This window comes from Ectothiorhodospira sp. PHS-1, assembly GCF_000225005.1.
GTDB lineage: Bacteria > Pseudomonadota > Gammaproteobacteria > Ectothiorhodospirales > Ectothiorhodospiraceae > Ectothiorhodospira.
Genome location: NZ_AGBG01000003.1, coordinates 1 through 110,969, shown reverse-complemented (window position 1 = coordinate 110,969; position 110,969 = coordinate 1). Strand labels below are relative to the sequence as shown.

114 protein-coding genes, 1 other RNA gene, 1 pseudogene and 1 riboswitch are annotated in these 110,969 nt (G+C 64.8%); of the genes and pseudogenes, 45 read left to right on the top strand and 71 right to left on the bottom strand.

Going from position 1 to position 110,969, the window contains the following annotated elements; all coding sequences use genetic code 11:
* Positions 1-53: 53 nt before the first annotated feature.
* From nudB to ECTPHS_RS02105, 4 genes are read right to left on the bottom strand one after another with little or no spacing between them, the layout of a single operon-like run.
* Complete coding sequence (gene nudB, locus ECTPHS_RS02120; protein ID WP_371200050.1) at positions 54-497, bottom strand: dihydroneopterin triphosphate diphosphatase; 444 nt, start codon at positions 495-497, stop codon at positions 54-56.
* Between the two features lie 17 nt (positions 498-514).
* A complete protein-coding gene (locus ECTPHS_RS02115) occupies positions 515-1,849 on the bottom strand; it encodes a BamA/TamA family outer membrane protein (protein ID WP_008931028.1) in 1,335 nt (444 codons plus the stop codon).
* Positions 1,850-1,879: 30 nt separating this feature from the next.
* A complete protein-coding gene (locus tag ECTPHS_RS02110; protein WP_008931027.1) occupies positions 1,880-2,485 on the bottom strand; it encodes a DedA family protein in 606 nt (201 codons plus the stop codon).
* 20 nt (positions 2,486-2,505) lie between these two features.
* Entirely contained in the window at positions 2,506-3,870 is a 1,365-nt protein-coding gene (locus ECTPHS_RS02105; RefSeq protein WP_008931026.1) for an NAD-dependent succinate-semialdehyde dehydrogenase, read from the bottom strand.
* Positions 3,871-4,097: 227 nt separating this feature from the next.
* On the opposite strand from ECTPHS_RS02105, the gene ECTPHS_RS02100 reads away from it, so the two are divergent.
* The gene (locus ECTPHS_RS02100; protein ID WP_008931025.1) at positions 4,098-5,036 is read left to right on the top strand and encodes a complex I NDUFA9 subunit family protein; all 939 of its coding nucleotides are present in this window, start codon (positions 4,098-4,100) and stop codon (positions 5,034-5,036) included.
* A 2-nt stretch (positions 5,037-5,038) separates the two neighbouring features.
* On the top strand, positions 5,039-6,286 hold the full coding sequence (locus ECTPHS_RS02095; protein WP_008931024.1) for a multifunctional CCA addition/repair protein: 1,248 nt from the start codon (positions 5,039-5,041) through the stop codon (positions 6,284-6,286).
* 10 nt (positions 6,287-6,296) lie between these two features.
* Here ECTPHS_RS02095 and ECTPHS_RS02090 read toward each other — a convergent pair whose 3' ends face one another.
* Positions 6,297-7,487, bottom strand: a complete 1,191-nt coding sequence (locus ECTPHS_RS02090; protein WP_008931023.1) for a class I SAM-dependent methyltransferase — start codon at positions 7,485-7,487, stop codon at positions 6,297-6,299.
* A 128-nt stretch (positions 7,488-7,615) separates the two neighbouring features.
* Here ECTPHS_RS02090 and ECTPHS_RS02085 point away from each other — a divergent pair, with 128 nt between their 5' ends.
* Complete coding sequence (locus ECTPHS_RS02085; RefSeq protein ID WP_008931022.1) at positions 7,616-8,371, top strand: pteridine reductase; 756 nt, start codon at positions 7,616-7,618, stop codon at positions 8,369-8,371.
* 18 nt (positions 8,372-8,389) lie between these two features.
* Here ECTPHS_RS02085 and folK read toward each other — a convergent pair whose 3' ends face one another.
* Both folK and folB read right to left on the bottom strand, forming a co-directional pair.
* A complete protein-coding gene (folK, locus tag ECTPHS_RS02080) occupies positions 8,390-8,881 on the bottom strand; it encodes a 2-amino-4-hydroxy-6-hydroxymethyldihydropteridine diphosphokinase (protein ID WP_008931021.1) in 492 nt (163 codons plus the stop codon).
* Positions 8,881-9,237 (bottom strand): dihydroneopterin aldolase, encoded by a 357-nt coding sequence (gene folB / locus ECTPHS_RS02075; RefSeq protein WP_008931020.1) that lies wholly within the window; start codon positions 9,235-9,237, stop codon positions 8,881-8,883. The genes folK and folB overlap by 1 nt, the downstream gene beginning before the upstream one ends.
* A gap of 128 nt (positions 9,238-9,365) precedes the next feature.
* Between folB and rpmB the strand changes: the two genes are divergently transcribed.
* Positions 9,366-9,602, top strand: a complete 237-nt coding sequence (rpmB, locus tag ECTPHS_RS02070; protein WP_008931019.1) for a 50S ribosomal protein L28 — start codon at positions 9,366-9,368, stop codon at positions 9,600-9,602.
* A gap of 12 nt (positions 9,603-9,614) precedes the next feature.
* Positions 9,615-9,782, top strand: coding sequence for a 50S ribosomal protein L33 (gene rpmG / locus ECTPHS_RS02065; protein WP_008931018.1), 168 nt, complete (start codon positions 9,615-9,617; stop codon positions 9,780-9,782).
* Between the two features lie 81 nt (positions 9,783-9,863).
* Here rpmG and ECTPHS_RS02060 read toward each other — a convergent pair whose 3' ends face one another.
* Together ECTPHS_RS02060 and ECTPHS_RS02055 are read right to left on the bottom strand one after the other, a co-directional pair.
* Entirely contained in the window at positions 9,864-10,079 is a 216-nt protein-coding gene (locus tag ECTPHS_RS02060) for a hypothetical protein (RefSeq protein ID WP_008931017.1), read from the bottom strand.
* A gap of 6 nt (positions 10,080-10,085) precedes the next feature.
* On the bottom strand, positions 10,086-10,601 hold the full coding sequence (locus ECTPHS_RS02055) for an Hsp20/alpha crystallin family protein (RefSeq protein ID WP_008931016.1): 516 nt from the start codon (positions 10,599-10,601) through the stop codon (positions 10,086-10,088).
* 293 nt (positions 10,602-10,894) lie between these two features.
* On the opposite strand from ECTPHS_RS02055, the gene ECTPHS_RS02050 reads away from it, so the two are divergent.
* Together ECTPHS_RS02050 and mutM are read left to right on the top strand one after the other, a co-directional pair.
* Positions 10,895-11,884, top strand: a complete 990-nt coding sequence (locus ECTPHS_RS02050) for a hypothetical protein (protein ID WP_008931015.1) — start codon at positions 10,895-10,897, stop codon at positions 11,882-11,884.
* Complete coding sequence (gene mutM, locus ECTPHS_RS02045; RefSeq protein ID WP_008931014.1) at positions 11,877-12,695, top strand: bifunctional DNA-formamidopyrimidine glycosylase/DNA-(apurinic or apyrimidinic site) lyase; 819 nt, start codon at positions 11,877-11,879, stop codon at positions 12,693-12,695. The genes ECTPHS_RS02050 and mutM overlap by 8 nt, the downstream gene beginning before the upstream one ends.
* Positions 12,696-12,818: 123 nt before the next feature.
* Here mutM and ECTPHS_RS02040 read toward each other — a convergent pair whose 3' ends face one another.
* From ECTPHS_RS02040 to ECTPHS_RS02030, 3 genes are all read right to left on the bottom strand, one after another.
* A complete protein-coding gene (locus ECTPHS_RS02040; RefSeq protein WP_008931013.1) occupies positions 12,819-13,070 on the bottom strand; it encodes a YfhL family 4Fe-4S dicluster ferredoxin in 252 nt (83 codons plus the stop codon).
* A 68-nt stretch (positions 13,071-13,138) separates the two neighbouring features.
* Positions 13,139-13,621, bottom strand: a complete 483-nt coding sequence (gene coaD, locus ECTPHS_RS02035; RefSeq protein ID WP_008931012.1) for a pantetheine-phosphate adenylyltransferase — start codon at positions 13,619-13,621, stop codon at positions 13,139-13,141.
* 83 nt (positions 13,622-13,704) lie between these two features.
* Complete coding sequence (locus tag ECTPHS_RS02030; protein ID WP_008931011.1) at positions 13,705-15,015, bottom strand: MFS transporter; 1,311 nt, start codon at positions 15,013-15,015, stop codon at positions 13,705-13,707.
* A 168-nt stretch (positions 15,016-15,183) separates the two neighbouring features.
* On the opposite strand from ECTPHS_RS02030, the gene ECTPHS_RS02025 reads away from it, so the two are divergent.
* Positions 15,184-15,582: a DUF6627 family protein gene (locus tag ECTPHS_RS02025; RefSeq protein ID WP_008931010.1), complete on the top strand. Its 399-nt coding sequence runs from the start codon at positions 15,184-15,186 to the stop codon at positions 15,580-15,582.
* Positions 15,583-15,626: 44 nt separating this feature from the next.
* On the top strand, positions 15,627-16,616 hold the full coding sequence (locus tag ECTPHS_RS02020) for a PA2778 family cysteine peptidase (RefSeq protein WP_008931009.1): 990 nt from the start codon (positions 15,627-15,629) through the stop codon (positions 16,614-16,616).
* Between the two features lie 17 nt (positions 16,617-16,633).
* On the opposite strand, the gene ECTPHS_RS02015 is transcribed toward ECTPHS_RS02020, so the two are convergent.
* Complete coding sequence (locus tag ECTPHS_RS02015; RefSeq protein ID WP_040404808.1) at positions 16,634-17,311, bottom strand: hemolysin III family protein; 678 nt, start codon at positions 17,309-17,311, stop codon at positions 16,634-16,636.
* Between the two features lie 198 nt (positions 17,312-17,509).
* Here ECTPHS_RS02015 and ECTPHS_RS02010 point away from each other — a divergent pair, with 198 nt between their 5' ends.
* Positions 17,510-18,442, top strand: coding sequence for a carbohydrate kinase family protein (locus ECTPHS_RS02010; RefSeq protein WP_008931007.1), 933 nt, complete (start codon positions 17,510-17,512; stop codon positions 18,440-18,442).
* A gap of 22 nt (positions 18,443-18,464) precedes the next feature.
* Here ECTPHS_RS02010 and mgtE (ECTPHS_RS02005) read toward each other — a convergent pair whose 3' ends face one another.
* From mgtE (ECTPHS_RS02005) to rluD, 4 genes are all read right to left on the bottom strand, one after another.
* The gene (mgtE, locus tag ECTPHS_RS02005) at positions 18,465-19,811 is read right to left on the bottom strand and encodes a magnesium transporter (RefSeq protein WP_008931006.1); all 1,347 of its coding nucleotides are present in this window, start codon (positions 19,809-19,811) and stop codon (positions 18,465-18,467) included.
* On the bottom strand, positions 19,808-21,166 hold the full coding sequence (gene mgtE / locus ECTPHS_RS02000) for a magnesium transporter (protein WP_040404845.1): 1,359 nt from the start codon (positions 21,164-21,166) through the stop codon (positions 19,808-19,810). The genes mgtE (ECTPHS_RS02005) and mgtE (ECTPHS_RS02000) overlap by 4 nt, the downstream gene beginning before the upstream one ends.
* A 59-nt stretch (positions 21,167-21,225) precedes the next feature.
* Positions 21,226-21,597: a hypothetical protein gene (locus ECTPHS_RS01995; RefSeq protein ID WP_008931004.1), complete on the bottom strand. Its 372-nt coding sequence runs from the start codon at positions 21,595-21,597 to the stop codon at positions 21,226-21,228.
* Positions 21,598-22,068: 471 nt separating this feature from the next.
* Positions 22,069-23,013 carry a 23S rRNA pseudouridine(1911/1915/1917) synthase RluD gene (gene rluD, locus ECTPHS_RS01990; protein ID WP_008931003.1) on the bottom strand — a complete coding sequence of 315 codons (945 nt, stop codon included), beginning with the start codon at positions 23,011-23,013 and terminating at the stop codon, positions 22,069-22,071.
* 57 nt (positions 23,014-23,070) lie between these two features.
* Here rluD and ECTPHS_RS01985 point away from each other — a divergent pair, with 57 nt between their 5' ends.
* Both ECTPHS_RS01985 and ECTPHS_RS01980 read left to right on the top strand, forming a co-directional pair.
* A complete protein-coding gene (locus tag ECTPHS_RS01985; protein WP_040404807.1) occupies positions 23,071-23,835 on the top strand; it encodes an outer membrane protein assembly factor BamD in 765 nt (254 codons plus the stop codon).
* Between the two features lie 43 nt (positions 23,836-23,878).
* On the top strand, positions 23,879-24,400 hold the full coding sequence (locus ECTPHS_RS01980; RefSeq protein WP_008931001.1) for a nitroreductase family protein: 522 nt from the start codon (positions 23,879-23,881) through the stop codon (positions 24,398-24,400).
* 74 nt (positions 24,401-24,474) lie between these two features.
* On the opposite strand, the gene ECTPHS_RS01975 is transcribed toward ECTPHS_RS01980, so the two are convergent.
* The 4 genes from ECTPHS_RS01975 to sucC all read right to left on the bottom strand — a co-directional run bounded on the left by ECTPHS_RS01975 (position 24,475) and on the right by sucC (position 28,683).
* Complete coding sequence (locus tag ECTPHS_RS01975) at positions 24,475-24,813, bottom strand: P-II family nitrogen regulator (protein WP_008931000.1); 339 nt, start codon at positions 24,811-24,813, stop codon at positions 24,475-24,477.
* Between the two features lie 48 nt (positions 24,814-24,861).
* Positions 24,862-26,496, bottom strand: a complete 1,635-nt coding sequence (locus ECTPHS_RS01970) for an NAD+ synthase (RefSeq protein ID WP_040404841.1) — start codon at positions 26,494-26,496, stop codon at positions 24,862-24,864.
* Between the two features lie 84 nt (positions 26,497-26,580).
* Complete coding sequence (gene sucD / locus ECTPHS_RS01965) at positions 26,581-27,450, bottom strand: succinate--CoA ligase subunit alpha (RefSeq protein ID WP_008930998.1); 870 nt, start codon at positions 27,448-27,450, stop codon at positions 26,581-26,583.
* 63 nt (positions 27,451-27,513) lie between these two features.
* Positions 27,514-28,683 carry an ADP-forming succinate--CoA ligase subunit beta gene (gene sucC / locus ECTPHS_RS01960; protein ID WP_008930997.1) on the bottom strand — a complete coding sequence of 390 codons (1,170 nt, stop codon included), beginning with the start codon at positions 28,681-28,683 and terminating at the stop codon, positions 27,514-27,516.
* A gap of 137 nt (positions 28,684-28,820) precedes the next feature.
* Between sucC and ECTPHS_RS01955 the strand changes: the two genes are divergently transcribed.
* The 8 genes and pseudogenes from ECTPHS_RS01955 (at position 28,821) to zapD (ending at position 37,589) form a co-directional block, all read left to right on the top strand.
* Complete coding sequence (locus ECTPHS_RS01955; protein ID WP_008930996.1) at positions 28,821-29,072, top strand: PP0621 family protein; 252 nt, start codon at positions 28,821-28,823, stop codon at positions 29,070-29,072.
* Between the two features lie 47 nt (positions 29,073-29,119).
* Positions 29,120-30,790 carry a PAS domain-containing sensor histidine kinase gene (locus tag ECTPHS_RS01950; protein ID WP_008930995.1) on the top strand — a complete coding sequence of 557 codons (1,671 nt, stop codon included), beginning with the start codon at positions 29,120-29,122 and terminating at the stop codon, positions 30,788-30,790.
* On the top strand, positions 30,787-32,151 hold the full coding sequence (locus tag ECTPHS_RS01945; protein ID WP_008930994.1) for a sigma-54 dependent transcriptional regulator: 1,365 nt from the start codon (positions 30,787-30,789) through the stop codon (positions 32,149-32,151). Before ECTPHS_RS01950 ends, ECTPHS_RS01945 begins: the two co-directional genes overlap by 4 nt.
* Before the next feature lie 148 nt (positions 32,152-32,299).
* On the top strand, positions 32,300-34,012 hold the full coding sequence (gene pilB / locus ECTPHS_RS01940; protein ID WP_040404805.1) for a type IV-A pilus assembly ATPase PilB: 1,713 nt from the start codon (positions 32,300-32,302) through the stop codon (positions 34,010-34,012).
* 3 nt (positions 34,013-34,015) lie between these two features.
* A pseudogene (locus ECTPHS_RS01935) lies at positions 34,016-35,223 on the top strand (type II secretion system F family protein).
* Positions 35,224-35,282: 59 nt separating this feature from the next.
* Positions 35,283-36,098 (top strand): A24 family peptidase, encoded by an 816-nt coding sequence (locus tag ECTPHS_RS01930; RefSeq protein ID WP_141565234.1) that lies wholly within the window; start codon positions 35,283-35,285, stop codon positions 36,096-36,098.
* Between the two features lie 3 nt (positions 36,099-36,101).
* Positions 36,102-36,701 carry a dephospho-CoA kinase gene (coaE, locus tag ECTPHS_RS01925; RefSeq protein ID WP_008930991.1) on the top strand — a complete coding sequence of 200 codons (600 nt, stop codon included), beginning with the start codon at positions 36,102-36,104 and terminating at the stop codon, positions 36,699-36,701.
* A 45-nt stretch (positions 36,702-36,746) separates the two neighbouring features.
* Entirely contained in the window at positions 36,747-37,589 is an 843-nt protein-coding gene (gene zapD / locus ECTPHS_RS01920; protein ID WP_008930990.1) for a cell division protein ZapD, read from the top strand.
* A 25-nt stretch (positions 37,590-37,614) separates the two neighbouring features.
* Here zapD and ECTPHS_RS01915 read toward each other — a convergent pair whose 3' ends face one another.
* The 5 genes from ECTPHS_RS01915 to ECTPHS_RS01895 form a co-directional block, all read right to left on the bottom strand.
* Positions 37,615-38,079, bottom strand: coding sequence for a hypothetical protein (locus ECTPHS_RS01915; RefSeq protein ID WP_141565228.1), 465 nt, complete (start codon positions 38,077-38,079; stop codon positions 37,615-37,617).
* Positions 38,080-38,135: 56 nt separating this feature from the next.
* Positions 38,136-39,101 (bottom strand): Nudix family hydrolase, encoded by a 966-nt coding sequence (locus tag ECTPHS_RS01910; RefSeq protein WP_040404800.1) that lies wholly within the window; start codon positions 39,099-39,101, stop codon positions 38,136-38,138.
* A 5-nt stretch (positions 39,102-39,106) separates the two neighbouring features.
* Positions 39,107-40,321 (bottom strand): bifunctional glutamate N-acetyltransferase/amino-acid acetyltransferase ArgJ, encoded by a 1,215-nt coding sequence (gene argJ, locus ECTPHS_RS01905; RefSeq protein WP_008930987.1) that lies wholly within the window; start codon positions 40,319-40,321, stop codon positions 39,107-39,109.
* Between the two features lie 6 nt (positions 40,322-40,327).
* A complete protein-coding gene (secA, locus tag ECTPHS_RS01900; protein WP_008930986.1) occupies positions 40,328-43,126 on the bottom strand; it encodes a preprotein translocase subunit SecA in 2,799 nt (932 codons plus the stop codon).
* Positions 43,127-43,212: 86 nt separating this feature from the next.
* A complete protein-coding gene (locus tag ECTPHS_RS01895) occupies positions 43,213-44,130 on the bottom strand; it encodes a M23 family metallopeptidase (protein WP_008930985.1) in 918 nt (305 codons plus the stop codon).
* 187 nt (positions 44,131-44,317) lie between these two features.
* Here ECTPHS_RS01895 and ECTPHS_RS01890 point away from each other — a divergent pair, with 187 nt between their 5' ends.
* A complete protein-coding gene (locus ECTPHS_RS01890) occupies positions 44,318-44,749 on the top strand; it encodes a DciA family protein (RefSeq protein ID WP_008930984.1) in 432 nt (143 codons plus the stop codon).
* On the opposite strand, the gene lpxC is transcribed toward ECTPHS_RS01890, so the two are convergent.
* From lpxC to rsmI, 19 genes are all read right to left on the bottom strand, one after another.
* Positions 44,739-45,653: a UDP-3-O-acyl-N-acetylglucosamine deacetylase gene (gene lpxC / locus ECTPHS_RS01885; RefSeq protein ID WP_008930983.1), complete on the bottom strand. Its 915-nt coding sequence runs from the start codon at positions 45,651-45,653 to the stop codon at positions 44,739-44,741. The genes ECTPHS_RS01890 and lpxC overlap by 11 nt on opposite strands.
* A 225-nt stretch (positions 45,654-45,878) precedes the next feature.
* Positions 45,879-47,069 carry a cell division protein FtsZ gene (gene ftsZ, locus ECTPHS_RS01880; RefSeq protein WP_008930982.1) on the bottom strand — a complete coding sequence of 397 codons (1,191 nt, stop codon included), beginning with the start codon at positions 47,067-47,069 and terminating at the stop codon, positions 45,879-45,881.
* Between the two features lie 133 nt (positions 47,070-47,202).
* Complete coding sequence (gene ftsA / locus ECTPHS_RS01875) at positions 47,203-48,438, bottom strand: cell division protein FtsA (RefSeq protein ID WP_008930981.1); 1,236 nt, start codon at positions 48,436-48,438, stop codon at positions 47,203-47,205.
* A gap of 111 nt (positions 48,439-48,549) precedes the next feature.
* The gene (locus tag ECTPHS_RS01870; RefSeq protein WP_246828294.1) at positions 48,550-49,311 is read right to left on the bottom strand and encodes a cell division protein FtsQ/DivIB; all 762 of its coding nucleotides are present in this window, start codon (positions 49,309-49,311) and stop codon (positions 48,550-48,552) included.
* 22 nt (positions 49,312-49,333) lie between these two features.
* On the bottom strand, positions 49,334-50,269 hold the full coding sequence (locus ECTPHS_RS01865) for a D-alanine--D-alanine ligase (protein WP_008930979.1): 936 nt from the start codon (positions 50,267-50,269) through the stop codon (positions 49,334-49,336).
* Positions 50,266-51,180: a UDP-N-acetylmuramate dehydrogenase gene (gene murB, locus ECTPHS_RS01860; protein ID WP_008930978.1), complete on the bottom strand. Its 915-nt coding sequence runs from the start codon at positions 51,178-51,180 to the stop codon at positions 50,266-50,268. Before murB ends, ECTPHS_RS01865 begins: the two co-directional genes overlap by 4 nt.
* A complete protein-coding gene (gene murC / locus ECTPHS_RS01855; RefSeq protein ID WP_008930977.1) occupies positions 51,177-52,607 on the bottom strand; it encodes a UDP-N-acetylmuramate--L-alanine ligase in 1,431 nt (476 codons plus the stop codon). The genes murB and murC overlap by 4 nt, the downstream gene beginning before the upstream one ends.
* Entirely contained in the window at positions 52,604-53,692 is a 1,089-nt protein-coding gene (gene murG, locus ECTPHS_RS01850) for an undecaprenyldiphospho-muramoylpentapeptide beta-N-acetylglucosaminyltransferase (protein WP_008930976.1), read from the bottom strand. Before murG ends, murC begins: the two co-directional genes overlap by 4 nt.
* Positions 53,689-54,891 (bottom strand): putative lipid II flippase FtsW, encoded by a 1,203-nt coding sequence (gene ftsW / locus ECTPHS_RS01845; RefSeq protein WP_008930975.1) that lies wholly within the window; start codon positions 54,889-54,891, stop codon positions 53,689-53,691. Before ftsW ends, murG begins: the two co-directional genes overlap by 4 nt.
* Positions 54,888-56,219 carry a UDP-N-acetylmuramoyl-L-alanine--D-glutamate ligase gene (murD, locus tag ECTPHS_RS01840; protein WP_040404797.1) on the bottom strand — a complete coding sequence of 444 codons (1,332 nt, stop codon included), beginning with the start codon at positions 56,217-56,219 and terminating at the stop codon, positions 54,888-54,890. Before murD ends, ftsW begins: the two co-directional genes overlap by 4 nt.
* Positions 56,220-56,233: 14 nt before the next feature.
* Positions 56,234-57,316: a phospho-N-acetylmuramoyl-pentapeptide-transferase gene (mraY, locus tag ECTPHS_RS01835; RefSeq protein ID WP_008930973.1), complete on the bottom strand. Its 1,083-nt coding sequence runs from the start codon at positions 57,314-57,316 to the stop codon at positions 56,234-56,236.
* Positions 57,297-58,679 carry a UDP-N-acetylmuramoyl-tripeptide--D-alanyl-D-alanine ligase gene (gene murF, locus ECTPHS_RS01830; protein ID WP_008930972.1) on the bottom strand — a complete coding sequence of 461 codons (1,383 nt, stop codon included), beginning with the start codon at positions 58,677-58,679 and terminating at the stop codon, positions 57,297-57,299. Before murF ends, mraY begins: the two co-directional genes overlap by 20 nt.
* The gene (locus tag ECTPHS_RS01825) at positions 58,676-60,178 is read right to left on the bottom strand and encodes a UDP-N-acetylmuramoyl-L-alanyl-D-glutamate--2,6-diaminopimelate ligase (RefSeq protein ID WP_210386881.1); all 1,503 of its coding nucleotides are present in this window, start codon (positions 60,176-60,178) and stop codon (positions 58,676-58,678) included. Before ECTPHS_RS01825 ends, murF begins: the two co-directional genes overlap by 4 nt.
* On the bottom strand, positions 60,175-61,887 hold the full coding sequence (locus ECTPHS_RS01820) for a penicillin-binding protein 2 (RefSeq protein ID WP_008930970.1): 1,713 nt from the start codon (positions 61,885-61,887) through the stop codon (positions 60,175-60,177). The genes ECTPHS_RS01825 and ECTPHS_RS01820 overlap by 4 nt, the downstream gene beginning before the upstream one ends.
* A 3-nt stretch (positions 61,888-61,890) precedes the next feature.
* Positions 61,891-62,160, bottom strand: a complete 270-nt coding sequence (ftsL, locus tag ECTPHS_RS01815; RefSeq protein WP_008930969.1) for a cell division protein FtsL — start codon at positions 62,158-62,160, stop codon at positions 61,891-61,893.
* A complete protein-coding gene (gene rsmH, locus ECTPHS_RS01810) occupies positions 62,157-63,089 on the bottom strand; it encodes a 16S rRNA (cytosine(1402)-N(4))-methyltransferase RsmH (RefSeq protein WP_141565231.1) in 933 nt (310 codons plus the stop codon). The genes ftsL and rsmH overlap by 4 nt, the downstream gene beginning before the upstream one ends.
* Before the next feature lie 11 nt (positions 63,090-63,100).
* Positions 63,101-63,553, bottom strand: a complete 453-nt coding sequence (gene mraZ / locus ECTPHS_RS01805; protein WP_008930967.1) for a division/cell wall cluster transcriptional repressor MraZ — start codon at positions 63,551-63,553, stop codon at positions 63,101-63,103.
* Positions 63,554-63,923: 370 nt separating this feature from the next.
* Positions 63,924-64,274, bottom strand: an RNA gene (gene rnpB / locus ECTPHS_RS13845) — RNase P RNA component class A.
* A gap of 70 nt (positions 64,275-64,344) precedes the next feature.
* Positions 64,345-65,163, bottom strand: a complete 819-nt coding sequence (gene rsmI, locus ECTPHS_RS01800) for a 16S rRNA (cytidine(1402)-2'-O)-methyltransferase (RefSeq protein ID WP_246828293.1) — start codon at positions 65,161-65,163, stop codon at positions 64,345-64,347.
* Between the two features lie 122 nt (positions 65,164-65,285).
* Here rsmI and ECTPHS_RS01795 point away from each other — a divergent pair, with 122 nt between their 5' ends.
* The 4 genes from ECTPHS_RS01795 to ECTPHS_RS01780 are packed head-to-tail and all read left to right on the top strand — an operon-like array spanning position 65,286 to position 69,542.
* On the top strand, positions 65,286-67,142 hold the full coding sequence (locus tag ECTPHS_RS01795; protein WP_008930965.1) for a penicillin-binding protein activator: 1,857 nt from the start codon (positions 65,286-65,288) through the stop codon (positions 67,140-67,142).
* Positions 67,139-67,489 carry a YraN family protein gene (locus ECTPHS_RS01790; RefSeq protein WP_008930964.1) on the top strand — a complete coding sequence of 117 codons (351 nt, stop codon included), beginning with the start codon at positions 67,139-67,141 and terminating at the stop codon, positions 67,487-67,489. The genes ECTPHS_RS01795 and ECTPHS_RS01790 overlap by 4 nt, the downstream gene beginning before the upstream one ends.
* 13 nt (positions 67,490-67,502) lie before the next feature.
* The gene (locus tag ECTPHS_RS01785) at positions 67,503-68,093 is read left to right on the top strand and encodes a phosphoheptose isomerase (protein ID WP_008930963.1); all 591 of its coding nucleotides are present in this window, start codon (positions 67,503-67,505) and stop codon (positions 68,091-68,093) included.
* A gap of 15 nt (positions 68,094-68,108) precedes the next feature.
* Entirely contained in the window at positions 68,109-69,542 is a 1,434-nt protein-coding gene (locus ECTPHS_RS01780) for an FAD-binding oxidoreductase (protein WP_008930962.1), read from the top strand.
* A gap of 3 nt (positions 69,543-69,545) precedes the next feature.
* Here the strand turns inward: ECTPHS_RS01780 and ECTPHS_RS01775 are convergent, their stop codons facing one another.
* From ECTPHS_RS01775 to ECTPHS_RS01750, 6 genes are all read right to left on the bottom strand, one after another.
* On the bottom strand, positions 69,546-69,953 hold the full coding sequence (locus ECTPHS_RS01775; protein WP_008930961.1) for a ClpXP protease specificity-enhancing factor: 408 nt from the start codon (positions 69,951-69,953) through the stop codon (positions 69,546-69,548).
* Positions 69,954-70,000: 47 nt separating this feature from the next.
* On the bottom strand, positions 70,001-70,624 hold the full coding sequence (locus ECTPHS_RS01770; RefSeq protein ID WP_040404794.1) for a glutathione S-transferase N-terminal domain-containing protein: 624 nt from the start codon (positions 70,622-70,624) through the stop codon (positions 70,001-70,003).
* Between the two features lie 85 nt (positions 70,625-70,709).
* Positions 70,710-71,444: a cytochrome c1 gene (locus tag ECTPHS_RS01765; protein WP_008930959.1), complete on the bottom strand. Its 735-nt coding sequence runs from the start codon at positions 71,442-71,444 to the stop codon at positions 70,710-70,712.
* Positions 71,444-72,826, bottom strand: a complete 1,383-nt coding sequence (locus tag ECTPHS_RS01760) for a cytochrome b N-terminal domain-containing protein (RefSeq protein ID WP_008930958.1) — start codon at positions 72,824-72,826, stop codon at positions 71,444-71,446. Before ECTPHS_RS01760 ends, ECTPHS_RS01765 begins: the two co-directional genes overlap by 1 nt.
* A complete protein-coding gene (gene petA / locus ECTPHS_RS01755; protein WP_040404830.1) occupies positions 72,823-73,425 on the bottom strand; it encodes a ubiquinol-cytochrome c reductase iron-sulfur subunit in 603 nt (200 codons plus the stop codon). The genes ECTPHS_RS01760 and petA overlap by 4 nt, the downstream gene beginning before the upstream one ends.
* Positions 73,426-73,614: 189 nt before the next feature.
* Positions 73,615-74,364 carry a Nif3-like dinuclear metal center hexameric protein gene (locus ECTPHS_RS01750; RefSeq protein ID WP_008930956.1) on the bottom strand — a complete coding sequence of 250 codons (750 nt, stop codon included), beginning with the start codon at positions 74,362-74,364 and terminating at the stop codon, positions 73,615-73,617.
* Positions 74,365-74,429: 65 nt separating this feature from the next.
* Here ECTPHS_RS01750 and ECTPHS_RS01745 point away from each other — a divergent pair, with 65 nt between their 5' ends.
* Positions 74,430-75,590, top strand: a complete 1,161-nt coding sequence (locus ECTPHS_RS01745; RefSeq protein WP_008930955.1) for a Do family serine endopeptidase — start codon at positions 74,430-74,432, stop codon at positions 75,588-75,590.
* A gap of 20 nt (positions 75,591-75,610) precedes the next feature.
* On the opposite strand, the gene hisC is transcribed toward ECTPHS_RS01745, so the two are convergent.
* From hisC to ECTPHS_RS01690, 11 genes are all read right to left on the bottom strand, one after another.
* Positions 75,611-76,708 carry a histidinol-phosphate transaminase gene (gene hisC, locus ECTPHS_RS01740; RefSeq protein ID WP_008930954.1) on the bottom strand — a complete coding sequence of 366 codons (1,098 nt, stop codon included), beginning with the start codon at positions 76,706-76,708 and terminating at the stop codon, positions 75,611-75,613.
* A 31-nt stretch (positions 76,709-76,739) separates the two neighbouring features.
* Positions 76,740-78,056: a histidinol dehydrogenase gene (gene hisD / locus ECTPHS_RS01735; protein WP_008930953.1), complete on the bottom strand. Its 1,317-nt coding sequence runs from the start codon at positions 78,054-78,056 to the stop codon at positions 76,740-76,742.
* 94 nt (positions 78,057-78,150) lie between these two features.
* Positions 78,151-79,206 carry a 3-deoxy-7-phosphoheptulonate synthase gene (locus ECTPHS_RS01730; RefSeq protein ID WP_008930952.1) on the bottom strand — a complete coding sequence of 352 codons (1,056 nt, stop codon included), beginning with the start codon at positions 79,204-79,206 and terminating at the stop codon, positions 78,151-78,153.
* A gap of 108 nt (positions 79,207-79,314) precedes the next feature.
* Entirely contained in the window at positions 79,315-79,956 is a 642-nt protein-coding gene (hisG, locus tag ECTPHS_RS01725; protein ID WP_008930951.1) for an ATP phosphoribosyltransferase, read from the bottom strand.
* Between the two features lie 5 nt (positions 79,957-79,961).
* Positions 79,962-81,221, bottom strand: coding sequence for a UDP-N-acetylglucosamine 1-carboxyvinyltransferase (gene murA / locus ECTPHS_RS01720; protein WP_008930950.1), 1,260 nt, complete (start codon positions 81,219-81,221; stop codon positions 79,962-79,964).
* A 50-nt stretch (positions 81,222-81,271) separates the two neighbouring features.
* On the bottom strand, positions 81,272-81,577 hold the full coding sequence (locus tag ECTPHS_RS01715; protein ID WP_008930949.1) for a lipid asymmetry maintenance protein MlaB: 306 nt from the start codon (positions 81,575-81,577) through the stop codon (positions 81,272-81,274).
* A complete protein-coding gene (locus ECTPHS_RS01710) occupies positions 81,574-82,227 on the bottom strand; it encodes a phospholipid-binding protein MlaC (RefSeq protein ID WP_040404824.1) in 654 nt (217 codons plus the stop codon). Before ECTPHS_RS01710 ends, ECTPHS_RS01715 begins: the two co-directional genes overlap by 4 nt.
* A gap of 17 nt (positions 82,228-82,244) precedes the next feature.
* On the bottom strand, positions 82,245-82,703 hold the full coding sequence (gene mlaD / locus ECTPHS_RS01705) for an outer membrane lipid asymmetry maintenance protein MlaD (protein ID WP_008930947.1): 459 nt from the start codon (positions 82,701-82,703) through the stop codon (positions 82,245-82,247).
* Between the two features lie 15 nt (positions 82,704-82,718).
* Complete coding sequence (gene mlaE / locus ECTPHS_RS01700) at positions 82,719-83,498, bottom strand: lipid asymmetry maintenance ABC transporter permease subunit MlaE (RefSeq protein WP_008930946.1); 780 nt, start codon at positions 83,496-83,498, stop codon at positions 82,719-82,721.
* Positions 83,498-84,319, bottom strand: coding sequence for an ATP-binding cassette domain-containing protein (locus ECTPHS_RS01695; RefSeq protein WP_040404822.1), 822 nt, complete (start codon positions 84,317-84,319; stop codon positions 83,498-83,500). The genes mlaE and ECTPHS_RS01695 overlap by 1 nt, the downstream gene beginning before the upstream one ends.
* A 79-nt stretch (positions 84,320-84,398) precedes the next feature.
* On the bottom strand, positions 84,399-84,992 hold the full coding sequence (locus tag ECTPHS_RS01690) for a hypothetical protein (protein ID WP_008930944.1): 594 nt from the start codon (positions 84,990-84,992) through the stop codon (positions 84,399-84,401).
* Positions 84,993-85,030: 38 nt separating this feature from the next.
* On the opposite strand from ECTPHS_RS01690, the gene ECTPHS_RS01685 reads away from it, so the two are divergent.
* The 13 genes from ECTPHS_RS01685 to ECTPHS_RS01625 all read left to right on the top strand — a co-directional run bounded on the left by ECTPHS_RS01685 (position 85,031) and on the right by ECTPHS_RS01625 (position 94,628).
* Complete coding sequence (locus tag ECTPHS_RS01685) at positions 85,031-86,023, top strand: calcium/sodium antiporter (RefSeq protein ID WP_008930943.1); 993 nt, start codon at positions 85,031-85,033, stop codon at positions 86,021-86,023.
* 62 nt (positions 86,024-86,085) lie between these two features.
* Positions 86,086-87,063, top strand: coding sequence for a KpsF/GutQ family sugar-phosphate isomerase (locus tag ECTPHS_RS01680; protein ID WP_008930942.1), 978 nt, complete (start codon positions 86,086-86,088; stop codon positions 87,061-87,063).
* Positions 87,064-87,096: 33 nt separating this feature from the next.
* Complete coding sequence (locus ECTPHS_RS01675; protein WP_008930941.1) at positions 87,097-87,624, top strand: HAD family hydrolase; 528 nt, start codon at positions 87,097-87,099, stop codon at positions 87,622-87,624.
* Positions 87,621-88,184 (top strand): LPS export ABC transporter periplasmic protein LptC, encoded by a 564-nt coding sequence (lptC, locus tag ECTPHS_RS01670; RefSeq protein ID WP_008930940.1) that lies wholly within the window; start codon positions 87,621-87,623, stop codon positions 88,182-88,184. The genes ECTPHS_RS01675 and lptC overlap by 4 nt, the downstream gene beginning before the upstream one ends.
* Before the next feature lie 196 nt (positions 88,185-88,380).
* Positions 88,381-88,875, top strand: coding sequence for a lipopolysaccharide transport periplasmic protein LptA (lptA, locus tag ECTPHS_RS01665; protein WP_008930939.1), 495 nt, complete (start codon positions 88,381-88,383; stop codon positions 88,873-88,875).
* Positions 88,872-89,597 (top strand): LPS export ABC transporter ATP-binding protein, encoded by a 726-nt coding sequence (gene lptB, locus ECTPHS_RS01660; protein WP_008930938.1) that lies wholly within the window; start codon positions 88,872-88,874, stop codon positions 89,595-89,597. The genes lptA and lptB overlap by 4 nt, the downstream gene beginning before the upstream one ends.
* Before the next feature lie 166 nt (positions 89,598-89,763).
* A complete protein-coding gene (locus ECTPHS_RS01655) occupies positions 89,764-91,281 on the top strand; it encodes an RNA polymerase factor sigma-54 (RefSeq protein ID WP_246828292.1) in 1,518 nt (505 codons plus the stop codon).
* A gap of 54 nt (positions 91,282-91,335) precedes the next feature.
* Complete coding sequence (gene hpf / locus ECTPHS_RS01650) at positions 91,336-91,659, top strand: ribosome hibernation-promoting factor, HPF/YfiA family (RefSeq protein WP_008930936.1); 324 nt, start codon at positions 91,336-91,338, stop codon at positions 91,657-91,659.
* A gap of 7 nt (positions 91,660-91,666) precedes the next feature.
* Positions 91,667-92,140, top strand: a complete 474-nt coding sequence (locus ECTPHS_RS01645) for a PTS sugar transporter subunit IIA (RefSeq protein WP_008930935.1) — start codon at positions 91,667-91,669, stop codon at positions 92,138-92,140.
* Positions 92,137-93,084, top strand: a complete 948-nt coding sequence (hprK, locus tag ECTPHS_RS01640) for an HPr(Ser) kinase/phosphatase (RefSeq protein ID WP_008930934.1) — start codon at positions 92,137-92,139, stop codon at positions 93,082-93,084. The genes ECTPHS_RS01645 and hprK overlap by 4 nt, the downstream gene beginning before the upstream one ends.
* Positions 93,081-93,941 carry an RNase adapter RapZ gene (gene rapZ / locus ECTPHS_RS01635; protein WP_008930933.1) on the top strand — a complete coding sequence of 287 codons (861 nt, stop codon included), beginning with the start codon at positions 93,081-93,083 and terminating at the stop codon, positions 93,939-93,941. Before hprK ends, rapZ begins: the two co-directional genes overlap by 4 nt.
* Positions 93,942-93,961: 20 nt before the next feature.
* The gene (locus ECTPHS_RS01630) at positions 93,962-94,357 is read left to right on the top strand and encodes a PTS sugar transporter subunit IIA (RefSeq protein ID WP_008930932.1); all 396 of its coding nucleotides are present in this window, start codon (positions 93,962-93,964) and stop codon (positions 94,355-94,357) included.
* 1 nt (position 94,358) lies between these two features.
* Entirely contained in the window at positions 94,359-94,628 is a 270-nt protein-coding gene (locus ECTPHS_RS01625; RefSeq protein WP_008930931.1) for an HPr family phosphocarrier protein, read from the top strand.
* A gap of 13 nt (positions 94,629-94,641) precedes the next feature.
* On the opposite strand, the gene ECTPHS_RS01620 is transcribed toward ECTPHS_RS01625, so the two are convergent.
* Entirely contained in the window at positions 94,642-95,772 is a 1,131-nt protein-coding gene (locus ECTPHS_RS01620; protein WP_008930930.1) for a diguanylate cyclase, read from the bottom strand.
* A 202-nt stretch (positions 95,773-95,974) separates the two neighbouring features.
* Between ECTPHS_RS01620 and ECTPHS_RS01615 the strand changes: the two genes are divergently transcribed.
* Positions 95,975-96,184: a hypothetical protein gene (locus tag ECTPHS_RS01615; RefSeq protein WP_008930929.1), complete on the top strand. Its 210-nt coding sequence runs from the start codon at positions 95,975-95,977 to the stop codon at positions 96,182-96,184.
* Positions 96,185-96,199: 15 nt separating this feature from the next.
* Here the strand turns inward: ECTPHS_RS01615 and thiC are convergent, their stop codons facing one another.
* Positions 96,200-98,089: a phosphomethylpyrimidine synthase ThiC gene (gene thiC / locus ECTPHS_RS01610; protein WP_008930928.1), complete on the bottom strand. Its 1,890-nt coding sequence runs from the start codon at positions 98,087-98,089 to the stop codon at positions 96,200-96,202.
* A 44-nt stretch (positions 98,090-98,133) separates the two neighbouring features.
* A riboswitch (TPP riboswitch) is annotated at positions 98,134-98,233 on the bottom strand.
* Positions 98,234-98,290: 57 nt separating this feature from the next.
* Positions 98,291-99,796, bottom strand: coding sequence for a polyphosphate:AMP phosphotransferase (gene pap, locus ECTPHS_RS01605; RefSeq protein ID WP_008930927.1), 1,506 nt, complete (start codon positions 99,794-99,796; stop codon positions 98,291-98,293).
* Positions 99,797-100,064: 268 nt separating this feature from the next.
* Here pap and ECTPHS_RS01600 point away from each other — a divergent pair, with 268 nt between their 5' ends.
* The 4 genes from ECTPHS_RS01600 to ECTPHS_RS01585 all read left to right on the top strand — a co-directional run bounded on the left by ECTPHS_RS01600 (position 100,065) and on the right by ECTPHS_RS01585 (position 103,139).
* On the top strand, positions 100,065-100,721 hold the full coding sequence (locus ECTPHS_RS01600; RefSeq protein WP_008930926.1) for a protein-L-isoaspartate O-methyltransferase: 657 nt from the start codon (positions 100,065-100,067) through the stop codon (positions 100,719-100,721).
* Between the two features lie 80 nt (positions 100,722-100,801).
* Complete coding sequence (locus tag ECTPHS_RS01595) at positions 100,802-101,125, top strand: rhodanese-like domain-containing protein (protein WP_040404791.1); 324 nt, start codon at positions 100,802-100,804, stop codon at positions 101,123-101,125.
* Positions 101,126-101,228: 103 nt separating this feature from the next.
* Complete coding sequence (locus tag ECTPHS_RS01590) at positions 101,229-102,554, top strand: TolC family outer membrane protein (protein WP_008930924.1); 1,326 nt, start codon at positions 101,229-101,231, stop codon at positions 102,552-102,554.
* A gap of 12 nt (positions 102,555-102,566) precedes the next feature.
* Positions 102,567-103,139, top strand: a complete 573-nt coding sequence (locus ECTPHS_RS01585; RefSeq protein ID WP_141565225.1) for a hydrolase — start codon at positions 102,567-102,569, stop codon at positions 103,137-103,139.
* A 13-nt stretch (positions 103,140-103,152) separates the two neighbouring features.
* On the opposite strand, the gene waaA is transcribed toward ECTPHS_RS01585, so the two are convergent.
* Positions 103,153-104,409, bottom strand: a complete 1,257-nt coding sequence (waaA, locus tag ECTPHS_RS01580) for a lipid IV(A) 3-deoxy-D-manno-octulosonic acid transferase (protein ID WP_008930922.1) — start codon at positions 104,407-104,409, stop codon at positions 103,153-103,155.
* Between the two features lie 16 nt (positions 104,410-104,425).
* Positions 104,426-105,850, bottom strand: a complete 1,425-nt coding sequence (gene hldE / locus ECTPHS_RS01575) for a bifunctional D-glycero-beta-D-manno-heptose-7-phosphate kinase/D-glycero-beta-D-manno-heptose 1-phosphate adenylyltransferase HldE (RefSeq protein ID WP_040404789.1) — start codon at positions 105,848-105,850, stop codon at positions 104,426-104,428.
* Positions 105,851-105,965: 115 nt separating this feature from the next.
* Between hldE and lpxL the strand changes: the two genes are divergently transcribed.
* Positions 105,966-106,886: an LpxL/LpxP family Kdo(2)-lipid IV(A) lauroyl/palmitoleoyl acyltransferase gene (gene lpxL / locus ECTPHS_RS01570; RefSeq protein ID WP_083838735.1), complete on the top strand. Its 921-nt coding sequence runs from the start codon at positions 105,966-105,968 to the stop codon at positions 106,884-106,886.
* On the opposite strand, the gene ECTPHS_RS01565 is transcribed toward lpxL, so the two are convergent.
* From ECTPHS_RS01565 to ECTPHS_RS14515, 4 genes are all read right to left on the bottom strand, one after another.
* The gene (locus ECTPHS_RS01565; RefSeq protein ID WP_246828291.1) at positions 106,880-108,376 is read right to left on the bottom strand and encodes a glycosyltransferase family 39 protein; all 1,497 of its coding nucleotides are present in this window, start codon (positions 108,374-108,376) and stop codon (positions 106,880-106,882) included. The two genes, lpxL and ECTPHS_RS01565, sit on opposite strands and share 7 nt — an antisense overlap.
* Positions 108,369-109,454 (bottom strand): glycosyltransferase family 4 protein, encoded by a 1,086-nt coding sequence (locus ECTPHS_RS01560; protein ID WP_008930918.1) that lies wholly within the window; start codon positions 109,452-109,454, stop codon positions 108,369-108,371. The genes ECTPHS_RS01565 and ECTPHS_RS01560 overlap by 8 nt, the downstream gene beginning before the upstream one ends.
* Positions 109,454-110,506 (bottom strand): glycosyltransferase family 9 protein, encoded by a 1,053-nt coding sequence (locus ECTPHS_RS01555; RefSeq protein WP_008930917.1) that lies wholly within the window; start codon positions 110,504-110,506, stop codon positions 109,454-109,456. Before ECTPHS_RS01555 ends, ECTPHS_RS01560 begins: the two co-directional genes overlap by 1 nt.
* A gap of 63 nt (positions 110,507-110,569) precedes the next feature.
* Positions 110,570-110,710, bottom strand: a complete 141-nt coding sequence (locus tag ECTPHS_RS14515; protein ID WP_210386880.1) for a hypothetical protein — start codon at positions 110,708-110,710, stop codon at positions 110,570-110,572.
* Positions 110,711-110,969: the final 259 nt, after the last annotated feature.

Below are 110,969 nucleotides of genomic sequence, written 5' to 3'. Positions count from 1 at the left end.
TGGAATAGCGGCACCGATGCACCGCAAAGCCTTGGCCGTCTTTGCGGGGACCTTCACGCGCCGGGCAGTGCGGGGACGACCTCCAGGATCGCCCGGGCATTGCTCCATGAGGTGGCCAGACGGGCCGCCTCGGCCCGGGGCAACCAGCAGAATTCCAGATGCTCGGTCGGGTTCAGGCGGATCGGGACCGGGGCCGCCAGGGGCAGGCTGAACCGGTGCTCCAGGTTGTCCTCCGCGTCGGGGGCGTAGCGCGACCGCCAGGGAGGGACGATGGGGAAGCGGACCTGATGATGGTGATCCTTCAGCCCGTCCGCAGGCAAACCGGTTTCTTCCTCCAGCTCGCGGCAAGCGGCCTGGAGGGGCGTCTCCCCCCAGTCCAGGCTACCGGTGACGGACTGCCAGAAGTCATCGGGCCGACGGCGGCGCAGCATGAGTACCTGCCCGTCCCGGGCATGGACCACCACCAGCACCGATTCAGGGCGCTTGAATCCCGTCACGGCAATCACCCCGTCGCTCAGAAGGTATGGCTGGTACCGGCATAGACCCGGGTCTCGCCGGTGGTGAAGGCATAGCCATAATCCAGGCGCAGATGGGTCCGCACGAACCAGCGCAGGTTGACGCGCATGCCAAGGCCCGCACTGCCATGGATGTCCGAGAGATCGATATCGTCCCGCGCCCAGACACCGCCCAGGTCCATGAAGCCCACGCCGCGCAGTGCGGTATTGCCCATGACCGGTCGCAGATACTCCACGTTCAACAGCATGAATACGTCGCCTTCCCGGTAGTCCCGGGGATAGCCTCGCAGATTGCCGCCGCCTCCCAGGGCATAGGCCTCGTCACCGAAAGGCGTGCCGCTGGCAATGCCGAAACGGGCCTGATAATTCAAGTTGGCGGTCAGGGGGTCATCACGCAGGGGGCGATAGGCGCGATAGAACAGATCCAGACGCTGATGGGAGCGCCCGGCCCCGAGGACGTCGCTACCCCAGGAAAACCGCGCTCCATAGGCGACCCCCTCCCGTCTCACCCCTAGGTCGTTGACCTCGGAAAAGGTCAGACTGCCCGACCAGCTCACGTCCTCGCCGTCCCGGGGGATGGGCACGCCTTCCTCCCGGGCGCGATAGCGCCGGCTGTCCCAGCTAACGCCCAAACCCGCCCGCCAGCCGGCACTGGGGCCGCGGCGATCCAGCCAGCGACTGATGGAGAGCCCCACTTGGCGGGCATCTTCCCGATGCGCCCCGTATTCGCCGTCGTCGGACTCGGATTCCAGGGTGTACTGATCCTTGAGTGAAATACCCAGCCCCCAGGCGGTCCAGGGTAGCCGGGGAATGTCATAGTCCACGCTCAGGGTGCGGGACTCCTCTTCGGTGGTGTCATTACCGGCATCCTCCCACTCGGCCAGGATGCGCAATTCCTGATTGAGTCCCAACAGGTTGTCAAAACGCAGTTCGCCCCCAAAACGCAGATCCCCGTCGGAGGTCCGACTCAGTCGCGGCAGGGGGAAAAGATAGTACTTTTCCTCCAGCAGATAGGTCACCCGGACCTCGCCGCCCTCCTCCTCGGTCCGGGTCGTCACGGACTTGAACAGCCCCAGGTTCATGATGGCCTGACGGTCACGCTCCAGTTGACGGACATCCAGGACATCCCCGGCCCCGAGCACGATTTCCTGCAGCAGTACGGACTCCCTTGTGATGCGCCGGCCTTCAAAACGGATGTCGGAAATCACCATCCCCTGATGTGCGGCGGAAAGCACCGAAGCATCATCGGGTAACCCGGCCGCGCTGGCAGCACCCGAAAGCACGACCAGCAGGGCACAAAGCCCGGCCCCGATGCGCCGCCACATCTTGATCATTCAGTCCTGTCCTCATTTGCCCCCCATCGGTCACCCGCCACTGTCACGCCAGACCTCTCCCAGACGCCGGGCCATGAAAATGGCGACAACCGCCAACACTAGCACGAAGACCAGGGAACCATAGAAGCCCAGGTAGGGCTCCAGCAGACTCCACTTGGCGCCCAGGGCATAGCCGGTCAGTGCCAGTACCGTATTCCAGGCGAAGGTGCCCAGGAAGGTCAGACCCACGAAACGGGCCAGGGGCATGGGCAGCAGGCCGGCGGGGATGGACACCAGGCTGCGCACGGTGGGAATCAGGCGGCCGCCCGCCACGATCCAGGTACCGTGCCGACCATAGATCGCCAGCACCCCGTCCAGATCCGACTCCCGCACCAGCAGCCAGCGGCCGCGACGCCGCAACATGACGCGGACCCGGGCCTCACCCACCCGGCGCGCCACCAGGTAAATCAGCGTGGAGCCCAGGGTGCCACCCAGACTTCCCGCCAGCACCGCCCACCAGAGTCCCAGCATGCCCTCATGGGCCAGGAAGCCGGCGAAGGGCATGAGGGCTTCCGGGGCCAGCACAATCAGGAACAGACCCAGGGCCCAGTAGCCATAGGTCTGGATGGCATCACCCACCAGATCGGTCACATCCATGGCGCGGGCTCAGACACGGATCAGCGAATGACCAGGGTCTTGGCGTTCATGAAGGTGCGAATGCCGGGACGGGCCAGTTCCCGGCCAAAGCCGGAATCCTTGATGCCGCCGAAGGGCAGACGCGGATCGCTCTTCACCATGGCATTGACGAAGGCACTGCCGCAGGCCAGACCACGGGCAAACGCCTCCCCCCGGGCAACGTCACGGGTCCATACGCTGCCCCCCAGACCGAAACGGGTGTCGTTGGCCAGACGCAGGGCGTCGTCTTCGTCCTCCGCCCGCAGGATGCAGGCCACCGGCCCGAAGATCTCCTCGTCATAGGCCCGGGTACCGGGCACCACCCGATCCAGGATGGAGGGGGCATACCAGGCCCCCTTGCCCGGCAGCGGCTCACAGCCCATGACGGGGATCGCGCCTTCGGCAATGGAATCCCGCACCTGCTGGTGCAACTCATCACGCAGATCCGTTCTGGCCATGGGAGCGATGCCGGAGTCCTCCTTCATCGGATCTCCCGGACGAATCGCCGCCACCGCGTCCTTGAGCCGGGACAGGAAACCGTCCACCACCTGGGGCACCAGGATGAAACGCTTGGCGGCAATGCAACTCTGGCCCGCGTTGCGATAACGGGACACCACCGCCTGCTCCACCGCCCGGTCCAGGTCGGCGTCTTCCAGCACCACGAAGGGATCGGACCCGCCCAACTCCAGGACACAGGGCTTGAGCACGCCGCCGGCGACGGCGGCCACGGCCCGCCCGGCGGCCTCGCTGCCGGTCAGGGTGACGCCGTGGACGCGACGGTCCTCGATCACGCGGCCCACCTCATCCGAGGTGATCATCAGGGTCTGGAAGGCGCCCGCGGGGAATCCGGCGTCGCGAAAGACCTCTTCAATGGCCAGGGCGCAGCGGGGTACGTTGGAGGCATGCTTGAGCAACACCGTGTTGCCCGCCATCAGCGCCGGCGCGGCAAACCGGAACACCTGCCAGAAGGGGAAGTTCCAGGGCATCACGCCCAGAATGGTGCCCAGGGGCTGGAATACCACCCGGGCGTCGAGTTCACCGGCGGCCATGGGTTCATCAGCCAGAAATTCGGCGGCATGATCGGCATAGTAGTCGCAGACCAGGGCGCAGCGGTCGACCTCGGCCCGGGACTCGGTCACCAGCTTGCCCATTTCCTGGGTCATCATGACGGCAAAATGATCCCGGCGATGACGCAGCACATGGGCGGCCTGACGCACCAGTCCGGCACGCTGATCCATTGGGATCTCGCGCCACTCGGGGACGATGCGGGCGGCCTGACTCAAGGCCTTGTCAATGCGCGGCCGGTCCCAGGTCTCGAACACGTGCAGCACGGAACCGTTGGCGGGATTGACGGAACTCAGGGGCACTGGGGGAACTCCTTTGGATGCAGAGGGCGCATACAATAGTATATTCAGCCCTGGAACAGGAGCTTGTTTGCAGGATCAACGGGGCCTGTTCCGGGCATTCACGGGTTGGACATCGGCAAGGGGAATAGTGTCCCCGGCGGGTCCACCCCATGTCCGGCACGGGCACAATCCAGATCACAGCACTCGACGGCGCTTGCATGCATTCGTCATATAGGACAATTCGAACAATGAACATCCGGACGATATGTGTCCTGGGGGGCACCGGCTTCGTGGGTACCCACGTCGTGGCACGACTGGCCGGCGGCGGCCGCCAGGTCAAGGTCATCACCCGCCATGTCAGCCGTCACCGGCATCTCCTGGTGGTCCCCGGGGTACGACTGGTGGAGGCGGACTGCCACGACCCGCGGGTCCTGCGGCAGCATTTCAGCGACTGCGACGGGGTCATCAACCTGGTGGGCATCCTGAACGAACGGGGACGGGACGGCAGCGGCTTCCGTCATGCCCATGTGGATCTGGCCCGCAAGGTGATTGAATGCGCCCGGGAGGCCGGGGTGAAGCGCCTGCTGCACATGAGCGCCCTGAATGCGGACGCGGCCAGCGGCCCCAGCCACTATCTGCGCACCAAGGGCGAAGCGGAAAATATCGTCCATACCATGGCGGGCAACGTGCGGGTCACCAGCTTCCGGCCCTCGGTGATCTTCGGCCCCACGGACAGCTTCTTCAACCGTTTCGCCGGCCTGTTGCGGCTGAGTCCCGTCCTGCCCCTGGCCTGCCCCGACGCCCGCTTCGCGCCGGTCTACGTGGGTGACGTGGCACAGCACTTTGTCGATGCCCTGGAAGACCGTGGCACCTGGGGCCAGCGCATCGAGCTGTGCGGCCCCTCCGTCTACACCCTGAAGGAGCTGGTGAGCTATACCGCCCAGGTCATGGCCCGCCGCCGCCTGATCCTGGGCCTGTCGGAGGGTCTGTCCCTGTGGCAGGCCCGGATCATGGAATACGTCCCCGGCAAGCCCTTCAGCCTGGATAACTACCATTCCATGAGTCGGGACAGCGTCTGCCGCGGCGGCGGCGGCTGCCCCACCGCCATCGAGGCCATCGTCCCTGGTTACCTGGGTGATCGGGAACGCCATGCCCGGCTGCAGCGCCTGCGCAGCGGGCCGCGCTGACCATGGACATCTATCTGGTCGGCGGCGCGATCCGGGATGCCCTGTTGGGACTGCCGGTGCGGGAGCGGGACTGGGTGGTCGTGGGCGCCACGGTGGAGGAGATGCTGGCCGGGGGTTACCGGCAGGTGGGGCGGGATTTCCCCGTCTTCCTGCACCCGCGGACCCACGAAGAACATGCCCTGGCCCGTACCGAGCGCAAGACCGCCCCCGGTTACCGGGGATTCGAGGTCCATGCGGCGCCGGATGTCACCCTGGAAGAGGATCTTGAACGGCGGGATCTGACCATCAATGCCATGGCCCAGGATGACCAGGGCCGGCTCATCGACCCCTTCGGCGGTCAGGCGGACCTTCAGGCACGACGGCTACGCCATGTCTCCCCGGCCTTTGCCGAGGATCCGGTCCGTATCCTGCGGGTGGCCCGCTTCGCTGCCCGCCTCGGCCCCATGGGCTTTACCGTCGCGCCCGAGACCATGGATCTGATGCGCCGCATGGTGGCCGCCGGCGAGGTGGATGCCCTGGTGCCGGAACGGGTCTGGCAGGAGACGGAACGGGCACTGGCGGGCCCCGGCCCCTCCCGGTTCTTCCAGGTACTGCGGGAATGCGGCGCGCTGGCCGTGCTGTTCCCCGAACTGGAGCGTCTCTACGGCGTCCCCCAGCCCCCCCGACATCACCCGGAGGTGGATACCGGTGTCCATACCTTCATGGTGCTGGACCAGGCCGAGCGGCTGTCCGGGGACCCGGTGGTACGATTCGCCGCCCTCACCCATGACCTGGGCAAGGGCAACACCCCCCGAGACATCCTGCCCAGCCACCATGGCCATGAGCAACGGGGTGTGGTGCTGATCGACCAGCTCTGTGACCGCTACCGCATCCCCAACCGCTACCGGGAACTGGCCCGACTGGTGGCCGGCTATCACGGCCACATGCACCGGGTCTTCGAGCTGCGCCCGGACACCCTGGCCAAGACCCTGGAAGGACTGGACGCCTATCGTCGACCCGAGCGCGTGGAAGGGGTCCTGCTGGCCTGCGAGGCCGATTACCGGGGCCGGACCGGGTTCGAGGAACGGCCCTACCCTCAGGCCGACTATGTCCGCCGGGCCCATGCCCGCTGCCTGGACATCCAGGCCCGGGAACTGGTGGCCCAGGGCCTCAAGGGACAGGCCATCACCCAGGCGCTGCGCCGGTTGCGCATCGCGGCACTGACCGAACTCAAGCAGGCCCACGAGGCCCAGGCCGCCGGCGATCCCTGAATCGTCCGGGTCAGAGGCGGTGACTCAGATCCTGCAGGGCAAACCCCATCAGGGGCATCTCCACCCCCCGGCCCAGGGCCATGACCTGAAACCGTTCCCCCATCTCTCCCGGCAGGGTGAGCCTGCGCACCTGGGAGGCCAGCGTCAGTTGGGTCTTGAGATCCTCGGAGCAACGGGCCTGAAAGGCCGCCTCCAGTCCCGTGCCGAACAGAAACCAGGCCTGGCTGGTGTAGCCCAGCAAGGACAGATCCGCCGCGGCACCGGCCTCGGCCACCGCCGAGAAGTCCACGTTGGCGGTGATGTCCATCAACCCCGGCCACAGCAAGGGGTGCTCCAGCATGCGATGGCGGTAATGGGCGATCAGGGTGCCCTGACGGCGCTCGGCACTGTAATACTCCCGTCGGGGATAACCGTAGTCCACCAGCAGCAGCACCCCGGCCGCCATGGCCCCGGACACCGCCGCCAGCCAGGGGGCCAACCCCGGGTTGAATTCCGACAGATACCCCTCCCCCCAGGACTCGTCCACCCCCTGGTACAGTGACCTCACCTGCCGCGCCAGCCGGGCATCGGCGGGCCGGTCGGCCCATTCCAGACCCGAGGCCGACACCCTCACCCCACGGCGCAGCACCCCGTCCTTGCGCCAGACGAACAGCTCCACCGGCATGGCGTCGAGCACCTCGTTGGCCAGCATCACCCCCCGGAAGCCGGCGGGCTCGGGCATGGCATCCAGCCAGCGGACCCGGCTCGACAATGCCCGCGGCAAGGTGGACAGGGCGGCCTGCTGACGCTCCCGCAAATCCGGACTGGTCTCCAGGATCAGGTAACGGTCCGGCAGTGCGTCCATCCCCGCCAGGGTGTCCAGCACCTGGGCCGCCAACCGGCCGGTACCGGCCCCGAACTCCAGGATCTCCCCACCCCCCAGGGCGTCCAGTACCTGGGCGCACTGACGGGCCATGCAATCACCGAACAGGGGGGAGATCTCCGGCGCGGTGACAAAGTCCCCGGCCGCGCCCAGCTTGTGGCTGCCCGCCGCGTAATAACCCAGGCCGGGGGCGTACAGGGCCAGTTCCATGTAGCGATGAAAAGACAGCCAGTTCCCGGTGGCGCGACTCTCGTGCCGCATCCTCTGCAACAGGCGCTCACTCAGGGCCAGGGCCTCGGGCGCGGGTGAAGGCAGTCGGGAATCCTTGGTCAGCGGCATCGTCGAAGCTTTTGATAAAGTCGGACAGGAGGGTTAGGTTAACTTAACCCGACCACGAGAGGGGCCACACGGATACCGCGGCCGCCCCCTCATGGCGCCGGATCATCACACAGGCAAAAGGAAGCAGCGTGGAACAAGAGACACCGTCACTTCAAGGCAAAACCGTGCTCATCACCGGCGGCGCCCGGCGCATCGGCGCCTGCATGGCGCGCCGCCTGCACGCCCAGGGCATGAATCTGGTCATCCATTATCGGCGTTCCAGCGACGATGCCCTCGCCCTTCAAAAGGCGCTGGAAGCCCGGCGGCCGAACTCCGTGAGACTGGTGGGGGGAGAATTGCTGGAACCGGGCGCACCGGAGCGACTGGCCCGGGAGGCGGTTGCGGCCTTCGGTGGCCTGGACGTGCTGATCAACAATGCCTCCACCTTCTACCCCACCCCGCTGGGCGGCATCACCGAGGCCCAGTGGGACGATCTCATGGGTACCAACCTGAAGGCCCCCCTGTTCCTGTCCCAGGCCCTGGCGCCGGCCCTGACGGAGCGGGGCGGCTGCATCATCAACATCGTCGACATCCATGCCCTGCGCCCGCTCAAGGACTATCCGGTGTACTGCGCAGCCAAGGCCGGACTCTGGCTGCTCACCCAGTCGCTGGCGCGGGAACTGGGACCCCGGGTTCGGGTGAACGGGATTGCACCGGGAGCGATCCTGTGGCCCGAGGCGGAGGAAAACGCGGCCAGCCATGAGGAGATGATCCAGCGCACCGCCCTCAAGCGGGAAGGCGGCCCGGACGACATCGCCCGCACCGCCCTGTTCCTGATCCGTGACGCGGATTACATCACCGGGCAGGTGATCGCGGTGGACGGCGGACGCACCACGGCGCAATAGGTCGCCGGTGGGTGGCGGCTACCAGGGAAAATCCACCGGCCTTAGCCACTGATCGGGATCATCGAACCCGGCCCAGAGCACCGCCATGGTCTGCTTCAATACCGGGTGCTCCAGATCAGGGGCCAGGTCCGCCAGCGGTCTGAGCACGAAGGCATGGCGGGTGATTTCCCGCCGGGGCAGGTGCAGACGCCCGGATTCCAGAATGCAGTCCCCCAGCAGCAGAAGATCCAGATCCAGGGTGCGGTCCGAATAGGGATCTCCGCCCCGCTGACGACCATACCGGTCCTCGATGGCCTTGAAGCAGGCCACCAGCGAGGCCGGTGGCAATGGGGTATCCACCGCCGCCGCCAGGTTATAGAACGCACGCCCGGCAAACCCGACGGACCCCGTCTCGTACACCGGAGAAACGTCCACCGGGCCGAAGGCGGTCCTGAGTTCATCCACCGCGGCCCTGACATGGCGCTCTCGATCCACATTGGTACCGATACTGATGTAAGCCCGACGCCGCATCAGTTCCGCGCACCCCGCTCGATGGTGACGCCCACTTCCGAGGCCCCCCGCACCGCCCCGGGCTTGCCCAGGGTGAGCCGGAGCCAGGGCACGGAAAATTCCCTCATGATCATCCCGGCGATATCCTCGGCCATGGCCTCCACCAGCCGGCGTTGATTGCCTTCCACCAGTTCGATCACCCGCTTGGCCACTTCCTTATAATTCAGCACATCCTCGATGTGGTCACTGTGCGCGCCCTTGCGGATATCGCAGCCCAGTTCCAGGTCCAGACGCACGGTCTGCTGGATGCTTTGTTCCCAGTCGAAGATGCCGACCGTGGTTTTGACCCTGAGGTCGCGAATGTAGACGATATCCATGGGAGGCGACTATAAAGGCATGCCGGGGCACAGGGAAGGGACCCGCCTTCAGGCTTGAGACTTCCCCCCCCTTCTGCTATCGTTCCCGGCTTTATTCAAATCAGCCTGGTTTTTCCGGAGAATATCCAATGGCCCGAGTCTGTCAAATTACGGGTAAGCGTCCAGTGTCTGGGTTCAACGTATCCCACGCCCACAACAAGACCAAGCGTCGCTTCCTTCCCAATCTGCATGAACACCGCTTCTGGGTCGAGAGCGAAAATCGCTTCGTCAAGCTCCGGACCAGCAGCAAGGGCATGCGCATCATTGACAAGAAGGGGATCGATGCGGTCCTCGCCGAGCTGCGCGCCCGCGGCGAAAAGGTCTAAGGAGACGCAACCATGGCAAAAGGTGTTCGCGAAAAGATCCGCCTGGTGTCCAGCGCCGGAACCGGCCACTTCTACACCACCACCAAGAACAAGCGCAACATGCCCGACAAGATGGAGATCAAGAAGTTTGATCCCGTCGTGCGTCAGCATGTGATGTACAAGGAAGCCAAGATCAAGTAGTACCCGGCACGACCTGGCTGATGGCCTCGCCCCGGCGAGGTCCTGTGCACGAGGCCCGACATCCGGGCCTCGTGCATTTTCCTATTCTTCCGCCGGATGCTCGCCCAACCGCTCCACCGTCTCCCGGGCCCAGACCTGCATCACACGGCCCCAGCGATCCGCCGTGGCCGGATCCAGGTCCAGATGGGTGTAGCGCCCGCCGTCCCTGATCAGGACCCGCAACAGGGGCACGCCGGACTCGTGCAGCACCTGCCGCAGTTCGATCACCTCCCCCATGGGGGCCGGAATCTGTTCCAAGGCGACCTACCCCACGTTCACCGGGATACGACGCCCCACCCGGACCGAAAGACGCGGCAGCTCGATGCGCAGCACCCCATGCTCGTAGGAAGCCCTGGCCTGATCCGTTTCCACCGGGCCAGGCAGGGGAATGGCCCGTTCAAAACGGCCGTAGGCGCACTCGGCGATGTGGTAGCGCCCGTGGGTATGCTCCTTCTGCACGCTCTTCTCGCCGCGGATCACCAGATGGTCGTCGATCACCTGAATGTCGAAGGCGGCCTTTTCCATGCCCGGGGCCTCCAGGCGCACCACCACCTTGTCGTCGTCATCGAATACCTCGGCGGCCATGACCCCCCAGCCCACGCTGCGGGCCATGAGTTCATGCTCGTCCCGATCTTCGGCCTCCCCTCCCCGACTGCCGCGCTCCCCGACACTGAAGCGGGTAATGGCACCAGCGGCGCGACCGTAGAGCCGCTGCCACCCCTCCAGCAGACTGTCCCAGGCCTCACTCATACCCTGACGTAACTGACGCAGACTGGACATGTTCTTCTCCTCCTCGGTTGATTCGCCTTCTCCTCTGACGGGAGCAGGGCTTGTGGTGTCTTTTAGAACAGAATCACGACCGCTGCATCCATAACGGCACACGCCGAAACACATCCCGGGGCCGAAAATGGTAAAGTTCCCGGATGCCCTGCAAGTTGCCTGTTCCAGGGCCTCATGCGCACACCCGCCGGATCGTGTCGGACGGCGTCGACACGAGCACCCCGGGTATCCGCGCGGGCCTTTTCATGGAATTCATGATACGACGAAGCCGGATGATCCGATAACATAGCTCCATGGCGCAAAACCCCCTTTCCAGACCCCTGACCATTCGTTTCCAGCACGAAGCGCAAGTTCCGCCGCAGGATCCCTGCTGCCTTGCCCTGATCCGCTTCGGCCGGGAAAACCGCGCGGACCCCGCACGCCCCATGGAACTGACCGTGGCCCTACCCCCCCTGGTCGAGCCCGTACCACCGGAGCTGTGGCTGGCGGATGAACCGGTTGCCGCCGGTTTCGAGGACGGCGTGGGCTACAGCCGGACCGACAAGGTCCTGTTCGGGTGGATCCTGCTGAACGAAGCGGATTTCAACCACGACATGAACCAGGCCGCCGAGCATGCCTATGACCGCCTGCTGGCCTTTCACCGCGGCCGGGGCTTTCCCCACCTGCTGCGGATCTGGAACTACTTCCCGAACCTGCACCAGGAAGCGGAAGGACTGGATCGCTACCAGGCCTTCTGCCTGGGACGGCACCGCGCCCTGGAACGGGTACCGCTGACGGAAGGGGAGTTGCCCGCGGCCACCGCCATCGGCACCACGGCACCGGGCCTGCTGGTCTATTTCCTGGCGGGGCGCGAGCCAGGGGTACAGATCGAGAACCCTCGCCAGGTGAGCGCCTTCCATTACCCGCGCCGCTACGGGCCCAAAAGCCCCTCCTTCTCTCGCGCCACCCTCAAGCGCTGGCCCGACCGGGCCCATCTTTACATCTCCGGCACCGCCAGCATCGTCGGTCACGAGACCCTGCACACGGATGTCCTCACCCAGCTGGACGAGATCATCGAAAACCTGCGCGCGCTGATCCGCTCGGCCGGCGAGGACATCAGCAACCGGGTCGGCGACCCGGGCGACCTGTCCATGCTCAAGGTCTACGTCCGCCACGCGGAAGATACCGCTGCCGTCAAGGCCCGCCTGGAGGCGACCCTGGGCGATCAGGCGCCGGCCGTCTACCTGCGCGGCGACATTTGCCGGGATGACCTGCTGGTGGAGATCGAAGGCCTGTATGCCTGAACTGCCGGAGGTGGAAACCACCCGGCGCGGGATCGAGCCCCACCTCACCGGTCGCCGGATCACCGGCGTGGTCGTGCGCCAGCCCCGCCTGCGCTGGCCGATACCGGATAGTCTCCCACGGCAGATCCTTGAGCGACGTATCCACGGCGTGGACCGACGCGGCAAGTACCTGCTGCTGGATTGCGGCGACATCACCCTGCTCGTGCACCTGGGCATGTCCGGCAGCCTTCGCATCGTCGAGAATGACAGCCCTCCCCGTCTCCATGACCATGTGGATCTGGCGCTGGACTCGGGCAAGACCCTGCGCCTCCATGACCCCCGTCGTTTCGGCGCGCTGCTCTGCTTCGATCCCCGGGAAGGTCCCCACCCCCTGCTGGCGGAACTGGGGCCGGAACCCCTGGGGGATCAGTTTGACGGCGACTACCTCCACCGGCAAACGCGCCGGCGTCGAACCGCCATCAAGAGCCTGATCATGGACAGCCATGTAGTGGTGGGGGTGGGCAACATCTATGCCTCCGAATCCCTGTTCCTGGCGGGCATCCGTCCCCGTCGGGCCGCGGGGCGGATCACCCGGGCCGAGGCCTTCAGACTGGTGGAGGCGATCCGTGCCGTGCTGACGGCATCCATTGAACAGGGAGGCACCACGCTCAGGGACTTCGTGCACGAGGACGGCAGCCACGGCTATTTCAGCCAGCAGTTGCGGGTCTATGGCCGGGCGGGGCTACCCTGCCTGCGTTGCGGCACGGCAATTCGGCAGGTGGTGGTGGGACAGCGATCGACGTTCTACTGCCCGCACTGTCAGGAGCGCTGAGCACGCCCCGGCGCCCGGGGAAGAAAAGGCAATGACAGGGCAAGGATGATGCGTGGATACGACGCGGATACGACAAGGGGACCCGGGGGGTCCCCTTGTCGTATCAAGGAACTTCCGGCTTGATCAAGCCGCGCCGGTGATGCGCTTGAACTTGGCCATGAGTTCGTCCTGAGTCTCCTGGTTGTCCGGGTCCAGGGGAATGCAGTCCACCGGGCAGACCTCCACGCACTGGGGTGCATCAAAGTGGCCCACGCACTCGGTGCACAGCGCCGGGTCGATCACGTAGATCTCATCGCCCGGGGAAATCGCGCCGTTGGGGCACTCCGGCTCACACACGTCGCAGTTGATGCATTCATCGGTAATCATCAGGGCCATAATGCACTTTCCTCTTCAAACTCAATCACATATAGTTATATATGGCGTTCAGCGCTTGACCGCACAGTTTAGCGCAAGCGATCAATCAACGCAGCCTTGACGCTATCGGCAACGAAGTGTGAAACATCGCCGCCCAGCATGGCAACTTCCCGCACGAGACTTGAGGATATGAAGGCATATTCCTCCGCCGGCGTCAGGAACACGGTCTCCAGGTCCGGGGACAGGTGACGGTTCATGCTGGCCAGCTGGAATTCGTGCTCGAAATCGGACACGGCACGCAATCCCCGCAGCAGAACCCGCGAATCGTTGGCGGCGGCGAACTCCGCCAGCAGGCCGGAAAAGCCCTTCACTTCCACCTTGTCGCCCATGTCCGCCAGTACGGTGCGCGCCAGCGCCACCCGCTCATCCAGGGTAAAAACCGGCCGCTTGCTGGGATTGGCCGCCACCGCCACCAGCACCCTGTCGAACATCCGGCAGGCACGACGCACGATATCGGCATGGCCGTTGGTAATGGGATCGAAAGTCCCGGGATAGACGACAGTCACAATCATGGGTTGGGATTCCGGAATATTGACACGGGCGTTTCGGGGAGGGAGATGATAACAGGATGTTACGGCAATAGAAGTTTCCGATGTTATCCGCGACGGGACTCCCGGGCCTCGGCCACCCGTCGCCCCCGCGTCTCATCCAGCCTCAGGGCCACCAGCAGCGCCAGCCCGAACAACAGGGCGCAGAACAGGATCGACAGATGTAGCCCGAACAGGACCTGCAGAAACCCCAGCCCCAGCAGGCCGACAATGGCCGCCAGCTTGCCGGAGAGCCCCCAGAAACCGAAGAATTCCGCCGCCCGCGACCGGGGCGACAGCACCCCCACCAGGGCACGCCCCGCCGACTGGGTGGAACCCAGGCACAGTCCCGCCACACTCCCCACCACCAGGAAGACATACTGGGCTTCAAAGTCAAGAAAACGCCCCAGCCAGGGCGTGGCGAAGATCAGGGTCACGGCGACAACCCAAAGGCTCAGGGTAGCCACATAGGTGCGCCGGGCCCCCACCCGGTCCTGCAGAAACCCGAAGGCCAGCGCACCGGCCGCCGCCGTGAGCTGGACGGTGATGAACATCCAGACCCGGACCTTTTCATCCCACTGGATCACCTGGGCGCCATAGATGAAGGTAAAGGAAATGATGATGTAGATACCGGCCATGGCGAAGAATACCGACACCATGAGGATGGTGAGATCGCGGTAATGGGCGAGATCCCCGAGCGTCGCCCTCACCCGCCGAAAGCCGATACCCACGTACTGACGCAACCCCGGCAGACGCCTGGCCCGTCCCCGTTCCCGCAGCCACAGGAAGGTAGGAATGGCCGCCACCAGGAAGAACACGGCGGCAAATGGCCCCACCCAGCGGATACGCTCGAAGTTTTCCTCGCTGACCTCGCCCAGGGCCACCAGGGCGAAGGCGGTGGCCACCAGTCCGCCCACATAGCCCAGCGCCCAGCCAAACCCCGAGATCCAGCCCAACTCCTCGCGAGGCCCCAGCTCCGGCAGGAAACTGGCGATGAAGGATTCGCCGATGGCATAGGCAAAATTGGATACCACGATCAGCGCCATGCCCAGCCAGATGTAACCGGGCGCGACGAAATACAGCAGGGAGGTGGAGACCACGGTGAGCACATAACTGGCGAACAAAAAGCGCTTGCGGGCGGCGGAAAAGTCCATGATGGCCCCCGCCACCGGCCCGGACAGCACCACCAGCAGATAACTGACCGCCAGGGCGATACTCCACAGCAGGTTGCCGAGCCGGTAGTCCGAATGGGCATCCCCCACGATCACCCGGGTGAACAGGTCCCCGAAGATCACCGTGATGATCAGCAGGGTATAGGCCTGATTGGCGAAGTCGAACATCGCCCAGCCGAAGATTTCCTTGGATGAGGCCCGTTTCATGGGGTGAGGGGACCCTGGCGGACACAAGGCCCGGGAAGCCTGTCATATTAACGCATCAGCGCCTCGACCGCCTCGCCCCGACCTGAAACATTCCCCTGGTTGACCTGGCGGTTGCGGGGGCAGGATAATGAAATCGTGTCCACATTCACATCACCACGAGGCTTCTCCATGACCCGACACCCCCTGATCAGACGCCTGCTGACCCTGCTGTGCATCTTGTCGCTGCTGGCCGCCGTCACCAGCCCCCTTCATGCCGGCATGGTGGGAACCGATCGTCTGATCCAGACGGAACAGGGACTGGTGGACCGGGCGCAACTGCTCTCCAGCCTGGAAAGGGCGGATGTACAACAGCAACTGGCGCGCCTGGGAGTCAGCAATGAGGAAGCCGCCGAGCGCATCGCCCGCATGACCGACGAGGAGGTACGCCAGCTCAATGAGCGACTGGAGGAACTCCCGGCCGGGGCCGCCAGCGTCCTGGGCGTGGTGGTGCTCATTTTCATCGTCTTCATCATCACCGATGCCATCGGCGCCACGGACGTGTTCCCCTTCGTCCGCCCGGTGAATTGATTCCCGCCACCGGCCATCCGTGCCGGAGCCACGGGGGGGCTTGGGTGCTCCCCGTGGCCCTGCTGATTATCCTGACCGGCCTGCTGCTCTCGGGTTGTGCCACCCGGTTGCAGGCCCCCGCCCTGCTCGGCGATCCACCCGGCGACCTGCCCCGGCAGGTGGAGCTGGAAGATACCCCGTTTCATCCCCAGGATCTCTATCAGTGCGGTCCCGCCGCCCTGGCCACGGTGCTTAATGTCCAGGGCATCGAGATCACGCCGCAAGCGCTGGTGAGCGAGGTCTATCTGCCCGCACGCCAGGGCAGCCTGCAGACTGAGATGCTGGCGGCCACTCGGGCCAGGGAGCTGGTGGCATGGCCGCTACCGCCCCGCATGGAGGCCCTGCTACGGGAGCTGGCGGCCGGGCATCCGGTAGTGGTGTTTCAGAATCTGGGACTGAACCTGGCGCCCTACTGGCACTATGCCGTGGTCATCGGTTACGACCTGGACGAGGGCATCGTGATACTGCGCTCGGGCACCATCGAACGCCATGTGAATACCCTGCGCCGCTTCGAGCGCACCTGGCGCCGCGCCGGATACTGGGCCTTTCTGGCTCAGCCACCGGATCAGCTTCCCGCCACCGCCACGCCACTGAGTTGGCTGCGGGCCGCGAATGACCTGGAGCGTACCGGCCGACTGGAAGCCGCCGCCGGGGCCTATCTCACCGCCACCCGGGCCTGGCCCGAACATCCGGTGGGCTGGATCGGCTTGGGCAATGCCCGCTATGCCCAGGAGGATCTGGAGGGCGCGGAACGGGCCCTGAGGGCGCTTGTCACCCGCGATCCAACCTCCCACGCGGGCTGGAACAACCTGGCCCACGTGCTGCATGCCCTCGGTTGCGGGCCGGCGGCCCAGGAGGCCGCGGCATGCGCCCTGCGACTGGCACCCGGTGAGCCACTCTACCGGCGGACCCGGGACACGGTGGCACGGCCCCACCCCGCGCCCTCCGGGGAATGCGCTCCGTCACCGGCCACGGACCTTCACTGCCCACACTGACCGCCCCCCCACAAGGCTCAGGCGGCAACCCCGGCCCCGTACCAGAGCACGGCAAAGTAGTGGCAGACCGTCCCGGCCACCACGAACAGATGCCAGATGAAATGCCCGTAGGGCAGACGATGGTCCAGGGCATAGAACACCACACCGCCGGTATAGGCCAGGCCGCCGGCCACCAGCCAGATCAGCCCCGCCGGCGCCATCAACTGGTAGAGCGGCACGATGGCGATCAGCACCAGCCAGCCCATGAGCAGGTACAGCCCGGTGGACAGGATGGGATGGGACAGGCCATTGAGGGACTTGAGAAACACCCCCAGGGCCGCCAACCCCCACACCAGACCGAACAGGGTCCAGCCCCAGGGACCACTGAGCACACCCAGGGTGAAGGGTGTGTAGGTCCCGGCAATCAGCAGATAGATGGCCGAGTGGTCCAGGATCTTGAACACCCGCTTGCCCTGCCCATGGGGCAAGGCGTGATAGAGGGTGGAGGCCAGATACAACAATACCATGGTGGCGGAAAAGATGCTGACGCCGACAATAAATCCCGGGCTGCCGATGCGCACCGCTTCCATCAGCAGAAACGGCATGCCCACCAAAGCCGCCGCCAGGGCCACCCCGTGGCTGATACTGTTGGCGATCTCCTCGCCCAGAGACTGATGGCGGTCACGGCCCGCCACTGCACACGCTGTACTGGTCATGACAACGATACCCCGTGTCTTGATGGTTGCAGAGCTATTCTTTTAGCAGGAAATCGACAATCTTTCGATCAAACGAATCTCATTTCAGACCATCAGATCCGTGGAGGTTCGCAATCACCGGTCCGGATCACTATCATGCTAGCCCATCCGGACAGGGATTCCCCCATGTCCTCATACCCGTCACCCAGAGGAGTTCCGATGTCTGCCTTGATCTGCGGTTCCTATGCATTTGATACCATCATGGTCTTCTCCGACCGGTTCAAGAACCACATTCTTCCGGACAAGGTGCACATGATCAACGTCTCCTTCCTGGTACCGGACATGCGTCGGGAGTTCGGCGGCTGCGCGGGCAACATTGCCTACAATCTCAAACTGCTGGGGGGTGATCCCCTGCCCATGGCGACGGTGGGCGCGGATTTCGAGCCCTACGCCCAGTGGATGGATGAATGCGACATCTCCCGCCGGCACATCCGCATGATTCCCGAACACTTTACCGGCCAGGCCTTCATCACCACCGACCAGGACGACAATCAGATCACCGCCTTTCACCCCGGCGCCATGAATGACGCTCACCTCAACAAGGTCAGCGACGCTGAGGGCGTCACCCTGGGTATCGTCTCTCCCGACGGCCGGGACGGCATGATCCAGCATGCGGAACAGTTTGCCGAAGCCGGCATTCCCTTCATTTTCGATCCGGGCCAGGGCATGCCCATGTTCGACGGGGTGGACCTGCGTCGGTTCGTCAAACAGGCTACCTACGTGACCCTGAACGACTACGAGGCCCAGCTGATGAGTGAGCGCACCGGCTGGAACCCCGAGGAACTGGCGGCCCAGGTGGAGGCCCTGATCATCACCAAGGGCGGGGAAGGCTCGGTGATCTACACCGGCGGCAAGACCCTGCGCATCCCGGCCGCGCCCATCGCCCGGATCAAGGATCCCACCGGGTGTGGCGATGCCTACCGGGCCGGCCTGCTGTGGGGATTGATGAATGGCCTGGACTGGGAAACCACGGGTCGGGTAGCGGCGGTGATGGGCGCCATCAAGATCGAACACACCGGACCGCAGAACCATCGTCCGAGCCTTGAAGACATCAAGGCCCGGTTCAAGGACGCCTTCGGACGGGAGATGTGACGCCGCCAGGCGGACGCCGACCTCAACCCAGCTGCAGGATGGCCGTCGCCACGGAAAAATAGACCAGTATCCCCCCCACGTCCGCGATGGACGTGATCAGGGGGGCGCTGGCGGTGGCCGGATCCAGCTTCAGGCGGGTCAGGATCACCGGCAGCAACATCCCGATCATGCTGCCGAAGATCACCACCAGCACCATGGCCACGGCCACCGCCAGCCCCACGTCCGGCCCGCCCAGCCAGATCCCGGCGCCCCAGACGGCAAGTCCCAGGGTCACCCCAAGGGCAACGGACACCAACAGCTCCTTGCCCCATAGCCCGAGCCAGTCACGCAACTGAACATCCCCCGTGGCCAGGGCTCGGACCATCAGGGTGGAGGCCTGGGAGCCCGCGTTGCCGCCGGTGGCGATCACCAGGGGCAGGAAGAAGACCAATGCCACCACGGCCTCGATGGCGGTCTCGAATACCGCGATGGCCGCCCCGCTGAACAGGTTCACGAACACCAGGATCACCAGCCACCCGACCCGCTTGCGGTAGAGCAGACTCATGGCCGCATCCTTGAGGCCGGGAGCGATGGTGCCCACGCTGCCCATGCGCAGGAAGTCCTCGGTGGTCTCCTCCTCCACCACGTCCAGGGCATCGTCCACGGTGATGATTCCCACCAGGACCTCCCGCTCATCCACCACCGGCAACACCTCCAGGTCATAGTGACGAATCAGGCGGGCGGCTTCTTCCTGGTCGGCCCGGGTCTGCACCCGGACCACCGCCTCCTTGAGCAGGCTGTCCACCCGGCGGCGGGGAGGTCCGAACAGCAGATCCTTGAGCTTGATCGCCCCCAGCAAGTGACCGTCCGCCTCGGTGACGAAGACCACGTTCACGGTCTCGCCCTGGGAGAAATGATCACGCAGGTAGGCCAGTGCCGCCTCCAGGGTCCAGTCCGGACGCACGGCCACGAAACCGGGCGTCATCAGGCGGCCCGCGCTGTCGGGCGGATAATTCAGCAAGCCCTTGACCACCCGCCGCCGCGGCTTGGGCAACAGGGCCATGAGACGGGCGGACTCCGACTCCGGCAGACGCTCCAGCAGTTCCGCCACGTCGTCGTAGGACGAAGCCGTCAGCAGACGGGCATTTTCATCATCACTCAGCTCGGCCAGGATGCGGGCCTGTTGTTCCAGGCTCAGATAGGAAAACACATGAGCCATGCGATCCCTGGGCAGCAGCCGGATCAACGGCACCCAGTCCTCGGCGGGCAAGGCCTGGCTCAGTGCCGCCACGTCCTGGTTCTGCAGGGAGGCCAGCATCGTCTTCAGGCTCTCCCAGTCGCGTCGACGCATTTGCTCGAAAAAAGGCGCGTGCTTGAGTGAATCGGTCATTGTCCATGGAGTCCCAGCAAGGTGGCCGCCAGGCCGAAATAGATCATGATGCCCGCCACGTCGGCGATGGACGTCACCAGCGGCGTACTGGCCGTGGCCGGATCCAGGCGCAGGCGGGCCAGGAGCAAGGGCAGGATCATGCCCACCAGACTTCCCACCAGCACCACCAGCATCATCGCCACCGACACCAGCACGGCAATCTCCATGCCGCCCCGCCATAGCCCCAGACCGGACACGGCCAGGGCCATGGTCGCCCCCAGGGCGGTGGCCACTCCCAGTTCCTTGCCCCAGAGACGCAACCAGTCCCGGGGTTGCACCTCGCCCGTAGCCAGGGCACGGACCATCAAGGTGGCGGACTGTGCCCCGGCGTTGCCGCCGCTGTCGATGATCAGGGGCAGGAAGAACACCAGCACCACCAGAGCCTCGATGGCCTCCTCGTAGCCGGCGATGACGAAACCACCGATGATGTTCACCGCCACCAGGATCAGCAACCAGCCCACCCGCTTGCGGTACAAAAGCCAGGGATGGGCCTGGCGCAGGCTCAGGTGCAGGCTCCCCACGGCCCCCATCTTCTGGAAGTCCTCGGTGCTCTCCTCCTGCTCCACGTCCAGCACGTCGTCGACGGTGATGATACCCAGCAGTTCACGGTCCCGGCCCACCACCGGCAGGGCCGGGAGGTCGTAGTGACGCATCATCCGCAAGGCCTCTTCCTGGGGCGCATGGGCGTCGATGGACACCACGCGGCCGGTCATGAGTTCCGATACCGGGACATCCACCCGTGACTTGAGGAAATGCTTGAGGGCCAGCACGCCCAGCAATCCGCCCTCCTCATCGGTGACGTAGACCAGGTTGACCGTCTCGCCGCGACCCGCCTGCACCCGGAGATGATCCAGGGCACGGGCCATGCTCCAGTCAGGACGCACGCTCACCACGGCTGTGGTCATGAGCCGACCGCAACTGTCCTCCGGATACCCCAACAGGGTCAGGGCACGACGAATGGAACGGAACGGCAGCAGGCGCAGCAGTTGCCGGACCTCATCCTTGGGCAGGTCCTCCAGCAGGGCGGTGAGGTCATCCGGCAGCATCTCGGACAACAGATGACGCCCCTCGTCCACGGAGACCTGGCGGATGAGCTGAAGCTGGTGATGGGGGTCCAGGTAGGCAAAGACATCCGCCCGCCGCCCCGGGGGCAGCAAGCGGAACACATCACGACGGACCTCGCCGTCCAGGGTCATCAGGGCCTGGGCGATGTCCTGTATGCGCATCTCGTCCAGCCAGCCACGCACCGCGGACAGATCCCCCTGGGAGAGGTATTCGTTCAGTTCATCCAGATCGTAGATATGAGTCAATTCCATGCCTTGGCCCGGTTGGAACATGCAGTCGGAAAAAACACCGGCGATTCACACAACCGCGGTCAGGCCTGATGGCGACGATGCTGCTCGCACATCAGGGACACGCCACGACGACGGCCCTCCGGCAGGGACCGGACGATGGTTTCAGTCAGGGGGGCAGGTCCCTGGGCGCACAGGCGCGCCAGGGTGGCATCGGGAAGTCCCAGGGTCAGGCGGCGGATGGAGCGGTCATCCATGGTCTGGAGTACCCGGATCTGGGACTGACCGGCCAGCTTGAGAAAGCTCAGCCGGGCACTGCCGAAATCGCCATGGCGACAGGCACGGGTCACCGCCTCGGCCACTGGGTTGGCATCGGGGGCGCGGCGGGCCGGGGATTCCAGGGTTTTGAGGGCCAGGCTCATCAGCCTGCTCATGTTCTTGATGATCCGGGTCATGACTCTCTCCTTGGCTGCCGCGGCGGCAGACCGATCAGAATACGCTGGGACACGGCCTCGAGGGCCGATGCAGCATGGGGAGAGACCGGGATGACCGAGAAACAGGCAGATCCGGGGCCATCGATACCCGGAGACGGCAGACATTCACCCCGCACGGGGACGCCATGGCGCCCATGACAACACACTTTCGGGATGATGCGATACCGGTTTCCCTGATCCGACCGACGCGATGCGGTCCATCAGGGAGCCCGGGCGCGGTGGATTACCGCTGGAAGGGCCGGCCCCGACGGACGCAGTCACATGCCGGTCCGCGGCCGCTCACGGCCTCACCACGCATGCACCTACAACAACTGTCCATCGACAATTAAGCCTCTGTTGCCTGACACGTGTTTTCGCGCTCGGCGAAAACGGAACAATGATAACGCCTGGAACACATCAGGGAAACCCCGCTCGTCGGGGTGACGGGTCGGTTCAGCCGGTGCGCAGGGCCTGCAGCAGTGCCTCCATGTCCTCCGGGAGGCAGGCTTCCCAGCGCCGGGAACCAGACCCGTCAGGGTGTTCCAGGGTGAGGCGGGTGGCGTGCAGCGCCTGACGCCGAAACCCCCGCAGGATTGCCATGGCCTCATCGGACAGACCGGCCGGGAACCGCGGGCGTCCGCCATAGACCGGATCCCCCACCAGGGGGTGATGCAGATGGGCCATGTGGACCCGGATCTGATGGGTGCGTCCGGTTTCCAGGTTGACCCTGAGCAGGGTATGGTTGGTGAAGCGTTCCTCCACCCGGTAATGGGTGATGGCCTCCCGCCCCCCCGTCACCACCGCCATGCGCTTGCGGTCCACCGGATGGCGGCCGATGGGAGCCTCGACGGTGCCGCCGGACACCAGGGCGCCCTGTACCAGGGCCAGATACTCCCGACCCACGGTGCGGGCCTGGAGCTGGCGCACCAGATCCGTATGGGATGCCAGGGTGCGGGCCACCACCAGCAACCCGGAGGTCTCCTTGTCCAGGCGATGCACGATGCCGGCACGGGGCAGATGCGCCAGTTCCGGGGCATGATGCAACAAGGCATTGACCAGCGTCCCCTGGGGATGCCCCGCGGCGGGATGCACGACCAGACCGGCAGGCTTGTTGATCACCAGCAGGTGATCATCCTCGTGCACCAGGTCCAGCGGCAAATCCTCGGCCACATCCCGGCCTGGGTCATCCAGTGACACCCGTATCAGGACCGACTCTCCCCCGCAGGTCTTCTGACGCAGACGCGGGCGTTCCCCGGCCACCTCCACCGCACCCTCGTCGATCCACTGCTGGATACGGCTACGGGAATAGTCCGGGAACATCTGGGCCAGCACGGCGTCAAGACGCCTACCGGCCAGTTCGGGCGGGATTTCCCCCGCAAGTTTGATGGTTCTGGTCATATGCCGGGGGCCGTCGGTTATACTCAATGCTTCAATTATCTTCCGTCTTAGCGCCCAATGACAGCTCTTCGCCCAGCCTTGACCCTCCTGCTCATCGCCGTCCTGGCCTCCGGCTGCGCCGGCATGCGCCAGGATCCCACCCGGGACTGGTCCGCCAGCCAGCTCTACGAAGAGGCCAAGGCGGCCCTGGACCGGGGGAATTTCGATCAGGCCGTGGAGTACTACGAGATCCTGGAAGCCCGCTTCCCCTTCGGCCGTCACGCCCAGCAGGGCCAGCTGGAGGTCGCCTACGCCTATTACAAGGCCCAGGAGCCGGAAATGGCGCTGGCGGCCGTGGACCGCTTCATCCAGATGAATCCCCGGCATCCTCATGTGGACTATGCCTACTATCTGCGCGGCCTGATCAACTATGAGCGGGATCAGAGCTTCCTCAATCGTTGGATTCCGCAGGATCAGGCACGACGTGATCCGGTCCCCCTGCGCAACGCCTTCGATGATTTCGGCACCCTGGTGCGTACGTTCCCCGACAGCCGCTACGCCGAAGACTCGCGTCAGCGCATGGTTCATCTGCGAAACCGGCTGGCCGCCCATGAGATGCATGTGGCGGACTTCTACATGCGCCGGGGCGCCTGGCTGGCGGCGGCCCAGCGGGGCCGCTACGTACTGGAACATTATGAAGGCGCCGAAGTGGTGCCCGATGCCCTGGAGGTCATGGTGAAGGCCTATCGGCGGCTGCGGCTCGACGATCTGGCCGGAGACGCACTGCGGGTGCTGGAACTGAATTTTCCGGAGCGGGCCGAACGACTGAGGCAGGGCGCCTGATTCCGGGACGACGATCCATACACGACACAGGGGGAGGTTGAGGATGTGGGATTTCTTTCAGACCGTCAGACACCGGCATTCCATCCGTCGCTACCAGGCCGACATGCCGGTGGAACCGGAAAAGCTGCACGCGATCCTTGAAACCGCGGTGACCGCTCCTTCGGCGGGCGACCTGCAATCCTACCGCATCATCTGCGTGAAGGATGCGACCCTGCGGACCGGGCTGGCGGAAGCAGCCCACGGACAGCAGTTCATCGCCGAAGCTCCTGTTTGCCTGGTCTTCTGCAGCGACGCGGAACGCTCGGCCGAACAGTACGGCGAACGGGGCCGGGACCTGTTCTCCATTCAGGACGCGACCATCGTGGCCGCCTATGCCCAGCTGGCGGTGGTGGCGGCGGGAATGGGCTCAACCTGGGTGGGCATGTTCGATGAACAGGCCGTGGCCGACACATTGTCACTGGAGCAGGGCCTGCGGCCGCTGGCCCTGCTCTGCGTGGGCTATCCGGCAGAACTGCCGGAGTCCTCCCATCGACGGCGCCTGGACGAAGTGGTGACGTACCGCTAGTCCGGCATCGGCAGGGCGGCAAGGCCGTGGAGAGTGCCGCCCTCCCCCGTCAGGTTCAGCCCCGACGGCGGATCTTACAGGGCGTCGCTGTTTTCCTCGCCGGTGCGGATGCGGATGGCCCGCTCCATGTCGGTGACGAAGATCTTGCCGTCCCCGATCTTGCCGGTTCTGGCCGCCTTCAGAATGGCTTCCACGCAAGCATCCACCAGGCTGTCATCCACACCGATCTCCAGCTTCACCTTGGGGATGAAATCGACCACGTATTCGGCTCCCCGGTACAGCTCGGTATGCCCCTTCTGCCGGCCGAAACCCTTGACCTCGGTGGCGGTCAATCCCGTCACGCCGATCTCCATCAGCGCCTCGCGGACGTCCTCCAGTTTGAACGGCTTGATGATGGCTTCAATCTTTTTCATGGTTTGCAATTACCTGCAGAGGTGGGAAGAAGGTGCCACGGGATCGCCCTAGCTGAGCAATCGGCCATAGCTGGAGGTAATGGGATAGCGCCGGTCCTTGCCGAAGGCACGGCGGGTCACCCGGACCCCGGGCGGGGCCTGGCGGCGCTTGTATTCGCTGCGCAGCACCAGGCCCATCACCCGGCGCACGGTGGCCGGCTCGAATCCCGCGGAAACGATATCGGTAAAGGACTGATCCTGTTCCACGAAGCGCTCCAGGATTCCGTCCAGGATCTCGTAGGGGGGCAGGCTGTCCTCGTCCCGCTGATCGGGAGCCAGTTCCGCCGAAGGCGGACGTTCGATCACCCGCTCGGGGATGGCCGGCCCCAGGGTGTTACGATACCGGGCCAGGCGATAGACCCAGAGCTTGGAGACATCCTTGAGCGGGGCAAAGCCACCGGCCATGTCCCCGTAGAGGGTGGCATAGCCCACCGCCATCTCGCTCTTGTTACCGGTGGTCAACAGCATGCGACCGGTCTTGTTGGAGATGGCCATCAGGAGGGTACCTCGACAGCGGGCCTGGATGTTCTCCTCGGTGGTGTCTGCGGGCAGACCGGCCAGGACCTCCGCCAGGCCGTTCATGAAGGCCTCGACCATGGGCGCGATCGGAATCTCCCGGTAGGACACCCCCAGAGTCCGTGCCTGGGCGGCGGCATCCTCCCGGCTCATCCCGGCGGTATAGTGATAGGGCATCATCACCGCCTCCACCCGTTCCGCCCCCAGGGCATCCACGGCGATGCACAGGGTGATCGCGGAGTCGATGCCTCCGGACAAGCCCAGCAGGGCGCCGCTGAAACCGTTCTTGTTGACGTAATCCCGCACCCCCAGCACCAGGGCCTGGTACAGGCTCTCCTCGGGGGATGGCGGGGGCGCAAGGATGCCGCCGCTGAAACTGATGTCACGACGATCGAAATGCACCTCCAGGGTATGAATCCCCTCTTTCCAGGCGGGCGCGCTCAGTTTCAATGCACCGTCCCGGTCCACGGCCAGGGAATGACCATCGAAGACCAGTTCATCCTGGCCGCCCACCAGGTTCAGGTAGACCACCGGCAGACCGCTCTCATGAACCCGCTCGCGCAGGACCGCCAATCGTTCCTCGTGTTTGGACAGGTGGAAGGGCGAGGCATTGAGACTGAGCAGCAGCCGGGCACCGGCGGACTGGGCCCGGCGGGCCGGCTCTGAGACCCAGATGTCCTCGCACAGGGCCAGGGCCACCGGCAGGCCCTTGACCTCCACCACGCAGGGCCCCTCGCCGGGATGGAAATAGCGCTTTTCGTCGAACACGCTGTAATTGGGCAGGACCTGCTTGTGATAACGGGCCAGCACCTTGCCGTCACGCAGATATGCGGCGCTGTTATGGAGGGATCCCGATTCCCTCAGGGGCAGGCCGACCACCACATCGATCCCGGACACCTCCCGGGCAATGCGCTTGAGGGCCTCCTCGGAGCGTTGCAGCAAAGTGCCCCGCATCAGAAGGTCCTCGGGCGGATAACCGGTCAGGGTCAGCTCGGGAAACAGCACCAGATCGGCGCCATGGCAGTCCCTGGCCTCGCGGGCCGCGGCCACCACCCGCTCGGCATTACCTTCCACGTCGCCCACCAGAAGGTTGATTTGCGCCAGGGCGATCTTGAGGATGTCTGTCATGGTCCGAATATTCAAAAACAGGTGACAACAGGAGACCACCACCCCGTCGGGGTGGTGGTCCGTGAACATGGAAACCCTTGGCCGTCAGCCCATCAGGGTCTTGAGCCGCCCCCCCATCTCCGCGGGCGAACGCACCACGGCGACACCGGCCGCCTCCAGGGCAGCGAATTTCTGATCCGCGGTCCCCTGACCACCGGAGATGATCGCCCCGGCATGCCCCATGCGGCGTCCCGGCGGCGCGGTGACACCGGCGATATAGGCCACCACCGGCTTGGTCACGTGATCGCGGATGAAGGCCGCGGCCTCCTCCTCGGCACTACCGCCGATCTCGCCCACCATGATGATGCCCTCGGTCTGCGCGTCCTCCTGGAACAGGCGCAGACAGTCGACGAAATTCATCCCATGGATGGGATCGCCACCGATACCCACACAGGTGCTCTGCCCCAGGCCCGCGTCGGTGGTCTGCTTGACCGCCTCGTAGGTGAGGGTCCCGGAACGGGAGACGATACCCACCTTGCCGGGCAGATGAATATGCCCCGGCATGATGCCGATCTTGCAGGCCCCGGGGGTGATGACACCCGGGCAGTTGGGACCGATGAGCCGGGAACGGCTGCCGGTAAGGGCGGCCTTCACCTTAAGCATGTCCAGCACGGGAATCCCCTCGGTGATACAGACGATGACCTCGATCCCGGCATCCGCAGCCTCCAGGATGGCATCGGCGGCAAAGGCGGCCGGGACATAGATCATGGTGGCATTGGCCCCGGTATCGCGGACCGCGTCATGCACGGTGTCGAACACCGGCAGCCCCAGATGCCGCTGTCCGCCCTTGCCCGGGGTGACGCCGCCCACCATCCGCGTGCCGTAGGCCATGGCCTGTTCGGTGTGGAAAGTACCCTGCTTGCCGGTGAACCCCTGGCAGATGACCCGAGTATGCTTGTCGATGAGAATGCTCATGAAGAATCCGTGTCAGCTTCGTCTGTCTGAATCCGGCATGCCGGCCCGCTCGTCCCCTGCCCGTCAGGCGGCCTTGGCCGCGGCCTTCACCACCTTGAGGGCACCATCGGTCAAACTTTCGGCAGCGATGATGTTGAGATCACTCTGCGCCAGCAGGGCCCGGCCCTGCTCCACGTTGGTGCCTTCCAGGCGTACCACCACGGGCACGCCCACATGGACTTCCTTGACCGCCGCGATGATGCCCTCGGCGATCAGGTCACAGCGGACGATGCCGCCGAAGATGTTCACGAACACGGCCTTGACCGAGTCGTCGGAGAGGATGAGCTTGAAGGCCTCGGTCACCCGGGCCGCGGTGGTGCCGCCGCCCACGTCCAGGAAGTTGGCCGGCTCACCGCCGTGGAGCTTGATCAGGTCCATGGTGGCCATGGCCAGTCCCGCGCCGTTGACCATGCAACCGATGTTGCCGTCCAGGCGAACATAATTGAGTTCATGCTCCCTGGCCCTGGCCTCGCGGGCATCTTCCTGGCTGGCGTCCCGCAACGCCGCCAGGGCGGGGTGCCGGTAGAGGGCGTTGTCGTCCAGGTTGATCTTGCCGTCCAGGGCCACCAGGCCGCCCTCTCCGGTGACCACCAGCGGGTTGATCTCGATCAGGCTGGCATCGGCTTCGATGAACAGGGTATAGAGCCGGGTGAGCAGCGCCACGAACTCATTGACCTGCCGGCCTTCCAGGCCCAGGGCGAAGGCGACGCGACGCCCCTGATAAGGCATGATGCCCGCGACCGGATCCACGAACAGGGTCAGCAGCTTCTCCGGGGTGCTGGCGGCCACCTCCTCGATGTCCATGCCGCCCGCCGCCGAGGCCATGATGGCGACACGGCGGGTGGCCCGGTCCACCAGCAGGCCCAGGTAGAGCTCACGCTGGATGTCGGTGAGGGATTCGATCAGCAGGGTGTTCACGGGAAGTCCGGCAGGACCGGTCTGATGGGTGACCAGGGTGGTGCCCAGCAGATCCTTGGCCGCGGCCTTGAGTGCATCACGTCCCCGGACCAGCCTGACGCCACCGGCCTTGCCGCGACCACCGGCATGCACCTGGGCCTTGACGACCCAGGCATCGCCTCCCAGGGTATTCATGGCACCATCCAGGCCGTCGAGCCCCTCGATGGAGACACCGGACGGCACCGGAATCCGATAATCGCGAAAGAGGCCCTTGGCCTGGAATTCATGAAGGTTCATAGTTTCACAGTATCAAAGGTATGGATGGAGACGGCGGGTGCCCCGGCGGACATGACGCCTCGGGGCTGACGGACTCACCGCCGACACACGTTCTGTAGTACCTTCTCATACACCACTCAAAATCGAATCACCACGCCATGCAAATCCTGTTCTTGATCGCATCCATCGTTCTGCTCTTCATGGTGGTCCGGCTCATGTTCAAGACACCGGACGTCCCCCGCCCCGAGCACCCCGCCAAGCTCCGGCAAAAGACCTCCGGCAAGATGCTGCGCTGTCATTACTGCGGCCTGCACATTCCCGAGGAGGAAAGTCTGTGGGAAGGCGGAAAACCCTTCTGTTCCGAGTCTCACCGGGATCTGGCCCTGTCGCAAGAGTCTACACGAGAATGAGCCGCGTTGTGGTGTGAGACCGGACGTCCACGCAGAATGCGGGCAGCATGTCTTTTCTCCTGTCGGACCGGATGATGCCGGAGCACGGCGTCGTCGGGAGCGCCGCCGGCGATGTCTGGCGTGCGCTGCGACTCTTCAGTCTTTATCGCTTCTTCGTGGCGGGGATGCTCACGGCCCTGGAGGTCTTCGGCACCGGCCCCCAGGCGCTCGGCAGTTCCCATCCCCGCCTGTTTTTGCTGTTCGCCTTCACCTATCTGCTGCTGAGCCTGGGGTTCGGCATTGCCGCACGGTTACGGCGACTTCCGGCATCCTTGCAGATCTACCTGCAGGCGGCCACGGACATCAGCCTCATCACCCTGCTCACCTACACCAGCGGAGGCGTCACCAGCGGCCTGGGCATGCTGGCAATCCCGGCCATTGCCGGCCTGGGACTGCTGGCGCCCGGGCGCCCCGCCCTGTTCTTTGCCGCGCTGGCCTCCATCGCCCTGCTGCTGGCGCAGATCCACGGCTACTGGTTTGAACCCGGCCGCGATTCCGCCCTCACCCAGACCGGCCTGCTGGGAGCCGGCCTGTTCGCCACTGCCCTGCTGGCCCTGGTACTGGCCCGCAGAGCCATGGAAAGCGAGGACCTGGCACAGCGCCGCAGCGTGGACCTGGCCAACATGGCCGAACTCAATGCCCACATCATCGATCGCATGCAATCGGGCGTGATCGTGGTCAATGATGACCGGCACGTTTACCTGATCAATGAGTCCGCCTGGCTGCTGCTGGGCAACCCGATGACTGCCGATACCAGCGACCTGAGCCGCCTGGCGCCGGAACTTTACGGTGCCCTGCAGGAGTGGCTGCGACATCCCGCCGGCGCCGGTCACCGGACCCTCCCGGCCAACGGGCACAGCCCCGAACTGCGGGTACGATTCACCCGCCTGGGGGTGGACAAGCCCATCGGCACCGTCATCCTGCTGGAAGACACCGCAGAACTGCGCAGACAGATGCAGTCCATCAAGCTCGCATCCCTGGGACGTCTCACTGCCAGCATCGCCCACGAGATCCGCAACCCCCTGGGCGCCATCAGTCATGCCGCCCAGCTGCTCGGGGAATCCGATGAACTCAATCGGGCGGACCGCCGTCTGGTGGGCATCATCCAGGACCAGAGCCGCCGGATGAACCAGGTCATTCAGAACGTGCTGGACCTGTCCCGGCGTCAGGCTCCCCGGATCGAGGTCCTGGCCCTGCGACCGTGGCTGGAACGCTTCGCCGACGAATTCTGCCGGCACCACAACCTGAAACGCGCACAACTGGAGCTGTCCATTCGGCCCGAGGACGCCCGGGCCTGCTTTGATGCGGAGCAACTGCATCAGGTGGTCTGGAACCTGTGCATCAATGCACTGCGCTATGGCACCCGGGCCGGACAGCCCGCGCGCATCCTGATCCAGGGCGGCACCCGGGACGTGAGTCGCCACGCCACCCTGGACATCATCGACCAGGGCCGCGGCGTGAACCCGTCAATTGCCCGACGACTCTTCGAGCCCTTCGTCAGCACCGGCAATGAAGGCACCGGACTCGGCCTGTACATCTCCCGCGAGCTGTGCGAAAACAATGGCGGCACGCTCGACTACATCCCGCTACCCACCGGCGGAAGTTGCTTTCGCATTCAATTTCCACCCTCTGAAACCACCGGCCCCGTCATGGCTGGCCAGCGCTCCCGACAGGCATGAGCATCCAGAACGTACTGATCATTGACGATGAGCCGGATATCCGGGAACTCCTGGAGATCACCCTCGGCCGCATGCAGCTCCATACCCGCTCCGCCGGAACCGTCAGGGAGGCAAAACGGCTGCTCGGCAACGAACCCTTTGATCTGTGCCTGACGGACATGCGCTTGCCGGATGGTGATGGCATCGAGCTGGTGGAGCACATTCAGGCCTACTATCCGGAGCTGCCGGTAGCTGTCATCACGGCCCATGGCAGCATGGATTCCGCCGTTCAGGCCCTCAAGTCGGGGGCCTTTGACTTTGTCTCCAAGCCCGTGGATCTGAACATCCTCAGGGATCTGGTGGGCAGCGCCCTGAAACTGGGCAAGCCCGGCGACGGTGAAGGCAACGATGCGGCCTCGACCAGACACCAGCCACCCAGGGAGGAGCATCTCCTGGGCGATGCACCGGCCATGCGTCAGCTCAAGATCACCATCCTCAAACTGGCCAGAAGCCAGGCACCGGTCTACATCCTGGGGGAATCCGGCAGCGGCAAGGAAAGGGTGGCCAGGGAGATTCACCACCAGGGTCCCCGGGTGGATCGGCCTTTCGTGCCAGTGAACTGCGGCGCCATCCCCGCGGAACTCATGGAAAGCGAGTTCTTCGGTCACCTCAAGGGCAGCTTCACCGGGGCGGTGGCCGACAAGCAGGGCCTGTTCCAGGCAGCCCAGGGGGGTACCCTCTTTCTCGACGAGGTGGCTGAACTGCCCCTGCACATGCAGGTGAAGCTGTTGCGCGCCATTCAGGAACGGGCCATCAAACCCATCGGCGCCGCCCACGAGATCGCCCTGGACGTGCGCATTCTCTCTGCCTCCCACAAGGATCTGAGCCGGGAGGTGCAGGCGGGGCGGTTCCGCCAGGATCTGTTCTATCGCCTGAATGTGATCGAGTTGCGCGTCCCTCCCCTGCGGGAGCGCCGGGAAGACCTCCCGCATCTGGCGGCACACATCCTCTCCAAACTGGCACAGCGCTGGCAGGAACCACCCAGGCGGCTCAGCCCGGATGCCATGCAGGGACTGATGACCTACGACTACCCGGGCAACGTCAGGGAACTGGAAAACATCCTGGAGCGAGCGGCAACCCTCTGCGACAGCGACATCATCCAGGTGGAGGATCTGCAACTGCCCGGCGTCGGGACGCCGCCGGCCCCGCTGGCCGCAGAATCTCTCAAACCCCTGGAACAGCAACTGGAACAGCAGGAAAGACAGGTCCTGCTGGCCGCCCTGGAACAGGCGGGAGGTCATGGCACGACCGCGGCCGGACTGCTGGGACTGACGGCCAGGCAACTGCGTTACCGGCTCAAGAAGCTCGGACTGCCCCCCTGAAAGCCCATTTTCACGGATGGCTGGGAGGGCGCCACCGAACCAGGCCTTCCAACCCGTTCCGGCCCGCAATCGCTGAAAGTCCTTGTTGACTTGATTACGACAGCTACTAACATGCGGTAAGAAGGCCCAGCCCAAACCCAGAGTCCCCATGTCCACACCTGCCGCCTCCATTCCATTGAGCGGGCTTGCCCGGCGCCTGGTTCAAGACGGATTGCTCAGTGAAGCCGACGCCAACAAGGCACTGGATCAGTCCCGTAAGAAACGGGTACCCCTGGTGGCCTACCTGGTGACGGAAAAGATCGTGGAGGCCCTCAGCCTGGCGCAGGCGGCGGCCGAAGAGTTCGGTACCCCCCTGTTCGATCTGGACGCCCTCGACAAGGAATACCTACCCACCAAACTGGTGGACGAGAAGCTGATCCGCCAGCATCAGGCCCTGCCCATCTTCCGGCGGGGTAACCGGCTGTTCGTGGGCATGTCCGATCCCATGAACATCAGCGCCCTGGATGAAATCAAGTTCAACACCGGCATCCCCACCGAACCAGTGCTGGTGGAACACAACAAGTTGTCCAAGCTGATCGAGGACAGCCTCAACGACGCCTCCTCGATGATGGAAGGCCTCATGGACGATGATCTGGACAACCTGGAGATGGCGGACACCGAAGACCGTGGCCCGGAGGTCTCCGAGAGCGAAGTGGACGACACGCCGGTGGTCCGTTTCGTCAACAAGGTGCTGCTGGATGCCATCAACCGCAAGGCCTCGGACATCCACTTCGAACCCTATGAAAAAGACTTCCGGGTGCGATTCCGCCTGGACGGCGTGCTCGACGAGGTGGCGCACCCACCGGTGAACCTGGCCCCCCGGATCATCGCCCGCATCAAGGTAATGTCCCGCATGGACATCTCCGAACGACGCGTGCCGCAGGATGGACGCATCAAGATGCAGCTCTCCAAGAATCGGGCCATCGACTTTCGTGTCAACACCTGCCCCACCCTGTATGGAGAAAAGGTGGTGCTGCGAATACTGGACCCCACCAGCGCCTTCCTGGGCATCGACGCCCTGGGCTACGAGGAGCACCAGAAGGCACTCTATCTCAACGCCCTGAGCAAGCCCTACGGCATGATCCTGGTCACCGGCCCCACCGGCTCGGGCAAGACCGTCTCGCTCTATACCGGCCTGGGCATCCTCAACACCCCGGACCGGAACATCTCCACGGCCGAGGACCCCGCCGAAATCAACATGCCGGGCATCAATCAGGTCAACGTGAACCCCAAGGTGGGGCTGACCTTTGCCGCCGCCCTGAGGGCATTCCTGCGACAGGATCCGGACATCATCATGGTGGGTGAGATCCGTGACCTGGAAACCGCCGAAATCGCCATCAAGGCGGCCCAGACCGGTCACCTGGTGCTATCCACCCTGCACACCAACGACGCACCCCAGACCCTCACCCGCCTGGCCAACATGGGCGTGCCGTCCTACAACATCGCCTCATCCATCCTGCTCATCATCGCCCAGCGTCTGGCCCGACGCCTGTGCAACCATTGCAAGGCGCCCGAAGACGTTCCCAAGGAAGTGCTGCTGGAGGAAGGATTCACCGAAGACGAGGTGAACCAGGGCTTCAAGATCTTCAGGCCGGTCGGGTGTGACCAGTGCACCAACGGCTACAAGGGCCGGGTGGGCATCTACCAGGTGCTGCCCATTTCCGAAGCCATGCAGCGCCTCATCCTTGATGGCGGCAACTCGATGCAACTGGCGGAGCAGGCCAGGGCGGAAGGCGTCGACGACCTCCGACGGGCCGGTCTGCTCAAGGTCAAGGCCGGTGTCACCAGCCTTGAAGAAGTCAACCGTGTGACCAAGGACTAAACCATGGCCGAGACAATGACGGTGTTCGTCTGGGAAGGGGTGGACAAGAAGGGCGTCCGGATCAAGGGCGAGACCACCGCCGCCAACGAAAATCTGGCCAAGGCGGAGCTGCGGCGCCAGGGCATCAACCCGCTCAAGGTGCGCAAGAAACCCAAACCCCTGTTTGGTGGCAAGAAGAAAATCACCCCCAAGGACATCGCCATCTTCCTGCGCCAGATGTCCACCATGATGAGCGCCGGCGTGCCCCTGGCACAGTCCTTCGAGATCGTCGGCCGGGGCCACGAAAACCCCTCCATGCAGGAACTGATCCTCCGGATCAAGGCAGACGTGGAAGGGGGGCCACCTTTGCCAGCGCCCTGGCCAGGCATCCGGCCTACTTCGACGACCTGGTCATCAATCTGGTGGGGGCCGGTGAACAGTCCGGGGCCCTGGAAACCCTGCTGGATCGCATTGCCACCTACAAGGAAAAGACCGAATCCCTCAAGGCCAAGATCAAGAAGGCCATGTTCTATCCCGCCGCCGTGATCGTGGTGGCCTTCATCGTCACCGCCATCCTGCTCATCTTCGTGGTTCCCCAGTTTCAGGATCTGTTCCAGGGCTTTGGTGCGGACCTGCCCGTCTTCACCCAGTTCGTCATCGGCATCTCCGAGTTCTTCCAGAGCTACTGGTGGGCCATCTTCGGCGGTATCGGCGTCGCGGTATTCGGTTTTACCCAGGCCAAGCAGCGTTCCGCCGCCTTCCGCCGTCAGCTCGACCTGCTCTCCCTGCGCATCCCGGTGGTGGGCGAACTACTGCGCAAGGCCGCCATCGCCCGCTTTGCCCGGACCCTGTCCACCATGTTCTCCGCCGGCGTCCCCCTGGTGGAAGCGATGGAGTCGGTGGCCGGCGCGACGGGCAACGCCCTTTTTTCCGAAGCGACCCTGCGCATGCGCGACGAAACCGCGGCCGGCACCCAGCTCCAGCAGGCCATGCGGAATTCCGCGGTATTTCCCAACATGGTGGTGCAGATGGTGGCCATCGGGGAAGAATCCGGTTCCCTGGACGAAATGCTGGGCAAGGTCGCCGATTTCTATGAAGAGGAAGTGGACAACATGGTCGACGGCCTCTCCAGCCTCATGGAACCCATGATCATGGCTTTCCTGGGCATCGTCGTCGGCGGTCTGGTCATTGCCATGTATCTTCCCATCTTCCAGCTTGGAGCCGTGGTGTGATCGATCTTCTCGCCGCAAGCCCCACCCTGCTGCTCACCCTCACCGGGGTCTTCAGTCTCATGGTGGGCAGCTTTCTCAATGTGGTCATCCATCGCCTGCCGATGATGATGGAACGCCAGTGGCAAAGCGAGGCCAGGGCATGGCTGCAGTCACGGGGGGGCAACTTGAATCATGCCGAAGAGGTTCAGGGGCCCTATAACCTGGTGGTCCCCCGGTCCGCCTGCCCCGCCTGCGGCCACCGCATCACGGCCCTGGAGAACATCCCGCTCATCAGCTACCTCTTCCTCCGGGGCAAGTGTGCCTCGTGCGGCGCCAGAATCTCTCCCCAGTACCCCCTGGTGGAGGCGGCCACGGCCCTGCTGTCCATGGCCGTGGTCTGGCACTTCGGTGTCACCTGGGTGGCCGCGGCGGCTCTGCTGCTGACCTGGGCCCTGATTGTCCTGACCGTGATCGATCTGCGCACCACCCTGTTGCCGGATGTCATCACCCTGCCCCTGCTGTGGCTGGGACTGGTACTGAACCTGGGGGGACTGTTCACCGATGCCACCAGCAGCCTGTTGGGAGCCGTCTTCGGTTACCTGAGCCTGTGGCTTGTCTACCATGCCTTCCGATTGCTTACCGGCAAGGAAGGCATGGGCTACGGTGACTTCAAGCTCTTCGCTACCCTGGGTGCCTGGCTGGGCTGGCAGATGCTCCCCTTGATCATCCTGTTGTCCTCCCTGGTGGGCGCCGTGGTGGGTCTGGTGCTCATCGCCGCGCTGGGGCGTGATCGCAATCTGCCCATTCCCTTCGGTCCCTATCTGGCTGCCGCGGGCTGGATTGCCCTGCTCTGGGGCGACACCCTCGTACAGACCTACCTCGGCATGCTCGGCTGACCCATGCTCACCATTGGACTGACGGGAGGGATCGGCAGCGGCAAGAGCACCGTGGCGCGCCTGTTCGAGGAGAGAGGTATCACGGTCATTGATTCGGATATCATTGCCCGGCGGGTAGTGACGCCCGGCTCACCCGGGCTGGCTGCATTGGTGGAAGCCTTCGGTCCCGCCATTCTGAAGCCGGACGGGAGCCTGGACCGGGCTACCCTGCGCGATCAGGTATTCCGGAACAGCCAAACCCGTCACAGACTGGAAAGGCTGCTCCACCCTATGATCTGGGCAGCCATGGATCAAGAAAAAACACAGGTCGGGACGCCCTACTGCATGCTGGTCATACCCTTGCTGGTGGAATCGGGGGCCTGCAACCGGGTCGATCGCGTACTCCTGGTGGACTGCTCCGTATCCAGTCAGCTGGAACGTGCCGGACGACGTGACGGCGCATCCCCAGGTCAGATCCAGGCCATCCTGGATGTCCAGGCCACCCGGGAGCAGCGCCTCGCGGCAGCCGACGATGTCATCGACAACGAGGGATTCGCGGATGCTCTGCCTGCACAGGTGGAAGCGCTGCACCAGCAATACCTCCGGATGGCAGTCGCACACTGATGCCGGATACCGAAGTCGCCGGTCTCATCCTACCAAGGTGGTAACATGTTCGTTCATTTCGGCCGCAGATCGGAAAACAATGAATACGTGGTTCACACCCCTCCGGCAGCCGCTGCAGTGAAGGGTTCCATCGTCTACGAACAACCCCTGCATGAGCGCATGCGCCTGTTCATGCGCCTTGAAGTGCTGATGCAACGTTTTGACCATAGCCTTCAGCATGACTCGGGGCCGGATACACACGGCAGTCTGCTCACCCTGATCGAGATGATGAATCTCACCAATCGGGTGGACGTAAAACGTGAATTGATCAAGGAACTCGAACGACAGATCACCAACCTGAACCGGTTGAGCACCGAACCCGGCGTGGACCAACGCCGACTGAACACGGTGATCGACAAACATCGCCGACTCATAGACGGTATCCATGCCCTCAGCGGACAGCTGGACCAGCAAGTCAAGGGCAACGATTTCTTCAACGGCATCCGCCAGCGAACCGCCATTCCCGGCGGCACCTGTGACTTTGACCTGCCGGCCTATCACTACTGGCTGGCTCGTCCCGCCGGGGAACGGCGACAGCTGCTGCTGGACTGGGCACAGCCCTTTGCAGACATCCAGGAGGCCGTCAGCGTGATCCTGCAGCTGATCCGTAACGCCGGCGCGCCCCGCACCATGACGGCAGGTCGGGGCTTTTACGAACAGAACCTGGATACCAGCCAACCCTGGCAGATGATCCGCATCACCCTGCCCCTCAACGCCCCCTGTTATCCCGAGATCAGCGCCGGACGTCAGCGTTTCTCGGTGCGGTTCCTGCGTGCCGGTGACCTGAAGTCACGTTCGACCCAGTGCGACGAGGAAATCCCGTTCATGCTGAGCTGCTGCGCACTGTAGCCACCGGACATCCGGGGGCGGCGTGCTATTCCCGCCGCAGCTGCACGGGGACACGCAGTTCATGGATCTGATCCCCCAGACGGACACGCACCAGCGCCAGCCAGTCCATGCGTCCGGACATGCAGACCGGTAGCACGGATTCTGCCTCCCAGTTCCCCGCCGCCACCGACTGGAATTCAAACCGGTGCAGCCCCATGTCCATGCCGGGCATGATGTAGGACACCTCCAGAGGATCCAGGGAATCACTACCCTCCAGGTGCAGGACAAATCGCTCCAACGGTGGAATCCGCGCCGGTCCCCGGACCCGAATCGCCTCCCCGTCCACCATCATCAGGCAGCCCCGGTCGTCCAGCTCACAACCGGACGGGGCCTCGATGACCGACATTGCCGGATCTCCTGGCGCCAGCAGGGGCCGCAGCCAGTGTTCTCCGGCCAGGTATCCCAGGCCCAACATCACGGGAATCAGTAACCAACTCCACCAGCGCGCCATGCCTGTATCCTCGTCACAAAAGGATGATCGCCCCGCCGCTCACCCGGGACCGGAACTCAATCCGCCTCCGTCGCCCCTTGCCACAGCCCCCGAATGCCGGCAATGCCCTGTCCGCCGTGATGTCGCGCCGTGGCGATGTCATCCACTGTCATGCCGCCCAGGGCATAGGCCGGTCGGCCCGCCTCTCGGGCCAGTGCGGCAAATCCCGGCCAGCCCAGCACCGATGTCCCCGGGTGGGTCCGGGTCGGCGCCACCGGAGATACCAGAACGAAATGGGCTCCGAGTCGGGCCGCATGGGCCAGCTCATCACGATGATGCGCCGAGGCCCCCACCAGGGTCAGGCGATCCAGCACATCGGGACGCCCCGCCAGGGTGGCCAGACGGCGGGCATTGAGATGGACGCCATCAGCCCCCAGTGACACGGCCAGTTCGGGGTCCGCGTTCAGTACAACCCGTGTGCCTCGGGATCGGCACAACGGGATCACCGCCTCGGCCAATGCGGCAAAAGCCTCCCGGCTCAGGCGAGGCGCACGCAGTTGCAGCAGCGCCGGGCCAGCGGTCTCAAGGGTCCGATGCAGGCCATTCAGCAGGGTATCGGGGCAGCGCAGATCCGGCGTGATCAGCAGACGATCCGGCAGGGTCAGGGCCTGGATGATGGCCCGGTTGGCGGCCGGAAACGCCAGAGCATGCAGATGGTCGGCCGCCACCCAGCGCAATGGCTGACCCTCCATGCCCCGGGGCTCGCCCTCGAAACGGTCGACCTTCACCACTTCCAGGCAGACCCGCCGGTCAGGATAGTCGTGATTCAGGGTGATCAGGGGGTGATGCCGAAGAGGGGTGATGTCCAGCTCTTCCCGCAGTTCCCGACGCAGGGCGTCCGCCAGGGACTCCCCCGACTCGATCTTGCCACCGGGGAATTCCCATAGCCCTCCCTGATGCACATGGGCGGGGCGACGGGCGATCAGATACTCATCGCGCGCATTGGTGATGGCGGCCACCGCCACTCGCAACGGCTCAGACATGCGCCTCAGGAACGGTATTCGGCGTTGATGCGCACATAGTCGTAGGAGAAGTCACAGGTGTAGACTTCGGCCTCGGTCACTCCCCGCCCTCCCAGATCGACGTGGATGAGGATCTCGGCCCCGGCCATCACCCGGCGCCCCATGGCCTCCTCATACTCCGGCGCCCGACCGCCACCGGCGACGATGCGCACATCGTCCAGATGAATGGTCACCCGGTCCACGTCCAGATCCTTCAGGCCGGCACGACCCACCGCCGCCAGGATCCGCCCCCAGTTGGGGTCCGAAGCAAACAGGGCGGTCTTCACCAGCGGCGACAGGGCCACGGCAAAACCCACAAGGCGGGCTTCTTCCGCGTCCCGTGCACCGCTGACCCGTACGGTGATGAACTTGGTGGCGCCCTCACCGTCACGGACGATGGCGTGAGCAAGCTGCCGGCAGATTCGCAGCAGTGCCTGCTCGAACATGAGCTGATCCGCCTCGCTCTCCACCGGCACCCCGGAGGCGCCGGTGGCAGCCAGCACACAGGCATCATTGGTGGAGGTATCACCGTCCACGGTGATGGCGTTGAAACTGGCATCACTGCAACGCATCAGCATGGCCTGCAGCACTGCCTTTTCCACCAGCGCGTCGGTGGCCAGAAAGGCCAGCATGGTGGCCATGTTGGGGTGGATCATGCCGGAACCCTTGGCAATCCCGGTGAGGGTCACCTCGCCACCGGACAGACGCACCGTTTCCGATGCCCCCTTGCCCACCGTATCGGTGGTCATGATGGCTCGCATGGCCCGCATCCATCCCTGTTCATCCAGAGCGGCCACGGCCTCGGGCAGGGCCGTCGAGATCCGCTCCACCGGCAGAGGCTCTCCGATCACACCGGTGGAGAAGGGCAATACCTGAGCCGCCCTGACGCCGGTGCAGTCAGCCACGGCATCGCAACTCAGGTCAGCGGCTTCCAGGCCCTGGGAGCCGGTACCGGCGTTGGCGTTGCCCGCATTGATCAACAGATACCGGGGAGTGTCCTGGCGCAGATGCTGCCGGGCCACCTGCACCGGCGCGGCACAGAAGGCATTGCGGGTAAACACGGCGGCACAGGTACTGCCCGCCGCCAGTTCCATCAGCACCATATCGTCGCGCCCCCGGTAACGGATACCGGCGGCCACGGCGCTGAGCCGAACCCCGGGAACGGGTGCCAGGGAAACGGGTTCACTGAGGTTCACGGCCATCGATCATCACTCCAGTCTGCCGTGGCAGTGCTTGTACTTCTTGCCCGAGCCGCACCAACAGGGATCGTTGCGGCCCAGCTTGGGCCCCTCCCGGCGGTAGGGCTCCTGATCCGGGTCTTCCGGCTTGTCCCCGGCATCGTCCTCGGCGGACAGGGGGCTGTCCGGCTGGTCGTGCTTGAATTCCATGCTGGCCGGCTTGGCACTGCCGCGCGCCTGGGCCTCCAGCGTGGCGACGTCATCCGGTGACTGCACCTGCAGTCGCATGAGCATGGAGATGACGTCATGCTTGATGCGCTCAAGCAGGCTCTCGAACATGGCGAAGGCTTCGCGCTTGTACTCCTGCTTGGGATTGCGCTGGGCGTAACCACGCAGACCGATGCCCTGGCGCAGGTAATCCATGGATGCCAGATGTTCCTTCCAGTGACTGTCCAGCACCTGCAGCATCACATCCTTCTCGATCCGCTGGGTCAGTTCCGGGCCGAGCACGGCCCGTTTGGCATCCAGGGCGCCGCTCACCTCTCCCTGCAGACGCTCGCGCAGGGATTCCTCGTGCAGATCGTCGTCCTTCTCCAGCCAGCCGGCGATGTCCAGCTTGAGACCGAACTCGCTCTCCATGGCCTGGGTCAGGCCGGGGATGTCCCATTGCTCGTCGATGGAGCCGGGAGGAATGTAGCGACTGATGGTCTGATCCACCACATCCTCGCGCACGGCGCGGATGGTATCGGAGATTTCCTGGGAGTCCAGCAGTTCACGACGCTGCTCATAGACCACCCGACGCTGGTCATTGGCCACGTCGTCGTATTCGAGCAGGTTCTTGCGGATATCGAAGTTGTGCCCTTCCACCTTGCGCTGGGCATTCTCGATGGCCTTGGTCACCCAGGCGTTCTCGATGGCCTCGCCTTCCTGCATGCCCAGCTTCTGCATGATCATCTTCACCCGGTCGGAGGCGAAGATGCGCATGAGCGTGTCTTCCAGGGACAGGAAGAAACGGCTGGAACCGGGATCGCCCTGACGACCGGCACGCCCCCGCAACTGATTGTCGATGCGGCGGGACTCGTGACGCTCCGAACCGATGATGTGCAGGCCGCCCGCCTCCAGCACCTGATCGTGGCGCTTGCGCCACTCGTCGCGGATCTTTTCCACCTGGACCGGATCCGGATTCGGACCCAGGGCCTCCAGCTCCGCCTCCAGGCTGCCGCCCAACACGATGTCGGTACCACGACCGGCCATGTTGGTGGCAATGGTCACCGCGCCGGGACGACCGGCCTGGGCAACGATATGGGCCTCCCGCTCATGCTGCTTGGCATTGAGGACCTCATGACTGATCTTCGCCTTCTTGAGCAGGTCGGACAGGATTTCCGAGGCCTCCACCGAGGCGGTGCCCACCAGGACGGGCTGTCCCCGCTCCCGACAGTGCTTGACGTCCTCGATGATGGCCTTGTACTTCTCCTTCTGGGTCATGTAGACCAGATCCTGCATGTCGTTGCGGACCATGGGCTTGTTGGTGGGAATCACCACCACTTCCAGGCCGTAGATGTGCTGGAACTCATAGGCCTCGGTGTCGGCGGTCCCGGTCATGCCCGAGAGCTTCTTGTAGAGGCGGAAATAGTTCTGGAAGGTGATCGAGGCCAGGGTCTGGTTCTCGTTCTGGATCGGCACCCCCTCCTTGGCCTCCACGGCCTGATGCAGACCTTCCGACCAGCGCCGGCCGGGCATCACGCGACCGGTGAACTCATCGATGATGAGGACCTGCTTGTCCCGCACCAGGTAATGCACGTCCCGCTGGAAGATGGCATGGGCACGCAGCGCCGCATTGAGATGATGCAGCAGGGGAATGCTGGCGGCATCGTAGAGGGACTGGTCCGCCTTGAGCAGGCCGGCCTCCTTGAGCAGTTGCTCGGCCCGTTCCTGGCCATCCTCGGACAGAAAGACCTGCTTGAGCTTCTCGTCGACGAAATAATCGCCTTCGGACTCTTCCTCTTCCTGGCGCTGCAGCGTGGGGACGATGTCCTTCATCCGCTGGTAAAGCTCGGAGTTCTCGCCGGTGGGACCGGAGATGATCAGGGGAGTACGGGCCTCGTCGATCAGGATGGAGTCCACTTCGTCCACGATGGCATAGGCCAGGTCGCGCTGGACCCGATCCTCGGCACGAAAAGCCATGTTATCGCGCAGATAATCGAAACCGAATTCATTGTTGGTGCCGTAGGTGATGTCGGCGGCATAGGCCTCGCGCCGGGTCACCGGACGCAGGTGGGGATACCCCTCCTCCTCCCCGCCGACATGGTCCGGGTCATACAGGTAGGAATGCTTGGCGCCCTTGGCGCCGGAGGAGTTGATCACCCCCACGCTCAGCCCCAGGCCGTGATAGAGACGCCCCATCCAGGCTGCGTCCCGTCGGGCCAGATAGTCGTTGACCGTGATCACATGCACGCCCTTGTCAGGCAAGGCATTCAGATAGGCCGACAGGGTGGCGACCAGAGTCTTGCCCTCCCCGGTACGCATCTCGGCGATGCGGCCGTCGTTGAGCACCATGCCGCCGATGAGCTGAACATCGAAATGACGCATGCCCATGATTCGACGACCGGCTTCGCGAACCACCGCGAAGGCCTCGGGCAGTAGGTCGTCCAGGGACTCCCCCTTGCCGAGGCGATCACGGAATTCTCCGGTCCTGGCCCTGAGCTGTTCGTCGGAGAGTGCCTTGAGATCGGCTTCCAGTTCGTTGATCCGTCCGACCTGTTTGCCGTATCGCTTGACCAGGCGATCGTTACGACTACCGAAGATCTTTCTGACTAGGCTTGTGACCATGAAGGGTTCTGCGCTGAGTTGCTGAACTTGAGGCCCGCCATCATACCCCATCCGCGATAGTGACGCAGTGGGGCACCTTTCGGGGCCTAACCCGAGGCGGCAATGAAGCGGTGAGGATTGACATGGCGGCCATCCTTGAGCACTTCGAAATGGACATGCGGACCGGTGGCGCGCCCGGTGGACCCCATCCTGGCAATCACCTGTCCCTTCCGGACCATATCACCCACACTCACCAGCATCTCCTGATTGTGGGCATAGCGGGTGACGTAGCCGTTACCGTGATCGATCTCCACCAGCTTGCCGAAGGCATCCCGGCGGTCGGCAAAGATCACGATGCCGCCGGCCACGGCAATGATGTCGGAACCGGGACGACCGGCAAAATCCACGCCGCGGTGGAAAACCTGGCGGCCGGTAAAGGGATCGGTGCGAGTGCCGTAGCCGGATGACATCCAGCCGGACACCACAGGACGACCCGCCGGCGTCACCTCATCCGCCAACTGCCCGGACAGGATAAGACGGCTCAGCAGCCGCAACTGGGACTCCCGGTCATCCATCTGCCGCGCCAGTTCATCGATCTGCCGCAGTAGATCGGAGGGAGGCGCTTCGTGAAGCAGCTCTTCAGGGCCTCCCAGGCCTGGCAGGACACCGAAATCGAACTCGCCGTCTTCCAGGTCGGCCATCTTCACCAGCTTGTTGCCCAGGGCTTCCAGACGCATCATCTGGGCCTGGAGCTGGGCCACCCGCTGGGTCAGCGCCTGAATGCCGGCCTCGGCCGTATCCCTGGCATATTCCAGCTGGTAGCGCTGTTCCCGCAACTCCTCGCCCCAGTGCGCGAGTCCGGGGTCCGTGGTGCCATGCAGATGACGACCGGCCTGATAACCGGCCCCCAGGATCAGACCGCCACAGACCGCGAGTGCGGCCAGGGGCATGGAGAGGTGGTACCAGCGTGAGACGTGAAAGCGCCGGGAACCCGCCCCCTTATCTGTCAGGAAGATGATGTTCATGCTGATTCAGCCCGCGTTTTTCTGATCAGGACCCGTGCCGACTGAAATCGGCCGCAGGCGCGCATCTTTCCGGAGGGCACGATCATAATCCAACCACGGGCATTGTGGGAAATCCTGCTACCTCGGCGACACGGATGCGGGTAACCTTGCAGGCATCCCGTTCAGCCAACCAGGAACCCCTCAGCTCATGCGTCGTCCCAGAGCCCTGCTGGCCCCCGAACTGTTGCATCGGGCCCGAGAACTGGAGAACCTGACCCGGAGCGTCAGGCACCTGCTGCCGCCAGGGCCGCGGGAGCACTGCTGGGTGGGCGGCCTGGAGGCCGAGGCACTGATCCTGGTGACGGACGCCGGCGCCTGGGCTTCCCAACTGCGTTACCTGCAGCGGGACATCCTCAAGCAGGTCAAGGCACACCATGGCCTGCAGGCAAGATCCGTCCGTATCCGGGTGCGCCCGGCGATGGGGTCGGTGCGGGCCGAATCCCGCTCTCGTCAGCTCGACCCGCTTTCCCCGCGGGCGCGCACTGCCCTGCTGGGGGCCGCCCGTGCCGTAGACGACCCTGAGCTGAGCCAGGCCCTGCGCCGCTTGGCAGGGCGCAGTCACGGCCCGGTCAGACCGTAGCCGCCGCGTGAGCGTAGGAGATGGGCAACGGCTCGCCGCCCTCTTCGAAGGTCACAATCTCGTAGGCATCTTCCAGAGTGATCAACTTGCGGATCAGCTTGTTGTTGAGGGCATGACCGGACTTATAGCCGGTGAAGGCCCCAATCAGGCTATGACCCAGCTGATAGACATCACCGATGGCATCCAGGATCTTGTGCTTGACGAATTCGTCCTCATAGCGCAGACCGTCCTCGTTGAGGACACGGTAATCATCCAGTACCACGGCGTTGTCCAGGCTGCCGCCCAGAGCCAGCCGACGACTGCGCAAGGCCTCGATCTCGCGCATGAAGCCGAAGGTGCGGGCCCGGCTGACCTCCTTGACGAAGGAGGTGGTGGAGAAATCCAGTTCCGCGGTCTGGATACCGCCACTGAAGATGGGGTGCCTGAAGTCGATGGAGAAACCCACCTTGAAACCATTGAAGGGCTCCAGCCTCGCCCACTTGTCGTCCTCTCGCACTTCCACTGGCTGCCTGATGCGGATGAAACGCTTGGGAGCATTCTGCTCCACGATCCCGGCGGACTGGATCAGGAAGACGAAAGGCCCGGCGCTGCCGTCCATGATCGGCACCTCCGGCGCACTGACATCCACGTAGAGATTATCGATACCCAGCCCGGCCACGGCTGACAGCAGGTGCTCCACCGTGGAGACGCGCACTTCGCCACTCACCATGGTGGTGGACAGACAGGTGTCCCCCACGTTCTCGGGATGAGCCTTGATCTCCACCACAGGATCCAGATCGACACGACGAAACACCACACCGGCGTTCACCGGCGCCGGACGCAGCATCAGATAGATCTTCTCGCCGGTGTGAAGACCGACGCCGGTGGCGCGGATGGTGTTCTTGAGTGTGCGCTGCTTGATCAACGTGATAGCCCTCTGAACCCGTGACGCACCAGGATGAGTGCATGACGCGTGCCAGACCAGGGAAAATCCCTCCCGGAACGCCCCAACGGGGAAAAATAGCCGCACATTATGCCACTGGACGGGTTGACTTGCATATTTTGATGCAAGGCGCGCCCTGAAACGGTGCCGGTTCAGGGCGGCGGAGCACACCCTCGGTGCGCTCCGCCACCATGCACCTGACCATGCTCAGTCAGCCTGTTTACGCAGGAATGCCGGGATATCCAGATAGTCCATGTTGGGGTTGCCGGAGATATCGTAGGCGGCATTGCCCTGCTGCTTACGCATCACGGCGGGGCGGTCCAGTTTATCGTAGTCCGCCATGTCCAGATCATTACCCTGGCTCTGACCGCCCATGGCAGCCTGACGAGGCTCGACCAGTTTGACGGCCGGCTTTTCACGGGTCGGGCGCGCCGCCTGGCCAGGAGTTCCCAGACCGGTGGCCACCAGGGTCACGCGCAGTTCGTCGTTCATCTCCGGATCGATGACGGTGCCCACCACCACGGTGGCATCCTCCGAGGCGAACTCCTTGACCGCCGCGCCGACTTCCTCGAACTCGCCGATGGACATGTCCATACCGGCGGTCACGTTCACCAAAATGCCCCGGGCACCGGCGATGTTTACATCCTCCAGCAACGGGCTGGAGATGGCCGCCTCGGCAGCCACGCGGGCGCGATCACCACCGGAGGCGGTACCGGTTCCCATCATGGCCATACCCATCTCGGACATGACGGTGCGCACGTCGGCAAAGTCGACGTTGATCAGGCCGGGGCGGGTAATGAGCTCGGCAATCCCCTGCACCGCGCCCAACAGCACGTCGTTGGCGGCCTTGAAGGCGTCCAGCAGGGTCACATTCTTGCCCAGCACCGACAAGAGCTTGTCATTGGGAATGGTGATGAGGGAGTCCACGTACTTGGCCAGGTTCTCCATCCCGGACTGCGCCACCTGCATACGCTTCTTGCCCTCGAAGGGAAAGGGCTTGGTGACCACGGCCACGGTGAGGATGCCCATTTCCTTGGCGATCTGGGCCACCACGGGCGCGGCACCGGTGCCCGTACCGCCGCCCATGCCGGCGGTGATGAAAACCATGTCGGCACCGTCGATCACTTCCTGGATGCGCTCCCGGTCTTCCAGGGCGGCTTCGCGACCCACCGCCGGGTCGGCGCCGGCGCCCAGACCCTTGGTGATGTGTGAACCCAGTTGCAACAGGGTCTTGGCGTCCACCCGCTTGAGTGCCTGGGCATCCGTGTTGGCCACCACGAAGTCCACGCCTTCGATGGATGCGTTGACCATGTGCTGGACCGCATTGCCGCCTCCGCCGCCGACACCGATCACCTTGATGACCGCGTTCTGGGGATAGGTATCCATGAGCTCAAACATATTCACTACCTCCTGAAAAACCACAATGTTCGTTGAAAGACCGTGATGCTTCGAATTCAGGCCCGCAGACCCAACCCGCCCCTGCTTGTTCATTTTTCAGCCCTGCCCAAGGGCTTCGGTGCTGTCGCCGATACTAGAGATTGCCCTGAAACCAACTCTTCATCCGCCCCCAGACGGATTTCATGCTACCGCCCCTGACCCCTTCTCCCAGGGCCTGATAGCGGCTCTGATGACCGAACAGCAACAATCCCACGCCGGTGGAATGGGTAGGATTCTTCACGGCGTCCACCATGCCGGTGACATACTGGGGTAGACCCAGACGCACCGGCATGTGAAAGACCTCCTCGGCCAGTTCCGCGACACCTTCCATCTTCGACGATCCCCCGGTGAGGACCACGCCCGCCGCCACCATCTCCTCGCAGCCCGACCGGCGCAGTTCCGACTGCACCAGGGTCATGAGTTCCTCGTAACGCGGTTCTACCACGCTAGCCAGGGTTTGCCGGGACAAACGCCGGGGAGGTCGGTCACCGACGCCGGGCACCTCAATGCTTTCCTCGGGATTGGCCAGCTGGCGCAGAGCGCAGGCGTACTTGATCTTGATGTCCTCGGCATACTGGGTGGGTGTTCTCAGAGCCACGGCGATATCGTTGGTGACCTGATCACCGGCAATGGGGATCACCGCCGTGTGGCGAATCGCCCCATCGGTAAAGACGGCGATGTCGGTGGTGCCGCCACCGATGTCCACCAGACACACTCCCAGTTCCTTTTCGTCCTCGGTGAGGACCGCGTGGCTGGAAGCCAGCTGTTCCAGAATGATGTCATCCACTTCCAGGCCGCAGCGACGGACACATTTGATGATGTTCTGCGCCGCGGACACGGCACCGGTCACCAGGTGGACCTTGGCCTCCAGCCGCACGCCGGACATGCCGATGGGTTCACGGATACCTTCCTGTTCATCAATGATGAACTCCTGAGGCAGCACATGGAGGATGCGCTGGTCCGCCGGGATCGCCACCGCGCGGGCGGCATCGATCACCCGCTCCACGTCCGCCGTGGTCACTTCCTTGTCCTTGATGGCCACCACGCCGGTGGAATTGAGGCTCTTCACATGGCTGCCGGCAATCCCGGTGAAAACCGAGTGAATCTGGCAACCGGCCATCAGCTCGGCCTCCTCGATGGCGCGCTGGATGGATTGCACGGTGGACTCGATGTTGACCACCACACCCTTTTTCAGACCGCGGGACGGGTGGGAACCGATACCGACGATCTCGATTCCCCCCTCGTCATTCACCTCGCCGACGATGGCCTCCACCTTAGAGGTCCCGATATCCAGGCCGACGATCATTCCCTTATCGGATCGCTTAGACATAAGCCTTCATCTCCGCTACCGTGCCGATCAGCGCGACTGAAGCATCCCGTGGCGACCCGATGCATAACGCTGTATTCATGACTCTCATTCGCCTTGCCTGCCTAACCTGTCTCATTGTGCACCGCCCTCCCGGGGCTTCCAGGCCACGGCGATGCCGTTGGTGTAACGCATGTCGATTCGCCTGATGGGCTCGTCCCGGTGTTCCTCCAGGCGCGGGTACATGCGCACCAGTCGATCCAGCCGATCGACGTCCATGCCCCGCCCCATCAGCACCTGCCCTCCGTTCTCGAGCTGAATCACCCAGGAACGGCGTGCATCTTCCTTCAGCCCGGAGACTTCCAGGCCCACATCCGCCAACCTGGCCTGTACTGCCAGGAAGCGCTCCATGAGCTGCCGCTGACGTCCCTCGCGGCCTTCCAGGAACGGCAGGCCCTCGGGGGCTTCCGACAACGCCGGTCGGAACAGTTCCCCGTACTGGTTCACCAGGGCATCGCTACCCCAACGCGCCACCGGAACCTGTTCCTCGATCCGGATCACGATCCGGTCCGGCCATTCCCGGTGCACCCAGACTCCGCGCACCCAGGGCAACGCCTTGACCGCCGCCTCCACCTGACGCAGATCCAGGCTGAAGAACCCACCCTGCACGTGGGGTGTGATGGCCGCGGACAGGGCCTCCGGCCCCAGGTAACGCACCTCGCCTTCCACTTCCACACTGCGGATGGGCAGGGTATCAGGCTCCATCAGATAAGCCACGGCACCCTGACCGGCAAAGGCGAGCATCATGAGCGCCGCCACCAGCAGCAGGGTTCGCAGGGCGCGGCGCAAGCGTGCCTCCCGCCACCAGGGCGGCCGCTGCACCCTTCGCCTTGCCATCGATCTGCCCATATACACCCCATTACCGCGCCCCCGGGGTCAGGGACGTGGCCAGAATCTTCATTACCAGGGCCTGGAAATCCAGCCCGGCGGCCCGGGCCGCCATGGGCACCAGACTGTGATCGGTCATGCCCGGCACCGTGTTGACCTCGATCACCCAGGCCTTGCCCCCGGCATCCATCATCAGATCCACCCGGCCCCAGCCCCGTCCGGACACACCCTCGAAGGCGGCCAGGGCCAGGGCCTGTACGGTGGCCTCTGCCTCGGGATCCAGTCCGCAGGGACAGTGATAGCGGGTATCCTCGGCGGCGTACTTGGCCTCGTAGTCATAGAAGGACCGGGGCGTTTCCAGACGGATCAGGGGCAACGGCTCACCATCCAGGATGGCCGCGGTGAATTCCCTGCCCGTGATCCAGCGTTCGGCGAATACCGGCCCGCCACAGGCGGCGGCGACTTCAAAGGCGGCCGACAGATCCTCCACCCGGTTGACCCGGGACATACCGATGCTCGACCCCTCCAGGGCAGGCTTGACGATCAAGGGCAGACCCAGGGCGTCCACCACCGCCACCGGATCGAACCCGGATTCCAACACCCGGTAATCCGGCGTCGGCAAATCGGCCCCGCGCCAGAGGCGCTTGCTCATGAGCTTGTTCATGCCCACGGCCGAACCGGCCACGCCGGTACCCGTATAGGGCATGTCCAACAGCTCCAGGGCGCCCTGGATGACGCCATCCTCGCCACCGCGCCCATGCAGGATGATGAATGCCCGGTCGTAGGCGCCGCGGGCCAGGACCTCCAGTACATCCCGCCCCACATCGATGCCGTGGGCATCCACGCCGGCCGACAGCAATGCCTGCAGCACCGCCCGCCCACTGCGCAGGGAAACCTCCCGCTCCGCGGACCTACCGCCCATGAGCACCGCCACCTTGCCGAAAGCGGTCTGATTTGACTGCGTCATGACACCACCTCCTCGACGGATTCACCCACGATGCGGACCTCGGGGACCAGTTCAACCCCGAAACGGGCGTGAATCTCGGTCTGCACCCGGTGCATCAGCGCCTCCATGTCCGCGGCACGGGCCGTACCGGTATTGATGATGAAATTGGCATGTCTTTCCGAGACCATGGCCCCGCCGATGCGCATCCCCTTGAGACCCGCCGCCTCGATCAGCCGAGCCGCATGATCCCCGGGCGGGTTGCGGAACACCGAACCGCAGGACGGTTGTCCGATGGGCTGGGTCCGGTTGCGCCGGGACAGCAGGTCCTTGACCCGCCGACGGGATTCTTCACCGTCGCCGGCCGCGAAGGCCAGCGTTGCCTCCACGAACCAGCCTTCCCGGCTGCCCTGCACATGGCGATAGCCCACCTCGTAATCCCCCCGGGTGTGAACCTGCAGACACCCGCGCCGATCAATCGTAGTGACCTGCTCCACGTGGGACCAGGTGTCGTCCCCCCAGGCCCCGGCATTCATGGCCAGGGCCCCGCCCAGGGCGCCGGGAATGCCGGCAAGAAATTCGCCGCCGGCAAGATCGTGCTCGGCACAGAAGCGGGACAACTTGGCGCAACTCACGCCGGCCCCGACCCGCACCCGGTATCCCGGCAGGGCATGCAGGGTATCCAGCACACCCGCGTAGGCAATCACCGTTCCACGGATACCACCGTCACGCACCAGGATGTTACTGCCCAGGCCGAGCCAGAACAGGGGTTCGTCCGCCCGCAGTCCGGACAGAAACAGCACCAGGTCATCCAGATCCGCCGGCCGATACCAGCGGTCCGCCGGCCCACCCACCCGCCAGGAGGTATGCCGGGCCATGGCTTCATTGATGCGCAGTTCCCCGCGCAGATGACCGGGACGACAGGCCGCGATCATGGCGCCCCCCCATCGCCGGCCAGTGCCGTCGGCAGGCTGGCCGCCAGTGCCCCCACATTCCCCGCGCCCTGGGTCAGCAGGACATCCCCCGCCCGCAACACGCCCCGCAGGGCGTCCACCAGACGCTCGGGCGCATCCACGAACACGGGATCCACCCGTCCCCGGGTACGAATCGCCCGCGCCAGGGTGCGACCATCGGCACCGGGAATGGGGTCCTCCCCCGCCGCATAGACATCCAGCAGCACCAGCACATCGGGTTCGGACAGTACCTCGGCAAAATCCTCGAACAGGTCCCGGGTACGGGTGTAGCGATGGGGTTGGAAGGCCAGTACCAGACGTCGCTCCGGCCAGGCGGATCGGGCCGCGGCGATGGTGGCGGCCACCTCGGTGGGATGATGGCCATAGTCATCCACCAGCATCACCTCACCCACCGGCGTGGGCAGACTGCCGTAGACCTGGAAACGCCGGCCGATACCCTGAAATGCCTGCAGCCCCCGCTGGATGGCACCGTCGTCCACCCCCAACTCGTGGGCCACGGCCACCGCCGCCAGGGCATTGAGCACATTGTGGCGTCCCGGCAGGTTCAGGGTCACCGGCAGGGCCCGATCGCGGCCCGGCAGGGACAGGTCGAAGTGGGTGCGGGTGCCGTCGGGGCGCAGCTCACGGGCCTTGACGTCGGCCGGGTGATCGATGCCGTAAGTGAGCATGGGGCGACCGATGCGGGTGATCAGATCTCGGATTTCCGGATCATCCACGCACAGCACCGCCAGGCCGTAGAAGGGCAGATGGTGCAGGAACTCCAGGAACGTATCCCGCAGCCGGGAAAAATCCCCTTCGTAGGTGGCCAGATGGTCCGCATCGATGTTGGTCACCACCGAGATCATCGGCTGCAGACACAGAAAGGAGGCGTCGCTCTCGTCCGCCTCCGCCACCAGATAGCTGCCCTGCCCCAGCCGGGAATGGCTGGCGGTGCTGTTGAGCCGGCCGCCGATGACGAAAGTAGGGTCCAGCCCGCCCTCCGCGAGCAGACTGGCCACCAGGCTGGTGGTGGTGGTCTTGCCGTGGGTCCCCGCCACGGCAATGCCGTAGCGAAAACGCATCAGTTCCGCCAGCATCTCGGCCCGAGGCACGACGGGAATGCGGCGTTCCCGCGCCGCCCGCAGTTCCGGGTTGTCGGAGCGGATGGCACTGGACACCACGAGCACGTCGGCCTGCCGCACATGGGCGGCATCATGACCCAGGCGGACTTCCACGCCCAGTCCTTCCAGACGCCGGGTCACGGCATTTTCGGCAATGTCCGAACCACTGACCTGGTACCCCAGGTTGGCCAGTACCTCGGCGATGCCGCCCATGCCCGAGCCACCGATACCCACAAAGTGAATCCGACGGATGCGACGCATGCCGATCAGGGCGTTGGGCGCATTCATGGGCGATCTCCTTCCCCGGCCAGGGCCAGACAGGCCTCGGCCACGCGACGGGTGGCATCGGGACGTGCCAGGGAACGGGCCTGGCGGGCCATTTCCAGTAATCGGGGGCGATCCAGGGACTCCAGCCACGTCGCCAGGGCCTCGGGTTCCAGTTCATCCTGAAGGACGAGCCGGGCCGCCCCGGCCTCGGACAGGTGGCGGGCATTGGCACGCTGGTGGTCATCCACCGCATGGGGATAGGGCACCAGCAGGGCGGCCGCGCCGGCGGCCGCCAGTTCGGAGACCGTCAGCGCCCCCGCCCGGCAGATCACCAGATCCGCCCAGTCATAGGCTTCGGCCATGTCATCGATGAAGGCCGTTACCTCGGCCTCCACCCCGGCCCGGGCATACGCCCGGCGGGCCTCCTCCAGCGTGCGCTCCCCCGCCTGATGACGGATCAGGGGTCGGCGCGCCTCGGGCAGACGCGCCAGGGCTTCGGGCACGCGGGTATTCAGGGCCAGGGCGCCCAGGCTGCCGCCGACCACCAGCAGACGCAAGGGACCTTCCCGCCCGGCCATGCGCAGGTCAGGCTCCGGCAGTTCCCGGATGCTCTCGCGCACGGGATTGCCGACGGCCACCGCCTGGCGGCTCGCGGGGAACGTGCCCGGAAAGGCTTCCAGCACCAGGTCCGCACGACCGGCCAGCCAGCGGTTGGTCATGCCGGCAATGGCGTTCTGCTCGTGGATCACCAGGGGATGTCCCAGGGCGGCGGCCATGAGGCCCCCTGGGCCGGAGGCAAATCCCCCCAGGCCCAGCACGGCACGGGGCTTGAGCCGCAGCATCAGGCCCAGGGCCGCCCATAGAGCCACCCCCAGTCGCCAGGGCGCCAGCAACCAGGCGGCCACCCCCTTACCCCTTAGCCCACTCACCGGTAGGGTATGGAACTCGATTCCCGCCGCCGGCACCAGCCGGGCCTCCAGGCCGGTGGCCGTGCCCAGCCAGCACACGGTCTCGCCACGGGCACGCAGGTGGTCGGCCACGGCCATCCCGGGAAAGACATGCCCCCCGGTGCCACCGGCCATGATCAGGATGGGACGACGACTCATGCTCCACCTCCCGAGGCACGACGGCGGGGCCTGAAGCCCCCGCTCTCCACCGTTTCCCGGTGCACCCTGGCCAGCAGCCCCATCGCCGCGCAGGTCACCAGCATGGAGCTGCCGCCATAACTCATCAGGGGCAGGGTCAGCCCCTTGGTGGGCAGCATGCCCATGTTCACGCCCATGTTGATGAAGGCCTGCAGACCGATCCAGATGCCGATGCCGTAGGCCAGGTGTGCACCGAACAGGTGCCCTACCCGTTCGGCGGCCTGGCCGATGGCAAAGCTGCGCCAGAGCAGAAAGCCGTAGAGGGCCACCAGCACCACAATGCCCACCAGACCCAGTTCCTCGGCCAGCACGGCGAACAGGAAATCGTTGTGGGCTTCCGGCAGGTAGAAGAGTTTCTGCACACTGCCGCCCAGCCCCACGCCGAACCAGGAACCACTGCCGATGGCAATCAGGGACTGGGTGAGCTGGAAACCGGTGTTGAAGGGATCGGTCCAGGGATCCATGAAGCCGGTGAGACGGGCCACCCGGTAAGGGGTCTGAATCGCCAACCAGGCCATCGCCGCGCCCACGACACCCAGCAGCATGAAGAACTGCCACAACCGCGCACCGCCCAGGAACAGCATCCCCAGGGCGATGGCCATCAGCACCACGGCGGCGCCGAAGTCCGGCTGCATGAGCAGGGGCACCGTCGCCAGCATGATCAGGATCAATGGCCTGGCGAATCCCAACAGGGTCTCGCGGACCTGACGGGCATGTCGTACCAGGTACCCGGCCAGATAGATGGTCATGAGCAGCTTCACCACTTCGGAAACCTGCAGGTTGAACAACCCCACCGAAATCCAGCGGGTGGAGCCGTTCACCGTCTTGCCGATACCGGGCACCAGTACCAGCAGCAACAGCACATAGACGGACAGGAGCAGCCAGGGACCCATGGCCTGCCACCAGGCCAGGCGCAGGTTGTACAGCATGATGGCCGCCGCCACGCCGAGACAGACGAAAATCAGCTGCCGCTGCAGGAAATAGAAGGGATCGCCCAGGCTGCGCTCGGCGATGCCGATGGAGGCGGAACCCACCATCACCAGTCCCAGCCCCAGCAAGGCCATCACCGTGACCGCCAGCCCCAGGTCCACCTTCTGATGCAGTTCCACCGCCAGGCGGCTATCCATGTCCCGGGTGGCCTGAAGATCAAGGCCCTTCATGATGTCAGCCTCCGTACCGCGGACTCGAAGACCTCGCCCCGATGTTCATAATTACGAAACATATCCAGGCTGGCGCAGGCCGGCGAAAGCAGCACGCTGTCCCGGCGACAGGCCAGACGGGTGGCCTCGGCCACGGCCTGATCCATGTCATGGACCCGCACCACCGGTACCACGCCTTCCAGGGCCTGCTCGATGACCGGGGCATCCTGCCCCAACAGCACCACGGCCCGAGCCTTGTCGGCGGCCACGGCACGCAGGGGCGTGAAGTCCTGACCCTTGCCCTGCCCGCCGGCAATGAGCACGACCTTGCCCGGCAACCCCGCCAACGCCGCCAGGGTGGAGCCCAGATTGGTGCCCTTGGAATCGTTGTACCAGTCGACGCCCTGCCGATGCGCCACCCACCGACAGCGATGGGGCAGACCCGCGAAGCGGCGCAATACCGCCAGCATGTCGTCCCTGGGCAGGCCGGCGGCCTCGCCCAGGGCCAGGGCAGCCAAGGCATTGGCGGTGTTATGCCGCCCGGCCATGCGCAGCTCCGCCTCCGCCAGCAAGGGCTCGTCCCCCCGATACAACCAGGACCCGCCATCCTGGTCTTTCAGACCATACTGACCCTCCGCGGGTACATCGAGACCGAAGCTCACCCGGCTCCGGCCGCCGGGCATGGCCCGGACCCGAGGATCTTCCCGGTTGATCACCGCCACCCGGGCATGCCGGAAGATACGCGCCTTGGCGAGGGCATAGTCATCCAGCCCCTCGTAACGATCCAGGTGATCCGCGGACAGGTTGAGCACGGCGGCCGCCGCGCACCGGAGCCCGGAAGTGGTCTCCAGCTGGAAACTGGAAAGCTCCAGCACATAGAGATCGGGCGCCGAGCGGGATGCCAGCAGATCCAGTGCCGGGGTACCCAGATTGCCACCGACCGCCACTTGCAATCCCGCCGCCCTGGCCATCTCTCCCACCAGGGTCGTCACCGTACTCTTGCCGTTGGAACCGGTGATGGCCAGGACCGGGGCGTCGGCCTGCCCGGCGAAGAGTTCGATATCACCCAGCACCCGGGCACCGGCGGCCTGGGCGGCCCGGATCGCGGGTTCCCGAATGCTCACCCCTGGGCTCACGATCAGCCGCTCGAAACGGGCCAGCGTGTCCGCGTCAAACGGCCCGGAGAACAGACGGACTTCCGGCACCCGTTCCCGCAGCGCCGCCAGGCCCGGCGGAAATTCGCGGGTGTCGGCCACGCAGAAGCGCTCCCCGCGGGCGGCCAGATGCCGCGCCACGGAGAGCCCGGTGGTGCCCAGTCCCACGATCAATGTCGTCGCCTGCTCTGTCACGTCACTCGCCGTCCTCAGCGGATCTTCAGGGTGGCCAGGCCGATCAACACCAGCACCACGGTAATGATCCAGAAACGCACGATCACCCTGGGTTCGGGCCAGCCCTTGAGCTCAAAATGATGATGCAGCGGCGCCATGCGGAAGATGCGTCGCCCGGTCAGCTTGTAGGAAGCCACCTGCAGGATCACCGACAGGGTCTCGATCACGAATACCCCTCCCATGATCACCAGCACGATCTCCTGGCGCGTGGTCACCGCCAGCAAGCCCAGGGCCGCCCCCAGGGCCAGTGCCCCCACATCGCCCATGAACACCTGGGCCGGGTAGGCGTTGAACCAGAGAAAACCCATGCCCGCGCCCACCAGGGCCGCGGCAAACACGGTCAGATCCCCCACCCCGGGCACATAGGGAATGCCCAGGTAGTCGGCGAAGATGGTATGCCCCGACACATAGGCGAACACCCCCAGCGCCCCCGCCACCAGCACACAGGGCATGATGGCCAGACCATCCAGGCCGTCCGTGAGATTCACCGCATTGCTCGAACCCACGATCACCAGCCAGGTCAGGGGGATGAACCACAGCCCCAGGTCAATGGCCACATCCTTGAAGACGGGCACGATCAGGGTGGTCTCGATGGGGGTCTGGGCGGTATAGAACAGGAACACGGCGGTCAGGAAGGCCACCACGCTCTGCCAGAAGAACTTGCTGCGCGCAGACAGGCCCCGGCTGTTGCCATAACGCAGCTTCAAGTAATCGTCCACCCCGCCGATAAGTCCGAATAACAGGGTGACCAGCAGCACCACCCAGACGAAGCGGTTGCTCAGATCACTCCACAACAGGGTGCTGACGGCCACCGCCACCAGGATCAGGGCACCGCCCATGGTGGGAGTTCCCGCCTTGCTGAAATGGGTCTGGGGACCATCACTGCGAACCTGCTGGCCGATCTTGTAACGGGTCAGATGCCGGATCATGGCAGGCCCCACCATGAAGGCGATCAGCAACGCCGTAAGCACGCCCAGAATGGCGCGCAGGGTCAGGTACTGGAATACATTGAAGGCCGTGTAGTACTGGCTCAGATACTCAAACAGAATGAGCAGCATGCCCATTATCTCCCGATTGTTCTTGTCGCTGCCCTTGTTCCGGCATCAATGCCGAGATCACCCGCTCCATGCGCTGCCCGCGGGAACCCTTGACCAGGACCACCACATCGGGTCCCAGGCGCCCCGTCAGCACCGCCGTCAGACGGGACTGGTCGTCGAAATGTTCCGCCCCGGCGCCGAAACCCTGAGCCGCATGCAGGCTCAGCGGCCCGACCGCCAGCAATTGTTCCACCCCCATGGACCGGGCCAGTGCACCCATTTCACGGTGCATGCCGGCTGCGTCCTCGCCCAATTCGCCCATGTCCCCAAGGACCAGGATGCGATGTCCGGGCTGTTCCGAAAGCACCTGGATCGCCGCCCGGGTGGAAGCGGGATTGGCATTGTAGCTGTCGTCGATGAGACGGCTGCCCGACGGCCCTGGTCGGGACACCAGCCGGCCCGGCACCGGCTGCATCGATGACAGCCCCCGGGTGATGGCCGTCGCGTCGGCCCCCATGGCCAGGGCGGCGGCCGCCGCCGCCAGGGCATTGAGACGGTTGTGACGGCCGGCCAGTGCCAGGGACACACGGATCCGCTCTTCCGGCAGGTGGATCAGCAGATCCTCGCCATCCATCTCGCCACGGACCCCGGCCCGTGCCGACAGGCCGAACAGGATGACCCGGCGCCCGGGATTCATGGACAGCCACAGGTCGGCATAGGGATCATCGGCATTGATCACCGCCACCCCCTCATCTCCCAGCCCCTGGAAGATCTCACCCTTGGCATGGGCAACCCCCTCGATGCTACCGAACCCTTCCAGATGGGCCGGCCCGGCGTTGGTGATCAGGGCCACGTCGGGTCGGGCAATGCCCGTCAGCAGGGCAATCTCGCCGGCATGATTGGCCCCCATCTCGATCACGCCGAAACGATCCGATTCCGACAGGTTCAGCAGGGTCAGGGGGACGCCGATGTCGTTATTCAGGTTGCCGCGAGTGGCCCAGGTCTGGCCGCAGTGACCGAGAATCGCCGCCAGCATCTCCTTCACCGTGGTCTTGCCGTTGCTGCCGGTCAGGGCCACGATCCGGGCCTGACAGCAGCGGCGCCAGCCGGTGGCCAGATCGGCCAGGGCACGCCGGGTATCGTCCACCAACACCCGGGGTCGGTCATCCTGCAGGCCAACATCCCGGCTGACCAACAGGCCGGCGGCCGGAAGTTGCGGGACGATGAAGTCATGGGCGTCGAACCGCGGCCCCTTCAAAGCGACGAAGAGTTGCCCGGCCGTCACGCCGCGGCTGTCCGTGGATACACCGCGCACGATCGCATCGGCGCCGTGCAGACGACCGCCGGTCAGCGCCGCCACCTGCGTCATGGAAAACTGCATCATGCCTCACCCTCCACCAGCCGGAGGGCCAGGGTCCGGTCACTGAAGGGACGCTGTTCATCGCCGAAAATCTGCCAGGTCTCGTGGCCCTTGCCTGCCACCAGCACCACATCCTCCCGGCCCGCCTGACAGAAGGCATGACGGATGGCGGCTTCCCGGTCGGCTTCCACATGCACCCGCGAAAGGTCGCTGAAGCCGACGCAGATGGCCTCGATGATGGCCAGCGGATCCTCATGGCGGGGATTGTCGCTGGTCACCACCACCTGGTCCGCGTAACGCTGAGCCATGGCCGCCATCAGCGGACGCTTGCCCGGATCGCGATCACCGCCGCAACCGAACACGCACCAGAGCCGCCCGCCGCAATGGGCACGCAGAGCCTGCAGCACCTGGGCCAGGGCCTCATGGGTGTGGGCATAATCCACCACCACCAGCGGCCCCCGGATGCCGCGAAAACGCTCCATGCGACCCGGAACCGCCGGACTGTGATGCAGCCGCTCCAGGGCATCGGTGAGGCTGACGTCAAGACTCAGCAGCCCCGCCAGCACCGCCAGCAGATTCTGCAGGTTGAAACATCCCAGCCAGGGGCTTTCCAGTTCGCCTTCGCCCCACGGGGTCGTGACATGGGCACGGATGCCATCGGCATGAAATTCCGGCTGGGTCGCCAACACCTGCTCGGGGCCGTCGGCCATCGCCCGCAGGCCGTAGCCCAGCACCGGGGCCTGCACCCGCTCGACCAGCAAGCGGCCGAAGGGATCATCCAGATTCACTACCGCCGTTTTCAGGCCGGGCCAGGCAAACAGCCGCGCCTTGGCCTCACCGTAGGCCTCTACCGTGCCGTGATAGTCCAGGTGATCACGGCCCAGGTTGGTCAGGATGGCCACATCGAAATCCACCCCGCCCACCCGGGACTGGTCCAGAGCATGGGATGACACTTCCATCACCACCTGATGCAGGTTGCGACGCCCCATGTCGGCCAGGAAGGCTTGCAGGGATACGGGATCCGGCGTGGTCAGGCCCGGCCGCCCCAACTCGCCATAGCGTCCGCTGCCCAGGGTGCCGATCACGCCGCAGGGACGGCTGTCACTGTCCAGGGCACCGGCCAGACACTGGGATACCGAGGTCTTGCCGTCGGTGCCGGTCACCCCCACCACCTGCATGGCACGGGAAGGATGCCCATGGAAGCGGGCCGCCAGTTCACCCATGCGCTCGCGCAACCGGGGGACGGCGATACAGGGTACCGGCACCTCCCGGGCAAGATCTTCCACCGCTGCCGCGGGCTCCCAGAGTACCGCCACGACACCCCGCCGGACCGCCTCCCGCACATGACTCAGGCCGTGGTGATGATGTCCCGCCACGGCCAGAAACACCTCGCCGGGCATTGCCCGGCGACTGTCCAGACACAGGCCCTGTACAGGGCGGTCAAGGACAGACGGAACCGGCACCATCCCGGCCAGTAGCTCCGAAAGCGGAGATTGATGTTCTTTGAGCACGGGGAGCATCATGCCGGCGCCTCCGCGGGGGAACGGGCGGCGGACCTCAGGCCGGGCAGGTTGTCTGGAGGAATGTCCATGAGACGGAGCGCGCCACGCATGACCGCGCTGAACACGGGCGCGGCCACCTGGCCGCCGAAATACTGGTCGCCACTGGGTTCATCGATGATCACCACCATCACCAGACGGGGATCGCTGGCGGGTGCCATGCCTGCAAACAGGGACAGGTACATGCCCTTGGCATAGCTGCCGTTCACCAGCTTGCGCGCGGTACCAGTCTTGCCGGCCACCCGGTAACCCTCCACGGAGGCGCGAATGCCGGTACCCTCGCGGGAAACCGCCACCTCCAGCATGTGCATGAGGCTCTGCGCGGAATGGGGACTCATGACGCGATAGGCCTCGCGGGGGGCATCGGACACGACCAGGCGGGGGGTGAACATCACGCCCTCATTGGCGATGGCGCCATAGGCCTGGGCCAGCTGCAGGGGCGTGACGGACAGACCATACCCAAACCCCATGGTGGCACGTTCCACATCACGCCAATGGAAGAAATCCCGCAAATTACCTCCGGCCTCTCCCGGGAACCCGCTACCGGTACTACGACCAAAGCCGGCGCGGTAGAAGGTCTCCCACAGCTGCTGGGGTTCGACGGCCAGAGCCAGCTTGCTCGCCCCCACGTTGGAGGACTTGCTGATCATGGTGGTCAGGTCGATCAGGCCGTAGTCGCGGATGTCGGTGACGGTGTGACGGCCCACCCGCATGCGGCCAGGACTGGTCTGAAGCAGGGATTCCTTCTGGAACTGACCGCTCTCCAGCGCTGCCGCAACGGTAAAGGGCTTGATGGTGGAACCGGGCTCGATCAGATCCGTGACGGACCGGTTGCGGGCACTGTCTCCCCGCAGGGTGCCTCGATTATTCGGGTTGTAGGAGGGCTGATTGACCATGGCCAGGACATCGCCGTTGCGGGCATCAAGGATCACCGCCGATCCTGCCCTCGCCCCATGGGCCTGCACCGCGGCCTTGAGCTCACGATAGGCCAGGTACTGCAGACGCTGATCGATGGTCAGGGTCAGGTCCTGCCCGGGTCTGGCGGGACGGATATTCTCGACGTCCCGGATGACACGCCCCAGACGATCACGCACCACCCGCTTGGCACCCGGTTCACCGGTGAGCCAGGCGTTATAGGCCAGTTCCAGACCTTCCTGGCCGCGATCATCGATATTGGTGAAGCCCAGAACATGAGCAGAGACTTCACCCATGGGATAGTAGCGGCGGTATTCCCGCTGCAGAGCGACACCAGGAATCCGCAAGGCCATGACCTGCCGCCCCACGTCCGGGGTGACATGGCGGCGCAGATAGACGAATTCCCGCTCCGCCCGCTCGGCCAGCCGCTGATGCAGATCCCGCGGATTCATCTCCAGCACGCGGGCCAAAGCCACCAGCTGCTCGGGGTGGAGCAGGGTCTCCCGAGGGTTGGCCCAGATGCTGTCCACGGGGGTGCTCACCGCTATGGGTTCGCCGTTACGGTCCAGAATCATGCCCCGGTGAGCAGGCAGGGATACCACCCGCAGATGACGCGCGTCACCCTGGCCCTGGAGAAAATCCTGCTGCAGGACCTGCAGATCCACGGCACGCGCCAGCACGGCGACAAAGGCCAGGGCGAATGCCCCCAGCACCAAGCCGCGCCGCCAGCAGGAAACCGTTGTCTTGGGCTCCGACATCAATCACTCCAGCAGGATAACGGTGGAACGGGCATCGGGCAGCCGCATGTTGAGACGACTGCCCGCCTCATCTTCGATGCGCCCATGGGTCGCCCAGGTACTCTGTTCCAGCTGCAACTGCCCCCACTCGATATTCAATTCGTCACGCAATCTCAGTTCAGCCTGTAGATCAATGAACAGCACCCGGCTTTGGTGCTTGCTGTGCACCACGGCCAGGGCGCTGGCGACCACTGCCAGAAACAGCAGGGCCAGTAATAACAGACGGCGATTCACGCAAGACGCTCGGCCACCCGCAACACCGCACTGCGTGCCCGAGGATTCGCTTCCACTTCATCATCCCCGGCCCGTTGAGCCTTGCCGATCTTCAGCAGGGTCCTCCCCGGAGGCGGCTCGGTGACAGGCAGTCCCCGCGGCACCGGCTCTCCTTGGGATTGCCGCCGAATGAAGCGCTTCACGCTGCGATCCTCCAGGGAATGGAAACTGATCACCGCCAGCCGCCCCCCCGGCGCCAGCACCGCCGGTATCTGCGCCAGGCACTCATCCAGCGCCTCCAGTTCTCGATTCACATACAGACGGATGGCCTGAAAGCTGCGCGTGGCCGGATGCTTGTGCCGTTCGTGGCGAGGGATGGCCTCGGCGATCAGCGCCGCCAACCGACCGGTCCGCTCGATGGGCATGACAGCCCGCTGTTCAACCAGATGGCGGGCAATGCGCCGGGCAAAGCGCTCCTCGCCAAGGGTCTTGAGAACCCCGGCGATCTCTGCCTCATCGGCCCTTGCCAGCCACTGGGCGGCAGACTCTCCCCGCATCGGGTCCATGCGCATGTCCAGGGGACCATCCCGCATGAAACTGAAACCCCGCTCCGGAGTATCCAGTTGAGGGGAAGACACCCCCAGGTCCAGCAACACACCATCCACCCGTCCTGCCAGGCCGCGCGCCTCAAGCTCAGGCAGCAGCCGGGTGAAGGAGGTGCGCACGAATTCAAAGCGACCATCCCCCGTAAATCGGGCAAGGGCCTCGGCTTCGGCTTCCGGGTCCTGGTCCAGGGCGATCAGGCAACCGGTTGGACCCAGCCGGTCGAGGATGGCGCCGGTATGACCTCCCCTGCCGAAGGTCCCGTCCACGTAGACTCCATCCGGACGGATGCACAAGGCCGTCAGGGTTTCAGCCAGCAGTACCGGACGATGGCCGGTCTTTTCCATCAGGTCATGACTCACAGCGTCAGAGACTCCAGGATCGAACTCAGATCGCCCTCCCGAGCCTCTTGCCGGAACCACGCCTCGCGACTGCTGTTCCACGCATCCTCGTCCCACAATTCAAACTTGTTGCCCTGCCCCACCAGTACCGCCCGTTTAGTCAGATTCGCAAATTCACGCAGGGGACCCGGCAACAGTATCCGACCGTTGCCATCCATCTCGCAGTCAGAGGCATGCCCCACCAGCAGACGCTGAAGGTTTCGCACCTGCCGATTCATGTTGGGCCGGGACATCACTTGCTGTTCGAGGATCTCCCAGTCAGGCAGGGGATAGATCAGCAGACATTGGTCCAGATGGACCGTAACGACCAGCTGACCCCGACAATGCTCCAGCAGCAGATCCCGGTACCGGGACGGCATCGCGATGCGTCCCTTGGTGTCCAGATTCAGATTGGTAATCCCTCGGAACACGACCGCTCCGGGCACCTCTGCCGATCGCAACGCCAGCCCCGCAGGAATCCATCCGACCATTCATCTCGGAAAAGCCCCGAGTCGTCGGAAAACTCCACCTGCCCCCACATAAATCCACTTTTCTACACTATATGGATCGGCTCAGCGGGGTGTCAAGAAAAACGCCCTTACCAGGCCCAAGATTTATGCTTGTGTCACAAATACTTACAAAACCTGCTGCAAGGAACACGACCATACGACCCTATCCATATCAGGGTTTGCAGATTAATCATAGGGTTGCAAAATAAAGGTAATAATCCACTCAAGCATTGATGAGTGAATCCCGGGATTGACGGATCCGGTTCAAGCCGAACCGGAATCATGAGGAGGGAAGTGGAGCCGGCCGATAAGCCGGGTTCTGTCGGGGACAGTCATTCATCTGGGACGCATGTCACCATGCGCCTCGAGCAGCCTACCCGGGTGCAGTGCGGGCCGCACCAATGCACCCCTATTTGGCCTTGCTCCGGGCGGGGTTTACCCTGCCGCGGCGTGTTGCCACCCGCGCGGTGCGCTCTTACCGCACCATTTCACCCTTACCTGTGCCCGAAGGCCATCGGCGGTATCATTTCTGTGGCACTTTCCGTCGGCTTGCGCCGCCCAGGCGTTACCTGGCGCCCTGCCCTGTGGAGCCCGGACTTTCCTCCACGACTGTCAAAGCCGCAGCGACTGTCTGGCCGGCTCCGTCTTCATTGTATGTAAGTTCAGGAACCGAGCACAAGACGGGCGAAACCGCTCAGCAGGCTCTGAAGACGTCATTGACGCAACTCAAGCCCCCGCTGATAGAGGGTATTTCTGGAGATGCCGGTGATCTCCGACGCCAGACGAGCCGCCGCCTTCAACGGCAACTCTCCCAACAGCAAGCGCAACACGCGCTCCGCCTCCGTTGTCAGTTCACCCGTCTCCTGCCGTGAGGCCCCGGACACCAGCACCACGAACTCGCCGCGCCCGTGATTGGGATCTTCCGCCTGCCATTGCACCAGCCCCGACAGGGTATCCCCCTGCAACTGCTCAAAGGTCTTGGTCAGCTCCCGCGCCACCACCGCCCGGCGATCCCCCCCGAGCACTTCGGCCATGTCCGCGAGGGCATCACCGATACGGTGACTGGACTCGTAGAAGATCAGCGTGCTGGGGATGTCCCGCAGGGCTTGTAGACGCTTGCGCCGTGCCAGCTCCCTGGCGGGCAAAAAACCCTCGAAGAGAAAACGGTCCGACGGCAGGCCGCTGGCGGAGAGAGCGGCGATCAGGGCACACGGCCCCGGAACGGGAGAGACACGAATCCCGGACTCACGGGCTGCGGCCACCAGCCGAAAACCGGGATCACTGATCAGGGGGGTACCGGCATCGCTGACCAGGGCAATGGACTCACCCTGCGCAAGACGGGACACCAGCGCCGGGACCTGCTGCTCCTCGTTGTGTTCATGCAGACTGACACGCGGCGTGGCCAGTCCGAAATGGGTCAGCAACCGACCCGTGTGGCGGGTATCCTCCGCCGCGATCAGATCCACCTCCCCCAGTATCTGCAGCGCACGACGGGACATGTCGGAGAGATTGCCGATCGGTGTTGCCACCACATATAAAACACCCGCCTCAATTGACACACTGCACCCCGGCCAAGATACTGGAAACCCCACAAAACGGTTCGCCAGTCTAACCCGCCCCGCCGGGCGGGAGAACCCATGACCCCGTGTGCGCCATGCGACATATCGTCCTGCCCCTGCTGATTGCATTGCTCCTGTCGGCCTGCGCCGGCATGCCCCGCCCCGCGGACCCGCCCACGGACATCCTGACCCGCGCCGCCCTGCTGGAACAGGAGGGGGCACACCGGGCGGCAGCCTCTGAATACCTGGCGGCCGCGGAGCGACTGCGGGGGAGCGACAAGGCGCGCGCCCAGCTCAATGCGGTCGACCTGCTGCTGCGCCCCCCGGTTGAGCCGGAGGCCCTTGAGGAGGCCTCGCGGATCCTGAGCCAGGTGGAGGACCGGCATCTGGATACGGTCGGCAAGGCTCGCCGCGCCGAGCTCAATGCCCGCATCACCTGGATGGAAGGGGATCCGCAGACCGCCCTGGGCCACCTGCCCCCTTCCCTGGACACCCTCCCCATCGGCCTGGCTGCGCGCATCCTGGAGACACGGGCCGGCATCCTCGCCGACCAGGGCCGCTGGCATGAAGCCCTGGAAACTCGCATCCGTCAGGGTACCCTGTATCAGACTCCCGAAGAGCGTCTGGCTAGCCAGGAAGCCCTGTGGGCCATGCTGCAACAGATCCCGGCCCGCCAATTACCGGACCTGACGGCGCGTAGTGGCCGCTTCGAGGCCCGCGGCTGGCTGAGCCTGGCGGAACTGGCCCACGACACCCCACCGCGACTGGCGGCCCTGGAAACACGACTGGACGCATGGCAAAGGCAGTTTGACGGTCATCCGGCTACTCCCCGCTTCCTCGACCGCCTGCGGCAACAATGGGCGACCTACGGACACTTCCCGGAACACGTGGCGGTGCTGCTGCCGCTGACCGGGCGCTTTTCCACCGCGGCTCAGGCCATTCTTGAAGGCATCCTCGCCGCCTACTACGACAGCCCCGCCGACAACCGGCCGGAACTGCGCATCCACGATACCGGCGAGCAAGCGGAATCCGCCTGGACCCACTATCAGCAGGCCATCGCCGATGGTGCCCGCGGCGTCATCGGCCCTCTGGACCGTCAGGCCGTGACCCTGTTTGCCCAGCGCGAATCCCTGCCCATACCGGTCCTGGCGCTGAACCATGCCGAACCCCAGTCCACCTACCCCTCCGGCCTCTATCAGTTCGGCCTCAACCCCGAAGCCGAGGCCATCCAGGCGGCCGAGCGGGCCATCCTGGAAGGACGTCAGCGCGCCGTCATCCTGATGCCCCGCACCGAGCTGGGTGAACGTCTGCAACGCGCCTTCCGTGACCGCTTCGAGACCCTGGGCGGCCAGGTGATCAGCACCCAGTTCTTTGCGCCGGAGGCATCGGACTACGGCGCCTCCATCATCGCCGCGCTCGATATCCGTGATCGCAGCGGTCGTACCGGACGGGACGCAGCGCCCGTGCCGCGGGAGGACGTGGACTTGATCTTCCTGTCGGGCAGTCCCCGCCAGGCCAGACTGCTCTGGCCCCAGCTACGCTTCCATCGCGCCGGACAGATTCCGGTACTGGCCACCTCCCATGTGTATTCCGGGCGGCCCGATCCCCGTCAAGACCAGGATCTGGACGGCCTGGTCTTTGCCGACATCCCCTGGCTGCTGGAAGGCGCCAACCCCCGCCCGGAACTGCGCTCGCGCCTGGACGCCCAGCTCTCGGGCAACACACTCCAACTCCCCCGCCTGACAGCCCTGGGTTTTGACGCCCTTCAGATCTTCCCACTGCTGGAACGGCTCTCGGAGCGCCCCAACGAACGTTACCAGGGCGTGACCGGTGGACTGCGCATGGATGCCCACGGACACATCACCCGGGACCTGAACTGGGCACGCTTCATCGGCGGCCGCCCGCGGCTCGTCGGACAGCCCGAGCTACCCGTGGCGGATCAGACCCAATGAGCCGCAAAGCCCAGGGTGACGCGGCGGAAGCCCGGGCTCGCAGCTTCCTGGAACGTCAGGGGCTACGGTTTGTCACTGCGCAGTTCCGCTGCAAGGTGGGGGAAATCGACCTGGTCATGGACGATCAGGGTACCCTGGTCTTCGTCGAGGTGCGTCAGCGCCGCTCCGCCCGCTTCGGCGGCGCCGCCGCCAGCATCAACGGCCGCAAACAGCGCCGTATCCTGGCGGCGGCGGCCTTTTATCTTCAGATTCATGGCTGCAATCGCCCGGCCCGGCTGGACGTGGTGGCCATCGAATCCGACAACCGTCTGAACTGGATACCCAACGCCTTTGAGGCCAGCCCCTGAGTCGCCCGCCCGCATGAGCCTGCAAGACATCATCCGTCGCACCTTCGCCGAAACCGTTGAAACCCAGCAAAGTGCCGCCCTGATCCTCTCGGACACCATCGAGCAGGCGGCCGCGTGCATCCTGGAAACCTTCCTCGGCGGACACAAGCTCCTGATCTGCGGCAACGGCGGTTCCGCGGCCGACGCCCAGCATTTCGCCTCCGAACTGGTGAACCGGTTCGAACACGAGCGTCCCGGCCTGCCCGCCGTGGCCCTCACCACGGACACATCCACCCTCACCTCCATCGCCAATGACTACGCCTATGATCAGGTCTTTGCCCGGCAGGTCCGGGTCCTGGGCCAGAGTGGAGACGTGCTGGTGGCCATCTCCACTTCCGGCAACTCCGCCAATGTCCTGGAAGCCATCAAGGCGGCGCGGGAACGGGATCTGCGGGTAGTGGCCTTCACCGGTCGTGACGGCGGCGCCCTGGCCGGCCTGCTGTCGGACCGGGATATCGAAATTCGCGCCCCGGCGGACCGCACCGCTCGCATTCAGGAGGTTCACCTGGTGGTGATCCACGTTCTGTGCGATCTGATTGACCGGCAACTGCTGGGCATCCGCTAGGGAGCCCCTCCGGCCATGGCACTGTCCGACGCATCGCCACCCACGCAACCGCCGCTGCCCGAGGCCCTGCTCCGATCCCTGGAAGCGGCGGTGGGCACGGACAACCTGCTGACCCGGGCCGCCGACCGCTGGCCCTACGGTGGCGACAACTCCCGTCTGCATGCCCCCCCTCAAGCCGTGGTCTTCGCCACCCACACCGAGCAGGTACAGGCCGTGGTACGCAGCTGCCGGGAACACCGGGTGCCCGTGATCGCCCGCGGACGCGGCACCGGCACCACCGGCGCCACGGTCCCGGACCGGGGTGGCGTGGTACTGAGCCTGGAGCGCATGGACCGTATCCTGGAACTGGACCCGGACAATCGGCTGGCGGTGGTCCAGCCCGGCGTCACCAATCAGGCCCTGCAGGATGCGGCCGGCCGTCATGGCTTCTTTTGGCCCCCCGATCCCACCAGCGCCGCCTATTGCACCATCGGCGGCAATCTCGCCTACAACTCCGCCGGCCCCCGGGCGGTCAAGTACGGCACGCCCCGGGACAACACCCTGGGGCTGACCGCCGTCACCGGCCGCGGGCAACTGCTGCGTACCGGCGTCCACACCACCAAGGGCGTGGTCGGCTACGACCTCACCCGACTGCTGATCGGCTCCGAGGGGACCCTGGGCATCATCACCGAGGCCATCCTCAAACTCACCCCGCTGCCGGAGGACAAGCGCACCCTGCAGGCGGTCTATGAATCCATGGATGCCGCCGCCCAAGCCGTCTCCCGCATCATGGCCCAGCCGGTGGTGCCCTGCGCCCTGGAATTCATGGACGGTCGCGCCATCGAGATGATCCGCCACTATTCCGAGGCGACGCTACCCGCGGGCGCCGGCGGCTTGCTGATGATCGAGGTGGACGGACTGGCGGCGGGGCTGGATGCCGCGGCGGAAAGGGTGGCGGCGGCGGCCCGGGGGACAGGCTGTCTGTCGGTGGAACTGGCCCGCACCGGAGACGAGGTCAAGGCCCTTTGGGCCACCCGCAAGGCCCTGTCACCGGCCCTGCGCACCATCGCGCCCAAGAAGATCAACGAAGACGTGGTGGTACCGGTGTCGAAGATTCCCGCCCTCATCAACGGGCTGGAACACCTGGGTACAGACCATGGCATCACCATCGTCAGTTTCGGTCATGCCGGCAACGGCAACATCCATGTCAATCTGCTGGTGGATCCGGACGACGCGGCGCAGATGACGGCGGCGGATGCCTGTCTGGACGGGGTATTCGATCTGGTACTGGGCCTACGGGGCACAATCTCCGGGGAACACGGCATCGGACTGGTGAAACGCCCCTTCGTGGCCCGGGAACTGGGAGAAGAAGCGCTTTCACTGATGCATGCGGTCAGGCAAAGCTTTGACCCGGACGGCATCCTCAATCCGGGCAAGGGCCTTCCCTCTGCCACGGACACGACCGCCTGAGGCTTACTTGACCACCCGGAGGCTCGGTCCCTTGCGGCGACTACCTTCAGCCTTGCCGCCACTACCGTCATCATCCCCGCCGGAAGACGGTGGTTCGTCTCCGTCCTCTGACTCGGCAAACATCATCCCCTGGCCGTTCTCCCGGGTATAGATGGCCAGCACCCGGTCCACGGGGATCATCACGTTCATGGGGCGACCCCCGAAACGGGCATTGAAGGTCACGGCTTCATTGCTGATCAGCAGGCCGCTGACCGCCAGGGGGGCCACATTGAGCACGATGCGCCCGTTTTCCACGTACTCACGGGGAACCACCACCTCTGCGGCGGCATCCACCAGGAGGTGGGGCGTCATGTCGTTATCCACAATCCATTCATAGATGGCGCGGATGAGATACGGTCGACTGGAAGTCATGGCAAGGCTCGAAAGACAATGAAGTGCGGATATAGCCGGGACCGGAGTCAGTGCATCTCCTTCTCGGCCTCGGTCAGGCTCTGCCGGAAGGCATCCCGGGCAAACATGCGCCGGGCGTAGTCACGAATGGGGGCCGGCAGCTTTTCCAGCGGGATCCCGTAATGAGGCAGTCGCCACATGACCGGCGCAATGGCCGCGTCCACCAGACTGAATTCATCACTGAGAAAATAGGGCTTGATGGCGAAGATCTCACTGGCCGCCACCAGGCTCTCGTGCAGGATCTTGCGGGCTTTGGCGGCCTGCTTGTCCGGGGTGGCATCCAGGCTTTCCAGGCCACGGTACCAGTCCATCTCCACCCGATAGAGGGCCAGACGGGCGGTGGCGCGGGCCACCGGATCCACCGGCATCAGGGGAGGATGGGGGAAACGCTCGTCGAGATATTCCTGGATGACCTGAGTGCCGTAGAGCACCAGTTCCCGATCCACCAACGTGGGGACCGAATTGTAGGGATTCAGGTCGGAAAGGTCTTCGGACTTTTCGCCTGGTTCAAGCTGGTGGATGTCCACCGTGATGTCCTTTTCAGCCAGCACGATCCTGACCGAATGACATCGCGGACAGGTGGGTGCTGAAAAGAGCGTCATGACGGATCTACGATTGGCGATTAACGCCATGGAGGCTCTCCGGTCGGTCGGCCGACAGGATCCAGGCGGCCGGCTGGAAAAAAGGGGCATCCCTGCCCCTTTCCTGGAACGACGATCAGTGTACGTCTCTCCAGTATTCCTTCTTCAGCAGGTAGGCCACGAAGGTAAAGAAGGCCAGGAACAGGAGCACCCACTTGCCCAGCTCGTGACGCTCCACCTTCACGGGGTCCGCCACATAGGCCAGGAAGTTGGTGATGTCACGGACCACTTCATTGTATTCCTCGGTGGTCAGCTTGCCTTCGGCAACCTTCTCCAGCTTGATGTCGCCGTCTTCACCCACATTGGCCTGCCAGCCCTGCAGTTCCCACAGGACATGGGGCATGCTCATGGCTTCAAAGATGGCATTGTTCACGCCCATGGGACGGCTGTCATCCAGGTAGAAGCTACGCAGCATGGTGTAGATCCAGTCCGTGCCCCGCAGGCGGGCCGTCAGGCTCAGGTCGGGCGCGGGCTGACCGAACCACTCTTCCGCATCATCGGGTTTCATGGCGATCTTGATCAGCTCGCCGACACCCGTCTGGTCACCGGACTGGTCGCGGGTATGGATGAACCGTTCCCGCAGCTGATCGTCACTCAGACCCAGGTCATTGCCCATGCGGTTGTAGCGCTTGAACTGGATCGAATGACAGCCGATGCAGTACTGGAAGAAGTACTCCGCGCCACGCTGCAGGGAGGCCGTATCGGTCATGTCGATATTGGCCCGATCCAGGGGCTTGGCAGGTCCGGCCGCCAGCGCCGCAACGGGCGCCGCGCAGACCATCATGAACACGAGTGCAATTGTCTTTTTCATCACGAAGTCACCCTCGCCGGAACCGGCTTTTCCTCGTTGAGCTGGGTGTACAGGGGCAGCAGCAGGCAGATCACCAGGTACACGGTCGGAATGAACCACATGGCCACCAGCAGAGTCTGGTCGACACCGGCCTCAAGGCGCAGGTAATCCCAGTAGGTGTAACCGCCCACCAGCACCAGGAAGGACAGCCAGCTGAACAGGGAAGACCGGGGCTGGCTATGGAACCAGAGCACGAAGAAGAACAGCAGGTAGACGGCCGTCAGGCGCAGACCCAGTTCGGCATAGAAGGGCTCCACCGGCTTCAGACCCAGATAGCCCAGCACCACGAAGGTCAGACCGAAGAACACGATGTTGAACTTGTGGATGGTGCTGCGATAGCGCCAGGACTTGATCGGATTGCGGTCGATCCAGGGCAGGAAGAACAGGATCAGCACGGCGCCGAACATGAGCAGCACGCCCAGGAACGGATCGGGCACCGCCCGCAGCACGGTGTAGAAGGTGCCGAAGTACCATACCGGGTGGATCAGTTCAGGGGTCACCATCGGATCGGCCATCTGGAAGTTGGCCTTCTCGATGAAGTAGCCGCCGGCCTCGGGGGCAAAGAACACCACCGCGAAGAACAGGATCAGGAACACGCCGAAACCGAACAGGTCCTTGACGGTGTAGTAGGGATGGAAGGGAATGCCGTCGGCGGGATGACCATTGCTGCCGGTGAATTTCTTGATTTCCACGCCGTCCGGGTTGTTGGAGCCCACGGCATGCAGAGCCACGATGTGCACGAACACCAGCATCACCAGCACCAGCGGCAGGGCCACCACGTGCAGGGCGAAGAAGCGGTTCAGAGTGGCATCGGAGATCAGGAAGTCACCCCGGATCCAGGTCACCAGATCACCGCCGACCACGGGAATGGTCGCAAACAGGTTCACGATTACCTGGGCACCCCAGTAGGACATCTGACCCCAGGGCAGCATGTAGCCGGCAAAGGCTTCCGCCATGAGCACCAGGTAGATGGCCACACCGATGATCCAGATCAGTTCACGGGGTCGCTTGTAGGAGCCGTACATCAAAGCCCTGAACATGTGCAGATAGACCACGATGAAGAAGGCCGAGGCCCCCGTGGTGTGCATGTAGCGGATGAACCAGCCCCACTCCACGTCGCGCATGATGTATTCGACGGAGGCGAACGCCAGCTGGTCGTCCGGCTTGTAGAACATGGTCAGGAAGATACCGGAGACGAACTGGATCACCAGGACCAGGACGGCCAGGGATCCAAAGTAGTACCAAAAATTGAAATTCTTCGGCGCATAGTACTCGGCCAGATGCTCATTCCAGGTCTTGGTGAGCGGGTATCTGGCGTCGATCCAGTCTACTAGAGCTCTCATGCGGCAACTCCTTCGTCATCCTCGCCGATCATGACGAGGGTCTCCGACAGGTACTTGTGGGGCGGAACCGCCAGGTTGATCGGGGCAGGCACGTTACGCCATACCCGGCCGGCCAGATCGAAGCGCGAGCCGTGACACACACAGAAGTAACCACCGCGCCATTCACTGCCCAGATCAGGGGGCGTCAGTTCGGGGCGATAGCTGGGGGAGCAACCCAGGTGGGTACAGATACCGATCAGAATCGAATACTCCGGCTTGATGGAGCGGGTTTCGTTCTGGCAGTAGACCGGCTGCTGGGACTCCACGGTGGAATCCGGGTCCGCCAGACGGGGGCGATTCTCGGGCAGCAGTTCAAGCATCTGCGGGGTTCTGTGGGTAATCCAGATGGGATTGCCCCGCCATTCCACTCGAATGAGCTGTCCCGGCTCCACCTGAGAAACATCCACTTCAACCGGTGCACCTGCCGCCTGGGCGCGGGCACTGGGCGCCCAGGATGCCAGGTAGGGGTAGGCCACCGCGACGACACCTGCACCGCCGACCACGCTGGTGGCCGCGACCAGGAATCGCCGTCGACTCTGGTTCACGCCTTCGTTAGCCATCAAAAAGATCTCCAATTGAGTTCCAAAAAAACCGCTGGTTTCCGGGCACCCCTCATCGGCCGGGCACTGAAAATCCCCTCGCCGATCCAAAGACCCGTCAACCCGTCGGGGCACTCAAAACGATGTAGGATTCCCGAAGACGCCCACAACGTCAAGAGGAAACACCCCGCCCTCCAACAACTATCTGATTCAAATAGGGTTCTCTATATCTACGAATTCATGAGAAAGTGCTAATGTTCTCGCCAGGTGCTCACCCAGCGCCCTGGGTCCGTAACGCTCGGTGGCATGATGCCCGGCGGCAAAGTAATGAATGCCCGCCTCCCGGGCCACATGCACGGTCTGCTCCGAGACCTCGCCGCTGATGTAGGCGTCCAGCCCCAGCTCCGCCGCCCTCTCGACCATGCCCTGGGCGCCCCCGGTACACCATCCAAGGCGACGGATCATCTCCGGACCGCCGGGAATCCAGAGTGCCTCGCGCCCCAGGCGCCTGGACAGGCGCTCCCCGAGCGCTTGCGCCGACAGCGGGGCATCCGGCACACCGAAGAAGCCCACGCCATCGGGACGCAGGACGCCCTGCACCTGAAAATCCAGCAACCGGGCCAGTTGGGCGTTATTCCCCAACTCCGGGTGCGCATCCAGCGGCAGATGGTAAGCCAGCAGGCTGATGTCGTGGGTCAGCAGGAGACGCAATCGCTCCCGCTTCATGCCGACGATCCGGGCATCCTCCCCCTTCCAGAAATAACCATGGTGTACCAGCAGGGCATCCGCGCCCTGCTCGATGGCAGCCTCGATCAGCGCCCGACTGGCGGTCACGCCGGTCACAAGACGGGAAACGTGAGGCCTACCCTGAACTTGAAGTCCGTTGGGGCTATAGTCGGTGAATGCACCCACATTGAGCAACGTGTCGACATGGCTGATCAGGTCCCGAAGAGCGACCATAAGCTCATCTCCATATTGCAATGTTGGCGGGCCATGACCCTACACCATTATGGTATGTTATTGCCATGACTCCGATCAGTCGTTTCCTGCTTCAGGTAGTGGGCGTCGGCCTTGCCGTGGCCGCCCTCATGCTGCTGTTCTTTCCCGACCTGCTGCGGGAACCTCGCCCCGTGGTGGAGGTGCGACAAAGCGAGCGCGCCACCCTGACCGGCCCCATGACGGGTCCGGTGTCCTATGCCGATGCCGTAAGCCAGGCCGCCCCGGCCGTGGTCAACATTCACACCCGCAAGACGGTGGTGCAACGCAGCCACCCCTTCATGGACGACCCCCTGTTCCGGCAGTTCTTCGGTGATCGCTTCGACAATCCCCGACAACGTACCCAGACCAGCCTGGGCTCCGGCGTGATCATCAGCCCCCAGGGCTTCATTCTCACCAACAATCACGTCATCGAGGGCGCCGACGAGATCGAGGCCCTGCTCGCGGATGGGCGCAGCGTGGCGGCCACCGTGGTCGGCACCGACCCCGAGACCGACCTGGCCATCCTGAGGATCGACGTGGCCGGGCGCACCCTGCCCAGCATCGTGGTCGGCGCCTCCGCCGGCCTGCGGGTGGGTGACGTGGTCCTGGCCATCGGCAATCCCTTCGGCGTGGGCCAGACCGTGACCCTGGGCATCGTCAGCGCTACCGGTCGCAGTCGCCTGGGCATCAACACCTATGAAGACTTCATCCAGACCGATGCCGCCATCAATCCGGGCAACTCCGGCGGCGCCCTGGTGAACGCCCATGGCGAACTGGTGGGCATCAACACCGCCATCTTCACCCGTTCCGGCGGCTCCCAGGGCATCGGCTTTGCCATTCCGGTGGACCTGGCCCGGGACGTGATGACCCAGATCATCGAAAAGGGCACCGTGGTGCGCGGCTGGCTGGGCATCGAGGTCCAGGAGATCACGCCGCAACTGGCCCAGTCCTTCGGCCTCCCGGATGCCCGCGGCATCCTCATCGCCGGGGTGCTCTCCGGCGGCCCGGCGGCCCGGGCCGGGATCCGCCCCGGGGATGTCATCACGCACCTGGACGGTGACCGGGTGAATGACGCCCAAGATGCCCTGAACTTCATTGCCCGCCGCAAGCCCGGCGAGACCCTGGCTATCCAGGGGGTGCGCGAGGGCCGGCCGGTACAGATCCGTGCCGAGGTGGGTCAGCGGCCGGCCGTGCGCAGGTCGTCCTGATCCGGGACCGCCCCAAGGCGTCAGAGCACGGCCTCAAGGGCCGCCAGGAAGCGGGCGTTTTCCTCCGGCGCCCCCACCGTCACCCGCAGGCAGTCGGCCAGCAGGCCGCCCTGCCCCGACAGGTCCTTGATCAGCACCCCGCCGGCACGGATCCCCTCGAAGATCTCCCGCCCCCGGGCGGACGGCACCCGGAACAGGATGAAATTCGCCTCACTGGGGAAGGGCTCCACCCCCGGCAGGGCCGCCAGGGCCTTGAACAACGCCTCCCGGTCCCGGCGAATCCAGGCCGCCTGCTCATCCAGCACCCGGTGATGGGCCAGTGCAAATTCCGCCGCCGCCTGGGTCAGGACATTGATGTTGTAAGGCAGGCGGACCTTGTCCAGTTCCCCGATCCACGCCGGCATCCCGCATAGATAACCCAGCCGAAGCCCGGCCAGCCCCAGCTTGGAGACGGTACGCATCACCAGCAGGCGCCCGTCGCTGCCCACGTCCGGCAGAAAGCTGTCCCGGGCAAAGGGACCATAGGCCTCGTCCACCACCACCAGCCCGGGTGCCGCCCGGATCAGCGTTTCCATTTCGGCCCGCGGCCAGAGATTGCCGGTGGGATTATTGGGCCAGGCCAGGAACATCACGGCCGGCCGGTGTCGTTCCAGCGCCGCCAGCATGGCCGACATGTCCAGGGAAAAGTCCGGCTTGAGGGGGATACCGACAAACTCCAGGCCCAGCCAGCGGGCCACCATCCGGTACATGACAAAGCCGGGCTCCGGCGCCATCACCACCCGCCCGGGACCGGACACGGCCATGAGCAGGATCTGGATCAGTTCGTCGGAACCGTTGCCCAGCAGCAATGCCGCCTCGCCGGGCACCCCCATCACCGTGCGCAGACGGGCCACGAGTTCGGTGCCCTTCGGGTCCGGATACCGGTTGACCGGCAGCCGACTCAAGGTCTCGGCCCAGGCATCGCGCAAGTCCCGCGGCCACTCATAGGGATTTTCCATGGCATCCAGCTTGATCAGGCCCCGGGCCGAGGGCACGGGGTAGGCGGACAGTTCACGGATCCCGGTCCGGATCAGGTGTTCCGGGCAAGGTGCCGTCACGGCTTGGGCGTCTTGGGGCATGGTATCGTGGACACAGGCAATGGGAACAGGCTCAGCGTTCATCAACCTTGGGGTCGATGCGGTATTCCGCCGAACAGGCATGGGCGACCAGCCCCTCCCCCCGGGCCAGCACGGAGGCGGTCCGACCCAGATCGGCGGCCCCGGCGGCGGAGCAGTGAATCAGGCTGGAGCGCTTCTGGAAGTCATAGACCCCCAGGGGCGAGGAAAAGCGCGCCGTGCGGGAGGTGGGCAGCACGTGGTTGGGACCGGCACAGTAGTCACCCACGGCCTCGGCTGTGTGACGCCCCAGGAAGATGGCACCGGCATGGCGAATGCGCCGGGCCATGGCCTCGGGCTCGGCCACGGACAGTTCCAGATGCTCCGGCGCCACGTGGTTGGCCACCTCCACGGCCTCGTCCAGATCCCGTACCCGGATCAGGGCACCCCGGGCAGCCAGGGACGTACGAATGATCTCGGCCCGGGGCATGCGCTCGAGCAGGGCATCCATGGCGACCGCCACCGCCTCCAGGAAGTCTTCGTCGGGACTGACCAGGATGGCCTGGGCGTCCTCGTCATGCTCGGCCTGGGAGAACAGGTCAGCGGCAATCCAGTCAGGGTCGGTCCGGCCGTCACAGACCACCAGAATCTCGGACGGCCCCGCCACCATGTCGATTCCCACGGCCCCGAAAACCATGCGCTTGGCAGTGGCCACATAGATGTTGCCGGGGCCCACGATCTTATCCACCTGCGGAATGGTCCCGGTGCCGTAGGCCAGTGCCGCCACCGCCTGGGCCCCGCCGATGGCAAACACCCGATCCACCCCGGCCACGGCCGCCGCCGCCAGCACCAGGTCGTTCACCTGCCCGTCCGGCGTGGGTACCACCATGATCACCTCGGGTACCCCGGCCACCTTGGCCGGGATCGCGTTCATGATCACCGAGGAGGGATAGGCTGCCTTGCCGCCGGGCACATAGAGTCCGACCCGATCCAGGGGGCTCACCTGCTGGCCCAGCACGGTGCCGTCAGGCTCGGTGTATTGCCAGTCGGACAATTTCTGATGTTCGGCATAGCGGCGCACTCGCTCCGCGGCCCGTTCCAGGGCCTGCCGATGCGCCGGGGCGATGCGGGTCAGGGCCTGGTCAAGCCGATCCCGGGAGATCTCCAACTCAGCCACCGCGGTCTTTTCCAGGCGGTCGAATCGGGCCGTGTATTCCAGCACGGCCGCGTCGCCCCGATGTCGCACATCGGTCAGGATGTCGCGCACGGTGGTGAACACGGCCTCGTCGGACACGCTCTCCCAGGCCAGCAACTGATCCAGTCGTGCGCGGAAATCGGCTTGTCGGGAGTCCAGGCGATTGATCTGCGGCATGGGGACGCCTCGAAACGGAATGGATTGGCTAGTGTAACGTGCCCTTCTCCCCTTGGGGGAGAAGGGCAGAGGCAGACAGGATGAACCAGGGCCTTCAACGGCCGCGACGAGCCTTGACCGCGGCGGCCAGCTCCCGCAACAGGGGGGCGGTGTCATCCCAGCTCATGCAGGCATCGGTGATGCTCTGCCCGTAGACGGGAGGCTTGCCTGCCACCAGGTCCTGACGACCCGCCACCAGATGACTTTCCAGCATCACACCGATGATGCGACGGTCGCCGCCATGGATCTGAGCCGCCACGGAACGAGTCACCTCCACCTGGCGGGCCGGATCCTTGCGGCTGTTGGCATGGCTGCAGTCGATCATGAGCTGAGGCGGCAGACCGGCATCCTGCAGGGCCTCGGCGGCCTCGTCCAGGCTCTTGGGGTCGTAATTGGGCGTCTTGCCGCCCCGCAGGATGATGTGGCAGTCCCCGTTGCCCGCCGTGGAGAAGATGGCCGAGCGTCCCGCCTTGGTCACGGACAGGAAATGATGGGGTTTCGAGCTGGAACGAATGGCGTCGACAGCCACCTGCAGGCTGCCGTCGGTGCTGTTCTTGAAGCCCACCGGACAGGACAGCCCTGAGGCCAGCTCGCGATGTACCTGGCTTTCGGTGGTACGGGCGCCGATGGCGCCCCAGGCCACCAGGTCCGCCACGTACTGGGGGCTGATCAGGTCGAGATATTCGGTGGCGGCCGGTACGCCCCGTCGGGCCAGGTCCAGCAACAGGCCTCGGGCCAGGCGCAGGCCCTTGTTGATCTGAAAACTGTTGTCCAGGTCGGGATCGTTGATGAGCCCCTTCCAGCCGACGATGGTCCGGGGCTTTTCGAAATAGACCCGCATCACCACTTCCAGGTCGGCCGCCAGTTCATCCCGCAATCCCTTCAGGCGGGCGGCGTAGTCCCGGGCCGCTTCCACATCGTGGATGGAACAGGGACCAGCGATCACCAGCAGACGATCATCTTCCCCCTTGAGTATCCGGTGAATGGCGTTACGGGACTCGTAAACGGTCCGGGCGGCTTCGTCGCTGACGGGATACTCCCGGTGGAGCTGTTCCGGGGGGGACACTTCCTGGATACCCAGGATTCTCAGATCATCGGTCTGGTATGGCATCGGATTTCATGATCCTTTCGGGAAACGGTCAGGGCAATCACAAATCACCGCGGAAGCCAGCCATCATCCGGGGCCGGGGCCACTCCCGCGAAGGCAGCGCCAGGCCGTCTAGGCCCGCCTCGCCACCGCCGCCTCAAGATCCTTGAGCAGATGCTTGACGCGCGCTGACTTCATCTTCATGGCGGCCTTGTTCACCACCAGACGGGAGCTGATGTCGGCAATGTGCTCCAGGGGAACCAGGCCGTTGGCCTTGAGGGTATTGCCGGTGTCCACCAGATCCACGATACAGTCGGACAACCCCACCAGCGGCGCCAGTTCCATGGAGCCGTAAAGCTTGATGATCTCCACCTGCTTACCCTGCTCGGCATAATAGCGACGAGTGGTGTTGACGAACTTGGTGGCAACCCGCAGGCGGCCGCCCCGGGCCGCGGCCTCCGGACGTCCCGCCACCATCAGACGGCAGCGGGCGATGTTCAGATCCAGGGGCTCGTACAACCCTTCCCCGCCGTGCTCCATCAGCACATCCTTGCCGGAAACCCCCACATCGGCGGCTCCGTACTGCACATAAGTGGGCACATCGGTGGCGCGGATCACCACCAACTTCACGTCGTCACGGTTGGTATCCAGTATCAGCTTGCGACTGGTCTCCGGATCATCCTTCGGCTCGATCCCGGCTTCCGCCAGCAGCGGCAGGGTATCCTTGTAGATCCGCCCCTTGGACAGGGCGATGGTCAGTGTCTGTTCTGGCATGGGGCTTATCCGGGCACGCGGCGGATGACGGCGCCGAGCTGGGAGAGTTTCTCCTCGATGCATTCATAGCCGCGGTCGATGTGATAGATGCGATCCACCAGGGTCTCGCCATCACTGACCAGACCGGCCAGAATCAGGCTGGCCGAGGCTCGCAGGTCGGTGGCCATCACCGGTGCCGCCTTCAGATGCGGAACCCCGCGAATGATGGCGGTGTTGCCTTCGATCCGGATGTCGGCCCCCATGCGCTGCATCTCCAGGGCATGCATGAAGCGGTTCTCGAACACGGTCTCGGTAATGGTGGAGGTCCCTTCCGCGACGGCGTTCAGGGCCACGAACTGGGCCTGCATGTCGGTGGGAAAGGCAGGATACGGTGCCGTGCGCAGACTCACCGACCGGGGCCGACGTCCCCGCATGTCCAGCTCGATCCAGTCCTCCCCCACAGTGATGTGGGCACCGGCCTCTTCCAGCTTGACCAGCACGGCATCCAGGGTCTTGGGCGCGGTATCGCGGGCACGCACCCGGCCACCGGTCATGGCGCCCGCCACCAGGAAGGTACCGGTCTCGATCCGGTCGGCCAGCACGGTGTATTCACAGCCGTGCAGATTCGGCACGCCCTCCACGGTGATGGTGTCGGTCCCGGCCCCCGAGATCCTGGCCCCCATGGCCTTGAGGCAGTTGGCCAGATCCACCACTTCCGGTTCGCGGGCGGCATTCTCGATGACGGTAACGCCATCGGCCAGGGTCGCGGCCATCAGCAGATTCTCGGTGCCGGTCACGGTCACCGTGTCCAACACCAGACGCGCCCCCTTGAGACGGTTGGCGCGGGCACGGATGTACCCCCCTTCCACCCGGATGTCGGCTCCCATGGCGGCCAGCCCCTCCAGATGGATGTTCACCGGACGGGAGCCGATGGCGCAGCCCCCCGGCAGGGACACCTCGGCCTCCCCGTAACGGGCCAGCAGGGGCCCCAGTACCAGGATGGAGGCGCGCATGGTACGTACCAGCTCATAGGGCGCCACGCACTGGTTGAGCGTGGTGGGATTGACTTCGATGCGCATGCGTTCGTCCACCGTCAGGGACACGCCCATGCGCCCGAGCAGTTCCATGGTGGTGGTGACATCCTGCAGATGCGGGACGTTGCCGATGGTCATGGGGCCATCGGCCAGCAACGTGGCTGCCAGGATGGGAAGGACCGCATTCTTGGCGCCGGAGATGCGTACATCACCCTCCAGCGGGCGGCCACCGCAGATGATCAGTTTATCCATAGGGGAAAGGATGATAGCGGAAAAGGGCGTCCGGGGGGGAGTACCGGCAATCAGGCCTCTCGCCGCAGTACGTCCTCAAGATCGCTGACCGCGACCAGGGCCCGCATGCGCTCGGGCATGCCGGTGAAGATCAGATGATCGCCCTGGGTACCACCACAGTCCTTCATCCAGCCGACGAGCAGCGCCACGCCGGCACTGTCACTTCGGGTCACCCCCGACAGATCCACCCGGCAGGAGCCGGATCCACCCTGGAGCAGGGCTCGGGATTCCCGCCACAGATCAGGTACCGTGGCAAGGGTGAGTTCACCCGTCACCCGGATACCGGCCTCGGTGCGTTCCAGCCGCGCCTCGCTCACCGGCTCGCCCCCACCTCGACCTGAACAGCCTCCTCGATGAGGGATTCGTCACCGGCCTCCAGGCGCTCGATCAGGGCATCAAGGCCATGACGCTCCACCTCAGCACCGAAGTTGGTGCGGAAATTGGTCACGAAGCTGAGTCCCTCCACGGTCAGATCGAAAATCTTCCATTCTCCGTCCACGGGCCGCAGGCTGTAGATGACGGGGATGTTGGAGCGCCCCTGCCCCATCACGATCTCGGTGGCCACCGAAGCCATGCGATCATCCTGACGGCTGCGATGGGGCAGGACCCGGATATCCTTGTCCATGTGCTCGGCCATCTGCAGGGTGTAGGTGCGCATGAGCATGTTCTGGAAGGCCGTCGTGAATCGCTCCCGCTGCTCGAGAGTGGCGGTACGCCAGTGCCGGGCCAGGATCAGCCGCGACATGCCCTGGACATCCACCACCGGCAGGATGATGTCGTCCACCAGGGCGTGGAGAAACTCCGGATCATTGCGGGTTCGCTCCGGATCTTCACGCAGCTTGTACAGCACTTGGGCGGAGGTCTGCTCCACCAGCCTCACCGGATCCTGGGGGGCGGCCAACGCCGGCACCAGGCTGAGGGCCAGTACCAGACAGGCCGTAAAGGTCAGACGGACAAGGGCATTCATCACGAGGGGACTCCGCATCAGTTTCCGGTAAGGTTGACCAGCACCCGGCCGATCAGTTCCTCCAGCACCAGGGCCGACTGGGTGAACAGGATCACGTCACCGTCCCGCAGCACCTCATCCTCGCCGCCGGGCTCCAGGGCGATGTACTGTTCCCCCAGCAGGCCAGCGGTATAGATGCTGGCCTGGGTATCCGTGGGCAACTGGTCATAGCGGGCGGAGATGGTGAAGCTGACCCGGGCCTGATAGCGCTCGGCGTCATAGGTGATGGCGCTCACCCGCCCGACCCGGACCCCGGCCATGGTCACCGGGGCCCGCACCTTCAGGCCGCCGATGTTGTTGAAATAGGCATGCACCTCATAGCCGTCGCCGCCCCGGTACTCGCCCAGGTTGCTCACCTGGACGGCGAGCATGAACAGGGCCGCCAGGCCCAGGGCCACGAAGATGCCCACGGTGATCTCGATCCTGCGCGTCGTCATCTTGCCGTCCCGTTATCAGATATCACCGAACATGAGTCCGGTCAGAATAAAGTCCAGGGCCAGAATGGCCAGTGCCGTGTGCACCACGGTGCGCGTGGTGGCCCGGCTCACCCCTTCAGAGGTGGGCGTGGCATCATAACCTTCAAATACGGCGATCCAGGCGGCCACCACGCCAAAGACCATGCTCTTGATCACGCCGTTCATGACGTCTTCGTGGAAATCCACGCTGGCCTGCATCTGTGACCAGTAGGCGCCGGCATCCACCCCGAGCACGCCCACGCCGATGAAATAGCCCCCGGCCACACCGACGGCACTGAAGATGGCCGCCAGCAGGGGCATGGAAATCACGCCGGCCAGAAACCGCGGTGCAATCACCCGTTTGTACGGGTCCACCGCCATCATTTCCATGCTGGAGAGCTGTTCCGTCGCCTTCATCAGGCCGATCTCCGCCGTCAGCGCGGAACCGGCCCGACCGGCAAACAGCAGCGCGGTCACCACTGGCCCCAGTTCACGGACCAGGGACAGGGCGACGACGGTACCCAGCGCCTCGGCGGCACCGAAGTCCACCAGGGTGATGTAACCCTGATACCCCAGCACCATGCCCACGAACAGGCCGGACACGGCAATGATCAGCAGGGACAACACCCCCACCGAATAGATTTCCCGCAGCAGCAGCCCCGGACGGCGCACCAGCGTCCCCATGGCCAGCAGGGTGCGCAGCAGGAACAGATGGCCCCGCCCCAGGCGTTCCAGCACGCCCAGTGCCGAGCGCCCCAGCCGTTGGAAAGGTCCCATCACCGTGTATCGCCTCCCATGAGGTCATCCAGATAATCCGGCGCCGGATAATGGAAGGGAACCGGACCATCCGGCAAGCCTTCCAGAAACTGGCGGGACCAGTCCGAGGCCTCCCGGCGCAATTGCTCCGGCGGACCGGCATCCACCACCCGGCCATCGGAGATAAGGTAAACCCAGTCGGCGATGGAGCCGGCCTCGGCCACATCGTGGGACACGACGATACTGGTCATGCCCAGGGCATCGTTGAGGCGACGGATGAGGGACACGATCACCCCCATGGTGATGGGGTCCAGGCCTGTAAAGGGTTCGTCGTACATCATCAGCAGCGGGTCCAGGGCGATGGCCCGGGCCAGAGCCACCCGCCGGGCCATGCCGCCGGAGAGTTCACTGGGCATAAGGGATACCGCGCCGCGCAGGCCCACCGCCTCCAGTTTCATGAGCACCAGGTTGCGCACCAGCGGTTCCGGCAGGCGGGTGTTCTCGCGAATGGGAAAGGCCACGTTGTCAAAGACGTTCAGATCCGTGAGCAATGCCCCGCTCTGAAACAGCATGCCCATGCGACGGCGCAGACGATACAGCTCCCGGCGTGAAAGACGATGTACGTCCTGCCCCTCTACCAGCACCTGGCCATGATCGGGACGCAGCTGACCCCCGATCAGCCGCAGCAACGTGGTCTTGCCGGTGCCGCTGGGGCCCATGATGGCTGTCACCTGCCCCTGAGCGATGGTGATGTTCAGGCCATCGAAGATCTTGCGATCACCGCGGGCAAAGTGCAGATCACGGATCTCGATCCAGGGCGTCTTGTCGGGAGAGGCGTCGATGGTCCGGTTCCTGGGTTTGAATGGAGGGGGGAGCGGGTGATCAAGGTACCGTGAATGTTCCCGGGCCGTCGGGGTCCTGTCAAGCCACTCCCAGCAGCGCGGCAATGGTCATGGCCTGATCCACCGTACCGGGTCCGGCATCCATGAACAGCAGCCCCGCCCCGGCCGGGCTGCCGTGGATGAAACACTCCAACTGCCCACGCAAGGCCCGCAGGTCCGGCGGGCCATCCAGTGTCAGCAGGCCCACGCCACCACAGGCGCCCGGGGTATCCGTGCCGGTCCAGAGTCGCGCCGAACCGGCCCCGGCACGGGATGCAAACCAGGGTCGGCCCGTGCCGGGCGGAGGAAAGGCCGCCCCGGCCGCCATCACATAGCCGGCCAGATGATCACCCAGGACCGCCTCGGCTCTGGCGGGCACGACCGCATCGTCCTCCGGTGACAGTTCCAGATAGAACCGGAACCCCCGGGACACCTCGTCCCGCCAGACGCGCATGCCGGCCTCACCGGCGGCCAGGCGCCGCTCCCTGGGCACCAGCACGGCACGAAATTCATTGGCGTAATACGACAAACGCCAGGACGCCGGCAGATCATCCGGGTAGAATTGCGCCAGCCAAGCCGGGTGTTCCCAGTCACGAACCCCGAAGTCCAGGGTAAAATCCGCCCGATCAGCCATGGCGCCCCATCCCCCACCGCCCTATCGCAAACACCTGTATGCTCACTTCCATCACTGCCGTCCTGCTGGGTCTGATCATTCTGGTCTGGAGTGCCGACCGGTTCATCTTCGGTGCCGCCGCCCTGGCGCGCAACCTGGGCATCCCCACCATGATCATCGGCCTGACCATCGTCGGCTTCGGCACCTCGGCGCCGGAGCTGCTGGTTTCCGGCATTGCCGCCTGGCAGGGCAACTCCGGGCTGGCCATCGGCAACGCGGTGGGTTCCAACATCGCCAACATCGGCCTGATCCTGGGCATGACGGCCCTGCTCGCCCCTCTGGCCATCACCTCCGCCACCCTGCGCAAGGAAATGCCCCTGGTCCTGGGGGTCAGCGTGCTGGCCTACCTGCTGGTACTCAACGGCACCCTGGGCAGGATGGACGGCCTGATCCTGCTGGGCGGCCTGATCCTGATCATGGCCTGGATGGTGCGGGACGGTCTCAAGGGACGCAACAACGGCCCCGACCCGATCCAGGGCGAGTTCGAGGCGGAGATTCCGCGGGCGGTCTCCACCGGCAGGGCCGTTCTCTGGCTGCTGATCGGCCTGGTGCTGCTGCTGATCAGCGCCCGCGCCCTGGTCTGGGGAGCGGTGAACATCGCCACCGCCCTGGGCGTGAGCGACCTGGTGATCGGACTGACCATCGTCGCCATCGGCACCAGCCTGCCGGAACTGGCGGCGGCCCTGATGAGTGCACGTCGTAACGAGCCGGATCTGGTGCTGGGCAACATCCTGGGCTCCAACCTGTTCAATCTGCTGGGCGTGCTGGCCATCCCGGGTCTGATCCGCCCCGCCGGCGTACCGGCCGATGCCCTGTGGCGGGATTTTCCGGTCATGCTGGGTCTGACCCTGCTGATCATCGTCATGGCCTTCAGTTTCAGGGGGCGTCCAAGGCGCATCAACCGGGTGGAGGGCGGAGTGCTGCTGGCGCTCTTCATCGGCTACATGACCTGGGTGTATCTGAGCCTGAGTCCGGCCGGGGGGACGGCGTAAGCGATGAAGACCGAAAATGATCTTGCTCAACCCACCTGAAGCATTGGTAGCGTGACGGCATCATGAAACTCAATCCGGAAAAGACCCGCGAACTTGCCCTGGCGGTACTGGACACGGAGGCCGAGGGCATCCGCGGCCTGATGACCCGCATCGACGCCCGGTTCATCCGCGCCTGCGAACACCTTCTCGCCTGCACCGGCCGCGTGGTGGTCACGGGCATGGGCAAGTCCGGCCATGTCGGCAACAAGATCGCCGCCACCCTGGCCAGCACCGGCACCCCCTCCTTCTTCGTCCACCCGGGTGAAGCCAGCCATGGAGACCTGGGCATGATCACGCCGGGTGACACGGTCATCGCCCTGTCCAACTCCGGCGAGACCGATGAACTGCTCACCATCCTGCCCCTGATCCGTCGCCTGGGCGTGCCGATGATCGCCCTCACCGGCAACCCCCGCTCAACCCTGGCGCGGGAGGCCACCGTGAACCTGGACGTGAGCGTGGCCCGGGAGGCCTGCCCCCTGGGCCTGGCCCCCACGGCCAGCACCACCGCCGCCCTGGCCATGGGCGATGCCCTGGCCGTGGCCCTGCTGGAAGCCCGCGGCTTCACCGCCGACGACTTCGCCCGCTCCCACCCGGGCGGGCGCCTGGGCCGCCGGCTGCTCCTGCACGTGGCGGACATCATGCATACCGGCGAACGCATCCCCGTGGTGCGGGCCGATGCGCCCCTGGGTGATGCCCTGCTGGAAATCAGCCGCCAGGGCCTGGGCATGACGGCGGTAGTGGATGAACAGCGACGACTCATCGGTGTCTTCACCGACGGCGACCTGCGCCGCACCCTCGACCGGGGCGTGGACGTGCATGCCACCACCATCGGTGAAGTGATGACTCGTCAGTTCAAGACCGCCGCCCCCACCATGCTGGCCGCCGAGGCCCTGAAGATCATGGAGGATCACAAGATCAGCGCCCTGCCGGTGCTGGACGAGGGTCAACGCCTGGTGGGCGCCCTCAACATGCACGACCTGCTGCGCGCCGGCGTGGTCTGACCGTTCCTGCCCGACGCGTGGTATCGTTGCCCCATGAACGAAACGCTCACTGAACGCGCACGACGGGTGCGCTTCGTCATCTTTGATGTGGATGGCGTACTCACCGACGGCAGCCTGTTCCTGGACGATGACGGACGCCAGTACAAGGCCTTCAACAGCAAGGATGGTCAGGGCATGCGCATGCTCGCGGACAGCGGTGTCCAGGTGGGCATCCTGACCGGCCGCCGCTCGGGCGTGGTGGAACACCGGATGCGGGATCTGGGCATCCGGCTCGTGGTCCAGGGCCGACGCGACAAACTCGAAGCACTCGGCGGCCTGCTCGCGGATGCCGGTGTCGGCGCCGATGAAACCGCCTACGTGGGGGATGACGTGGTGGATCTCCCGGTCATGCGCCGGGTCGCCCTGGCCGTTGCGGTGGCTGACGCCCATGCCCTGGTAAGGGAACACGCCCACTACGTCACCCGACAACCGGGAGGGCGCGGTGCCGCCCGGGAGGTCTGTGAATTCATCATGGAGGCCCAGGGCACTCTGCAGGCCGCCATGGCAGCCTATCTGAGATGAAACTGCCCTCGCTGTTCCTGATCCTGCTGCTGACTCTGGTCGCGGCCGTCGGCTTCTGGCTGGCCCGGGACGCCGATGAACGCCGCCGGGTACTGGAAGACGCGGCAACCGAAGGAACCGATTTCTTTCTGGAACAGTATGCGGCCATCCATATGGACTCCCAGGGTGAACCCCGTTACCAGCTCCGCGGCCAGCGCATGGAGCAGCGCGAAATGGATGGGGCACGCTGGCTGGAGACCCCGGTACTGGTCCTGCATCAACCACCTGGCCCCACCTGGACCCTGCGCTCCGAGCAGGGCTGGATCTCCCCCATCGGTGATGAGGTCAGGTTGCTGGGCGAGGTGCACATCCACCGCGCTGCAGAGGGTGGACGGGACCCGATCACCATCACCACCCGGGACACCACCCTCTGGCCTGATCCCCGTCAGGCCGTCACCGATGCCCCGGCACGTCTGCAGACAACCTATCAGGAGGCCGAGGGTCTGGGGCTGTTCCTGGATCTTGAACGTGAAATTCTGGAACTCAAACGAGAAGCACGGGGTGTCTATGTTCCCCATTAGGGCTGTTCCCAGTCAGTCATTTCCGCGCCAGCGGGAATCCAGGTCCAACGGAATGCGGCCGGCCTCCCCCGGGTCGTCATTCCCGCGCAGGCGGGAATCCAGTCACGGAGTGAAAAGCATGGGCTCCCGCCTTCGCGGGAGCAACGGCGAGGGCGCGGTTCAGTGCTCACCCTGGCGACGGCCTGGCGCGTGGTTCATGATCCCGGCCCTGGCCATCCTGCTGCCGTCCGGACCGCTCCAGGCGCAGGTGGACCGGACATTGCCCATCCGCATTGAGGCGGACTCGGCCACCCTGGACGACAACCGGGGCATCAGCACCTACCGGGGCAGCGTACGCATCACCCAGGGCGCCACAGAAATCAGCGGCGATACGGTCACCGTCCATACCCCGGGCCGGGTGCTGGAACGCATGACCGCGGAGGGTCAACCGGCCACCCTGAACACACTGGATCCACAGGGGCGGGAAGTCCGGGCCGAAGCCGCGCGGATGGAGTTCCTCCCCAACGAGCAACGCATGGAGCTGAGCGGCAATGCCCGCGTGCGACAGGGCACGGACGAGTTCCGGGGCAGCCGCATCACCTATGACCTGCGCACGGCCACGCTGGAGGCCCGCACCGGGGACACCGGCCGTGTCGAGGCCATCTTCACGCCCAGGGAACAGCCTCCCGCCCCTGTCGAGGGGACGCCATGAGTCGTCTGCAGACCCACGACCTGGTCAAGCAGTACCGCGCCCGCAAGCCGGTGGACGGTGTATCACTGCAGGTGAACAGCGGTGAGGTCGTGGGCCTGCTGGGTCCCAACGGCGCCGGCAAGACCACCTGTTTTTACATGATCGTCGGTCTCATCCCCTGCGACGGCGGGCGCATCGAACTGGACGGCAGGGATATCACCCCCCTGCCCATGCATGCCCGCGCCCAGTTGGGCATCGGCTATCTGCCCCAGGAGGCCTCGGTTTTTCGCAAGTTGTCGGTGGAAGACAACCTGCTTGCCGTGCTGGAAACACGCCGCGACCTCAGCCGCGGCCAGCGCCATGAGCACATGGAATCCCTGCTGGAAGAGTTTCAGATCATGCATATCCGCGAGAGCCTGGGCATCAGCCTCTCGGGGGGTGAGCGGCGGCGGGTGGAAATCGCCCGCGCCCTGGCCACCGAACCGGCCTTCATCCTGCTTGATGAGCCCTTTGCCGGGGTAGACCCCATCTCCGTGATCGAAATTCAGCGCATCATCACCCATCTGGTCTCCCGGAATATCGGGGTACTGATCACCGATCACAACGTCCGTGAAACCCTGGGCATCTGCAATCGCGCCTATATCCTGAGCGACGGACACCTGATCAGCGAGGGGCCGCCGGAAGTGGTGCTGGCAGACCCCCAGGTCAGGCGGGTCTACCTGGGCGATCATTTCCGACTATGAAGGTAGAGTTTTTGAGCCAACGCATGGTTTCCCCACACTGGGTCACATTTTTCGTGCCAGGACGTATAATCCGGATGACAGACCCGGCACATGACGGCAAGGCACCGTCAGTACTGCCCGGACCCTTCAACTCCTGCCTGACGACTCCGGTGGCACGCCACATCCTATGCTGAAACCTTCTGTCCAGCTCCGTCTCGGCCAGAGCCTTACCATGACACCGCAGCTGCAGCAGGCCATCCGGCTGCTGCAGCTGTCCACATTGGAGCTCCAGGCCCAGATCCAGGAAACGCTGGAGACCAACCCGATGCTGGAAGCCCTGGAAGGCGCGGATGCCGACCTGGATACCGGCATGGATGAAGCCACCCAACCTGAAGGCATGGCCCCCGGCGCCGATAGCGCCGACAAGGATGCGGAGAGCCGGGAATTCGACGAGCCCGCCGAACGGGACAACACCAGCGAATCCGCGGAAACCATTCCCGAGGAACTGCCCGTGGACAGCAACTGGGAAGACCTCTACGACATGCCGACCGCCGGCGGCGGCCAGATGGACAACGACGGTCGCGACCTGTTCGAGAATCAGAGTGCACCCGGCGAAGACCTGCGTGACCACCTGCTTTGGCAGATCAACCTGTCGCCCCTGAGCGAGCGGGACCAGGTCATCGCCATGACCATCATCGATGCCATCAACGATGACGGCTACCTGGCCGAACCCATCGAGCAGATCCACGCCGGCCTGGCCCAGGATCAGGAGATGGAACTGGAGCTGGATGAGGTGGAAGCCGTGTTGCGCATGGTCCAGCACCTGGATCCCGTGGGCGTGGGTGCACGGGATCTTGCCGAGTGCCTGTTGCTGCAACTGGAGCAGTTCGCGCCGGAGACGCCCTGGCTGGCCGAGGCCAGAACCCTGGTGCGTGATCACCTGGAAGCCCTGGGCACCCGCGACTTCAAGGGGGTCCAGCGCCGACTGGGGCTGGCTGACGGCGAATTGCAGGTGGTGATCTCGCTGATCCAGAGCCTGAATCCCCGCCCGGGCACCCTGATCAGTTCCAGCGCACCGGAATACATCATTCCCGATGTCTTCGTGCGCAAGCGCGAGGGATTCTGGCAGGTGGAACTGAATCCGGAAGTCGCGCCCCGGTTGCGGGTCAACCCACTTTATGCCAGCTTTGTGCGACGGGCCGATTCCAGCCAGGACAATATCTACCTGCGCAATAGCCTGCAGGAGGCCCGCTGGTTCATCAAAAGCCTGCAAAGCCGCAACGAGACCCTGCTGCGTGTGGGCACCGCCATCGTGGAACATCAGCGCGCCTTTCTGGAACACGGTGACGAAGCCATGAAACCCCTGGTGCTGCGGGATATCGCCGAGCAACTGGAGATGCACGAATCCACCATCTCCCGCGTCACCACCCAGAAGTACATGCACACCCCGAGAGGGATTTACGAATTCAAGTATTTCTTCTCCAGCCACGTGGGGACGTCCGACGGCGGTGAGTGCTCCGCCACGGCCATCCGTGCCATGATTCGCAAACTGATTGCCGAAGAACCCCAGGGCAAGCCCCTGAGTGACAGCAAGATTGCCCAGATCCTGGTGGACCGGGGCATCCAGGTAGCGAGGCGCACCGTTGCCAAGTATCGCGAGGCCATGGCGATCCCGCCATCCAACGAACGCAAGCGCCTCGTCTGAATCCACAACCAGGCCTCAGCTTCACTTTCACATTTCAAACCAAGGAGTCACCTCATGCAGATCAACCTCACCGGTCACCACGTGGACCTGACCGACGCCCTGCGCGACTATGTCAATGACAAGTTCCAGCGCCTGGAGCGCCATTTCGACAACGTCATCGACGTACATGTGGTCCTGACCGTGGAGAAACTGCAGCAGAAGGCGGAAGCCAACATGCTGGTCAGCGGCAACACCATCTTTGCCGACGCCAGCCATGCCGACATGTACGCAGCCATTGACGCCCTGGTCGACAAACTGGACCGTCAGGTGGTCAAGCACAAGGAGAAGCTCAAGGACCATCACCGCGCCGAAGGCTCCCACCGTAACCACATCGGGTGAGATATCCATGAACATCGGTGATCTTCTCGCTTCGGAGCGCGTCTGCTGTCTGCCGGACGTCAGCAGCAAGAAACGTGCTCTGGAGATGCTGGGTGACATGCTTTCGAGCCACCTGCCCAGGCTGACCCAGGGAGAGATCTTCGACAGCCTGCTGGCCCGGGAACGCCTGGGCAGCACCGGCCTGGGGCATGGCGTCGCCATCCCCCACGGCCGGCTGGCCGGAGCCGACGAGGCCTGTGCCGCCCTGCTCAAGCTGGGCAAGGGCGTGGACTACGACGCCCCGGACAGCGAACCGGTGGACATCCTGTTTGCCCTGGTGGTGCCGACCGAATGTACCGACGAACACCTGCAGATCCTCGCATTGCTCGCGCGCATGTTCTCCGATCCGGAGACCCTGGCCCGACTGCGTAGCGCCAAAGGACCGGAAGACCTGCTGGAGCTGGTACACCACTGGGATACCGAAAGCCCAGACTCACCGTGACCACGCCCCCCCTTACCGTCCATCACGTCGTCGAGGCCATGGGAGAACGCCTGGCCCTGCGCTGGGTGGCCGGTCATCAGGGCAGGGAACGCCGGATCGCTCACCAGGCCACGCCTCACGGCAGTACCTCACTGGTCGGACACCTGAACATCATCCATCCCAACCAGATCCAGGTGCTGGGTCCGGACGAGATGCGCTACCTGTGGAACCTGCGCAAGAACTCCCAGCGGGACATCCTGGAACAGCTGGTGAACGGCACGGCGGCCCTCCTGATCGTCACCGACGGTCTGGCGGTTCAGCCGGAACTGTGCGCCCTGGCGGACAAACAGGCCGTCCCCCTGCTCTCCACTGCCCTGCACAGCCACGAAATCATCAATATCCTGCGCTATTTCTTCAGCGACAAGCTGGCGGAGACCATCACCCTGCACGGTGTCTTCATGGAAGTGCTGGGCATCGGGGTGCTGCTGACGGGGGAAAGCGCCATCGGCAAGAGCGAGCTGGCCCTGGAACTCATCAGCCGCGGACACCGTCTGATTGCTGACGATGCACCCGAATTTGCCCGCATCGCCCCGGACATCCTGCGGGGCACCTGTCCGCCAGTGCTGGAAAACTTCCTGGAGGTCAGAGGACTGGGCGTCCTGAACATTCGTGCCATGTACGGTGACAGTGCCATCAAGAGCAGCAAGTACCTGCGCCTGATCATCGACCTGAAAGACCAGGTCGACGTGACGTCCGCCGACATCGATCGCCTTCATGGGGGACGATGCAGCCGGGAGGTACTGGGACTGCAGGTTCCCGTCATCACCCTGCCCGTGGCCTCCGGCCGTAACCTGGCGGTCATGGTGGAGGCGGCGGTGCGCAATCACCTGCTGCGGCTGCGCGGCTACATTGCCGCCGACGATCTTTCCGCCCGCCAGCGGCGTCAGATGCAGAGCGACTCATGAAACTCATCATCGTCAGCGGGCTTTCCGGGTCGGGCAAAACCGTGGCCCTGCATGCTCTGGAGGATGCCGGCTACTATTGCATCGACAACCTCCACCTGGAACTGCTGCCGGCGGTGGTTGGCCAACTGCGACAAGCTCCCCAAGCCGGCTATGGCGAGGCGGCCGTGGGCATCGATGCCCGCAGCGGCATCGAATCTCTCGACCAGTTCGGTCGCATCGTCAACGAAATCCGCGCCATGGGCGTCGAGCTGCAGATCATTTTCCTCTACGCGGAACTGGAAACCCTGCTCCGCCGCTTCAGCGAGACCCGTCGCCGTCACCCCCTGGCCCGTCGGGGCATCCCCCTGATGGAGGCCATCAACCTGGAACGGGACCTGCTGGGCGTCATTGCCGACCATGCCGATCTGGCCATCGACACCACCCGCACCAATGTCCACCAGCTCAGCCAGTCCATTCGGGAGCGGGTCCGTCAGGCCAGTCTGCGAGGGCTGTCACTGCTGATCCAGTCCTTCGGCTTCAAGTACGGTTCACCGGTAGACTCGGATTTCGTGTTCGATGTACGCTGTCTGCCTAATCCCCACTGGCAACCGAGTTTAGCCGCCTTGACCGGCAAGGATCCGGCGGTGATCCGTTTTCTGGAGAACGAATCCATGGTGGAGGCAATGTTCAATTCGTTGCGCGACTTCCTCATCACCTGGATACCCCGGTTTGAGAGCGACAATCGCAGCTATCTGACCGTTTCCATCGGCTGTACCGGGGGTCGCCATCGCTCGGTCTATCTGACCGAACGACTCTCCCGCCATTTTCGTGAGCTCAGAGGCGACGGTGTGACCACCCGTCACCGCGAACTTTCCTGAACCAGTCACGGTATGCATCCATGTCCGTCGGACTTCTCATCATCACTCACAATCACATTGGCGAGGACCTGCTGAGCACAGCCCGATCCATGATGGGCTCCATCCCCCTGGAGACTCGCTGCCTGGCGGTGTCCCAGTCCGGTGATCCGGACATCCTGCTGGACCGCGCAATTGACCTTTACCAACGTCTGAATCAGGGGGACGGCGTGCTGGTCCTGACCGACATGTACGGCTCCACCCCCAGCAACATCGCCAACCGCCTGTTGCAGCAACCCAAGGTACAGGTCATCGCCGGCATCAATCTGCCCATGCTGGTCCGGGTGCTCAACTACCCGAATCTGCGCCTGCATGAATTGGTCAACAAGGCCATCAGCGGAGGCCATGACGGCATCCTGCTCTGCGAGACCCACAGTTAAAATGCCCAGCCGAGAACTTACCATCATCAACCGTCTGGGCATGCACGCCCGTGCCGCGGCCAAATTCGTCAACCTGGCCAGCAGTTTCGATGCCAGCCTGGAAGTGGAAAAGGGACAAAAGCGAGTCAACGGCAAGAGCATCATGGGCATCATGATGCTGGCGGCTGGCAAGGGCAGCACCGTTCGCCTGGTTGCGGAAGGCGACGACGCCGAAGCTGCCCTGAAGGCCCTGGAAGGCCTGATCAATGACAAGTTCGGTGAGCCGGAGTAGTCGGAGCGGAAGCCTAAAGCCCCAGAGGCAGCAACTCCAGTGACACGGTATCCGCGGGCGGCATGCCCGCCATCACCACCCGGTTGCGGCCGTCGCTCTTGGCCCGCAACAAAGCCTCATCCGCTTCCCGCAACAGGACCTGCGCCGAGATAGAGGGATCCTGGCTGGCCAGACGCTGTGCCGCCCAATGTGCGACACCGATGGAAACCGTCACCGGCACATTGTGGTCATCCGCCGCTACCGCCACATCGCACACGACTTGTCTGACCCGTTCCGCGACCGCACGGACCTCCTGACGATCCAGCCCCGGTAGGAGCATCACGAATTCCTCCCCGCCGTAACGCGCCAGCAGATCCGAGCCGCGCAGATGCCGTCCAAGTCGCTGGGCCACCGCGGAAATGACTTGGTCACCGACAGCATGACCATGGCAGTCATTGATGACCTTGAAGTGGTCGATATCCACGAACAGGCAGGCCAGGCTCTGTCGCTCCCGTACCACACGGATCATTTCCTCCTGCAGGCGCAGGTCGAAGAAACGGCGATTGCGCACCCCGGTCAGGGCATCAGTGACACCCAGCTCCCGCAACCGCCAGGCGGCCAAGGCATTCTCGATACAGATGGCAACCACCGCCGCCAGACGTCTGAGCAGGTAGGTATCCATCCCCTCTCCATAACGGCCGTCACAGCGACTGCCCAGAGATAACGCGCCCAGACAGCGGCCCGCTCGCTCCAGCGGCACCAGCGCCACACTGCAAAGCTCGACGCGACCAGCGAAGCGCAGGGCTTCGGGACAGGCGGCATAATCTCCAAGATAGAGTCCTGTCAGGGATTGCAGATCGTCGACGGAAGACAACAGCCTCAGGGACCACTGCTCGGAGGGGCAGGGATCCGTCGCCAGTATCCCACCGATGACTCCATCAGGGTCATGGAGCACCAGCCCCACATGATCCAGGTCGTAATCCCGGGGAAACTCCTCCAGAAGCAGGGCCAGGATGCCCACCAGGCCGTCAGCGGCCAACAGACGCATTTCCAGATCGGTCATACGGTCCAGCTTGCGCTCGTTGTCACGGGCCGCCTCGATGAGCGTGGCCAGACGCTGCTTCAGCCAGAGGTTCTCCTGTTCCAGTTGTGCCTGTTCCGCCATGCGTTATCGTTCCCTTGCCGAGTCTGTTCCCAGACTATCCCATCCACCCTTTACGGATCATGACCTGCGTGCGCCGGAGGGACAACCTGATTTTGATCAGCCCGAACACACCGCCTGCCCTTTCCCCTGCCCCGGAAACTGGCAAGGTGACGGACACTGGACTACACACAAGGTATGCACACCCGTCAGGAGCACTTCACAGATGCAGATCGACCGGGCTGACCATGACGACCCGACCCTGCAGACCCAGACCTCGCTGGCCGCGGATCTGCTGGACGGGCTCATTGCCTATCGCCAGGAACTGGGCAGGTTGGGAGCAGATCTTGAACAGATGCTGAGGGCGGCCGGCATCAGGCCGTCGTCGCCCTGGCGCAAGGCCAGGGCCTATCGGTACCAGCCGCCCCCTCGCTAGACGAGCACAGGAAACTCAGACCTCCCGATAGACCCGGGCACCGCCCTTGACGAACTCCCGGGCCTTCTCCTGCATCCCCTGGTCCAGCCCTTCTTCCGCCGACACCCCCTGCCGGGCGGCGTATTCACGCACATCCTGGGTGATCTTCATGGAACAGAAGTGGGGGCCGCACATGGAACAGAAATGGGCCACCTTGTGGGCCTCCTTGGGCAGGGTCTCGTCGTGAAAATCCCGCGCCCGCTCCGGGTCCAGGGACAGGTTGAACTGATCCTCCCAGCGGAACTCGAATCGGGCCTTGGACAGGGCATTGTCCCGCACCTGGGCACCGGGGAAGCCCTTGGCCAGATCCGCCGCATGAGCGGCAATGCGATAGGTGATGATGCCGTCGCGCACATCCGCCTTGTTGGGCAGCCCCAGGTGCTCCTTGGGGGTCACGTAGCAGAGCATGGCGGTACCGTACCAGCCGATATTGGCCGCACCGATCCCGGAGGTGATGTGGTCATAGGCGGGAGCGATGTCCGTCACCAACGGCCCCAGGGTGTAGAAGGGGGCCTCGAAACAGTCCACCAGTTCCTTGTCCACGTTCTCCTTCACCTTGTGCAGGGGCACATGGCCGGGACCTTCGATCATCACCTGTACGTCGTGCTCCCAGGCCACCTTGGTCAGCTCGCCCAGGGTCTCCAGTTCGGCGAACTGGGCGGCGTCGTTGGCATCGGCCAGACTGCCGGGACGCAGGCCGTCACCCAGGGAGAAGGCCACGTCATAGGCCTGCATGATCTCGCAGATCTCGCGGAAATGGGTGTAGAGGAAGTTTTCCTGGTGATGGGCCAGACACCACTTGGCCATGATGGAACCGCCCCGGGAGACGATGCCGGTGAGCCGGTCGGCGGTCAGGGGCACATAGCGCAGCAGCACCCCGGCGTGGATGGTGAAGTAGTCCACCCCCTGCTCCGCCTGCTCGATCAGGGTATCCCGGAACAGTTCCCAGGTCAGTGCCTCCGCCTTGCCGTCCACCTTCTCCAGGGCCTGGTAGATGGGTACGGTGCCGATGGGCACCGGGCTGTTGCGCAGCACCCATTCCCGGGTCTCGTGGATGTGCTTGCCGGTGGACAGATCCATCAGGGTATCGCCGCCCCAACGGCAGGACCACACCAGCTTCTCCACCTCTTCCTCGATGCTGGAGGTCAGGGAGGAATTGCCGATGTTGGTGTTGATCTTCACCCGGAAATTGCGCCCGATGATCATGGGCTCCAGCTCCGGATGGTTGATGTTGGCGGGAATCACCGCTCGGCCGGCGGCCACTTCGTCACGGACGAACTCCGGTGTGATGAGATCCGGGATGTTCGCCCCCAGGGGCTGACCGGGGTGCTGGCGCAGCAGGGCGGCGTAACGGGGATCCTCGCGCATCTCCTGCAGGCGGCAGTTTTCCCGAATGGCCACGAACTCCATCTCCGGGGTGACGATCCCCCGGCGGGCGTAGTGCATCTGGGTGATGTTGTGGCCGGGTCGGGCACGTCGGGGGGCGCGGATATGCTCGAAACGCAGATGAGCCAGCTCGGGATCTTCGGCACGGGCCTGGCCGTAACGGGAACTGGGGCCGGACAATGCCTCGGTATCCCCCCGCTCCTCGATCCAGGCGCCGCGCACGCTGGGCAGCCCCTGCAGCAGGTTGATCTTCACCTCCGGATCACTGTAGGGACCGGACGTGTCATAGACGGTGATGGCGGGATTGTCCTCGGAACCCGTCCCCATCCGGGTGGGGGCCAGGGTGATCTCCCGCATGGGCACCCGGATATCGGGGCGGGAGCCGGTCACATGGATCTTGCGGGAACCCGGAAATGGCCGGGTGATCGCTTCGGAGACCTGGGCGGTCTTGCGGACGAAGTCCTGGGGGATGGCACTCATGCTGCTGTCTACCTCGCGTGAAGGCGGGGAAGACGGAAGGCGCGGACGCCCATCCGAAGCTTCCCTCCGCCGGTATGATCCGGTTCAGGTTCCAAGGGTGTTTCTCAGCCCAAGCCCCATCGGCGGGCACCCCTAGCCTCGTGACCGTCCAAGTTATAGCAGGCAGCCAAGGTTTGCAACCGAAAAGCAGCCCACCGGCAGCTACTCGGACGACGGCTGCCGCAACACGGCTTCCAGCCGCCGGCATACGGTTTCCAGCACCGTCACCCGCCCGAAACGCTTGTCATTGGCGGCCACCAGGGTCCAGGGCGCGAACTCCGTACTGGTGCGGATCACCATTTCGTTCACCGCCGCCTTGTAGGCCTCCCACTGCTGGCGATTGCGCCAGTCTTCATCGGTGATCTTGTGCTGCTTGTAGGCCACCTCCTCCCGCTGCTTGAACCGGGCCAGCTGCTCCTCCTCGCTGATGTGCAGCCAGAACTTCACCAGCACGATGCCGTGCTCGGTCAACTGCTCCTCGAAATCATTGATTTCATGATAGGCACGACGCCAGCAATCCTCGGCGGCAAACCCCTCCACCCGCTCTACCAGTACCCGCCCGTACCAGGAACGGTCGAACACCATCATGCGCCCACGGGGCGGCACATGCCGCCAGAAGCGCCAGAGATAGTGATGGGCCCTTTCCTCGTCCGTGGGGGCGGCCACCGCCACCACCCGGTACAGTCGGGCGTCGATGCCGGCGGTCAGCCGCCGAATCGCCCCGCCCTTGCCGGCGGCGTCCCAGCCCTCGAACACCAGTACCGTGGCCACGCCCTGATCCTTGGCCCGCCAGGCCAGATCCCGCAAGCGGGCCTGGGCACGGGACAATCGCTCCTTGTAGACCGATTTATCCAGCGTCTGGGTCAGATCGAGATGGTCCAGCACGGTGATGCGGGCACTGTCTTCCGGCGGCAGGCTGGGGGCATGGGAGGCGGTGACGGGCGGGCTCGGCGCGGCCGCCAGTTCCAGCCGCTCGCGGATGGCATCGAGCAGGGTGCGTCCCACCGTCAGATCCCGATAGCGCCGATCCGTGGCCTCGATGAGATACCAGGGGGCCAGACCGCTGTCCGTTTCCCGGATCACCCGCTCACCGGTCTCCACCAGGCGACGATACTGGGTTGCCTGCTCCTTGCCCCTGGGCAGGCGATACCAGCGGCTGGCAGGGTCCTTGAGACGCTGTTTCAGGCGGGTCTTCTGCTCATCCCGGGTCAGATGGAACCAGAACTTGACGATCAGTGCCCCATCGGCCACCAGCATGTTCTCGAAATCGCGGATGCGGCTCAGGGATTCATGCAACCGTGCCTCATCCCATTCATCCCGGATATGCCGACGAATGGGTTCCGAATACCAGGCACCGAAGAAGATGCCGATGCTCCCCCGCGCCGGCATCGCCTGCCAGTAGCGCCACAGCCGGGGCCGCGCCTGTTGATCACTGGTGGCCTCCCAGAAGGCGTGGGTCTCCACCCCGCGGGTGTCCAGCCAGGCATTGAGTCGGTTGACCACTTCCCCCCGGCCCACCCCATCCACCCCTTCCACGATCACGATCACGGCGGTATCGGTATCCCTGAGCCGGCGCTGGGCCTCCAGCAGCTCCGCGCGCAGCTCAGGCACCGCGGCACTGTATGCTTCCTTGGACAGACTGCGACCGAGTTCGGCAGCTTCAAACATGGTGTCCCCCTGGGGTGTCGCCACGGATCATGACCCTGCAGCATGCCACAAACACGATACTGTATTAGACCAGCGGTCGCCGGTATCATTGCGCATTGCACAATAGCATCAAGGACTTGCCGGAACATTAGTGAAGGCTTAATCTTTCAGCCTGCCGATCCAACGGCAGCTCGCCGCCAGCTTTGCGGATACTCAACGAGTCAGATAAAGCACGAGACCGGACCACTCTGGGACTCCCATAACAATCACAAGACGGCAGATAACCACCATGAACCTGGATCAAGCTCGCTTCAATATGGTTGAACAGCAGGTCCGTCCCTGGGACGTGCTGGACCCCAAGGTACTGGATGTGATGGAGAACGTCCCCCGGGAGCTGTTCGTGCCCCGGGCCCACGCAAAACTGGCCTACGCGGACCTGGAAATCCCCCTGGGACAGGGTGAGTCCATGATGCGTCCCACCGTGGAAGGGCGCCTTCTGCAGGCCCTGGATATCCAGCCCCGGGATGTCATCCTGGAGATCGGCACCGGCTCCGGCTACCTGACCGCCTGCCTGGCCCGCCTGGGTGGCCGGGTGGACAGCATCGACATCCATAAGACCTTCACCCGCGCCGCCAAAAAACATCTGGACAAGGCCGGCATCACCCATGTCCACCTGGAGACCGGCAATGCCGCCGAGGGCTGGACCGGGCAACGGGGGCATTACGATGTCATCGCCGTCACTGCCTCCATGGCCCGGTACCGGGACTGCTTCGAACGCCAGCTCAGTCCGGGCGGCCGACTCTTCGTCGTGGTGGGGGAAGCGCCGGTGATGGAGGCCATGCTGGTGACGCGCCAGGGCGAGAACGAATTCACCCGCCACACCCTGTTCGAGACCAGCCTCAAGCCCCTGACGGGCTTCGAGCCCAGACCGCAATTCATCTTCTGACCAGGACCGGGTCGATCGGGCGGGCGGGCACGGCATCGCCCGATCGACCCATGTAATGTCCCTTTCTCGACGGGCCAGACATGCAACACCTCTCAGCCCCGCAACTCAAGGCGTACCTGGATCAGGCCGGGGACCCTGCCCCGTTGCTGGTCGACGTGCGCGAATCCTGGGAATACGACATTACCCACATCCCGGGCTCACGGCATGTTCCCCTCGGCCGGCTCGGGATCCTGGTCGAAGACATCCCGCCGGACACGGAACTGGTGATGATCTGTCATCACGGCATCCGCAGCCGACAGGCGGGCATGCTGCTGGAGCGACAGGGTTTCACCCGCATCATCAACCTCACCGGCGGAATCGATGCCTGGTCACGGCAGGTGGACCCCAGCCTGCCCTGCTACTGATGTCCCGACAGATCCCCTATGCATTTTTTCCCGGTTCCCGGTAGGATAATCAGGATTCACTGATGGAATATTTCCTTCTTGCCCGCCCGGGCCGGAGACACCGATGATCCGTTTTCCCAAAACCCTGCTGGCTGCCGCCCTCGTCGGATTCACCCTGGCAACCGCACCCGTCCAGGCCACCGATCTCATGGAGATCTATCGTACGGCCCTGGAACGTGACGCACAGCTGCGCGCCGCCGAGGCCCAGTTCCGGGCGGCCCTGGAACAGCGACCCCAGGCAAGATCGGTCCTGCTGCCCCAGATCGAAGGCTCCCTGGGATATGCCTACACGGACACCGACCGGGGAGGCAACTCCTTTGACTACCGTACCAGCAGCTTCGAGCTGTCCCTCAACCAGACCCTCTACGATCACCGCAACTACGTGGCCCTGCGCCAGGCGGACCTGGGTATCGCCCAGGCCACGGCGGTGCGCGACGCCACCCGACAGGGCCTGATCCTGCGAGTGGCGGAAGCCTATTTCGGCGTGCTGGCGGCCCAGGACAACCTCTCCTTCGCCCGCGCGGAAAAAGAGGCCATCGGACGCCAGCTGGAACAGGCGGAGCGCCGCTTCGAAGTGGGCCTGATCGCCATCACCGACGTCAAGGAGGCCCAGGCCCAGTTCGACCTGGCCGTGGCCGAGGAAATCGCCGCCCTCAACCGCCTGGATCTGGCCGGCGAGGAACTGATGGTGATCACCGGCCAGTTCCATGAGGCACTGGCCCTGCTGTCGGAACGCATGCCCCTGGTCTCGCCGGAGCCGGGCAACATGGATCAATGGGTACAGACCGCCCTGGAAGCCAACCTGGCCCTGATCGCCCGCCGCTTCGGCACCGAGGCGGCCGCCGAGGAGATCAAGCGCCAGCGGGCCGGTCATTACCCCACCTTGGGTCTCTCGGCCAGCTATACCGACCGGGATTTTCACAATGCTCCCGGCGGACAGGCGGCCAGCAATTTCCTCGATAGCCGCGACACCCAGGTGGGCATCCAGCTGCGCGTCCCCGTCTACACCGGCGGCCGCACCACCTCCCTCACCCGCGAGGCCCGGGAAAGCTTTGATGCCGCCAGGGAGGAACTGGAACTGACCGAACGCCAGACCGTGCGTCAGGCCCGCAGCGCCTTCCTGTCGGTGAACGCCGGCATCTCAAGGGTCAACGCCCTGGAACAGGCCCTGGAATCCACCCGCGCCTCCTTCGAGGCTGCCGAAGCCGGGTTCGAGGTGGGCACCCGTACCGCCGTGGACGTGCTGCTGGAACTGCGCCAGGTGTTCCGGGCCGAGCGTGACTACGCCGAGGCCCGTTACGCCTATTTGCTGGATACCCTGCGCCTGAAGCAGGCCGCGGGCACCCTCAGCGAGGATGACCTGCTCGCCATCAACACCTGGCTGGACTGACCTGGACTGATGATGAATCACACCCCACCCTCCCCCCTGTGCAGTGCCGGACACAGCCAGCTCCTGGTGGTGGACATCCAGGCAAAGCTGGCCGTGGCCATGGACGCCGACACTCGCCGCGAGGTCTATCGACGGGCCGGCAGCCTGGCCCAAGGGGCCGGCGTACTGGGCATCCCGGTGACGGTAACCGAACAGTACCCACAGGGTATCGGGCACACCGCCGGTGAAATCCAGGGCATGCTGCCGGAGGCGGTTCGGGTGCTGGAGAAGACCACCTTCTCCTGTTGCCGCGACGAGGGCATCATGGGCGCCGTGAAACGTGCCGAGCGGCCCCAGGTGGTGGTCTGCGGCATGGAGTCCCATGTCTGTGTCCTGCAGACCGCCCTGCTGCTGGTGGAGGCCGGACTCCAGGTCTTCGTGGTGGAAGACGCCGTCTGCTCCAGGGACCCGCGCAACAAGGCCAATGCCCTGGCCCGCATGGCCCGGGCCGGGGTGATCATCACCAATTTCGAGTCGGTGCTGTTTGAATGGCTGGCAGACTCACGCCATCCGAAGTTCAAGGAAATCCTGAATCTGATCCGTTAAGCCGAACCGGCCTTCAAGAGGCCTGTGCCACCCAGTCCAGCACCCGCTCCACCGCACCCCGGTTTTCATCCAGCACCCGTCGGGCCGCCGTTGTCATGGCACGGCGGCCCGACAGGTCCGCCCACAGGGCCGACACCGCCTCCGCCAGCCCATCGGTGTCCGCCACCCGGCACACACCCCCGGCCCGCTCCAGGGCCTGGTAAACCTCGGTGAAATTGAATACCTGCGGACCGGTCACCACCCCCACCCCATGGGCGGCCGGCTCCAACGGGTTATGCCCGCCGGTGGGCACCAGACTGCCCCCCACGAAGGCCACCGAGGCCACTCCGTAGAGCAACATCAGCTCTCCCATGGTATCCCCCAGCCACACGGCATCCCCGGCCTCGGGCGGCAGACCGGCACTGCGGCGCGCCACGGCAAACCCTTGCGTCCGGCACAGGGCCGCCACGGCATCGAAACGCTCCGGATGGCGGGGCACCAGGATCAGCAGGGCATGGGGCCAACGGGACAACAGGGACCGGTGCGCCGCCAGCACCTGTTCGTCCTCCCCCGGATGGGTGCTGGCGGCGATCCACACCGGCCGCTCGCCCACCTGCGCGCGCAACGTCGCCGCGGCCCGGATCAGGTCATCGGACAGGGTCAGGTCATACTTGATGTTGCCGCTCACCCGCACCTGATCGGGCCGGGCACCCAGGGCCAGAAAACGGCGGGCATCCTCTTCCCCTCTGGCCGCGATCCCGGACACCTGAGCCAGGGTCTGCCGGACCAGGGGCCGGATGCGGGCATAGCCCCGGGCGGAACGGGCCGACAGGCGGGCATTGACCACCATCACCGGGATGCCCCGGCGGGCACAGGCCCGATACAGATTGGGCCACAGTTCGGTCTCCATGACCAGCAGCCGCTCGGGACGCGCCCGCGCCAGAAAGCGAGCCACCCCATCGGGCAGGTCATAGGGCAGATAACAGTGCTCCACCGAGTTCCCGAACCGACGGATCACCTCGGCGGAACCGGTGGGGGTGGTGGTGGTGATCAGGATGGCATGCCCGGGGAACCGCCGCCGCAGCCCCGCCACCAGCGCCGCGGCGGCCACCACTTCCCCCACCGAGACCGCATGCACCCAGAGCCGGGGCCGCGCCGGCAGGCGGGGCGACCAGCCCAGGCGCTCCCCCCAGCGGTGACGATAATCCGGATTGGCGCGGCTGCGCAGGAGCAACCGCGCCAGCACCAGCGGCGTGATGACATAGAGGATCAGGGAATAGAGTACGCGCATGCCGGTCAGAGGGTCGTCAGCTGCCTCGAATCCGGTCGATGACCCGGGTGGTGGACACCCCATCCAGGAACGGCAGCACTTCCACCCGGCCGCCCAGGGCACGGACATGGTCACCGCCCACGATCTCCTCGGGCCGGTAGTCCCCGCCCTTCACCAGCACGTCCGGCGACACGGCCCGGATCAGACGCTCCGGCGTATCCTCCCGGAACGGCACCACCCAGTCCACCGAGGCCAGCCCCGCCAGCACCGCCATGCGTCGCTCCATACCGTTCACCGGCCGCCCATGGCCCTTGAGACGGCGCACGGAGGCGTCATCATTCACCGCCACGATGAGGCGATCCCCCAGACGCCGGGCCTGTTCCAGATAGGCCACATGCCCCGCATGGAGGATGTCGAAGCACCCGTTGGTCATCACCACCCGCTCCCCCTGGGCCCGGGCCTCCTGCACAGCCAGCAGCAGGTCCGCCTCCGACAGCAGGCTACTCCAGCCGCCCTGATGCCCCCTGACCGCCGCCCGCAGCTCCGCCGGGGTCACGCAGCCGGTGCCCAGCTTGCCCACCACGATGCCCGCCGCCAGATTGGCCAGGGTCGCCGCCTGGGCCAGATCCTGTCCGGCCCCCAGGGCCGCCGCGATCACCGCGATCACCGTATCCCCCGCCCCGGTCACGTCATAGACCTCCCGGGCGCGGGTGGGCAGGTGCAAAGGGTCCCGTCCCGCCCGCAGCAGCAGCATGCCCCGCTCGCTCAGGGTGATGAGCAGAGCCTCCAGATCCAGGTCCTCCCGCAGCTTTTCACCCCGGCTGATGAGTCGATCGTCATGGGGGCAGGGGCCCACCACGGCCTCGAACTCGGCCAGATTGGGGGTGAGCAAGGTAGTACCCCGGTAGCGCTCGAAGTCACGCCCCTTGGGATCCACCAGCACCGGCACTCGCGCTTCCCGGGCCATGCGGATCATCCGTGCCACCTCGGCCAGGGCTCCCTTGCCGTAATCGGACAGCACCACCACCGCCTGCCCGGCCAGATGACCGGCCAGACGATCCGGCAGGGACGCGGTATCCGCGGCCTCCAGGGGTTGTTCAAAGTCCAGGCGCAACAACTGCTGATGGCGGCTCAGGACCCGCAGCTTGGTGATGGTGGTCGCCCGGGACGAGCGGGCGAAATCACAGCTCACCCGGGCCTGGGCCAGGAGCCCTTCCAGGGCATGGCCGGCCTCGTCCTCGCCCACGATGCCCAGCAATCGGGTCTGCACCCCCAACTGGGCCAGGTTGACGGCCACGTTGGCCGCTCCGCCGGGACGTTCCTCGACCTCGTTCACGTGGACCACGGGCACCGGGGCCTCGGGGGAGATGCGGGCGGTGGCCCCGGACCAGTAGCGATCCAGCATGAGATCGCCCACCACCATGATCCGGGCCTGTTCAAAGGCGGGCATGTGCAGATTCACGGCTTGACTACCTTGCAGAGGAAACCGGGGAGGATCTTACCATGGGGCAGCCCGTCGCCCTGCGGACACGGACCCATTTGCTACAATCCGCAGCCCGCCCCCCGCAAACATCCCCATGGCCCGAAAACAGTCCCCCTCCCACCTGTACCACCCTGTCCACTGGCCCATGTGGTTGGGCGTGGCCCTGTTCCGCACGTTGGTACGCGTACTGCCCTGGCACTGGCAGATCCGGACCGGCGAGGCCCTGGGCACCCTGCTCTACCCGCTGGCCCGGCGGCGGCGGCGGATCGCCGAGGTCAATGTCGGGCTGTGTTTTCCCGACCTGGACCCGGCAGCGCGGAAGGCCCTGGTCAAGGCCCATTTTCGCGCCATGGGCGCGGGCATCTTCGAGACGCCCCTGAGCTGGTGGGGCAGCGACCGGGCGCTTGAGGGACTGGCCCGGATCGAAGGCCTGGAACACCTGCAACGGACACTGGCAAAAGGCAAGGGGGCACTGCTGCTGTCGGCTCACTTCACCACCCTGGAACTGGCGGGACGCCTGCTCTGCGCCCATCAGGACTTTGCCGTCATGTACCGCCCCCACGAAAATCCGGTGATGGAACACTGCTTCCGGCAGAACCGGCAGACCCATTATCTGCGGGCCATCCGCCGCGACCAGGCCCGGGACGCCATCCGCGTCCTGAAGCAGGGCCAGGCCCTGTGGTACGCCCCGGACCAGGCCTTCAAGAACGGCAACGCGGTGATCGTCCCCTTCTTCGGTGTCCCCGCCGCCACCAATCCGGCCACCGCCCGCCTGGCGAAGATCAGCGGCGCCCCGGTCATCCCCTTCTTCGGCTACCGCCTGCCCGGCCGACAGGGTTATCGGCTGGTGATCGGCGCGCCCCTTGAAGACTTCCCCGGAGAGGACCTGGTCCAGGATGCCCGACGCATCAACGCCGTCATCGAAGCCGCCATCCGGGTGGCGCCAGAGCAGTATTTCTGGACCCACCGGCGCTTCAAGTACAAGCGCGGCTGGGGATTACCGAAATACTATTGATTCACCCGGCAGTCCCCCTCCAGCACCCCCGGTAGTACCACCACGCCCATCACCGGGCCTACCCCCGCGCCGGATTCCAGCCAGCGGGGCGTCAGGTCCTCGGTGGACAGGCCCAGTTCCGCCGTGAGCCAGTCCCCGAGCCGCCCGGGCATCTGCCGGCGGCGGTCCGCGTCCCAGGCCACCAACAGATCATCACCGGGTCTGCACCGCAGCCCGCCGGGATTCACCCCCGGGATCACGGCCTGACTTCGGGGCAGGCGAAAACGCAGATTGCCCGCCACAAAGGCCCGATCTCCCACGATCAGACCCTGCCCGAAGCCCAGGTCCCGGATCTCGCGCACCCGCTCGTCAAAGGGGTAGACATGCCGATGCTGGGACTCCAGCACCGGCCAGGTCTGCACCCGCCAGGCCATCACCACCAGCACCAGCACGGGCACCAGCAGACAGACCGACAGATACGCCCGCACCCGGGCACGGGTCAGGGCCGCCGTGCCCATCCTGGCGAACACGAACAGGGGAAAGACCAGCAGCAGGGGCAGCATCCAGCGGTCCTTGAAGTGGGACACCCCCAGCAGGGCCATCAGCACCAGCAGAGCCAACAGGATCCAGAGGTAGCGGTGGATGGGAAAGGCCGCCGGACCGCCCCGGCGCTTGAGCAGGGCACGGAAAAAATCCCGCCGGAACACCGCCCCCATGACCAGCAGCAGCAATGCCAGGAAGCCCAGTACCGCCAGCATCAGGGAACCCAGCCCGGACCAGGGCCAGAGTCCCCCCCCGAAATCCAGCTTGTCCAGGGACTGAGTGCCCAGATCCCGGCTGTGCAAAACCCACAGGGCGTGGGGCAGGATCACCAGCAACGCCACCAGGGCACTCCACAGGATGCGCGGATGCAGCAGCAGGGACCGTCCCCGGGCACAGCTCAGCAGAGCCAACCCGGCGGCGGCGGCGAACACCAGAAAGTTGTACTTGGACAACACCCCCAGCCCGAACAGCAGGCCGATCAGCAGGTAATGCCCCACATGGGGCCGGTCCAGCCAACGCAGCATCGCGTAAAAGGATGCGGCCGCCACCGTGGTCACCATCACCGAATGGGTCAGATCCCGCTGGGACTCCCAGGCCACCTGGGGGATCAGGAACAGGGACAGGGTGGCCAGCACCGCCAGTCGGACATCCCCCAACAGACGCCGGGCGGAGAGGAACACGAACAACCAGGTGAGAAATAGCAAGGTGTTCTTGACCAGGCTCAGGGCCCACAGGTCCATGCCCAGCACCCGAAACGCCACGGCCTGCAGCCAGGCATAGAGGGGTGGCTGCCCGGAATACCCGGCCAGCCACCACTGGGTCACAATGACCTGCTCAGCCTCGTCCAGCTCCAGCACCGCGGACCCGGTGGCGCGGACGACCACGTGGAGGGTGAAATAGACCGCCAGTCCCAGTAGCAGCCAGAAGCCCCAGTGTCGGTGGGGTTCTCCCATTGCGCCTTTATCCATGCACCAGTTCCTGATAAACCGCCAGATTCCCGGCCACCATGGCCTCCACGGAGAACCGCGCCGCCACCCGACGGCGACCGGCCTCCCCCAGGCGCCGCAGGGCCGAGCGATCCCCGAGCAGATCAATCACCGCCCGTGCCAGGGCCGGGGCATCCCCCGGCGGCACCAGCACACCGGCCTCGTCATCGCCGATGATCTCGGGCACGCCGCCCGCCCGGGTCCCCACCAGGGGCACCCCCGCGGCGGCAGCCTGCAGCAGGGAGACCCCCAGCCCCTCCATGTCCGCCGGGTGCACCACCAGATCCAGACAGGGCAGGATGCGTTCCAGGTCATCCCGGAACCCCATCAGACGCACCTGCCCCGTCAGCCCCATGTCCTCGATCCGCGCCCTGAGCTGGGCTTCCAGCGGCCCTTGACCGAACAACAGCAGCCGCACCTCGGGATGGGCCGCCAGGATCGCCGGCGCCGCCGTCAGCAGATGACGATGCCCCTTGCGGGTAATCAACTGGGCAATCACCCCCACCGCCCGCTCACCGGGCGCAAGGCCGCAGGCGGCCTGGAACCCTTCCCGGTCACACGTCCCCTGCCAGACATTCATATCCACCGCGCTGGGCACGCAGACCACCCGTTCAGGGGACACGCCTTCCGCCAGCAGCACTTGCCGGATCGCTTCCGAGATGGTGATGACCCGGTCGAACAGACGGTACTTCAACCGCGCCCACGGGGCCGGCTCCGGATTATCCACCCGCCGGGACAGCACCACCGGCACCCCGACCCGCCGGGCCGCGATCCCCCCCAGCACGTCCGCGCCGCGACGACTGTGCAGATGCACCAGATCCGGCCGGGTCTCCCGGATCACGCGCTTCAAGCGACCCACGAAACCCAGATCCAGATCCCCCCCCATGGGCACCTCATGGACCGCCTCGCAAAAAGCCGCCGAGGCCCCGGCAATGGCCGCCCCCGAAGGGCAGACCAGCACATTGGCGATCCCCCGGGCCGACAGCCCTTCCAGCAGGTAACGGACCTGCAGCGCGCCGCCATACAGATGGCGGCCGGTCTCCACATGCAGGATACGCATCAGGACGACTCCTTGATCGGCGTTGTCGGCAACAACCGCTCCACCTCTGTCATGACTTCATCCACCGAGATGCCCGTCAGGCAATCAAAACGCCCGTCGCAGGTGGGGTTGCGCCGGCAGGGGGCACAGGGCAGGTCGTGGTAGATCACCACGGTGTTGTCCCGCCCGGTGTCCAGGTAGGGACAGGTGGACCCGAACAGGGCCACCGTGGGGACGTCGAAGGCCGGCCCCATGTGGGTCAGCCCAGTGTCCACCCCCACCAGCAGTCCGGCCCGGCGGATCACGGCCGCTGCTTGGGTCAGGGAGGTCTGCCCCACCCGGTTGTCCACCGCCGCGCCGGCCATGGCCTGGATCCGGTCGGCGACCGCCCGATCATCGGGACCACCCAGCAGCACCATGGGCTGTCCCCGCTCCTGATGAATGCGTCGGGCCAATTCCGCCCAGGCGGCCTCTACCCAGTGTTTCTGTGGCCGAGTGGTGAACGGACAGCCCACCACATAGCCCCGGGCATCCTGGGCCTCGGCCACCTGGCACCCCACGGCCTCATCCTCCGGGCGCAGCCCCACCTGCATGAAGAAGGCACCCGGCTCAAGCCCCAGCGCCTGGGCCAGATACCGGTATTCCGAACCGATGCGACGGGGGTCGCCGCCCCGGGGCACCACCTGGGTCATGAACACCCCGCTGCCCTCCCGGGAGCCCAATCCCACCCGCTCCCGCGCCCCCGACAGGCGGGTGAGCAGGCCGCTTTTCAAAAGCCCCTGCAGATCCACCGCCATATCGTAAGGCTCGGCCCGCAATTCCCGGACAAATCGGACCACCTCCCGCCCCAGACGGATCCACCGCAAGCGGCGGAACAGGGAGCGCCACTGAGCCTTGGGCCAGACCACCACCCGATCCACCTGGGGATGCCGGGACACCAGTCCCGCCACCTGGGGCTCCACCAGCCAGGTGATGCGCACATCGGGCCAGGCGGCGCGGAACACGGCCGGCAGCGGCGAGGCCATCACCACGTCGCCGATGGCGGAGAGACGAATGATCAGCAGGGACTGCATCGAAGATTCCAAAATGGGAGCGACGGCATTTTACCCCAGCCACGGGGGTGGTGTTTTCCGGCACTACTCGCCAACCCCTGCCCGGAACCGCCAGGCCAGCAACACCCCAAGCACCCCATCCAGCCACCCCAGAACCACCAAGGCCCCCAAGGGCAGCAGCCAGAACAGATTCAGGGCGCCCACGGCCAGTGTTCTGGTGCACATCCAGACCGATGACCCGGTGGTGAATCGGGGTGATGTCCATGCTGACCTCCTGACGCTGACGCACTATCATTGATGATGAGCTGTCGCCAAGGGCGCCCCTATTCAACGGCCTGTCGGTACTCGACGGCTCTTTTTAACGTGCGCTGTCCATGACCGGTTCAGGCCATGCCAAGCAATCCGGGGTACGAGTGAATGGGGGCGGGTCGAGTTAGGTTGCGCGGTCACAGCGCCATCAAAAATTATCGCGACCTCCGCCCCT

Bases quoted from the DNA above. Each gene is read 5' to 3' on its own strand.
- ECTPHS_RS02115 (WP_008931028.1), bottom strand. From the start codon at position 1,849: ATGATCAAGATGTGGCGGCGCATCGGGGCCGGGCTTTGTGCCCTGCTG.
- ECTPHS_RS02110 (WP_008931027.1), bottom strand. From the start codon at position 2,485: ATGGATGTGACCGATCTGGTGGGTGATGCCATCCAGACCTATGGCTAC.
- ECTPHS_RS02100 (WP_008931025.1), top strand. From the start codon at position 4,098: ATGAACATCCGGACGATATGTGTCCTGGGGGGCACCGGCTTCGTGGGT.
- ECTPHS_RS02095 (WP_008931024.1), top strand. From the start codon at position 5,039: ATGGACATCTATCTGGTCGGCGGCGCGATCCGGGATGCCCTGTTGGGA.
- ECTPHS_RS02090 (WP_008931023.1), bottom strand. From the start codon at position 7,487: ATGCCGCTGACCAAGGATTCCCGACTGCCTTCACCCGCGCCCGAGGCC.
- folK (WP_008931021.1), bottom strand. From the start codon at position 8,881: ATGCGGCGTCGGGCTTACATCAGTATCGGTACCAATGTGGATCGAGAG.
- folB (WP_008931020.1), bottom strand. From the start codon at position 9,237: ATGGATATCGTCTACATTCGCGACCTCAGGGTCAAAACCACGGTCGGC.
- rpmB (WP_008931019.1), top strand. From the start codon at position 9,366: ATGGCCCGAGTCTGTCAAATTACGGGTAAGCGTCCAGTGTCTGGGTTC.
- rpmG (WP_008931018.1), top strand. From the start codon at position 9,615: ATGGCAAAAGGTGTTCGCGAAAAGATCCGCCTGGTGTCCAGCGCCGGA.
- ECTPHS_RS02055 (WP_008931016.1), bottom strand. From the start codon at position 10,601: ATGTCCAGTCTGCGTCAGTTACGTCAGGGTATGAGTGAGGCCTGGGAC.
- ECTPHS_RS02050 (WP_008931015.1), top strand. From the start codon at position 10,895: ATGGCGCAAAACCCCCTTTCCAGACCCCTGACCATTCGTTTCCAGCAC.
- mutM (WP_008931014.1), top strand. From the start codon at position 11,877: ATGCCTGAACTGCCGGAGGTGGAAACCACCCGGCGCGGGATCGAGCCC.
- ECTPHS_RS02040 (WP_008931013.1), bottom strand. From the start codon at position 13,070: ATGGCCCTGATGATTACCGATGAATGCATCAACTGCGACGTGTGTGAG.
- coaD (WP_008931012.1), bottom strand. From the start codon at position 13,621: ATGATTGTGACTGTCGTCTATCCCGGGACTTTCGATCCCATTACCAAC.
- ECTPHS_RS02030 (WP_008931011.1), bottom strand. From the start codon at position 15,015: ATGAAACGGGCCTCATCCAAGGAAATCTTCGGCTGGGCGATGTTCGAC.
- ECTPHS_RS02025 (WP_008931010.1), top strand. From the start codon at position 15,184: ATGACCCGACACCCCCTGATCAGACGCCTGCTGACCCTGCTGTGCATC.
- ECTPHS_RS02015 (WP_040404808.1), bottom strand. From the start codon at position 17,311: ATGACCAGTACAGCGTGTGCAGTGGCGGGCCGTGACCGCCATCAGTCT.
- ECTPHS_RS02010 (WP_008931007.1), top strand. From the start codon at position 17,510: ATGTCTGCCTTGATCTGCGGTTCCTATGCATTTGATACCATCATGGTC.
- mgtE (WP_008931006.1), bottom strand. From the start codon at position 19,811: ATGACCGATTCACTCAAGCACGCGCCTTTTTTCGAGCAAATGCGTCGA.
- mgtE (WP_040404845.1), bottom strand. From the start codon at position 21,166: ATGGAATTGACTCATATCTACGATCTGGATGAACTGAACGAATACCTC.
- ECTPHS_RS01995 (WP_008931004.1), bottom strand. From the start codon at position 21,597: ATGACCCGGATCATCAAGAACATGAGCAGGCTGATGAGCCTGGCCCTC.
- rluD (WP_008931003.1), bottom strand. From the start codon at position 23,013: ATGACCAGAACCATCAAACTTGCGGGGGAAATCCCGCCCGAACTGGCC.
- ECTPHS_RS01985 (WP_040404807.1), top strand. From the start codon at position 23,071: ATGACAGCTCTTCGCCCAGCCTTGACCCTCCTGCTCATCGCCGTCCTG.
- ECTPHS_RS01980 (WP_008931001.1), top strand. From the start codon at position 23,879: ATGTGGGATTTCTTTCAGACCGTCAGACACCGGCATTCCATCCGTCGC.
- ECTPHS_RS01975 (WP_008931000.1), bottom strand. From the start codon at position 24,813: ATGAAAAAGATTGAAGCCATCATCAAGCCGTTCAAACTGGAGGACGTC.
- ECTPHS_RS01970 (WP_040404841.1), bottom strand. From the start codon at position 26,496: ATGACAGACATCCTCAAGATCGCCCTGGCGCAAATCAACCTTCTGGTG.
- sucD (WP_008930998.1), bottom strand. From the start codon at position 27,450: ATGAGCATTCTCATCGACAAGCATACTCGGGTCATCTGCCAGGGGTTC.
- sucC (WP_008930997.1), bottom strand. From the start codon at position 28,683: ATGAACCTTCATGAATTCCAGGCCAAGGGCCTCTTTCGCGATTATCGG.
- ECTPHS_RS01955 (WP_008930996.1), top strand. From the start codon at position 28,821: ATGCAAATCCTGTTCTTGATCGCATCCATCGTTCTGCTCTTCATGGTG.
- ECTPHS_RS01950 (WP_008930995.1), top strand. From the start codon at position 29,120: ATGTCTTTTCTCCTGTCGGACCGGATGATGCCGGAGCACGGCGTCGTC.
- ECTPHS_RS01945 (WP_008930994.1), top strand. From the start codon at position 30,787: ATGAGCATCCAGAACGTACTGATCATTGACGATGAGCCGGATATCCGG.
- pilB (WP_040404805.1), top strand. From the start codon at position 32,300: ATGTCCACACCTGCCGCCTCCATTCCATTGAGCGGGCTTGCCCGGCGC.
- ECTPHS_RS01930 (WP_141565234.1), top strand. From the start codon at position 35,283: ATGGTGGGCAGCTTTCTCAATGTGGTCATCCATCGCCTGCCGATGATG.
- coaE (WP_008930991.1), top strand. From the start codon at position 36,102: ATGCTCACCATTGGACTGACGGGAGGGATCGGCAGCGGCAAGAGCACC.
- zapD (WP_008930990.1), top strand. From the start codon at position 36,747: ATGTTCGTTCATTTCGGCCGCAGATCGGAAAACAATGAATACGTGGTT.
- ECTPHS_RS01915 (WP_141565228.1), bottom strand. From the start codon at position 38,079: ATGGCGCGCTGGTGGAGTTGGTTACTGATTCCCGTGATGTTGGGCCTG.
- ECTPHS_RS01910 (WP_040404800.1), bottom strand. From the start codon at position 39,101: ATGTCTGAGCCGTTGCGAGTGGCGGTGGCCGCCATCACCAATGCGCGC.
- argJ (WP_008930987.1), bottom strand. From the start codon at position 40,321: ATGGCCGTGAACCTCAGTGAACCCGTTTCCCTGGCACCCGTTCCCGGG.
- secA (WP_008930986.1), bottom strand. From the start codon at position 43,126: ATGGTCACAAGCCTAGTCAGAAAGATCTTCGGTAGTCGTAACGATCGC.
- ECTPHS_RS01895 (WP_008930985.1), bottom strand. From the start codon at position 44,130: ATGAACATCATCTTCCTGACAGATAAGGGGGCGGGTTCCCGGCGCTTT.
- ECTPHS_RS01890 (WP_008930984.1), top strand. From the start codon at position 44,318: ATGCGTCGTCCCAGAGCCCTGCTGGCCCCCGAACTGTTGCATCGGGCC.
- ftsZ (WP_008930982.1), bottom strand. From the start codon at position 47,069: ATGTTTGAGCTCATGGATACCTATCCCCAGAACGCGGTCATCAAGGTG.
- ftsA (WP_008930981.1), bottom strand. From the start codon at position 48,438: ATGTCTAAGCGATCCGATAAGGGAATGATCGTCGGCCTGGATATCGGG.
- ECTPHS_RS01870 (WP_246828294.1), bottom strand. From the start codon at position 49,311: ATGGCAAGGCGAAGGGTGCAGCGGCCGCCCTGGTGGCGGGAGGCACGC.
- ECTPHS_RS01865 (WP_008930979.1), bottom strand. From the start codon at position 50,269: ATGACGCAGTCAAATCAGACCGCTTTCGGCAAGGTGGCGGTGCTCATG.
- murB (WP_008930978.1), bottom strand. From the start codon at position 51,180: ATGATCGCGGCCTGTCGTCCCGGTCATCTGCGCGGGGAACTGCGCATC.
- murC (WP_008930977.1), bottom strand. From the start codon at position 52,607: ATGAATGCGCCCAACGCCCTGATCGGCATGCGTCGCATCCGTCGGATT.
- murG (WP_008930976.1), bottom strand. From the start codon at position 53,692: ATGAGTCGTCGTCCCATCCTGATCATGGCCGGTGGCACCGGGGGGCAT.
- ftsW (WP_008930975.1), bottom strand. From the start codon at position 54,891: ATGAAGGGCCTTGATCTTCAGGCCACCCGGGACATGGATAGCCGCCTG.
- mraY (WP_008930973.1), bottom strand. From the start codon at position 57,316: ATGCTGCTCATTCTGTTTGAGTATCTGAGCCAGTACTACACGGCCTTC.
- murF (WP_008930972.1), bottom strand. From the start codon at position 58,679: ATGATGCAGTTTTCCATGACGCAGGTGGCGGCGCTGACCGGCGGTCGT.
- ECTPHS_RS01825 (WP_210386881.1), bottom strand. From the start codon at position 60,178: ATGATGCTCCCCGTGCTCAAAGAACATCAATCTCCGCTTTCGGAGCTA.
- ECTPHS_RS01820 (WP_008930970.1), bottom strand. From the start codon at position 61,887: ATGTCGGAGCCCAAGACAACGGTTTCCTGCTGGCGGCGCGGCTTGGTG.
- rsmH (WP_141565231.1), bottom strand. From the start codon at position 63,089: ATGGAAAAGACCGGCCATCGTCCGGTACTGCTGGCTGAAACCCTGACG.
- ECTPHS_RS01795 (WP_008930965.1), top strand. From the start codon at position 65,286: ATGCGACATATCGTCCTGCCCCTGCTGATTGCATTGCTCCTGTCGGCC.
- ECTPHS_RS01790 (WP_008930964.1), top strand. From the start codon at position 67,139: ATGAGCCGCAAAGCCCAGGGTGACGCGGCGGAAGCCCGGGCTCGCAGC.
- ECTPHS_RS01785 (WP_008930963.1), top strand. From the start codon at position 67,503: ATGAGCCTGCAAGACATCATCCGTCGCACCTTCGCCGAAACCGTTGAA.
- ECTPHS_RS01780 (WP_008930962.1), top strand. From the start codon at position 68,109: ATGGCACTGTCCGACGCATCGCCACCCACGCAACCGCCGCTGCCCGAG.
- ECTPHS_RS01775 (WP_008930961.1), bottom strand. From the start codon at position 69,953: ATGACTTCCAGTCGACCGTATCTCATCCGCGCCATCTATGAATGGATT.
- ECTPHS_RS01770 (WP_040404794.1), bottom strand. From the start codon at position 70,624: ATGGCGTTAATCGCCAATCGTAGATCCGTCATGACGCTCTTTTCAGCA.
- ECTPHS_RS01765 (WP_008930959.1), bottom strand. From the start codon at position 71,444: ATGAAAAAGACAATTGCACTCGTGTTCATGATGGTCTGCGCGGCGCCC.
- ECTPHS_RS01760 (WP_008930958.1), bottom strand. From the start codon at position 72,826: ATGAGAGCTCTAGTAGACTGGATCGACGCCAGATACCCGCTCACCAAG.
- petA (WP_040404830.1), bottom strand. From the start codon at position 73,425: ATGGCTAACGAAGGCGTGAACCAGAGTCGACGGCGATTCCTGGTCGCG.
- ECTPHS_RS01750 (WP_008930956.1), bottom strand. From the start codon at position 74,364: ATGGTCGCTCTTCGGGACCTGATCAGCCATGTCGACACGTTGCTCAAT.
- ECTPHS_RS01745 (WP_008930955.1), top strand. From the start codon at position 74,430: ATGACTCCGATCAGTCGTTTCCTGCTTCAGGTAGTGGGCGTCGGCCTT.
- hisC (WP_008930954.1), bottom strand. From the start codon at position 76,708: ATGCCCCAAGACGCCCAAGCCGTGACGGCACCTTGCCCGGAACACCTG.
- hisD (WP_008930953.1), bottom strand. From the start codon at position 78,056: ATGCCGCAGATCAATCGCCTGGACTCCCGACAAGCCGATTTCCGCGCA.
- ECTPHS_RS01730 (WP_008930952.1), bottom strand. From the start codon at position 79,206: ATGCCATACCAGACCGATGATCTGAGAATCCTGGGTATCCAGGAAGTG.
- hisG (WP_008930951.1), bottom strand. From the start codon at position 79,956: ATGCCAGAACAGACACTGACCATCGCCCTGTCCAAGGGGCGGATCTAC.
- murA (WP_008930950.1), bottom strand. From the start codon at position 81,221: ATGGATAAACTGATCATCTGCGGTGGCCGCCCGCTGGAGGGTGATGTA.
- ECTPHS_RS01710 (WP_040404824.1), bottom strand. From the start codon at position 82,227: ATGAATGCCCTTGTCCGTCTGACCTTTACGGCCTGTCTGGTACTGGCC.
- mlaD (WP_008930947.1), bottom strand. From the start codon at position 82,703: ATGACGACGCGCAGGATCGAGATCACCGTGGGCATCTTCGTGGCCCTG.
- mlaE (WP_008930946.1), bottom strand. From the start codon at position 83,498: ATGGGACCTTTCCAACGGCTGGGGCGCTCGGCACTGGGCGTGCTGGAA.
- ECTPHS_RS01690 (WP_008930944.1), bottom strand. From the start codon at position 84,992: ATGGCTGATCGGGCGGATTTTACCCTGGACTTCGGGGTTCGTGACTGG.
- ECTPHS_RS01685 (WP_008930943.1), top strand. From the start codon at position 85,031: ATGCTCACTTCCATCACTGCCGTCCTGCTGGGTCTGATCATTCTGGTC.
- ECTPHS_RS01680 (WP_008930942.1), top strand. From the start codon at position 86,086: ATGAAACTCAATCCGGAAAAGACCCGCGAACTTGCCCTGGCGGTACTG.
- ECTPHS_RS01675 (WP_008930941.1), top strand. From the start codon at position 87,097: ATGAACGAAACGCTCACTGAACGCGCACGACGGGTGCGCTTCGTCATC.
- lptC (WP_008930940.1), top strand. From the start codon at position 87,621: ATGAAACTGCCCTCGCTGTTCCTGATCCTGCTGCTGACTCTGGTCGCG.
- lptA (WP_008930939.1), top strand. From the start codon at position 88,381: ATGATCCCGGCCCTGGCCATCCTGCTGCCGTCCGGACCGCTCCAGGCG.
- lptB (WP_008930938.1), top strand. From the start codon at position 88,872: ATGAGTCGTCTGCAGACCCACGACCTGGTCAAGCAGTACCGCGCCCGC.
- ECTPHS_RS01655 (WP_246828292.1), top strand. From the start codon at position 89,764: ATGCTGAAACCTTCTGTCCAGCTCCGTCTCGGCCAGAGCCTTACCATG.
- hpf (WP_008930936.1), top strand. From the start codon at position 91,336: ATGCAGATCAACCTCACCGGTCACCACGTGGACCTGACCGACGCCCTG.
- ECTPHS_RS01645 (WP_008930935.1), top strand. From the start codon at position 91,667: ATGAACATCGGTGATCTTCTCGCTTCGGAGCGCGTCTGCTGTCTGCCG.
- rapZ (WP_008930933.1), top strand. From the start codon at position 93,081: ATGAAACTCATCATCGTCAGCGGGCTTTCCGGGTCGGGCAAAACCGTG.
- ECTPHS_RS01630 (WP_008930932.1), top strand. From the start codon at position 93,962: ATGTCCGTCGGACTTCTCATCATCACTCACAATCACATTGGCGAGGAC.
- ECTPHS_RS01625 (WP_008930931.1), top strand. From the start codon at position 94,359: ATGCCCAGCCGAGAACTTACCATCATCAACCGTCTGGGCATGCACGCC.
- ECTPHS_RS01620 (WP_008930930.1), bottom strand. From the start codon at position 95,772: ATGGCGGAACAGGCACAACTGGAACAGGAGAACCTCTGGCTGAAGCAG.
- ECTPHS_RS01615 (WP_008930929.1), top strand. From the start codon at position 95,975: ATGCAGATCGACCGGGCTGACCATGACGACCCGACCCTGCAGACCCAG.
- thiC (WP_008930928.1), bottom strand. From the start codon at position 98,089: ATGAGTGCCATCCCCCAGGACTTCGTCCGCAAGACCGCCCAGGTCTCC.
- pap (WP_008930927.1), bottom strand. From the start codon at position 99,796: ATGTTTGAAGCTGCCGAACTCGGTCGCAGTCTGTCCAAGGAAGCATAC.
- ECTPHS_RS01600 (WP_008930926.1), top strand. From the start codon at position 100,065: ATGAACCTGGATCAAGCTCGCTTCAATATGGTTGAACAGCAGGTCCGT.
- ECTPHS_RS01595 (WP_040404791.1), top strand. From the start codon at position 100,802: ATGCAACACCTCTCAGCCCCGCAACTCAAGGCGTACCTGGATCAGGCC.
- ECTPHS_RS01590 (WP_008930924.1), top strand. From the start codon at position 101,229: ATGATCCGTTTTCCCAAAACCCTGCTGGCTGCCGCCCTCGTCGGATTC.
- ECTPHS_RS01585 (WP_141565225.1), top strand. From the start codon at position 102,567: ATGAATCACACCCCACCCTCCCCCCTGTGCAGTGCCGGACACAGCCAG.
- waaA (WP_008930922.1), bottom strand. From the start codon at position 104,409: ATGCGCGTACTCTATTCCCTGATCCTCTATGTCATCACGCCGCTGGTG.
- lpxL (WP_083838735.1), top strand. From the start codon at position 105,966: ATGGCCCGAAAACAGTCCCCCTCCCACCTGTACCACCCTGTCCACTGG.
- ECTPHS_RS01565 (WP_246828291.1), bottom strand. From the start codon at position 108,376: ATGGATAAAGGCGCAATGGGAGAACCCCACCGACACTGGGGCTTCTGG.
- ECTPHS_RS01560 (WP_008930918.1), bottom strand. From the start codon at position 109,454: ATGCGTATCCTGCATGTGGAGACCGGCCGCCATCTGTATGGCGGCGCG.
- ECTPHS_RS01555 (WP_008930917.1), bottom strand. From the start codon at position 110,506: ATGCAGTCCCTGCTGATCATTCGTCTCTCCGCCATCGGCGACGTGGTG.
- ECTPHS_RS14515 (WP_210386880.1), bottom strand. From the start codon at position 110,710: ATGTGCACCAGAACACTGGCCGTGGGCGCCCTGAATCTGTTCTGGCTG.